Origin of the sequence: Arcobacter venerupis, assembly GCF_013201665.1 — a bacterium.
Taxonomy (GTDB): Bacteria; Campylobacterota; Campylobacteria; order Campylobacterales; family Arcobacteraceae; genus Aliarcobacter; species Aliarcobacter venerupis.
In genome coordinates, this window is record NZ_CP053840.1 from 1,038,089 (window position 1) to 1,153,431 (window position 115,343).

At 27.5% G+C, this 115,343-nt stretch carries 120 protein-coding genes and 1 pseudogene (2 of these 121 running past the window's edge); 87 read left to right on the forward strand and 34 right to left on the reverse strand.

Annotation, left to right across the window (positions count from 1 at the left end):
* Nucleotides 1-248 carry the 5' portion of a class II SORL domain-containing protein gene (locus tag AVENP_RS05135; protein WP_128358953.1) on the reverse strand. 139 nt of this gene lie to the left of the window's left edge, so the window shows 248 of its 387 coding nt (coding positions 1-248); the start codon lies at nt 246-248; its stop codon lies beyond the left edge, outside the window.
* Nucleotides 249-391: 143 nt separating this feature from the next.
* Between AVENP_RS05135 and AVENP_RS05140 the strand changes: the two genes are divergently transcribed.
* The 3 genes from AVENP_RS05140 (at nt 392) to AVENP_RS05150 (ending at nt 2,733) form a co-directional block, all read left to right on the forward strand.
* A complete protein-coding gene (locus AVENP_RS05140) occupies nt 392-1,213 on the forward strand; it encodes a thiamine-phosphate kinase (RefSeq protein WP_128358952.1) in 822 nt (273 codons plus the stop codon).
* 26 nt (nt 1,214-1,239) lie between these two features.
* Nucleotides 1,240-2,304, forward strand: coding sequence for a tRNA pseudouridine(13) synthase TruD (gene truD, locus AVENP_RS05145; RefSeq protein WP_128358951.1), 1,065 nt, complete (start codon nt 1,240-1,242; stop codon nt 2,302-2,304).
* A 75-nt stretch (nt 2,305-2,379) separates the two neighbouring features.
* Nucleotides 2,380-2,733 carry a hypothetical protein gene (locus tag AVENP_RS05150; protein ID WP_128358950.1) on the forward strand — a complete coding sequence of 118 codons (354 nt, stop codon included), beginning with the start codon at nt 2,380-2,382 and terminating at the stop codon, nt 2,731-2,733.
* 29 nt (nt 2,734-2,762) lie between these two features.
* Here AVENP_RS05150 and AVENP_RS05155 read toward each other — a convergent pair whose 3' ends face one another.
* Nucleotides 2,763-4,949 (reverse strand): methyl-accepting chemotaxis protein, encoded by a 2,187-nt coding sequence (locus AVENP_RS05155; RefSeq protein ID WP_128358949.1) that lies wholly within the window; start codon nt 4,947-4,949, stop codon nt 2,763-2,765.
* Between the two features lie 107 nt (nt 4,950-5,056).
* Here AVENP_RS05155 and ruvA point away from each other — a divergent pair, with 107 nt between their 5' ends.
* From ruvA to AVENP_RS05180, 5 genes are read left to right on the forward strand one after another with little or no spacing between them, the layout of a single operon-like run.
* A complete protein-coding gene (gene ruvA / locus AVENP_RS05160; RefSeq protein WP_128358948.1) occupies nt 5,057-5,620 on the forward strand; it encodes a Holliday junction branch migration protein RuvA in 564 nt (187 codons plus the stop codon).
* A 25-nt stretch (nt 5,621-5,645) separates the two neighbouring features.
* Nucleotides 5,646-6,686 (forward strand): D-alanine--D-alanine ligase, encoded by a 1,041-nt coding sequence (locus AVENP_RS05165; RefSeq protein WP_128358947.1) that lies wholly within the window; start codon nt 5,646-5,648, stop codon nt 6,684-6,686.
* Nucleotides 6,687-6,689: 3 nt separating this feature from the next.
* A complete protein-coding gene (locus AVENP_RS05170) occupies nt 6,690-7,409 on the forward strand; it encodes an alpha/beta fold hydrolase (protein WP_128358946.1) in 720 nt (239 codons plus the stop codon).
* Nucleotides 7,396-8,832 (forward strand): Mur ligase family protein, encoded by a 1,437-nt coding sequence (locus AVENP_RS05175; protein ID WP_128358945.1) that lies wholly within the window; start codon nt 7,396-7,398, stop codon nt 8,830-8,832. The genes AVENP_RS05170 and AVENP_RS05175 overlap by 14 nt, the downstream gene beginning before the upstream one ends.
* Nucleotides 8,833-8,846: 14 nt before the next feature.
* Entirely contained in the window at nt 8,847-9,335 is a 489-nt protein-coding gene (locus AVENP_RS05180; RefSeq protein WP_128358944.1) for an HIT family protein, read from the forward strand.
* 40 nt (nt 9,336-9,375) lie between these two features.
* Here the strand turns inward: AVENP_RS05180 and AVENP_RS05185 are convergent, their stop codons facing one another.
* Nucleotides 9,376-9,624, reverse strand: coding sequence for a helix-turn-helix transcriptional regulator (locus AVENP_RS05185; RefSeq protein ID WP_128358943.1), 249 nt, complete (start codon nt 9,622-9,624; stop codon nt 9,376-9,378).
* A 1,628-nt stretch (nt 9,625-11,252) separates the two neighbouring features.
* Between AVENP_RS05185 and AVENP_RS16120 the strand changes: the two are divergent.
* From AVENP_RS16120 to infA, 26 genes and pseudogenes are all read left to right on the forward strand, one after another.
* Nucleotides 11,253-12,584, forward strand: a pseudogene (locus tag AVENP_RS16120) (methyl-accepting chemotaxis protein); the annotation flags it as partial.
* Nucleotides 12,585-13,029: 445 nt separating this feature from the next.
* Complete coding sequence (locus AVENP_RS05195; RefSeq protein WP_228201874.1) at nt 13,030-15,330, forward strand: methyl-accepting chemotaxis protein; 2,301 nt, start codon at nt 13,030-13,032, stop codon at nt 15,328-15,330.
* Nucleotides 15,331-15,575: 245 nt separating this feature from the next.
* Nucleotides 15,576-16,820 carry an NAD(P)/FAD-dependent oxidoreductase gene (locus AVENP_RS05200; protein WP_128358941.1) on the forward strand — a complete coding sequence of 415 codons (1,245 nt, stop codon included), beginning with the start codon at nt 15,576-15,578 and terminating at the stop codon, nt 16,818-16,820.
* Between the two features lie 205 nt (nt 16,821-17,025).
* On the forward strand, nt 17,026-17,340 hold the full coding sequence (gene rpsJ / locus AVENP_RS05205) for a 30S ribosomal protein S10 (RefSeq protein WP_014473685.1): 315 nt from the start codon (nt 17,026-17,028) through the stop codon (nt 17,338-17,340).
* 18 nt (nt 17,341-17,358) lie between these two features.
* Nucleotides 17,359-17,934 (forward strand): 50S ribosomal protein L3, encoded by a 576-nt coding sequence (gene rplC / locus AVENP_RS05210; RefSeq protein WP_128358940.1) that lies wholly within the window; start codon nt 17,359-17,361, stop codon nt 17,932-17,934.
* Nucleotides 17,931-18,542: a 50S ribosomal protein L4 gene (gene rplD / locus AVENP_RS05215; protein WP_128358939.1), complete on the forward strand. Its 612-nt coding sequence runs from the start codon at nt 17,931-17,933 to the stop codon at nt 18,540-18,542. The genes rplC and rplD overlap by 4 nt, the downstream gene beginning before the upstream one ends.
* Before the next feature lies 1 nt (nt 18,543).
* A complete protein-coding gene (locus AVENP_RS05220; protein WP_108557717.1) occupies nt 18,544-18,825 on the forward strand; it encodes a 50S ribosomal protein L23 in 282 nt (93 codons plus the stop codon).
* Between the two features lie 11 nt (nt 18,826-18,836).
* Nucleotides 18,837-19,664, forward strand: coding sequence for a 50S ribosomal protein L2 (rplB, locus tag AVENP_RS05225; protein ID WP_128358938.1), 828 nt, complete (start codon nt 18,837-18,839; stop codon nt 19,662-19,664).
* 9 nt (nt 19,665-19,673) lie between these two features.
* Nucleotides 19,674-19,949 carry a 30S ribosomal protein S19 gene (gene rpsS, locus AVENP_RS05230; protein ID WP_118885947.1) on the forward strand — a complete coding sequence of 92 codons (276 nt, stop codon included), beginning with the start codon at nt 19,674-19,676 and terminating at the stop codon, nt 19,947-19,949.
* A 2-nt stretch (nt 19,950-19,951) separates the two neighbouring features.
* Nucleotides 19,952-20,284 carry a 50S ribosomal protein L22 gene (gene rplV, locus AVENP_RS05235; protein WP_118885948.1) on the forward strand — a complete coding sequence of 111 codons (333 nt, stop codon included), beginning with the start codon at nt 19,952-19,954 and terminating at the stop codon, nt 20,282-20,284.
* Complete coding sequence (gene rpsC / locus AVENP_RS05240) at nt 20,284-20,988, forward strand: 30S ribosomal protein S3 (protein WP_118885949.1); 705 nt, start codon at nt 20,284-20,286, stop codon at nt 20,986-20,988. Before rplV ends, rpsC begins: the two co-directional genes overlap by 1 nt.
* A 2-nt stretch (nt 20,989-20,990) precedes the next feature.
* Entirely contained in the window at nt 20,991-21,416 is a 426-nt protein-coding gene (rplP, locus tag AVENP_RS05245) for a 50S ribosomal protein L16 (protein ID WP_128358937.1), read from the forward strand.
* Nucleotides 21,403-21,594, forward strand: a complete 192-nt coding sequence (gene rpmC, locus AVENP_RS05250) for a 50S ribosomal protein L29 (RefSeq protein WP_128358936.1) — start codon at nt 21,403-21,405, stop codon at nt 21,592-21,594. The genes rplP and rpmC overlap by 14 nt, the downstream gene beginning before the upstream one ends.
* 10 nt (nt 21,595-21,604) lie before the next feature.
* Nucleotides 21,605-21,856: a 30S ribosomal protein S17 gene (rpsQ, locus tag AVENP_RS05255; RefSeq protein WP_128358935.1), complete on the forward strand. Its 252-nt coding sequence runs from the start codon at nt 21,605-21,607 to the stop codon at nt 21,854-21,856.
* Nucleotides 21,856-22,224: a 50S ribosomal protein L14 gene (gene rplN / locus AVENP_RS05260; protein ID WP_004510830.1), complete on the forward strand. Its 369-nt coding sequence runs from the start codon at nt 21,856-21,858 to the stop codon at nt 22,222-22,224. Before rpsQ ends, rplN begins: the two co-directional genes overlap by 1 nt.
* A gap of 1 nt (nt 22,225) precedes the next feature.
* Nucleotides 22,226-22,465: a 50S ribosomal protein L24 gene (gene rplX, locus AVENP_RS05265; RefSeq protein WP_108557709.1), complete on the forward strand. Its 240-nt coding sequence runs from the start codon at nt 22,226-22,228 to the stop codon at nt 22,463-22,465.
* A 1-nt stretch (nt 22,466) separates the two neighbouring features.
* Nucleotides 22,467-23,015 carry a 50S ribosomal protein L5 gene (rplE, locus tag AVENP_RS05270; RefSeq protein ID WP_128358934.1) on the forward strand — a complete coding sequence of 183 codons (549 nt, stop codon included), beginning with the start codon at nt 22,467-22,469 and terminating at the stop codon, nt 23,013-23,015.
* Entirely contained in the window at nt 23,015-23,200 is a 186-nt protein-coding gene (locus AVENP_RS05275; RefSeq protein ID WP_105912160.1) for a type Z 30S ribosomal protein S14, read from the forward strand. Before rplE ends, AVENP_RS05275 begins: the two co-directional genes overlap by 1 nt.
* A gap of 13 nt (nt 23,201-23,213) precedes the next feature.
* A complete protein-coding gene (gene rpsH / locus AVENP_RS05280) occupies nt 23,214-23,612 on the forward strand; it encodes a 30S ribosomal protein S8 (RefSeq protein ID WP_128358933.1) in 399 nt (132 codons plus the stop codon).
* Between the two features lie 9 nt (nt 23,613-23,621).
* On the forward strand, nt 23,622-24,158 hold the full coding sequence (gene rplF, locus AVENP_RS05285; protein ID WP_128358932.1) for a 50S ribosomal protein L6: 537 nt from the start codon (nt 23,622-23,624) through the stop codon (nt 24,156-24,158).
* A gap of 9 nt (nt 24,159-24,167) precedes the next feature.
* A complete protein-coding gene (gene rplR, locus AVENP_RS05290; RefSeq protein WP_118885957.1) occupies nt 24,168-24,527 on the forward strand; it encodes a 50S ribosomal protein L18 in 360 nt (119 codons plus the stop codon).
* Between the two features lie 9 nt (nt 24,528-24,536).
* Entirely contained in the window at nt 24,537-24,977 is a 441-nt protein-coding gene (gene rpsE / locus AVENP_RS05295; RefSeq protein WP_014473702.1) for a 30S ribosomal protein S5, read from the forward strand.
* Between the two features lie 5 nt (nt 24,978-24,982).
* Nucleotides 24,983-25,381 (forward strand): 50S ribosomal protein L15, encoded by a 399-nt coding sequence (gene rplO / locus AVENP_RS05300; protein WP_128358931.1) that lies wholly within the window; start codon nt 24,983-24,985, stop codon nt 25,379-25,381.
* Between the two features lie 2 nt (nt 25,382-25,383).
* Nucleotides 25,384-26,646 (forward strand): preprotein translocase subunit SecY, encoded by a 1,263-nt coding sequence (secY, locus tag AVENP_RS05305; protein WP_128358930.1) that lies wholly within the window; start codon nt 25,384-25,386, stop codon nt 26,644-26,646.
* Nucleotides 26,647-26,648: 2 nt separating this feature from the next.
* Complete coding sequence (gene map / locus AVENP_RS05310; protein ID WP_128358929.1) at nt 26,649-27,413, forward strand: type I methionyl aminopeptidase; 765 nt, start codon at nt 26,649-26,651, stop codon at nt 27,411-27,413.
* A gap of 12 nt (nt 27,414-27,425) precedes the next feature.
* Nucleotides 27,426-27,644, forward strand: a complete 219-nt coding sequence (gene infA, locus AVENP_RS05315; protein ID WP_014473706.1) for a translation initiation factor IF-1 — start codon at nt 27,426-27,428, stop codon at nt 27,642-27,644.
* 170 nt (nt 27,645-27,814) lie between these two features.
* Here the strand turns inward: infA and AVENP_RS05320 are convergent, their stop codons facing one another.
* Nucleotides 27,815-28,027 carry a hypothetical protein gene (locus tag AVENP_RS05320; protein ID WP_128358928.1) on the reverse strand — a complete coding sequence of 71 codons (213 nt, stop codon included), beginning with the start codon at nt 28,025-28,027 and terminating at the stop codon, nt 27,815-27,817.
* Nucleotides 28,028-28,154: 127 nt separating this feature from the next.
* On the opposite strand from AVENP_RS05320, the gene AVENP_RS05325 reads away from it, so the two are divergent.
* The 7 genes from AVENP_RS05325 (at nt 28,155) to AVENP_RS05355 (ending at nt 37,828) form a co-directional block, all read left to right on the forward strand.
* Nucleotides 28,155-28,823, forward strand: coding sequence for a uracil-DNA glycosylase (locus AVENP_RS05325; RefSeq protein ID WP_128358927.1), 669 nt, complete (start codon nt 28,155-28,157; stop codon nt 28,821-28,823).
* The gene (locus tag AVENP_RS05330; protein WP_128358926.1) at nt 28,820-30,037 is read left to right on the forward strand and encodes a hypothetical protein; all 1,218 of its coding nucleotides are present in this window, start codon (nt 28,820-28,822) and stop codon (nt 30,035-30,037) included. Before AVENP_RS05325 ends, AVENP_RS05330 begins: the two co-directional genes overlap by 4 nt.
* A 43-nt stretch (nt 30,038-30,080) precedes the next feature.
* The gene (gene aspS / locus AVENP_RS05335; RefSeq protein ID WP_128359002.1) at nt 30,081-31,838 is read left to right on the forward strand and encodes an aspartate--tRNA ligase; all 1,758 of its coding nucleotides are present in this window, start codon (nt 30,081-30,083) and stop codon (nt 31,836-31,838) included.
* A gap of 32 nt (nt 31,839-31,870) precedes the next feature.
* Nucleotides 31,871-32,650, forward strand: a complete 780-nt coding sequence (locus AVENP_RS05340; protein ID WP_128358925.1) for a metal ABC transporter solute-binding protein, Zn/Mn family — start codon at nt 31,871-31,873, stop codon at nt 32,648-32,650.
* 114 nt (nt 32,651-32,764) lie between these two features.
* Nucleotides 32,765-35,347: a chemotaxis protein CheW gene (locus AVENP_RS05345; RefSeq protein ID WP_228201873.1), complete on the forward strand. Its 2,583-nt coding sequence runs from the start codon at nt 32,765-32,767 to the stop codon at nt 35,345-35,347.
* Nucleotides 35,348-35,420: 73 nt separating this feature from the next.
* Nucleotides 35,421-37,193, forward strand: coding sequence for a YgiQ family radical SAM protein (locus tag AVENP_RS05350; RefSeq protein ID WP_172664221.1), 1,773 nt, complete (start codon nt 35,421-35,423; stop codon nt 37,191-37,193).
* A gap of 2 nt (nt 37,194-37,195) precedes the next feature.
* Nucleotides 37,196-37,828 (forward strand): LysE family translocator, encoded by a 633-nt coding sequence (locus AVENP_RS05355; RefSeq protein ID WP_172664223.1) that lies wholly within the window; start codon nt 37,196-37,198, stop codon nt 37,826-37,828.
* Nucleotides 37,829-37,902: 74 nt separating this feature from the next.
* Here AVENP_RS05355 and AVENP_RS05360 read toward each other — a convergent pair whose 3' ends face one another.
* Nucleotides 37,903-38,544, reverse strand: a complete 642-nt coding sequence (locus AVENP_RS05360; RefSeq protein WP_128358923.1) for an adenylate kinase — start codon at nt 38,542-38,544, stop codon at nt 37,903-37,905.
* Between the two features lie 128 nt (nt 38,545-38,672).
* Between AVENP_RS05360 and AVENP_RS05365 the strand changes: the two genes are divergently transcribed.
* Together AVENP_RS05365 and AVENP_RS05370 are read left to right on the forward strand one after the other, a co-directional pair.
* Nucleotides 38,673-39,242, forward strand: a complete 570-nt coding sequence (locus AVENP_RS05365; RefSeq protein WP_128358922.1) for an adenylate kinase — start codon at nt 38,673-38,675, stop codon at nt 39,240-39,242.
* Nucleotides 39,243-39,245: 3 nt separating this feature from the next.
* Nucleotides 39,246-40,004: a competence/damage-inducible protein A gene (locus AVENP_RS05370; protein WP_128358921.1), complete on the forward strand. Its 759-nt coding sequence runs from the start codon at nt 39,246-39,248 to the stop codon at nt 40,002-40,004.
* Between the two features lie 3 nt (nt 40,005-40,007).
* On the opposite strand, the gene AVENP_RS05375 is transcribed toward AVENP_RS05370, so the two are convergent.
* The 3 genes from AVENP_RS05375 to uvrC are packed head-to-tail and all read right to left on the reverse strand — an operon-like array spanning nt 40,008 to nt 43,548.
* Nucleotides 40,008-40,676: a tetratricopeptide repeat protein gene (locus AVENP_RS05375; RefSeq protein WP_128358920.1), complete on the reverse strand. Its 669-nt coding sequence runs from the start codon at nt 40,674-40,676 to the stop codon at nt 40,008-40,010.
* The gene (locus tag AVENP_RS05380; protein ID WP_128358919.1) at nt 40,673-41,695 is read right to left on the reverse strand and encodes an alanine racemase; all 1,023 of its coding nucleotides are present in this window, start codon (nt 41,693-41,695) and stop codon (nt 40,673-40,675) included. The genes AVENP_RS05375 and AVENP_RS05380 overlap by 4 nt, the downstream gene beginning before the upstream one ends.
* Nucleotides 41,696-41,697: 2 nt before the next feature.
* Nucleotides 41,698-43,548: an excinuclease ABC subunit UvrC gene (gene uvrC, locus AVENP_RS05385; protein WP_128358918.1), complete on the reverse strand. Its 1,851-nt coding sequence runs from the start codon at nt 43,546-43,548 to the stop codon at nt 41,698-41,700.
* A 124-nt stretch (nt 43,549-43,672) separates the two neighbouring features.
* Here uvrC and AVENP_RS05390 point away from each other — a divergent pair, with 124 nt between their 5' ends.
* The gene (locus AVENP_RS05390) at nt 43,673-44,320 is read left to right on the forward strand and encodes a GNAT family N-acetyltransferase (protein WP_128358917.1); all 648 of its coding nucleotides are present in this window, start codon (nt 43,673-43,675) and stop codon (nt 44,318-44,320) included.
* Here AVENP_RS05390 and AVENP_RS05395 read toward each other — a convergent pair.
* Genes AVENP_RS05395 through AVENP_RS05405 form a run of 3 tightly spaced genes read right to left on the reverse strand, consistent with a single transcriptional unit; the run spans nt 44,310 to nt 46,149 of the window.
* Nucleotides 44,310-45,056, reverse strand: coding sequence for a choline/ethanolamine kinase family protein (locus tag AVENP_RS05395; RefSeq protein WP_128358916.1), 747 nt, complete (start codon nt 45,054-45,056; stop codon nt 44,310-44,312). The genes AVENP_RS05390 and AVENP_RS05395 overlap by 11 nt on opposite strands.
* Nucleotides 45,037-45,618, reverse strand: a complete 582-nt coding sequence (pnuC, locus tag AVENP_RS05400) for a nicotinamide riboside transporter PnuC (protein ID WP_128358915.1) — start codon at nt 45,616-45,618, stop codon at nt 45,037-45,039. The genes AVENP_RS05395 and pnuC overlap by 20 nt, the downstream gene beginning before the upstream one ends.
* 51 nt (nt 45,619-45,669) lie before the next feature.
* Nucleotides 45,670-46,149, reverse strand: a complete 480-nt coding sequence (locus AVENP_RS05405) for a glutathione peroxidase (RefSeq protein ID WP_128358999.1) — start codon at nt 46,147-46,149, stop codon at nt 45,670-45,672.
* 280 nt (nt 46,150-46,429) lie between these two features.
* Here AVENP_RS05405 and AVENP_RS05410 point away from each other — a divergent pair, with 280 nt between their 5' ends.
* From AVENP_RS05410 to AVENP_RS05425, 4 genes are all read left to right on the forward strand, one after another.
* Entirely contained in the window at nt 46,430-48,835 is a 2,406-nt protein-coding gene (locus AVENP_RS05410) for a methyl-accepting chemotaxis protein (RefSeq protein WP_128358914.1), read from the forward strand.
* A 263-nt stretch (nt 48,836-49,098) separates the two neighbouring features.
* Nucleotides 49,099-51,111 carry a HAMP domain-containing methyl-accepting chemotaxis protein gene (locus tag AVENP_RS05415; RefSeq protein WP_128358913.1) on the forward strand — a complete coding sequence of 671 codons (2,013 nt, stop codon included), beginning with the start codon at nt 49,099-49,101 and terminating at the stop codon, nt 51,109-51,111.
* Between the two features lie 83 nt (nt 51,112-51,194).
* Nucleotides 51,195-51,890: a SapC family protein gene (locus tag AVENP_RS05420; protein WP_128358912.1), complete on the forward strand. Its 696-nt coding sequence runs from the start codon at nt 51,195-51,197 to the stop codon at nt 51,888-51,890.
* A 47-nt stretch (nt 51,891-51,937) separates the two neighbouring features.
* A complete protein-coding gene (locus AVENP_RS05425; RefSeq protein ID WP_128358911.1) occupies nt 51,938-52,195 on the forward strand; it encodes a hypothetical protein in 258 nt (85 codons plus the stop codon).
* Nucleotides 52,196-52,199: 4 nt separating this feature from the next.
* On the opposite strand, the gene AVENP_RS05430 is transcribed toward AVENP_RS05425, so the two are convergent.
* The 5 genes from AVENP_RS05430 to AVENP_RS05450 all read right to left on the reverse strand — a co-directional run bounded on the left by AVENP_RS05430 (nt 52,200) and on the right by AVENP_RS05450 (nt 55,932).
* A complete protein-coding gene (locus AVENP_RS05430; protein ID WP_128358910.1) occupies nt 52,200-52,601 on the reverse strand; it encodes a hypothetical protein in 402 nt (133 codons plus the stop codon).
* On the reverse strand, nt 52,591-53,337 hold the full coding sequence (gene motB / locus AVENP_RS05435) for a flagellar motor protein MotB (protein ID WP_128358909.1): 747 nt from the start codon (nt 53,335-53,337) through the stop codon (nt 52,591-52,593). The genes AVENP_RS05430 and motB overlap by 11 nt, the downstream gene beginning before the upstream one ends.
* A 3-nt stretch (nt 53,338-53,340) precedes the next feature.
* Nucleotides 53,341-54,099, reverse strand: a complete 759-nt coding sequence (gene motA / locus AVENP_RS05440; RefSeq protein WP_128358908.1) for a flagellar motor stator protein MotA — start codon at nt 54,097-54,099, stop codon at nt 53,341-53,343.
* A gap of 109 nt (nt 54,100-54,208) precedes the next feature.
* Nucleotides 54,209-54,871, reverse strand: coding sequence for a response regulator transcription factor (locus tag AVENP_RS05445; protein ID WP_128358907.1), 663 nt, complete (start codon nt 54,869-54,871; stop codon nt 54,209-54,211).
* On the reverse strand, nt 54,868-55,932 hold the full coding sequence (locus AVENP_RS05450) for a hybrid sensor histidine kinase/response regulator (protein ID WP_128358906.1): 1,065 nt from the start codon (nt 55,930-55,932) through the stop codon (nt 54,868-54,870). The genes AVENP_RS05445 and AVENP_RS05450 overlap by 4 nt, the downstream gene beginning before the upstream one ends.
* Before the next feature lie 75 nt (nt 55,933-56,007).
* Here AVENP_RS05450 and AVENP_RS05455 point away from each other — a divergent pair, with 75 nt between their 5' ends.
* The 9 genes from AVENP_RS05455 (at nt 56,008) to AVENP_RS05495 (ending at nt 64,616) form a co-directional block, all read left to right on the forward strand.
* Nucleotides 56,008-58,308, forward strand: a complete 2,301-nt coding sequence (locus AVENP_RS05455) for a response regulator (RefSeq protein WP_128358905.1) — start codon at nt 56,008-56,010, stop codon at nt 58,306-58,308.
* A 128-nt stretch (nt 58,309-58,436) separates the two neighbouring features.
* Nucleotides 58,437-59,444 (forward strand): phosphate ABC transporter substrate-binding protein PstS, encoded by a 1,008-nt coding sequence (gene pstS, locus AVENP_RS05460; protein WP_128358904.1) that lies wholly within the window; start codon nt 58,437-58,439, stop codon nt 59,442-59,444.
* Nucleotides 59,445-59,562: 118 nt separating this feature from the next.
* Nucleotides 59,563-60,507: a phosphate ABC transporter permease subunit PstC gene (gene pstC, locus AVENP_RS05465; RefSeq protein ID WP_128358903.1), complete on the forward strand. Its 945-nt coding sequence runs from the start codon at nt 59,563-59,565 to the stop codon at nt 60,505-60,507.
* On the forward strand, nt 60,507-61,310 hold the full coding sequence (pstA, locus tag AVENP_RS05470; RefSeq protein WP_128358902.1) for a phosphate ABC transporter permease PstA: 804 nt from the start codon (nt 60,507-60,509) through the stop codon (nt 61,308-61,310). The genes pstC and pstA overlap by 1 nt, the downstream gene beginning before the upstream one ends.
* Nucleotides 61,311-61,315: 5 nt before the next feature.
* Nucleotides 61,316-62,098: a phosphate ABC transporter ATP-binding protein PstB gene (pstB, locus tag AVENP_RS05475; RefSeq protein ID WP_128358901.1), complete on the forward strand. Its 783-nt coding sequence runs from the start codon at nt 61,316-61,318 to the stop codon at nt 62,096-62,098.
* Entirely contained in the window at nt 62,095-62,763 is a 669-nt protein-coding gene (locus AVENP_RS05480; protein ID WP_128358900.1) for a phosphate signaling complex PhoU family protein, read from the forward strand. The genes pstB and AVENP_RS05480 overlap by 4 nt, the downstream gene beginning before the upstream one ends.
* A 111-nt stretch (nt 62,764-62,874) precedes the next feature.
* On the forward strand, nt 62,875-63,273 hold the full coding sequence (locus tag AVENP_RS05485; RefSeq protein WP_128358899.1) for a DUF2721 domain-containing protein: 399 nt from the start codon (nt 62,875-62,877) through the stop codon (nt 63,271-63,273).
* A 21-nt stretch (nt 63,274-63,294) separates the two neighbouring features.
* Complete coding sequence (locus tag AVENP_RS05490; protein WP_128358898.1) at nt 63,295-63,810, forward strand: ClbS/DfsB family four-helix bundle protein; 516 nt, start codon at nt 63,295-63,297, stop codon at nt 63,808-63,810.
* Between the two features lie 80 nt (nt 63,811-63,890).
* Nucleotides 63,891-64,616, forward strand: a complete 726-nt coding sequence (locus tag AVENP_RS05495; RefSeq protein WP_128358897.1) for a tetratricopeptide repeat protein — start codon at nt 63,891-63,893, stop codon at nt 64,614-64,616.
* Nucleotides 64,617-64,640: 24 nt separating this feature from the next.
* Here AVENP_RS05495 and AVENP_RS05500 read toward each other — a convergent pair whose 3' ends face one another.
* From AVENP_RS05500 to AVENP_RS05515, 4 genes are all read right to left on the reverse strand, one after another.
* Nucleotides 64,641-65,066, reverse strand: coding sequence for an NUDIX domain-containing protein (locus AVENP_RS05500; RefSeq protein ID WP_275402694.1), 426 nt, complete (start codon nt 65,064-65,066; stop codon nt 64,641-64,643).
* Between the two features lie 50 nt (nt 65,067-65,116).
* A complete protein-coding gene (locus tag AVENP_RS05505; protein ID WP_128358895.1) occupies nt 65,117-67,210 on the reverse strand; it encodes a TonB-dependent siderophore receptor in 2,094 nt (697 codons plus the stop codon).
* A 116-nt stretch (nt 67,211-67,326) separates the two neighbouring features.
* Nucleotides 67,327-68,196 (reverse strand): RhuM family protein, encoded by an 870-nt coding sequence (locus AVENP_RS05510; protein ID WP_128358894.1) that lies wholly within the window; start codon nt 68,194-68,196, stop codon nt 67,327-67,329.
* Nucleotides 68,197-68,355: 159 nt separating this feature from the next.
* Complete coding sequence (locus tag AVENP_RS05515) at nt 68,356-69,171, reverse strand: AbiH family protein (RefSeq protein WP_128358893.1); 816 nt, start codon at nt 69,169-69,171, stop codon at nt 68,356-68,358.
* Nucleotides 69,172-69,372: 201 nt separating this feature from the next.
* Between AVENP_RS05515 and urtA the strand changes: the two genes are divergently transcribed.
* The 5 genes from urtA (at nt 69,373) to urtE (ending at nt 74,991) form a co-directional block, all read left to right on the forward strand.
* Nucleotides 69,373-70,644, forward strand: a complete 1,272-nt coding sequence (urtA, locus tag AVENP_RS05520) for an urea ABC transporter substrate-binding protein (RefSeq protein ID WP_128358892.1) — start codon at nt 69,373-69,375, stop codon at nt 70,642-70,644.
* Nucleotides 70,645-70,694: 50 nt separating this feature from the next.
* A complete protein-coding gene (gene urtB, locus AVENP_RS05525; RefSeq protein WP_128358891.1) occupies nt 70,695-72,272 on the forward strand; it encodes an urea ABC transporter permease subunit UrtB in 1,578 nt (525 codons plus the stop codon).
* 3 nt (nt 72,273-72,275) lie between these two features.
* Nucleotides 72,276-73,385 (forward strand): urea ABC transporter permease subunit UrtC, encoded by a 1,110-nt coding sequence (urtC, locus tag AVENP_RS05530; RefSeq protein WP_128358890.1) that lies wholly within the window; start codon nt 72,276-72,278, stop codon nt 73,383-73,385.
* Nucleotides 73,385-74,173, forward strand: coding sequence for an urea ABC transporter ATP-binding protein UrtD (urtD, locus tag AVENP_RS05535; protein WP_118885990.1), 789 nt, complete (start codon nt 73,385-73,387; stop codon nt 74,171-74,173). The genes urtC and urtD overlap by 1 nt, the downstream gene beginning before the upstream one ends.
* A 122-nt stretch (nt 74,174-74,295) precedes the next feature.
* Nucleotides 74,296-74,991, forward strand: coding sequence for an urea ABC transporter ATP-binding subunit UrtE (gene urtE, locus AVENP_RS05540; RefSeq protein WP_128358889.1), 696 nt, complete (start codon nt 74,296-74,298; stop codon nt 74,989-74,991).
* A gap of 114 nt (nt 74,992-75,105) precedes the next feature.
* Here the strand turns inward: urtE and AVENP_RS05545 are convergent, their stop codons facing one another.
* Together AVENP_RS05545 and AVENP_RS05550 are read right to left on the reverse strand one after the other, a co-directional pair.
* The gene (locus AVENP_RS05545; protein ID WP_128358888.1) at nt 75,106-75,555 is read right to left on the reverse strand and encodes a DUF2846 domain-containing protein; all 450 of its coding nucleotides are present in this window, start codon (nt 75,553-75,555) and stop codon (nt 75,106-75,108) included.
* The gene (locus AVENP_RS05550) at nt 75,545-76,045 is read right to left on the reverse strand and encodes a hypothetical protein (RefSeq protein ID WP_128358887.1); all 501 of its coding nucleotides are present in this window, start codon (nt 76,043-76,045) and stop codon (nt 75,545-75,547) included. Before AVENP_RS05550 ends, AVENP_RS05545 begins: the two co-directional genes overlap by 11 nt.
* Before the next feature lie 285 nt (nt 76,046-76,330).
* On the opposite strand from AVENP_RS05550, the gene AVENP_RS05555 reads away from it, so the two are divergent.
* The 3 genes from AVENP_RS05555 (at nt 76,331) to AVENP_RS05565 (ending at nt 79,629) form a co-directional block, all read left to right on the forward strand.
* Entirely contained in the window at nt 76,331-77,197 is an 867-nt protein-coding gene (locus AVENP_RS05555; protein ID WP_128358886.1) for an ORF6N domain-containing protein, read from the forward strand.
* Between the two features lie 145 nt (nt 77,198-77,342).
* Nucleotides 77,343-78,095 carry an urease accessory protein UreD gene (locus AVENP_RS05560; RefSeq protein ID WP_128358885.1) on the forward strand — a complete coding sequence of 251 codons (753 nt, stop codon included), beginning with the start codon at nt 77,343-77,345 and terminating at the stop codon, nt 78,093-78,095.
* A gap of 241 nt (nt 78,096-78,336) precedes the next feature.
* Nucleotides 78,337-79,629, forward strand: a complete 1,293-nt coding sequence (locus tag AVENP_RS05565; RefSeq protein WP_128358884.1) for an NCS2 family permease — start codon at nt 78,337-78,339, stop codon at nt 79,627-79,629.
* A gap of 52 nt (nt 79,630-79,681) precedes the next feature.
* Here the strand turns inward: AVENP_RS05565 and AVENP_RS05570 are convergent, their stop codons facing one another.
* The 4 genes from AVENP_RS05570 to AVENP_RS05585 are packed head-to-tail and all read right to left on the reverse strand — an operon-like array spanning nt 79,682 to nt 82,518.
* Nucleotides 79,682-80,410, reverse strand: a complete 729-nt coding sequence (locus AVENP_RS05570; RefSeq protein ID WP_128358883.1) for an amino acid ABC transporter ATP-binding protein — start codon at nt 80,408-80,410, stop codon at nt 79,682-79,684.
* Nucleotides 80,397-81,047, reverse strand: a complete 651-nt coding sequence (locus AVENP_RS05575) for an amino acid ABC transporter permease (RefSeq protein ID WP_128358882.1) — start codon at nt 81,045-81,047, stop codon at nt 80,397-80,399. The genes AVENP_RS05570 and AVENP_RS05575 overlap by 14 nt, the downstream gene beginning before the upstream one ends.
* Before the next feature lie 13 nt (nt 81,048-81,060).
* The gene (locus AVENP_RS05580) at nt 81,061-81,729 is read right to left on the reverse strand and encodes an amino acid ABC transporter permease (protein ID WP_128358881.1); all 669 of its coding nucleotides are present in this window, start codon (nt 81,727-81,729) and stop codon (nt 81,061-81,063) included.
* 12 nt (nt 81,730-81,741) lie between these two features.
* Entirely contained in the window at nt 81,742-82,518 is a 777-nt protein-coding gene (locus tag AVENP_RS05585) for a transporter substrate-binding domain-containing protein (RefSeq protein ID WP_128358880.1), read from the reverse strand.
* 269 nt (nt 82,519-82,787) lie between these two features.
* On the opposite strand from AVENP_RS05585, the gene AVENP_RS05590 reads away from it, so the two are divergent.
* The 9 genes from AVENP_RS05590 to ureG all read left to right on the forward strand — a co-directional run bounded on the left by AVENP_RS05590 (nt 82,788) and on the right by ureG (nt 90,267).
* Nucleotides 82,788-83,477: a GntR family transcriptional regulator gene (locus AVENP_RS05590; protein ID WP_128358879.1), complete on the forward strand. Its 690-nt coding sequence runs from the start codon at nt 82,788-82,790 to the stop codon at nt 83,475-83,477.
* Nucleotides 83,474-84,400: an allantoinase PuuE gene (gene puuE, locus AVENP_RS05595; protein ID WP_128358878.1), complete on the forward strand. Its 927-nt coding sequence runs from the start codon at nt 83,474-83,476 to the stop codon at nt 84,398-84,400. Before AVENP_RS05590 ends, puuE begins: the two co-directional genes overlap by 4 nt.
* Nucleotides 84,400-85,398, forward strand: a complete 999-nt coding sequence (gene alc, locus AVENP_RS05600; RefSeq protein ID WP_128358877.1) for an allantoicase — start codon at nt 84,400-84,402, stop codon at nt 85,396-85,398. Before puuE ends, alc begins: the two co-directional genes overlap by 1 nt.
* 2 nt (nt 85,399-85,400) lie before the next feature.
* The gene (locus AVENP_RS05605; RefSeq protein WP_128358876.1) at nt 85,401-85,913 is read left to right on the forward strand and encodes an ureidoglycolate lyase; all 513 of its coding nucleotides are present in this window, start codon (nt 85,401-85,403) and stop codon (nt 85,911-85,913) included.
* Nucleotides 85,914-86,024: 111 nt separating this feature from the next.
* A complete protein-coding gene (locus AVENP_RS05610) occupies nt 86,025-86,702 on the forward strand; it encodes an urease subunit beta (protein ID WP_128358875.1) in 678 nt (225 codons plus the stop codon).
* A gap of 1 nt (nt 86,703) precedes the next feature.
* Complete coding sequence (gene ureC, locus AVENP_RS05615; RefSeq protein WP_128358874.1) at nt 86,704-88,407, forward strand: urease subunit alpha; 1,704 nt, start codon at nt 86,704-86,706, stop codon at nt 88,405-88,407.
* 9 nt (nt 88,408-88,416) lie between these two features.
* Complete coding sequence (locus AVENP_RS05620; RefSeq protein ID WP_128358873.1) at nt 88,417-88,863, forward strand: urease accessory protein UreE; 447 nt, start codon at nt 88,417-88,419, stop codon at nt 88,861-88,863.
* A gap of 1 nt (nt 88,864) precedes the next feature.
* Nucleotides 88,865-89,554, forward strand: coding sequence for an urease accessory protein UreF (locus AVENP_RS05625; protein ID WP_128358872.1), 690 nt, complete (start codon nt 88,865-88,867; stop codon nt 89,552-89,554).
* Between the two features lie 125 nt (nt 89,555-89,679).
* Entirely contained in the window at nt 89,680-90,267 is a 588-nt protein-coding gene (ureG, locus tag AVENP_RS05630) for an urease accessory protein UreG (RefSeq protein WP_128358871.1), read from the forward strand.
* A 5-nt stretch (nt 90,268-90,272) separates the two neighbouring features.
* On the opposite strand, the gene AVENP_RS05635 is transcribed toward ureG, so the two are convergent.
* The 5 genes from AVENP_RS05635 to AVENP_RS05655 all read right to left on the reverse strand — a co-directional run bounded on the left by AVENP_RS05635 (nt 90,273) and on the right by AVENP_RS05655 (nt 97,062).
* Nucleotides 90,273-91,520, reverse strand: a complete 1,248-nt coding sequence (locus tag AVENP_RS05635) for a response regulator (RefSeq protein WP_128358870.1) — start codon at nt 91,518-91,520, stop codon at nt 90,273-90,275.
* 11 nt (nt 91,521-91,531) lie between these two features.
* Nucleotides 91,532-92,278 carry a hypothetical protein gene (locus AVENP_RS05640; protein ID WP_118885999.1) on the reverse strand — a complete coding sequence of 249 codons (747 nt, stop codon included), beginning with the start codon at nt 92,276-92,278 and terminating at the stop codon, nt 91,532-91,534.
* A gap of 66 nt (nt 92,279-92,344) precedes the next feature.
* Nucleotides 92,345-94,486 carry a hypothetical protein gene (locus AVENP_RS05645; RefSeq protein WP_128358869.1) on the reverse strand — a complete coding sequence of 714 codons (2,142 nt, stop codon included), beginning with the start codon at nt 94,484-94,486 and terminating at the stop codon, nt 92,345-92,347.
* Nucleotides 94,483-95,427, reverse strand: coding sequence for a hypothetical protein (locus AVENP_RS05650; protein WP_128358868.1), 945 nt, complete (start codon nt 95,425-95,427; stop codon nt 94,483-94,485). The genes AVENP_RS05645 and AVENP_RS05650 overlap by 4 nt, the downstream gene beginning before the upstream one ends.
* A gap of 9 nt (nt 95,428-95,436) precedes the next feature.
* Nucleotides 95,437-97,062 carry a UvrD-helicase domain-containing protein gene (locus AVENP_RS05655; RefSeq protein WP_128358867.1) on the reverse strand — a complete coding sequence of 542 codons (1,626 nt, stop codon included), beginning with the start codon at nt 97,060-97,062 and terminating at the stop codon, nt 95,437-95,439.
* Nucleotides 97,063-97,220: 158 nt separating this feature from the next.
* Between AVENP_RS05655 and AVENP_RS05660 the strand changes: the two genes are divergently transcribed.
* From AVENP_RS05660 to AVENP_RS05700, 9 genes are all read left to right on the forward strand, one after another.
* On the forward strand, nt 97,221-99,242 hold the full coding sequence (locus AVENP_RS05660) for a HAMP domain-containing methyl-accepting chemotaxis protein (RefSeq protein WP_128358866.1): 2,022 nt from the start codon (nt 97,221-97,223) through the stop codon (nt 99,240-99,242).
* Between the two features lie 68 nt (nt 99,243-99,310).
* Nucleotides 99,311-99,862: a tetratricopeptide repeat protein gene (locus AVENP_RS05665; RefSeq protein ID WP_128358865.1), complete on the forward strand. Its 552-nt coding sequence runs from the start codon at nt 99,311-99,313 to the stop codon at nt 99,860-99,862.
* Between the two features lie 252 nt (nt 99,863-100,114).
* Entirely contained in the window at nt 100,115-100,726 is a 612-nt protein-coding gene (locus AVENP_RS05670) for a TetR/AcrR family transcriptional regulator (RefSeq protein WP_128358864.1), read from the forward strand.
* Nucleotides 100,726-101,949, forward strand: coding sequence for a TolC family protein (locus tag AVENP_RS05675; protein WP_172664225.1), 1,224 nt, complete (start codon nt 100,726-100,728; stop codon nt 101,947-101,949). Before AVENP_RS05670 ends, AVENP_RS05675 begins: the two co-directional genes overlap by 1 nt.
* Nucleotides 101,946-102,644 carry an efflux RND transporter periplasmic adaptor subunit gene (locus AVENP_RS05680; RefSeq protein WP_128358862.1) on the forward strand — a complete coding sequence of 233 codons (699 nt, stop codon included), beginning with the start codon at nt 101,946-101,948 and terminating at the stop codon, nt 102,642-102,644. The genes AVENP_RS05675 and AVENP_RS05680 overlap by 4 nt, the downstream gene beginning before the upstream one ends.
* Before the next feature lie 3 nt (nt 102,645-102,647).
* Nucleotides 102,648-105,677 carry an efflux RND transporter permease subunit gene (locus tag AVENP_RS05685; protein WP_128358861.1) on the forward strand — a complete coding sequence of 1,010 codons (3,030 nt, stop codon included), beginning with the start codon at nt 102,648-102,650 and terminating at the stop codon, nt 105,675-105,677.
* Nucleotides 105,678-105,733: 56 nt separating this feature from the next.
* The gene (locus AVENP_RS05690; protein WP_128358860.1) at nt 105,734-106,174 is read left to right on the forward strand and encodes a hypothetical protein; all 441 of its coding nucleotides are present in this window, start codon (nt 105,734-105,736) and stop codon (nt 106,172-106,174) included.
* Nucleotides 106,175-106,342: 168 nt separating this feature from the next.
* The gene (locus AVENP_RS05695; RefSeq protein ID WP_128358859.1) at nt 106,343-107,650 is read left to right on the forward strand and encodes a tetratricopeptide repeat protein; all 1,308 of its coding nucleotides are present in this window, start codon (nt 106,343-106,345) and stop codon (nt 107,648-107,650) included.
* Entirely contained in the window at nt 107,647-108,606 is a 960-nt protein-coding gene (locus tag AVENP_RS05700) for an ATP-binding protein (RefSeq protein WP_128358858.1), read from the forward strand. The genes AVENP_RS05695 and AVENP_RS05700 overlap by 4 nt, the downstream gene beginning before the upstream one ends.
* A gap of 1 nt (nt 108,607) precedes the next feature.
* Here the strand turns inward: AVENP_RS05700 and AVENP_RS05705 are convergent, their stop codons facing one another.
* From AVENP_RS05705 to AVENP_RS05715, 3 genes are read right to left on the reverse strand one after another with little or no spacing between them, the layout of a single operon-like run.
* Entirely contained in the window at nt 108,608-109,270 is a 663-nt protein-coding gene (locus tag AVENP_RS05705; RefSeq protein WP_128358998.1) for a response regulator, read from the reverse strand.
* Nucleotides 109,260-110,852, reverse strand: a complete 1,593-nt coding sequence (locus AVENP_RS05710) for a sensor histidine kinase (protein WP_128358857.1) — start codon at nt 110,850-110,852, stop codon at nt 109,260-109,262. The genes AVENP_RS05705 and AVENP_RS05710 overlap by 11 nt, the downstream gene beginning before the upstream one ends.
* Nucleotides 110,842-111,996: an ABC transporter substrate-binding protein gene (locus AVENP_RS05715; protein ID WP_128358856.1), complete on the reverse strand. Its 1,155-nt coding sequence runs from the start codon at nt 111,994-111,996 to the stop codon at nt 110,842-110,844. Before AVENP_RS05715 ends, AVENP_RS05710 begins: the two co-directional genes overlap by 11 nt.
* 141 nt (nt 111,997-112,137) lie before the next feature.
* Here AVENP_RS05715 and AVENP_RS05720 point away from each other — a divergent pair, with 141 nt between their 5' ends.
* The 4 genes from AVENP_RS05720 to AVENP_RS05735 form a co-directional block, all read left to right on the forward strand.
* Nucleotides 112,138-113,814: a 4Fe-4S dicluster domain-containing protein gene (locus AVENP_RS05720; RefSeq protein ID WP_128358855.1), complete on the forward strand. Its 1,677-nt coding sequence runs from the start codon at nt 112,138-112,140 to the stop codon at nt 113,812-113,814.
* Nucleotides 113,807-114,418 carry a TorD/DmsD family molecular chaperone gene (locus AVENP_RS05725; protein WP_128358854.1) on the forward strand — a complete coding sequence of 204 codons (612 nt, stop codon included), beginning with the start codon at nt 113,807-113,809 and terminating at the stop codon, nt 114,416-114,418. Before AVENP_RS05720 ends, AVENP_RS05725 begins: the two co-directional genes overlap by 8 nt.
* Nucleotides 114,419-114,500: 82 nt before the next feature.
* Nucleotides 114,501-114,725: a twin-arginine translocation signal domain-containing protein gene (locus AVENP_RS05730; RefSeq protein ID WP_128358853.1), complete on the forward strand. Its 225-nt coding sequence runs from the start codon at nt 114,501-114,503 to the stop codon at nt 114,723-114,725.
* A gap of 19 nt (nt 114,726-114,744) precedes the next feature.
* Nucleotides 114,745-115,343: the 5' portion of a molybdopterin-dependent oxidoreductase gene (locus AVENP_RS05735; RefSeq protein WP_128358852.1), read on the forward strand. Its footprint extends 2,203 nt past the window's final position; the window shows 599 of its 2,802 coding nt (coding positions 1-599); the start codon lies at nt 114,745-114,747; its stop codon lies off the right edge, out of view.

A 115,343-nucleotide genomic window follows, 5' to 3' on the forward strand; every position in this document is an offset into this window, starting at 1 on the left:
AATGTTCCTGGAACATAAGAAGCTTTTGCTAATTGTGTATCTCCATTAAATAGTGTTACAGACTCAATATAATGATCGAAATCATCTGGATGAGTATATTCGTTACCCATTTTTACAGTTACTTCAAATGGTTCACCTGCTTTTGCAGTTGCAGCACAGTGAATAAATGGACTGTGTCTATCAATTAAATCTTTTTTCGCTTCTCTTTCTACAGTATCAATATCAACATATTTGTTAATTTTTGGCATATTTGTCTCCTAATAAAATTATTTAAGCGAATATTATACACTAATTAGTTTAAAATAAATAGGATATTATTTATCCACTTTGTAAATTATTTAAAAAGTGAAAAAGCCCGTGTATATTTTGCACATCTTTGATATAATTGCGCATGAATAAAGAAGAATATTTTATAAAACAATTTTCAAATAATAAAATTATTGGTGATGATGGTGCTTTTATTGATGGTTTTGTTTACTCAATGGATGCTTTTTTTGAGAATGTGCATTTCAAAAAAGAGTGGATGAGTTTAAAACAAATTGCGTATAAATCAATGATTGTAAATATTTCAGATGCAATTGTAATGAATGCAATTCCTTTATATGCACTTTTAAGCGTTGCAATTCCTAAATCTTATTCAAATGCAGACTTAAAAGAGTTAGCAAAGGGATTTAAAAAAGCTGCGAAAAAATTTGGTATTCAAATTATTGGTGGAGATACAATCTCAAATGAAAAACTTGATATTTCAATAACTATCATTTCAAAAACATCTAATCCAATTTTAAGATCTGGAGTTAAAAAAAATGATTTGCTTTGTTATACGGGGATTTTGGGTTCTTGTAAAAAAGATTTAGAAACTCTTTTTGAAAATAAGCCAATTTCAAAAAAATCAAAATTTATAAAACCAAAGCTAAAACCATATTTCTTTTATGAAATAGCACCTTTTATTACAGCTTCAATGGATATTTCAGATGGATTATTTTTTGAATTAGAAAAATTATCAAAAGCAAGTAAGATAGGTTTTGAATTTTTTAATGAAATTGATGAGAGTATTGGAAGTTCTGGTGAAGAGTATGAAATTCTTTTTTCTTTTGATGAGATAAATTTAGACAAAATAAAAAGAATAGCAAAAAAACATAAAGTAGAATTAAATATATTTGCAAAAGCAATAAAAGGTAAATATAGAACTGCTTGTAAAAATCATCACTTTTAAAATATAAATAAAACAAGGAAAAATAATTGGAACAATTACAAAGATATTTAAATCACTCAAAAATAGATGTGGTTTTTAAGCAAAACAAAGATGATTTCGTGGTTACTGAAATCCCTTTATATGAATTTTCAGGTGAGGGTGAACATCTAGTTTTAAAAATTAGAAAAAAAGATTTAGCAACTTGGGATGCTATTGAGATTTTAGCTAAGTTTCTAAATTGTAGTAGTAGAGAGTTTGGATACGCAGGTTTAAAAGATAAAAATGCAATGACTGTTCAATCTATTTCAGTTCACAGAAAATATGAAGAGGCTTTAAAATCTTTTCAAAATGATAATTTAAAAATTCTTGAAACTACTTATCACAATAACAAAATCAAAGTAGGGCACTTAAAAGGTAATAAATTTTTTATTAGACTAAAAAGAGTTGGTGCTATAGAAAAAAGAAAAATTGAAGAGGCTTTAGGGTCAATTGTAACTAATGGAATTCCTAATTATTTCGGTTTCCAAAGATTTGGAATTGAGGGAGACAATTATAAAAAAGGTAAAGATATTATTGATGGAAAATTAAAAGAGAAAAGAAGAAATTTAAAGCAAATGTATATCAATGCTTATCAAAGTTATCTTTTTAACTCTTGGCTTTCTAAAAGAATAGAAATATCAAAACTTATTGATGCATTTGAACCAAAAGAGATTTATCAAAAATTAAATTTACCACTTGATGTTGTAAAACAGATGAAAAAACAAAAACATCCATTTAAATTAATGACCGGAGATTTACTTTCTCATTATCCATTTGGAAAAATCTTTACTATTGAAAATTTAGAAGAAGAATCGCAAAAATTCAATGAAAGAGATAGAGTTCCAACAGGACTTTTAAGTGGAAATAGAGTTAAAAATTCAGTTGATTTAGCTTATGAAATTGAAAAAGAGTTTGAAGAAAAAACAGGTGAAGATGGAGCAAGAAGATTTGCTTGGATTTTTCCTGAAGATATTTCAAGTAATTATAAAGAAGAGAAAAACTGGATGGAATTACAATTTTATCTACCAAAGGGCTGTTACGCAACAGAAGTAATTGCAGAAATTATCCATTAATTATTAAATAAATATAAAATCAATTAAGTTAAAGTAAGTTACACTAGCTTTAATATTTAAATACAAAGGAACTTTATGTCATATGAAGAGTTAATAGCCCAATTATGTGAAGTTATAAAAGAATCAGAAGTTAATGCGCAATTAATTTACGATAATGCAGAATCTTTAGAACAAGTTATAAATGACTTGGAAATAGCTTCTCATAAAAAAGACAAAATTGTAAATAAAATTTCTGATATTTTTGGTCTATTACAACATCAAGATTTACATAGACAAAAGATTGAAAGAGTTGTGAATTTTGTTTGTGAGAAAAATGACATAGATAAAGCTCAATATAATATCGCACCAAGTGCAAAGAATATTGACTCATCAGATGAAACTCTTTCAGATGATGAATTAGAGGCTCTAATTAAACAAATGCAAGCTTAGAATAAAAGAAGAAACCTTCTTTTATCTCTTTATTTTTTACAAGCTTCTTTTTTAATATTATTTAAATTTCCAAATATTTTTAAAGCATCCATTTCTACTTCTTTTGCATTTTTATTTAAAGTATCATTTGATTCTTTATTTGAGTTATCATCTACTAATTTTTGAAGATTTTTATGGAATTGTTTATCAAAAGTTTCAATATTTTTCATTATTTCCATATCAACTTTTTTACCTGAATTTATATGTAATTCACACCATTGTTTTAAACCATTACTCTCTTCAATTTTAAATTGTTTGTAATCACCTAGTTTTGCATAAACTTTATCTTTTGTATTTAATAATTCAACTTTTAATAAAGCAGTATCATATACTAAATCTACATCACAAACTTTATCTAGTGAATCTTCTAAAAATGAAGCTCTTGCAGCAGCTGTTACTAATGAATTTGACATAGATGCGATATTTGATGCCATAATTGAAATTTCATCAGCTACTTGTGCATTTTTTTGTGTAGCTTGATCCAACATATTTATTGCATCATTAATTTGAACTATTCCTTTTTCTTGCTCTTTCGAAGCAGTTGCAACTTCATTTATAGTTAAAATAGTATTAGAAATATTTTCATTTAATTCTTTATATCCCTCTATCATGTCATCAGAGATATGTTTACCTTCTTTTGCTTTTTTACTAGCTAATTCAACAATTTGTTTAATTTCTTTTGCCGCATCAGCACTTCTATTTGCTAGATTTCTTACTTCTGCTGCAACGACTGCAAATCCTTTTCCAGCTTCACCTGCTGTTGCTGCTTCTACTGCTGCGTTTAAAGAAAGAATATTTGTTTGAAATGCAATTTGATCTATTACTTCAATTGCTACATTGATTGAACTTACTTCTTTATTTATTTCATCCATTGAAGTAGCTGTTTTATTGGCTAAATCTTGTCCATTTTTTGCAGATGTTGTAACATTTTGCGCTAATTGGGTCATTTTAATAGTTGCCTGAGTATTTGCTTGGATTGTAGATGTAATTTCTTCTAATGCAGCTGCAGTTTCTTCAAGTGAAGATGCTTGTTGATTTGAAGATGTAGATAAATTATTTGATGCACTAGAAAGAGTTTGAGTGCTTTCATTTAAAGAATTACCTGTATTCATAACCATTGCTAATATTTCAGATGTATTATTCCCTACAAGTTTAATTCCAGCTGTTAATGAACCTAGATTTCCATAAATTCCTTCATCATCTATTTTAAAATCATATTTTGATTCTGAGTAATATCTTAATGTTTCATTTATTTTATCTAAAGTCTCTTTTGTAGATAAAATCATAGCATTTAATCTATTTTTTAAATCTTCAACATGTGGATTTGATGCTGTTCCATTTACTTTGTAAACAAAAAATCCATTCGCTGTTTTTTCTAAAATATCGCTAGCTTCTTCTATTACTTTTTCATCTTGTTTTAAGCCAGCTCTTACTTTATCCATGTAGGCGTTAAATAAAGTTGCAACTTCTCCAATCTCATCTTTTGATTCAATTGCCAGTGATATGTTTGTATCATTTGAATTTAATAGATTTTCAAACCCATTTTTCAATTTACCAATTGGATTTGTAGCTCTTCTTACAATAAAGAAAATTAGTCCAATAGTTACTAAAGCCAATATTGCAGAAATAATTGAAATTTCTGCAATCAATGCTTTTATTTTTGTATCGGCTTCATCTAATGAAAAAGTTAAATCCATAACACCAATTACATCACCTTCTTGTTGATTTGCATGACACATTAAACATTCTTGAGAAGCAATCATTGGTTTTATCATTCTTAAAAGATGACCATTTTCATCTTTTGTTTGTAAAAGTAAAGATTTTTTTGTCTCAAAGGTTTTTAATACATCTTTATCTGTTGAATACGTTTTATCTGATGGATATAACTCCATTAAAGATTTACCTCTTGCAACAGTTAAGTTTTTTACACCCTTTATTGTTCTAGCATCATCTTCAGCTTTTAATATTTGAACTGGATCACCTGTATTCATAGCATTTCTAAGACTTTGAAACATTGCTGAATTTAACATTTCTAAATTCTCTTTTGTTTTTTCTATGGAATCTTTTGTCACTTTTGAAGTTGTGAAATATACAACAGTAATACTACTTAGTGACATCAAAATAAATAATGCAACTATGATTTTATTACTTATTTTTTTAGTTATTAATTCAAACATGAAACGAGCCTTTTTGTTTAAGTGTATTTATTATATAATGAACTTTATATATTAAATATTAATTAAATATTAAATTAAACATTTTATGTGAGATAAAGAGTAAAATAGTGATAGTCGGACTTATAGGTAAAGTAATAAAAAAAGAACCAACATTATTAAATATAAATGTTAATGGAATAATTTATGAAGTTTTTGTGTCATTAAATTGCAGTTCAAAAATTATTTCAGATGATGTTAAACTAGAAATTACACATATAATTAGAGAAGATTCTCAATCTTTGTATGGTTTTTTAGATGTAAATGAAAAAAAACTTTTTGACACTGTAATTAAGATAAATGGTGTTGGTCCAAAAGTTGCCCTTGCAATTTGTTCAACTTTTACACCAACTTCGTTTGCCCAAATTGTAAGTGAAAATGATGTTACAATGTTAAAAAGAGTTCCTGGCCTTGGACCAAAAGGTGCAAGTAGAATATTAGTTGAACTTTCAGGTTTTATTGTTGATTCCCATGATGGAAGTGATAATAGCGCTCTTTCCTCTGCTTTTGAAGCAGCACTTGCCCTTGAATCATTAGGATTCAAAAAAGATTTAGTTTCTAAAATATTAAAAACTTGTGTGAGTGGAAATACAAGTGATTTAGTAAAAGAAGCACTTAAAAAATTACAAAAATAAAATATATTTATAAAAAAGGAATTTGATGAAAATAGCTATAGTTTTTGGCGGAGTAAGTTTTGAACATGAAATCTCAATAGTAAGTTCAATTGCTATGAAAGATGTGTTAAAAGATGAATTAATTTATCTTTTTTTAGATGCATCAAGAGATTTGTATCTTATTCCAACTAATATTATTAAGTCAAAATTGTTTAGTTCAGGTGAATACAAAAAATTTGATAAAGTTTTTTTCCAAAAAGGTGGCTTTTATAAAAGAGGTGGACTTTTTTCAAAAGAACAAAGTATTGATTATGATGTTGTTTTAAATCTTTCTCATGGTGGAGATGGAGAAGATGGAATAATATCATCTGTTTTAGATTTTTACAATATTCCTTTTTTAGCTCCCCGAACTGAAGCTTGTGTTGTAAGTTCAAATAAATTTTTAACAAAAGGTTATGCTTCAAGTGTTGGAGTTAATACTTTAGATTATAAATATTTCACAAAAGGTGATAAAGTTGTTATTGATAGTTTTCCAGCAATTTTAAAACCAGTTAAACTTGGAAGTTCAATTGGTGTTTCTATTGTTAAAACACAAGAAGAGTTAGACTATGCACTTGATGTGGCTTATGAGTTTGATAATGCTGTAATTATTGAGCCTTTTATAAGTGGAGTAAAAGAGTATAACTTAGCTGGAACAAAAGTAAATGGTGAATTTAGATTCTCAATTATTGAAGAGCCACAAAAAGCTGAATTTTTAGATTTTGATAAAAAATATTTAGATTTTTCAAGAACTTCTAAAGCTTTAGAAGTTGATTTAGGTGAAAAATTAAATGAAGAGATAAAAGAAGCCTTTAGAAGACTTTATAACAATTTATTTGAGGGTTCAATCATTAGATGTGATTTTTTTGTTGTTAATGATACAGTTTATTTAAATGAGATAAATTCAATTCCAGGATCTATGGCAAATTATTTATTTGAAGATTTTGCTTCATTATTTACTGCTGTTGCAACTACACTTCCAACAAAAAAACATATTCCAATAACTTATGATTATGTTAATAAAATACAAGCTACTAAAGGAAAATAAATCTTGGCAACAAAAAATCTGATAGTCGATAATAAAAATTTTGATATTTCTTATGAAATAGTAAATCCAACAGCAAAAAAAGATATAATTTTTTTACATGGTTGGGGTTCAAATAAAGATATTATGAAAAATGTATTTTCTTCTTATTTGAAAGATTTTAGACATATTTATATTGATTTACCAGGATTTGGGAAAAGTTTAAATAAGTATGTTTTAACAACTAAAGATTATGCCAAAATTGTAGATGAGTTATTAAAACTCTTATTATCTTCAAAAGATGTAATTGCTGGTCATTCTTATGGTGGGAAAGTTGCCACATTGTTAAATCCTAAAAATTTAGTTTTATTAAGTAGTGCAGGAATTTTAGAAAAAAAACCATTTGATGTTAAACTTAAAATTTTTTTTGCAAAGATTTTTAACGCTTTAGGATTAAAAGGTTTTACTAAAAAGTTCAGAAGTACTGATGTTAATACAATGAGTGAAAATATGTATTTAACTTTTAAAAATGTTGTAAATGAAGATTTTACAACATTCTTTTCAGATTTTTCAAGTAATGCTTTAGTCTTTTGGGGAGAAAAAGACACAGCAACTTCTTTAGAATCTGGTAAAAAAATGGCATCATTACTAAAAAAATCAACTTTTACATCTTACGATGGTGATCATTTTTTCTTTGTACAAAATGCAAAAAATATAAGTGAGAGAATTGAAAATGGAATACTTTAATATTATTACACATATTATTTTAATAATGAGTTTGGGTTGGTATTTAATTACTAATCTACAATGGTATAACTACAAATTAGAAAGAGTTATCCTAAAACATCATAAATGGCAATGGCATATAACATATTTTTTATCACCTATAGTTCTTTTTTATATAATTCCTGAACCTTATTATGCGGTTTATTTTTATGTGATATATATGACAAGTTTTGTTTTATGGAATAAAAAATTAGATCATTCTTTAGTATTAACGTCAAGAGTAAAAAGATTTTTATCAATATTACTTTTTTTAACATTTGCAATGACAGCACTTTGTTTAGCAAGTCCAGATTGTAAAAATATGTTTATTTTTGCTCCATTAATTTTAGTTTATGCAATTTCAACAATTTTAGAAAAAATATTTTTTATCTCTTTTAAACACAAAGCCAAGCAAAGATATCAAAGTATTGCAGGACTTAGAACCGTTGCGATTACTGCATCTTTTGGGAAAACGTCAATTAAAAACTATTTACATCATGTTTTAAAGAGTAAATATAAAACATATAAAACACCAAGAAGTGTAAATACAATAGCAGGAATTGTACTTGATGTAAATAGAGATATCCCTTTGGATACACAAATTTATATTGCAGAAGCAGGGGCAAGAGTAAAAGGTGATATTGAAGAAATCACAATGTTTTTAGAACCTCAAATTTGTGTTATTGGAAGTGTTGGAGAACAACATATTGAGTATTTTAAAACTCTGTCAAACATAATTCACACAAAAATGGAAATATTAAAATCTCCAAAAATGAAAATGGGATTTGTTCATGAATCTGTTCCTCTTAAGCCCTATGATTTAATTACAAAATTCCCAAATAATTTACATATTGTAAAAAGCAATTTAGATGGAATCTGGTTTGATGTTGAAGTTGCTGGAAAAATTGAACATTTTCAAGCTCCAATTTTGGGAAGCTTTAATGCTGTAAATTTAACAGCTGTTATTTTAGTATCTCACTATTTAGGTATGAGTATAAATGAGATAAAAATGGCATTATGTACACTTCCTCAAGTTGAACATAGACTTCAAAAAATCGAAGCAGGTGGAAAAATCATAATAGATGATTCATTTAACGGAAATCTAACAGGTATGTTAGAAGCTGTAAATATTTGCGCAACACATACAGGAAGAAAAGTAATTATTACTCCTGGTCTTGTAGAATCAACAGATGAAGCAAATATTTTATTAGCAAAAGAGATAAATAAAACTTTTGATTTTGTAATTTTAACAGGAAGTTTAAATACACATCTGTTTAGTGCAAATATAGATAAAGAAAAAGTTTATATCTTAAAAGACAAAGCATTAATGGAAGCAACACTGGCAAAAACTACAAGAGCTGGTGATTTGATTTTATTTGCAAATGATGCACCAAACTTTATATAAAACTAGGAAATAAAATGGAACATTTATATGCACCATGGCGATATGAGTATGTAAGCGAAGAGAAAATAGAAGGTTGTGTTTTCTGTCATATCGCTAAAAATATTGATGATGAAAAAATGCAAGTTTTATTTGCAGATGAGCACTGTTATATTGTAATGAATAAATTTCCTTATAGTCCAGGTCATATGATGGTAATTCCATTTTTTCATACATCAAATATTGAAGATTTACAAGATGAAGTTTGGATGCAAATGAGCATACGAGTGCGACAAGGTGTGAAACTCTTAAAAGAAGTTATGCCATGTGAAGGCGTAAATATTGGCATGAATCTTGGACGTGCAGCAGGTGCAGGAATAGAACAACATGTACACTATCATATGCTTCCACGATGGCTTGGTGACACTAATTTTATAACTTCTATTGGTGGAGCAAGAATCTACCCAGCAACTTTTGAGGAAATTTTTAAAAAACTAAAAGATAATGCTTCAAAATATTTTATTTAAATAGGTTGTTTTTTATTAGTAGAAAAAATTATTAATACATCTATATTAATAATTCATGTGGTTGCAAATTAAAAAGTTTTGCTAACTTATAAATGTGTGCTAAATTAAAATGTTTTTCGTATTTTAAATTTTCACAATTGGAATAAAAAGCAACTGATCCTATTCCAATCTCAAGTGCAACCTCTAATTGGTTTAACCCATTTTCAATTCTTTTTCTTTTTATATTATTAGATATTTTTCTATAAAAAACTTCAATTTCAATTTCAGGGGTACTATCTAACAAATTCATTTTTCCCCTATTTAACCTATTCTTATATTTAGATAGCATAACTATATGAGTATGTAATTTATCTATATTACTTCTAGATGTACAACGATTAATTGTAGTCATAATTCAAGTGATTATAACTTAGCTTTATAAATTAATTTTATAAATTAATGAAATAAAAATATAAGAATTATTTATCCCATAGGATATAGTATAAGATAATTATAATCGTTAAAGTAACTTGTAAAATTAGAAAAATAATTTTTAAAGTAAATATATCATAATTTTTATTATAAATAATGATATATTTTAAAAATTAAATAATATTTTTTATTTCATAATATACCATAAAAACAGCTTATTTTTAATAAATAAAATAAAGTATATGTTAAAAATAACTTTTAAATAGATACAAAATACTTGAAAATAATAATTTTTAAGTACTGCAAGGTATCATCTATGAATAGGAATTTACTAAATTTAGGAAAGTTCATACTAAATAGATTTATATTTATTGAAATTTTATAGAGTAACTTAGATTATTAAGGAGGGAAAATTATCTTAAATACTGAGATAATAATTTAAAAATAAGAAATTAAAGATTACAAAAAAAGATTTTGTTGTGGTGTTTTTCATCATATTAAATACATAAATTATAACTAGGGAACATAATGTTTAAAAATTTAACAATAAAGATGAAACTTATATCATCATTTTTAGTGATGATTGTTTTAATTGCTGGCTTGGCAATTTATAGCATATCATCAATCAGCGAAACAAGTGATGGATTTAATAAATATAAAGAATCAGCAAAAAATACTGATATTGGAAGTAATATTCAAATAAATATGCTTGTAGTTAGAATGTATGCATTAAATTACTTTAAAGATCCAACACAAGAGAACATTGATGGATATCATAAGTTTATTGACATTTCTATGGGTTTTGTAAAAACAGCTTTATCTGAGCTTAAACATTCTACTCAATTGTCAATGGCTAAAGAGATTAATGAAAGTTATGAAATATATAACAAGGGTTTTTTAGAAGTAATTGATATTATGAAAGAAAAAAGTGATATATACGCAAGCAATCTCGCTGTTAATGGGAAAAAAATAAATGATCTTCTTCTTTCTATGTTGGAAAGTGCAAAAAATGATAAAAATATTGATGATACATATTTAATTGCAAAATCAGTTAATTCTTTGTTATTAGCTAGAGTTTATAATATGAAGTATTTTAGTTCAGATTTAAATAGTGATTATGAAAGAGTTTTAAGTGAGTTTACTAATTTGAATAAAGCATTAAATGAGTTAGTTGTAATCATTCAAGATCCAAAAAGAAAAGAGCAGTTGAAAGAGCTTATATCTCTTACTGAAATCTATAAAAATGGTTCGGCTAGAATTAATAAAGTTATCAATGATAGAGATGCAATTATTGTAAATTTATGGATATTAGATCGAAAAATTGGAAAACTATCTGAAGATATAAAATTATCAATTAAAGATGAACAAAATATAATTGACACAAATGTTACTAATCTAAATTCAAATATTAAGTTATTTGTCACAATCATATCTTTAGTGATCTTAGTTTTATCAATCATTCTAGCAATAGTATTGCCAAGAAATATAGCTAATTTATTAAACACATTCCAAACTGGTTTAATGGACTTTTTTAAATACCTAAATCGTGAGAGCAAAGAAGCAAAATTAATAGAGATGAATTCAACAGATGAATTTGGAATAATGGCCAAAGTTGTAAATGATAATATTGAAAAAACTAAAAAAGGTATAGATGAAGATAGAAAACTAATAGATGAGACAGTTTCAGTATTAGGAGAATTTGAACAGGGAGATTTAGTTCAAAGATTAAATATAAATGTTTCAAACCCAGCTTTAATGCAACTAAAAGATGTATTAAATAGAATGGCAGATAATTTAGAGAATAATATTAATAATGTGCTAAATATAGTAGAAGAGTATTCTTCATATAATTATTTAAATAAAATATCAACAAATGGACTAAAAGAGCATCTTTTAAAATTGGCAAGTGGAGTAAATAATTTAGGTGATTCTATAACAGAAATGTTAGTAGAGAATAAATCAAATGGATTAACATTAGATAAAAGTTCAAATACACTTTTAAGTAATGTAGATAAATTAAATCAAAGTTCAAATGAAGCCGCAAGTTCCCTAGAAGAAACAGCAGCAGCCTTAGAAGAAATAACAAGTAACATAAGAAATAATACAGAAAATATAGCAAAAATGTCTAAACTTTCAGATGGTGTAACAACATCAGCAAATGAAGGTGAAAAATTAGCAAATGATACAACAGTGGCAATGGAAGAGATAAATACTCAAGTAACTGCCATAAAAGAAGCAATAACAGTTATAGATCAAATTGCATTCCAAACAAATATTCTGTCTTTAAATGCAGCAGTAGAAGCAGCAACTGCAGGAGAAGCAGGGAAAGGATTTGCCGTAGTAGCAGCAGAAGTAAGAAGTCTTGCTTCTAGAAGTGCAGAAGCAGCAAAAGGAATAAAAGAATTAGTAGAAAATGCAACAAACAAAGCAAATGATGGAAAAAATATTGCAGGTGAGATGATAAAAGGATATAAAGTACTAAATGGGAATATATTAGAAACAACAAACCTAATTTCAGATATATCAAGTGCATCTAAAGAACAATTATTAGGAATAGAACAAATAAATGATGCGGTGAATCAGTTAGATCAACAAACACAACAAAATGCAAAGGTAGCATCTGAAACACAAGATATTGCAATTTTAACAGATCAAATTGCAAAATTAATTGTAAGTGATGCAGATAATAAAGAGTTTAATGGTAAGAATAGTGTAAAAGCAAAAGTGGCTAATACGAAACAAGAAGTAAGTAAAATAGTAAGCAAAATAGCAAAAAAGGAAACAAAAATTGAAATAATAAAAACAAAAAGAGATAATGGAGATTGGGAGAGTTTTTAAGCTCTCTTAACATTATTCTCATCTTCTTTTAAGACATTTAAATCAAATCTTCTTGTAATTTATAAAATCTCCTATTTAATTATTTATCTTTTCTTATTGAATAATAAAGTTTTCTTTTATTATTCAAATAATATCATGCAGTAAATTAAATAATAAGTAAATGACTGCTATTATAGGCATTTTATTTATTAATAATAAAAATATAAATAAATATCAATAAAAAATATAAATATTATTTTTACTAAAAGTTTAAATCAAAATAATTTCAAAATAATATGATTAATAAGTTAAGAATTGCAATTTTATTGAGAATTTGAAATGGAATTAAGCTATTAATTATTTGTATTAAGTGAGTTAAATAAGAAATAAAAATTGTTTCTTTCGAGAGGTTTTGAGGCAAATACTTTTTTGTCACATTAAATGAGTAATTTATAAAGGATAAATTTTGTTTAAAAATATTTCAATAAAAGTAAAATTAATAATAATACCGTTAATAATTTTAATCTCATTAGTTATTTTATATCTCATAATATTTACTGGCATTTCTAAATTAGATGATAAATCTATGAAAGTAACTAAAGCTAATAATATTATTAAAAATATGACAGAAAGTAGAATTGCAGAGAAAAATTACATAATAGAAGAGAATCAAAAATATGCTGATTATCTTAATAAGTTAATTAATGAAAATATTGAAACTGCAAAAGAACTTGAGTCAATTTTTTCCATAGAAAGTCATGAATTAGAAATGAAAAATATTAATGTCTCAATGAAAGATTATCTTAAAAATTTTAATGACTATGTTGAAATGAAAAAGGAATTGGATTTAGCTGAAAAAGAGATGATCAAAATAGCTAAAAAAGTTGAAGATCTTGCCAATAATGAAAAGAATGTACAGAAAAAACAAATGGAAGATTTAATTAATGAAAATGCTCCTTTAGAAAAAATTATCAACAAAATTGATAAATCATCTTTAACAGATGAAATTCTACTAGAATTAAAAGAAATTAGAATATCTGAAAAGAATTATATTAGAAGAGAAGATCAAATACATATTGATGATATTGACAAAAAAATAGCAAATGTAGCTCTTATAACAAACAAATTAAAGCTTGATTTTATAAATCCTAATAATAAAAAAATAGCGGATGATATTGATATTGCATTAAATGAGTATAAAAATTCATTTAATAAGCTTAGTGAATTAAAAGAAAAATCATTTAAACTTTCTAAAAACATGAATCAAGCAGCAGGAACGGCAGTGGATTTAGTTGAGAATATAGGAAATACTCATGAAAAAGATGCAGAAGAAATAAGAAATAATCTTAGAAAAATACTTCTTATGTCTTTTTTATTAGTTGCAGGAATAGTTGGATTTATTTGTGTTCTAATTGCAAAAAATATAGCAAATTTATTAAGTGCATTCCAAACAGGATTAATGGATTTTTTCAAATATATAAATCGTGAGAGCAAAGAAGCAAAATTAATAGAAATGAATTCAACAGATGAATTTGGAGTAATGGCTAAAGTAGTAAATGAAAATATTGAAAAAACAAAAAAGGGTATAGAAGAAGATAGAAGATTAATAAATGAGACAATTTCAGTATTAGGAGAGTTTGAACAAGGAGATTTAGTTCAAAGATTAGATATCAATGTTTCAAATCCAGAATTAATGCAATTAAAAGATGTATTAAATAAAATGGCAGATAACTTAGAAAATAATATAAATCATGTATTAAATATTGTAGAAGAATACACTTCTTATAATTATTTAAATAAAATATCAACAAAAGGTCTTAAAGAACATCTTCTAAAATTGGCTACGGGAGTAAATAATTTAGGTGATTCAATAACAGGAATGCTGATTGAAAATAAATGCAATGGATTAACTATTGATGATAGTTCTGATATGTTATTGATAAATGTAGATAAATTAAATCAAAATTCAAATGAAGCAGCAAGCTCATTAGAAGAAACAGCGGCAGCTCTAGAAGAAATTACAAGTAATATAAGAAGTAATACAGAAAATATAGCAAAAATGTCTCAACTATCTGTTGGCGTAACTAAGTCTGCAAATGATGGTGAATCTCTAGCGAATGATACAACTACTGCAATGGAAGAGATAAATGCTGAAGTTACAGCAATAAAAGAAGCAATAACTATAATTGATCAAATTGCATTTCAAACAAATATTCTTTCTTTAAATGCAGCAGTAGAAGCAGCAACAGCAGGAGAAGCAGGACGTGGATTTGCAGTAGTTGCAGCAGAAGTGCGAAATCTAGCAAATAGAAGTGCTGATGCTGCCCATGAGATAAAATCTTTAGTTGAAAATGCAACAAATAAAGCAAATGATGGAAAAAATATTGCAGGAGAGATGATAAAAGGATATAGACTTCTAAATGAGAATATTTTAGAAACAACAAACCTAATAGCAGATATTGAAAATGCATCTAAAGAGCAATTACTTGGAATAGAACAAATAAACGATGCTGTAAATCAGTTGGATCAGCAAACACAAAAAAATGCAAAAATAGCATCAGAGACACAAGATATATCAATCTTAACAGATCAACTTGCAAAATTAATTGTTAGTGATACAAATAAAAAACAGTTTAAAGGTAAAGATAGTGTTGACGCAAAAGAAATTAATATTGGTGGAGAAATTTATAAACCAAATAGAAATCAGATAAACAAAGAGATAATACAAGATAAAAAAAATAATGAAACAGATTGGGAGAGTTTTTAAAAGAGAGTATTAAAATAAAGAAAAAATGCTAATTCCTTTAGAGTTTGATATATTGTTATTATTTTATTTTTATTTTTAATAATAAAAGTAGAAAAAAGATACAATGAAAATAGCAAAAAGCTTAGAAATAATAGTATAAGTTAAATAGAATCTTATAATAAAAATATTTGTAATAATTGTGAAAATATTCTTAATTCTAAAGTAATTTATTATTGCGATTATATGCAAAGTATAAAGGAAAAGAAATGAAAAGAGATGTGATAATAATAGGTGGTGGAGTTGTAGGACTTATGACAGCTTATTCTTTACAAAAAGCTGGAAGAAGTGTAACAGTTATAGATGAAACAGATATAAGTGATAACACTTCTTTTGGGAATGCTGGTTTACTTTCAGCCTTTGATAAAACTCCATTATCAAATCCAGGTGTAGTTCTTGATACTCTTAAACTAATGATAAAAGGTGAATCACCTGTAAATATTCATCCAAAATTAGATTATAAACTCTTCCGTTGGCTTTTTAAATTTGTTCAAAGTGCAAATGAAGATAGATTAAAAAGAACCTTAGCCTTATTTGAAAAATATGGACAAATAACAATTGATAGATATAAACAGATGCAAATAGAGGATGGTTTGGATTTTGATTTTCACCATGATGGAATGCTTAGTGTTTTCACAGAAGAAAAAAGTTATGAAAAAAAACTTGCAAAATATAATTTTGTTGATAATGATAGATTTGAAATTTTTGATAATTCAAAAATAAAAGAGTATTTACCTTTAGGAAATGAAAAAATAAAAGGTGCAATACTATTTAAAAGAAATGCTCATTTTGATCCAAAAAGAGTAATGCTTGAAATGAAAAACTATTTATCAAAAAATGGTGTTGAATTTATTTTAAATGAAAGAATAAGTAACATCAAATTCAAAGATAAAAAAGTTGCAAGTATTAGTTCTGCTTTAAATACTTATGAGGCAGAAACTTACGTTTTATCTACAGGTTACCAAACTTTATTAGCTGATATTAGAAAAAAAGAACTTATGATGACTCCTGCAAAAGGTTATAGTATAACTTTTACTATGCCAAAAGAGTTAGAACCTAAAACTTCAACACTATTTGCTGATTTATTTATAGTTATGACTCCACGAAGAAATGATGTAAGAATTACTTCAAAACTAGAATTAGGTTCAACAGATCCAAGAGTTATAAAAGAACAAATAGAAAGCATAAAAGAAAATTTCAAAAAATATACAATTCCTTTTGAAATGGAAGATATTGTTGAATGGAGTGGATTTAGACCACTAACGCCAAATGATATGCCCTTAATTGGAAGAGATGAAGAGTACAAGAACTTAATCTACGGAATGGGCTTAGGATGGTTAGGAATGACATTTGCTCCAAGTGTAGGAGAAATCCTAAAAGATTTAATAATAAAAGATTCAGAAAACAAAAATAATGATGATATTTTACTTTTCTCAGGATTTTATCAAGGATAAGAATTATATTCTTATCCTTAATAAGAACTTATTATACTATCTAAACTACTGTAATCATCCTTTTAAAAAGGAAATAAAATTACCAACTTTTCATATGAAGCCCCATAATACTTGACATTTAACCACTATTGAGTTATAATCCGCGTCCACTAAATGTGGTTAGAGTGCATTTATGCGCATCTAACGAGTTCTTTAAAGGAAAAAAATGGAAAAGATTAGATTAAAGCTAAAAGCTTATGATCATAGAGTTTTAGACAGAAGTGTTGCTTCAATTGTTGAAGCCGTTAAAAGAACTGGTGCTGATTTAAGAGGTCCAATCCCTCTTCCTACAAAAATCAGAAGATATACAGTTATTAAAGGTCCTCACGTAAATAAGGATTCTAGAGAGCAATTTGAAATCAGAGTTCATTCAAGAATTATTGATATTATAGCTGCAACTCCAGATACTGTAGATTCGTTAATGAAACTTGACTTAGCTCCTGAAGTTGATGTTGAAGTTAGATCTATGGGTCAAGAATAAGAAGAAAGGGTAATATAGATGGAATTTATAGTTCAAAAAATCGGTATGAGTAGAACAGTTTCTGTTCCAAGTACTCCTGTTACACTTTTAAAAGTTCTTGATACTAAAGTGTGTGAAGTGACTGACGGTGTAGCAATTGTAGCTTATAGCAATGGTAAAAAATTTAACAAAGCTATCGAAGGTATACAAAAAAAATATAACTTATCTAAAGAGTTTAACAGATTTGCAACAATGACTGTAGCAAATGGTGAAGCTGGTGATTTAGATGTTTCTGGATTAGGTGAAGCACAAACGTTAAAAACAACTTTTAAAACAAAAGGTAGAGGGTTTACTGGAGCTGTTAAAAGATGGAATTTTGCGGGTGGTAGAGCATCACACGGTCACAGAATGGGTAGAAGAGTTGGTTCAATCGGTAACTGCGAATGGCCAGGAAGAGTTCAGCCAGGTAAAAAAATGCCAGGGCAATACGGAAATACAAATGTATCTGTGAAAAATGATGTTATTTCATTTGACGCTGAAACTGGAATTTTAGTTCTTAAAGGTTCAGTATCTGGTCCAAACGGAGCATTAGGAAAAGTAAAGGTTGCTAAATGAGCAAAGCAATAGTATTAAATGAAAAATTTGAAAATAGTGGTGAAGTAGTTTTACCAGCTAGTTATGAAGAAATTAACAAACATAATTTATATTTATATGTTAAATCTTACTTAGCGGCATTAAGATCAAATACAGCAAGAGCTAAAACAAGAGCAGAAGTAAGCGGTGGTGGTAAAAAACCTAAAGCTCAAAAAGGTTCTGGTGCAGCTAGATGGGGTTCAAAAAGATCTCCTTTATTCGTTGGTGGGGGTCAAGCATTTGGACCTACTAAAAGAAACTATAACCAAAAAGTTAACAAAAAACAAAAAGCATTAGCATTAAAATATGCTATCAATGCTCAAGCAAATAATAGTACTTTATTTGTTGTTGATTCAATTAAACTTGAGTCAGGAAAAACTAAAGAAGCAGTTGCAGTTTTAAGTAAAATAAACAAAAGAGATACATTAATCGTATGTGATACAATTGATGAGAAAACTTATTTAGCGTTTAGAAACATTAAAAACTGTTATATGGTTGAAAAGCAAGAAGTTAACGCTTATTTAATTGCTGCATACCACTCAGTACTTATTGAAAAATCAGTACTTGATGCATTAACAAAAGAGGCTTAAGATGGCAGATATTACAGATATTAAAGCAATATTATATACAGAAAAAACAATTGAGCTTCAAGAAAATGGTGTAATCGTTGTTCAAACTAGTCCAAGAATGACTAAAAACGGTTTAAAAGAAGTATTTAAAGAATATTTTGGAGTAACTCCTTCAAAAGTAAATTCTTTAAGACAAAATGGTAAAGTAAAAAGATTTAAAGGGAAAATAGGTAAAAGACCTGATTTCAAAAAATTCTATGTAACATTACCAGAGGGCGCAGCAATTGCGAACCTTTCAGCTTAAGGGGATTATAGATGGCAATTAAAAAATTTAGACCAATAACTCCTGCAAGAAGATTTATGTCTGTTATGGATACTTCAGATATTACTTCTAAACCAACTGTAAAATCTTTACTTGTAAGAGTAAAAGCAAACGCTGGTAGAAATAATAACGGTAGAATTACATCTAGACACAAAGAAGCAGGTGCTAAGAAATTATATAGAATTATTGATTTCAAAAGAGATAAATTCGGTGTTGAGGGTACAATTTCAACTGTTGAATACGATCCATATAGAAATTGTAGAATTTGTTTAGTTACTTACCTAGACGGTGATAAAAGATATATCATTCAACCATCTGGATTAAAAGTTGGAGATAAAGTACAAGCTGCTGAATCTGGACTTGATATTTTACCTGGTAATGCAATGAGATTATTAAGTATTCCTGTTGGAACAATGGTACATAATATTGAAATGAAACCAGGTAAAGGTGGACAAATCGCTAGATCTGCTGGTGGATATGCTCAAATTATGGGTAGAGAAGACAAGTATGTAATCATGAGATTACCATCTGGTGAAATGAGAAAAATTCTTGGTGTTTGTATAGCTACAATTGGTGTAGTTGGAAACGAAGATTTCTCAAACATGGTAGTTGGTAAAGCTGGTAGAAGTAGACACCTTGGTATTAGACCTCAAACTAGAGGTTCTGCAATGAACCCTATTGATCACCCACATGGTGGTGGTGAAGGTAAAACTAACTCTGGTAGACATCCTGTTACTCCATGGGGTATGCCAACTAAAGGTTATAAAACTAGAAAGAAAAAAGCTAGTGATAAACTAATCATTTCAAAAAGAAAGAAGTAAGGGTTTAAGATGGCAAGATCGATAAAAAAAGGTCCATTCGTAGACGCACACCTAATGAAGAAAGTTATCAAGGCTAATGAAGCTAATGATAAAAAACCAATTAAAACTTGGTCAAGAAGATCTACTGTATTACCAGATATGATCGGATTAACTTTCAATGTGCACAATGGAAGAAACTTCGTTCCAGTTAACGTTACTGAGAACCATGTTGGATATAAATTAGGTGAATTCGCACCAACTAGAACATTTAAGGGCCATAAAGGTTCTGTTCAAAGAAAGGCATAAGAATGGCTAAAGCAATATTAAAATTTATTAGACTTTCTCCAATTAAAGCTAGATTAATAGCTAGAGAAGTTCAAGGAATGAATGCAGAGTATGCAATCGCATCTTTACAATTTACTCCAAATAAAGCTGCTGGAATTATTTCAAAAGTTATAGCTTCAGCTGTAGCAAATGCAGGTTTAGATCCAGTTGACGCTGTTGTTGTATCTGCAAGGGTTGATAAAGGTCCAGTTCTTAAGAGATTTACTCCAAGAGCAAGAGGTTCTGCTTCTCCAAGACACAAACCAACTGCACATATTATGATTGAAGTAGCTGCTGCAACTAAAGGAGATAAGTAATGGGTCAAAAAGTTAATCCAATAGGTTTAAGATTAGGTATTAATAGAAATTGGGAATCAAGATGGTTTCCTAAATTTGAAACAATGCCAGCAAACGTTGCAGAAGATGACAAAATCAGAAAGTATGTTAAAAAAGAATTATACTATGCTGGAATTGCTCAAACTATCGTAGAAAGAACTGCAAAAAAAGTTAGAGTTACAGTTGTAGCTGCTAGACCTGGTATCATTATTGGTAAAAAAGGTGCAGACGTTGAAAAACTAAAAGATGCACTTTCTAAATTAGTTGGTAAAGAAATCGCTGTAAATATTAAAGAAGAGAGAAAACCTCAAACTTCTGCTCAATTATCTGCTGAAAACGTTGCTCAACAATTAGAAAGAAGAGTTGCATTCAGAAGAGCTATGAAAAGAGTTATGCAAAATGCATTAAAAGGTGGAGCAAAAGGTATTAAAGTATCTGTTTCTGGTAGACTTGGTGGAGCTGAAATGGCAAGAACTGAGTGGTACTTAGAAGGTAGAGTTCCTTTACATACTTTAAGAGCAAGAATTGATTATGGTTTTGCTGAAGCTCATACAACTTATGGTTGTATTGGTATCAAAGTTTGGATTTTCAAAGGTGAAGTATTAGCTAAAGGTATTCCAACTGAAAAAGCTGAAGACACTTCTTCTAAACCTAAAAGAAGACCAACTAAGAAAAGAGGTAAATAATTATGTTAATGCCTAAAAGAACGAAATTTAGAAAAATGATGAAAGGCCGAAATAGAGGTATGGCTCATAGAGGAAACTCTTTAGCATACGGAGATATCGGTATTAAAGCTGTAGAACACGGTAGAATTGATTCAAGACAAATTGAAGCATCAAGAATTGCGATGACTAGAAAAGTTAAGAGACAAGCAAAAGTTTGGATTATGGTATTCCCTGATAAACCACTTACTGCTAAACCATTAGAAACAAGAATGGGTAAAGGTAAAGGTTCTGTTGATAAATGGGTTATGAACATTAAGCCTGGAAGAATTTGTTTTGAAATGGCTGGAGTATCTGATGAATTAGCTAGAGAAGCTTTAACTTTAGCAATGCATAAGCTACCATTTAAAACTAAAATTGTAACAAGAGATAGCGAAAATGAACTATACTGATTTAAAAGACAAAAACTTGAATGAACTTCAAGCATTATTAAAAGAGAAAAAGGTGCTTCTTTTTGAATTAAAAGCTAAGCTAAAAACAATGCAGTTAACAAATACATCTGAATTAAGAGTGGCTAAAAAAGACATTGCTAAAATTCAAACAGCTATGACTGCTGCACAAGCTAACTAAGGATCTAAGTATGACACATAAAAGAGAGATTCAAGGTGTAGTGGTAAAAAACTCTGGAGACAAAACAGCATCTGTATTAGTTACAAGATCAGTTATGCATCCAAAATATCACAAAACTGTAAAAAGATTTAAAAAATATTTAGTACATGACGAAAGAAATGAATTAAATGTTGGAGATAGTGTTATCGCTGTTGAGTGTAGACCATTGTCAAAGACTAAATCTTTTAGATTAAAGACAATTGTAGCTACAGGAGTTAAATAATGATTCAAAGTTTTACAAGATTAAACGTAGCTGACAATACAGGTGCTAAAGAGATTATGTGTATCAAAGTTTTAGGTGGTTCTAAAAGAAGATATGCAACTGTTGGTGATGTTATTGTTGCTTCAGTTAAAAAAGCTCTACCAACTGGTAAGATCAAAAAAGGTCAAGTTGTTAAAGCAGTAGTTGTTAGAACTCATAAAGAAGTTCAAAGAGAAAATGGTTCATTAATTAGATTTGACGACAACGCAGCGGTTATTCTTGATGCAAAAAGAGAACCAGTTGGAACAAGAATCTTTGGACCAGTTGCTAGAGAAGTTAGATATTCAGGTTTCATGAAAATCGTTTCACTTGCACCGGAGGTATTATAATATGGCAATTAAATTAAAAATCAAAAAAGGTGATACTGTAAAAATTATCGCTGGAGATGACAAAGGTAAAACTGGAGAAGTTTTAAGAGTATTACCTTCTAAAAACAAAGTAATCGTAAAAGATTGTAAAGTTGCTAAAAAAACTGTTAAACCTGACCAAGAAAAAAATCCAGATGGTGGATTTATTAACAAAGAAATGCCAATTGACATTTCAAATGTAGCAAAAGTAGAAGGTGAGTAAGATGGCATCAAGATTATTTGAAAAATACAAATCAGAAATCAAACCAGTATTAGAAACTGAGTTTCCAAAAAATAAAACTTTAACTGCAAAGTTAGAAAAAGTTGTTATTTCTGTTGGTGCTGGTGAAGCGATGAAAGATTCTAAATTAATCCAAAATATTGAAGATACAATCTCTTTAATAGCTGGTCAAAGAGCTGTTAAAGTTATTGCTAAAAAATCTGTTGCAGGGTTTAAAGTTAGAGAAGGTATGCCAGTTGGTGTTAAAGTTACTTTAAGAGGTGAGCAAATGTATCATTTCTTAGATAAATTATGTAACGTTGCATTACCAAGAGTAAAAGACTTTAGAGGTCTTAACAAAAATGGTTTTGACGGTAGAGGAAACTTCAACTTTGGTTTAGATGAGCAATTAATGTTCCCAGAAGTTGTATATGATAATATCATTAAAACACATGGTATGAATATTTCAATTACTACTAGTTCAACTAATGATGCTGAATCATTCAGATTATTAGAATTAGTAGGAATTCCATTTACAAAAGGAAGAGCGTAATGGCAAAGAAATCTATGATCGCTAAACAACAAAGAACACCTAAGTTTGCAGTAAGAGCATACACAAGATGTTCTGTTTGTGGAAGACCTCACTCTGTATACAAAGATTTTGGTTTATGTAGAATTTGTTTAAGAAAAATGGCTAACGAAGGTTTATTACCTGGTGTTAGAAAAGCTAGTTGGTAGGAGAATTTAAGCTATGATGAATGATATAATCGCAGATGCTTTAACAAGAATTAGAAATGCTGCAATGAGAAAATTAGAAGTTGCAACATTATTACACTCAAATACTGTAGTAGGTGTTTTAAACGTTTTATTACAAAAAGAGTATATTGCTGGATTCAAAGTTATTGATGGACAAAACAATAAGAAAACAATTCAAGTTGAATTGAAATATGATGATAATGAGAAATCAGTAATCAATGAAATCACAAGAGTTTCTAAACCAGGAAGAAGAGTTTATAAAAACGCTTCTGAAATTAAAAACTTTAAAAATGGGTACGGTACTATTATCGTTTCAACTAACAAAGGTGTAATTGCTAATGATGAAGCATTTGCTGCTAATGTTGGTGGTGAAGTACTTTGTACTGTATGGTAGGAGAGAGTAATGTCTAGAATTGGAAAAAAACCTATCGCAATCCCAGCTGGGATTGAAGTAACAGTAAATGGTTCTATCATTTCTGTTAAAAAAGGGAACAATGTTTCTACTATTGAAACACACGGAAGAGTTGGAATCGAAATAGCAGATGGTCAAGTTGTATTAACTAGAAATGGTGAAACAAAAGAGTCTTCTGCATTTTGGGGAACTTATAGAGCTTTAACTGCTAATGCAATCAATGGTCTTACTGTAGGATTTAGTAAATCTTTAGAGATCAATGGTGTTGGTTACAGAGCTGCTGTAAAAGGTGAAGTTTTAGAACTACAATTAGGTTATTCTCATCCTATTAACTATGAAATCCCTGCTGGATTAGAAGTTACTGTTGAAAAAAACTTAATTCATGTAAAAGGTGCTGACAAACAACAAGTTGGTCAAGCTGCTGCAATTATTAGAGGCTTTAGAAAACCAGAACCGTACAAAGGTAAAGGTGTTAAATATACTGATGAGAAAATCATCAGAAAAGCCGGAAAAACTTCTAAGAAGTAAGGTGTAACTATGAGTAGAATTAAAGATTTAGCAAAAAAAAATGCGTTAAGAATCAAAAGAAAAAAAAGAGTTAGAGGTTCAATTTTTGGTACAGCTGAAAAGCCAAGAGTATCAATTTTCAAATCTAACAAATACGTTAGTGCACAAGCTATTAATGATGTTGAAGGTGTAACTTTAGCAGCAGTTAGCTCAAAAGCTATGGGTTTAAATGTGAATAAAGAAAATGCAGTAAAAGTAGCAGCACAACTTGCTGAGAACTTAAAAGCAGCTGGAATTGAATCAGTTGTTTATGACAGAAATGGTTATCTTTATCATGGTGTTGTAGCAGCATTTGCTGACGCATTAAGAGAAAATGGTATCAAATTATAAGGGTTAATGATGGCAGTAAATAGAGAAGACTTTCAAGAAGCAATCGTTAAAATCGGAAGAGTAACAAAAGTTGTAAAGGGTGGTAGAAGATTCAGATTTACAGCTTTAGTTGTTGTTGGTGATAAAAACGGTACAGTAGGATTTGGAACTGGTAAAGCTAAAGAGGTTCCTGATGCAATTAAAAAAGCATTAGATGACGCATTCAAAAGCTTAGTTACTGTTTCTATTAAAGGAACTACAATCGCACATGATATTGAACATAAATATAATGCAAGTAAAATATTATTAAAACCAGCATCTGAGGGTACTGGACTTATCGCTGGAGGAGCTGCAAGACCTGTTCTTGAGCTTTCTGGAGTTAAAGATATTATTGCAAAATCTTTAGGTTCAAATAATCCAAACAACCTTGTACAAGCTACTGTTGAAGCATTAGCTAAGATTAAAGGATAGAAATTATGGAATTAAATAACTTACAACCAGCAGCTGGTAGTACAAAAAATACTAAAAGAATTGGTAGAGGTCAAGGTAGCGGTACTGGTAAAACAGCTGGAAAAGGTAACAAAGGTCAAAAAGCTAGATCTGGTTATAAAATCAAAAGAGGTTTTGAAGGTGGTCAACAACCACTTTACAAAAGACTTCCTAAAGTTGGATTCTTTTCAAGAACAGTTAAACCATACTCTATCAATGTAGATAAAGTATCTCAAATTGCAACACTTGATGAAATTACACTTGATTCTATTAAATCTGTGTACAAATTATCAAAATCAGTTGAAAAAGTTAAATTAATTGGTTCAACTGCAAAAGATTTAGTAGCTAAGATTAAAGACGAAAACGTTACAACTACTGGAAAATAACCATGAGTAAAGATCTAATAAATAAGATTCTTATTACATTAGGCTTTATTTTTCTTTACAGATTACTGGCATACGTGCCAGTACCTGGAGTTAATATTGACGTAGTTAAAGAATTTTTCGACTCAAATGCTAACAATGCATTAGGTCTTGTAAATATGTTTAGTGGTAATGCAGTTGAAAGACTAAGTATTATTTCACTAGGAATTATGCCTTACATTACTGCTTCAATTATTATGGAGCTTCTAGCAGCAACTTTCCCAGCACTTGGTAAAATGAAAAAAGAAAGAGATGGAATGCAAAAATATATGCAGATCATCAGATATACAACAATTGTTATTACATTAATTCAATCTATTGGTGTTTCAGTTGGTCTTAATTCATTAACAGGGCAGAATGGACAAAGTGCTATTTCAATCGATATGAATACATTTATTGCTGTTTCTGCAATTTCAATGTTAACTGGTACTATGCTTTTAATGTGGATTGGTGAACAAATCACACAAAAAGGTATTGGAAATGGTATTTCATTAATTATTTTTGCTGGTATTGTTTCTGCAATCCCTCATGCAATTGGTGGAACTGTTGAATTAGTTAATAATGGACAAATGAATTTCTTAACAGTAATTGCAATATTAGTTATTATTATGGCAACTGTTGGGGCAATTATTTATGTAGAATTAGGTGAAAGAAGAGTTCCTGTTTCATATTCTAGAAAAGTAATGATGGAAAATCAGAAAAAAAGAGTTATGAACTATATTCCTATTAAAGTGAATTTAAGTGGAGTAATTCCAGCGATTTTTGCTAGTGCTATTTTAATGTTCCCTGCAACTGTATTACATGGAAGTCAAAATAAATATTTAGTTATGATTGCTGATTATTTAAGTCCTACTTCATATACTTTTAACTTATTTATGTTTTTATTTGTAGTTTTCTTTGCATTTTTTTATGCATCAATTACATTTAATGCAAAAGATATTTCAGAAAACTTAAAAAAACAAGGTGGATTTATTCCAGGTGTAAGACCAGGAGCAAGTACAGCTGAATTTTTAAATGAAGTAGCCAGTAGATTAACTTTTTGGGGTGCGATTTACATGGGATTAATTTCAACTTTACCTTGGCTTGTTGTAAAAGCTATGGGTGTACCTTTCTATTTTGGAGGGGTTGCTGTACTAATTGTTGTACAAGTTGCTATTGATACTATGAGAAAAATTGAAGCTCAACAATATATGAATAAATATCAAACACTAAGTGCGGTTGGACTATAAAAATGGCAATCCCATTAAGAAAACCAAACGAAATAGAAAAACTTCGAACTGCAAACATTGCTGTTGCTAAAACATTAAATTATTTAAAAGATTCAGTTAAACCTGGAATGACTTTGAAAGAAGTTAATCTTTTAGGTGAAAAATTTATTGCTAGTTTAGGTGCTAGACCAGCATTTAAAGGTTTATATGGTTTCCCAGCAGGTGTTTGTACTTCATTAAATGAAGTTATTATTCATGGAATTCCTAGTGATGTTGTTTTGAAAGAAGGCGACATCCTTGGTTTAGATATTGGTACAGAGATTGACGGTTGGTATGGTGATTCTGCTATAACAATGCCTATTGGAAAAATTTCAAAAGCTGATGAAGATTTAATTGCTTGTTCAAAAGATGCTTTATACTATGCAATAGATATTATTCAAGAAGGTATGCGATTTAAAGAGTTATCAAAGGCTATCGAAGATTTTATTGTCTCAAGAGGATATCAACCACTTGTAAGATTTTGTGGTCATGGTATTGGAAGAAAGCCTCATGAAGAACCAGAAATTCCTAATTACTTAGAAAATGGAAATGCAAAATCTGGTCCAAAAATAAAAAATGGAATGGTATTTTGTATTGAACCTATGATTTGCTCAAAAGACAGAAATCCTGTTATTTTGGAAAATGGTTGGGACGTTGTGTCAGCTGATGGGCTACGAGGTAGTCATTATGAACACACAGTTGCTGTAATTAATGGAAAAGCAGTTATTTTAAGTAATTCGGAAGATTAAGGGAGATAAAAAGTGGCAAAAGATGATGTAATAGTAATTGATGGAAAAGTAATTGAAGCTTTACCAAATGCTATGTTTAGAGTTGAATTGGATAATGGACATGTAGTTTTATGTCATATCTCTGGAAAAATGAGAATGCACTACATTAAAATTTTACCAAATGATACTGTAAAGGTAGAAATAACACCTTATTCGTTAGATAAAGGTAGAATCACACACAGATATAAATAAGCATATTTATATCAAATTAAATAAGGAATTTTTTCCTTATTTATTCTTCAAACAATCTAGAAACTTTCATTCAAAACTTTTAAATATAAAAAACTATGAAGCCCAAACATATAATATTTCGCACACTTTAAAAAAGTTATACTACACATTTAGCTCCATAACTTTACATACTAATTAATTCTATTTTTTGTTATATCAATCTCTTTTTCAATTAATTCTTTTTGTTCAATCAATAATTCTAAATGTTTTTTTAATATTTCTCTATCTTTATAAGATTCAATTATAAAGTCATAAAGTTTTGGTCTGTTTTTTTTCCAATTATGTAAAGTTGTCTTATTTACATCTAAATCAAATTCTAGTTTTCTTAAACTAGGTGCAGTCATTTTAGTTCCTATTTTAAACTATTCTGCTATTTTATAAAATATTGGAACAAAAGTCAAGTATTATTATTAAATTGTTCTAATTATTGGAACAAATAATTGTTCAAGAAAGATTTATGTACAATTTCACATGACAAAATTAGTAAAAAATCGTGTGTTAAAACATTTAAATTATTTAAAATCATTCGGTTATGAGTATCATGAACATTTAGATTTTTTTTCAACTAACATAAAAAATGTAAAATTACCTAATAATATAAGTGATTTAGGCGTTAGTGTTAATCACTGTTATTTATGTGAACTTTCAAAATGTCGAAAAAATGTCTTATTTGGTTATGGTAATATTAATTCTGATCTTATGTTTATAGGTGATGAGCCAAGTAATAGTGAAGATGAGTTAGGTTTACATTATGTTGGCAAAAGTGGTGAATTACTTATAAAAATGATTGAGAATGTTTTAAATGTAACTAAAGAAGATGTTTATTTCACAACTTTAGTTAAATGTAAAAGCTTAAATGGTTTAAATAATACGATTGTTGATACATGTCATGATTATTTACTAAAACAAATTGAGTTGATAAAACCCAAATTGATTGTTGCGCTTGGAGAAAAAACTTATTCGTACTTATTAAAAAATAGTGATAATTTTTCTCAGATTAGAGGAAAAGAATTAGTTTTTAACACAATACCGTTAATTACTACATATTCACCAACTTTTTTATTAAGGAATCCTTCTTTTAAAAAAGATGCATATTATGATATGCTAAAAATAAAAAATTACATGGAGAGTTTAAATTGAAGCAAATAATTGCCCTAATGGTACTTATATTTCTATTTTTTGGTTGTACCCCAAAACAAACTGTACAATTGAAAATGCCAGGTAACCATAAAATGGTTGCACAACCAGCAAAAAAAGATATTGTTGATGAAGATAAAAAAACAGTTGTTCAAGAACTTGAACCAATGGATATTATTGAATCAAATGGTAAAGATAAACCAGTTCAGTATGAAGTAGCTCCAATTATTGAAGGTGATAAAATCGAGAACCAAAGTACAACTCCTGGTTCTAGCGAAAATCAAATTCAGATTGATCCTACAAAAGTAAAAATGAAAGTTGCATTCATTTACCCATCATCTTTAGTTTCGAAATATGCAAAATCGTCGATAAATACCATTTCAGGGTATTTATCGCATCAAAATGCTGATTATGACCTTGTTGTAATTGACACTGAAAATGAAAATGTGGATAAAATTAATGCTGCTTTTCAAAAAGTAAGAGATGCAAATATAACAAATGTAATTGCACTTTTTACTCCAAGTTCAGTTAATACTTTAAATAATGTTGTTTCAAATGATTTAAAAGTTTATTTACCGTTAATTGAAAAAAATGATATTGCGACAAATAATCAAAGCTTAATTTTTGGTTCTATTTCATATGATGATCAAATTAAGAAATTAATGCAATATTCAAATGAAAACAATGTAATGTTTTATCAAGATACTTATTTAAGTTCTAAATTAAAAAGAACTTATGATGCTTTAGTTTATGATACAAGATTAAAAAGGGAAATAGATAAAAATGAAAAAAACTTTAAAAATATCGTAACTGATTCAAGATTAAGAAATTCAACACTATTTTTAAATACTGACATTGTAAAAACATCATTAATTTTATCTCAATTAAGTTCTTATGATATTTATCCAAAAGTTGTTTTTTCAACACAACTAAATTACGACCCTTTATTAATGACATTAACACAAGATAAAGATAGAGATAGATTAATTGTGGCCAATTCAATTGATGTTGTTGATAAAGAGTTAAGAGATGATATCGCAACTTTAGGTGGAAATATTGTATATGAGTGGGTTGATTATTCAACTCTTGTTGGGATAAATTATTTATATTATGGACAAAACTCAAGTTTAGTTCCTACAAAAATCGAAAATAATCAAGCAATCTATACTCCAAGACTATTTAAAAGTACTGCGTATGGCTTTTTAGAAATTAAGTAAAATTTAGATAAAATCGCGAATATTTATAGAAATGGAGTTAGAATTGAGAACACATTATTGTACAGATGTAACTGAAGCAAAAATTGGTGAAACTGTAACTGTTGCTGGTTGGGTAAACAGTAGACGTGACCACGGTGGAATTATATTTATAGATTTAAGAGATAAAAGTGGATTAGTTCAACTAGTAGCAGATCCAAGTGATAGTAAAGATGCGTTAGCAATTGCAGAAACTGTAAGAGATGAATATGTTTTAATTGCAACTGGACTTGTAAGAGCAAGAGGTGAGGGACTTGAAAATCCAAATCTAAAAACTGGTAAAATCGAAATTGTATTAAAAGATTTAGTAATTGAAAATAGATCAAAACCAATGCCTTTTGATATTAATGATGAAAAAGTTAATGATGAAATTAAATTAAGAAATAGATTTTTAGAATTAAGAAGTAGAAAATCATTTGAAATTTTCCAATTAAGAAGTAAAGCAACTATTCAAGTTCGAAATACTTTAGATGAATTAGGATTTTTAGATGTTGAAACTCCAATCTTAACTAAATCAACTCCAGAAGGTGCAAGAGATTATTTGGTTCCATCAAGAGTTCATCCTGGTGAATTTTATGCATTACCACAATCTCCACAATTATTTAAACAACTTTTAATGGTTGCAGGATTTGATAAATATTTCCAAATTGCAAAATGTTTCAGAGATGAAGATTTAAGAGCTGATAGACAACCTGAATTTACTCAAATAGACGTTGAAATGTCATTTTGTACACAAGAAGATGTTATAAAAGTTGCTGAGAGATTAATTTATGATGTATTTACAAAATGTGGAAAAACAATTCCATCAACATTTAAAAGAATGAAATACTCAGAAGCTATGGAAAAATATGGTTCAGACAAACCTGATTTAAGAATTGATATGCCACTTGTTGATGTTATTGATATTTTCGCAAACTCAACAAACGAAATTTTTGCAGAAATTGCAAAAGACAAAAAAAACAACAGAATCAAAGCTTTAAAATGTAAAAACGGAGATAATATCTTCTCTAAAAGACAAATGAAAGGTTTTGAAGATTATGTTAGAAAATTTGGAGCTAAAGGTTTAGGTTACTTCCAAATGAAAGAAGATGGATTAAAAGGTCCATTAACTAAATTCTTCTCTGAATCTGATTTAGAAGAAATCGTAAAAGTAACTGAACTTGAAGTTGGTGACGTTGTATTCTTTGGAGCGGGAGCTAAAAAAGTAGTTTGGGATTATATGGGAAGATTTAGATTATTCCTAGCTGCTGAAATGGATATTGTTCCAGCTGATGCTTTAGAATTTTTATGGGTTGTTGATTTCCCAATGTTCGAAGTTGAAGATGGAAGAACAAAAGCTTTACACCATCCATTTACAATGCCAAAATCACTTGAAGATACTTCTGATTTAGAAGCTATTGAATCAATTGCTTATGATATTGTTTTAAATGGTACAGAGCTTGGTGGTGGAAGTATTAGAATTCATAAAGAAGAGATTCAATCAAAAGTATTTAAACTTATGGGAATTTCAGACGAAGAAGCAAGAGAGAAATTTGGTTTCTTACTTGATGCACTTCAATATGGAGCACCATCACATGGTGGATTTGCTTTAGGACTTGATAGAATGATAATGTTATTAGCAGGAACTGATTCAATCAGAGATGTAATAGCATTTCCAAAAACTCAAAAAGCTCAATGTTTATTAACTCAAGCTCCATCAAGCGTTGATGAAGAGCAATTAAAAGAGTTAGGTATTAGATTAAGAAAAACTGTTACTGATTTATAATTGTTAAGCAACAAATTAGTGGAAAGAATTAAATGATAAAAATATTTTTCATATTGTTTTTTCCGCTTTTTGTTTTTTCAAAAACTTTCACACTTACTTATTTTCCTTTAGAAACTTATCTTATAAATAAAATAGCAAAAAATGAACTTAAAAATAGAGAAATTTCAAGAAAGTATACAGATACTTTTGTTCAATTACCTAAATCAGAAATTTCAAGATTAGCAAATGCAAAAGTATTTTTTCATTTAGGATTAGATATTGAAAAAGAATATGCAGAAATTTTATTAAAACAAAACCCTAATATAATAGTTGTAGATTTATCATTAAATGTAAAAAAAATAGATAATAATCCATATATTTGGACTGATCCTCTTAATTTACGAATTATTGCAAAAAATATGTATGACACTTTTGTAAAATATGATAAAAGCAAAGAAAACTATTACAAAGTTAATTATCAAAATTTTCTTGATGAAATTGACCAAACATTTTTAAAAATAAAACTAAAATTAGATAAAAGTGAAATAGAGAGTATTTATGTTTTTGATGATTATTGGGAATATTTTGCAAAAAGATTTGTAATAAAAACAATTCATAGAGAAAAGAGATATTTAAATATTTCAGAAATCCCACAATTAATAGAATTCTCAAAAGAAAAGAACATAAATAAATTATTATCTACAAATGAAGAGAATAAAGACTTTATAATTTCATTAACTAATAATTTAAATATAAAAGCAGTTGAAAGCGATATATTTGATGATAAATGGCAAACAAATCTTTTAGAATTAGCTCAAAATATTACAAAATAGAAAACAACAAAAATTATTTTTTACAATAGTATATTTTATATACATCTGTATATAGATTTAAAATTTTTAATAACATATAATAATTCCTAAGATACTAAAAGATTAGGAATAATTATGTCAAATAATATTAACTATAAAGGTATAAATGTAAAAAAAGAGTTGTACCCGATTATCAAATATATTGAAGATGTGGATAAATATAAAGATGAATTAGGTAGATTAAGCTCTTCTTGGGATATGTTAGCACTTTTAGGACAACTAGGTGATATAAATATTGATATTGGGAAAACAAAAGAGAATTTTTTAAATTTAACTTCAACACTTTTAAATCATTTAAGCGAACAACAAATCAAAAAAGTTACTCAAGAAATGAAATTTAAAGCAAGTGTAACTATTGATATTCTAATTAGAAACCTTTTTGAAAGAACAGCTGATATTGGATTTTTAGCTACAGATGATGATATTAGAACTTTTATTCAAACTTATGTTTCAAAATATAATGATGAGAGTTTGATTCTACGACAAAATATGCAAAAGAGATTTAAAGAATATGTATCAAAATATTCTGTTTATTTTGATATTGTTTTACTTGATACTCATGGAAAAGTATTAGTACGATTAAATGATGATATAAAAACTGAAAAAGTTGAGTTATCGTTTGTTCAGAAAATTCTTAATTCAAATGAAGATTTTGTTGAAACATACAAATATCACGATTTTATTCCTCAATATAAAAAATCACTTGTTTATTCATATAAAGTTACAAAAACAAATGATTCAAATTCGGATATTTTAGGAGTTTTATCTCTTTGTTTTAGATTTACAGATGAAATGAATGGAATTTTCAATAATTTGGTTGATGTAAAAAATAAAGAGTGTTTAACTATTTTAGATGAAGATGGTTTTGTAATTGCTTCTAGTGATAAAGATCATATTAGATTAGGGGTAAAATTACCTATCGTTTTAAATGAAAATTATAAAATCGTATCTTTTGCAGGTAGAGATTATTTAGCAAAAACTTGTAAAACCAATGGTTATCAAGGATTTTATGGACTTAAATGGTATGGACATATTATGATTCCTTTAGATTATGTTTTTTTAAGTGATGAATATAATAGTATAGATGTAGATTATCATGTAATAAACTCTATGATGGATAATGAACAACATTTTTCAAAAGAGTTAAAAGAAGTTTTTTATAAAAGTAAAACTATTCAAGATAATTTAGCTCGTGTAATTTGGAATGGAAATATTGCACAAAGCAAATTAAATTCAGTAAATAGGGAATTTTCTAAATCACTTTTAAATGAAATTGGAGTAACTGGAAATAAAGCTAATTCATCTTTAAGTAATCTAAATCAAACAATTATTACTTCAATTTTAAAAGACAGTGAATTTTTATCTTCACTTTCTATTGATATTATGGATAGAAATTTATATGAAAGAGCAAATGATTGTAGATGGTGGGCATTAACTTCATATTTTAAAGAAGCCTTTGATGATTATGCAACTTTAACTGATAAAAAAGATGAAATAAGTAGTATTTTACATTATATAAATGGATTATATACAGTTTATACAAATATTTTAGTTTATGATAAAAATGCAAAGGTAATTGCTGTATCAAATAGAAATTATGAATATTTAATTGGAAAAGTTCTAACACAAGATTGGGTTGAAAAATCTTTAAAATTAAATGATACTTCAAAATATTGTGTTTCAAAATTTGAAAAATCGCCACTTTATGAAAATGAATCAACATATATTTATAGCAGTGCAATAAGATCATTTAAAGATGAAAAAATAATTACTGGTGGAATTGCAGTTGTATTTGATTCAAATCCTCAATTTAATGCAATGCTTGATGAAAGTTTGCCACATGATATAGATGGTAAAAAAATTTCAGGTGTTTTTGCAATTTTTGCAAATAAAGATAAACAAATTATTTCATCGACAAATAGTAGTTTTGTGGTTGATAGTTATTTAAATTTAGATGATAAATTTTTCACTTTAAAAAATGCTCAACAAACAAGTCAAATAATTGAATTAAATAATGATTATTATGCAGTTGGAGTTAAGTGCTCAAATGGTTATCGAGAATACAAAAGTAGGGTCGATGATTATAAAAATGATGTTTTGTGTTTTGTATTTATTTATATTGGTAAAAAAGGGTGTAATGTATTTTTGGATAGCTCAAAATCAAAGTTTTCATCTACTTCAAAATCAAAATATACTTCAACAAGTATAGAATTAGCAACATTCTATTTAGGAAAAAAACTTTTAGCAGTAAATGCAAAAAATGTAATAGAATCAACAGGTATTGAAGAATTAGAAGCATCAATTGATATGGATAAAAAGAATCATTTTAAAGGAATGGTTTTATATAAAGATAAACTTGTTGCTGTTTTAGATATTAGAGATTTTGTAAATGAAGAAATCACAGATGAAAAACTAACAAATATAATTTTAGTTGAATACGATAAAGATAATATTGAACATTGTGTTGGAATTTTAGTCTCTTCTTTAGAAACAGTAAGTATTGTAGAAGAAAAATCAATCCAACATATTCAAAATCATTTCTTAGGAACTGGAACTTTAGTTGAAAGTATTGTTGAAATAAATGACTTAGAAGTTTCAAAAGTTGCAATGGTTTTAGATATCAAAAAAATAGATGAAAATCTAACAAAAAGAATTTAAATTCTCTTATAGTAGGGGTTAAAATATATTTGGGCACAATACGAAAAAACTAATATATTTTAAAGAAGAAAAAATGAGTAATATTAATAAACCAAACAAATTTTTACCTACAACTAAAAAAGAGATGCAAGAGAGGGGATGGGATGAACTAGATGTTATCCTAATTACAGGAGATGCCTATATTGATTCCCCATTTATGGGAATAGCAGTTGTTGGACGAATCCTTGAAGATATAGGTCTTCGTGTGGGAATTATCGGTCAACCAGATGTAAATAGTGATGTTGATGTCAAAAGATTAGGTGAACCAAAACTATTTTGGGGAGTAAGTGGTGGAAGTATTGATTCAATGGTTTCAAACTACACAGCAACTAAAAAGTTCAGAAATAGTGATGATTACACTCCAGGTGGTCAAAATAACAAAAGACCAGACAGAGCTACTTTAGTTTATACAAATCTAATAAGAAGATATTTTAAAAATACAGTTCCTATTGTTCTTGGAGGAATTGAAGCTAGTTTACGAAGACTTACACACTATGATTATTGGACAAATAAATTAAGAAAACCAATATTATTTGATACAAAAGCAGATTATATGGTTTATGGAATGGGTGAACAAGCTATTATTGATTTAGGAAATTACCTAAAAGAAGGGAAAGACCCCCGAACTATTAGAGGACTTTGTTATATTGCAAAAGAAGCTCCAACAGAAGAGTCATTTTTAGAGATTCCATCACACGATGAATGTTTAAAAGATAAAGAGAAATATATAGATTTATTCAAAGCATTTTATGATAATAATGACCCTATTTATTCAAAAGGTTTATATCAAGAAGTTGATGGCAGATTTCTAATTCAAAATCCACCAAGCCGTCATATGGAAGAAGAAGAGATGGATAAAATCGCTTCATATCCATATCAAAGGGATGCCCATCCATATAATGCAAAAGATGGAAAAGTTAAATGTCTTGAAACTATTAAATTTTCTATTATGACACATCATGGATGTTGGGGAGAGTGTAACTTCTGTGCGATTGCAGCCCATCAAGGCAGAACTATAAGAACAAGAAGTGAAAAAAATATTTTAGCTGAAGCAAAACACTTTACAACAATGAAAGATTTTAAAGGAATCATTTCAGATGTTGGTGGACCAACTGCCAATATGTATGGTTATGAGTGCGTTAAAAAGATAAATCTAGGAACCTGTGTAGAAAACAAAAGATGTGTAGATGCCCATAGACTTTGCCGAACTATGAAAGTTGACCACAGCAGAAACATAAAACTTTTAAAAGATATAAGAGCAGTTCCTGGTATTAAAAAAGCCTTTGTTGCTTCTGGTGTACGATATGACTTGATAACAGCTGATAAAAAACATGGATATGAATATCTAAAAGAGATGGTAGACCATCATATTTCTGGTCAAATGAAAGTTGCTCCTGAACATACAAACGATGAAGTTTTACATCATATGGGAAAACCAGGGAAACAAACACTGATTGATTTTAAAGCTATGTATGACAGACTTAATAAAGAGTCAGGGAAACAACAGTTTTTAACATATTATTTGATTGCAGCCCATCCTGGATGCGAAGAAAAGCATATGCATGAGTTAAAACAATTTACAACCCATGAATTAAAAATGAATCCAGAACAAGCTCAAGTTTTCACACCAACTCCTGGAACGTATTCAGCAGTTATGTATTACACAGAACTTGACCCATTTACAAAGAAAAAAATCTTTGTTGAAAAAGATCAAAGAAGAAAAGAGAAACAAAAAGAGATTGTTGTTGCAAAAAATCAATTTGCAGGGAAAAATAAAAAAACTTCAAGTTCTGGAATGCAAGGTTAATTATGGATTTATCAATATATGCAAATGAATTTTTAGTTTTATCAATAGCAATGTTTTTTGCTTTACTTTCACCCGGTCCTGATTTTGCAATGATTGTAAAACAAAGTGTTAGTTATGGACGAAGAGCCTCAATATTCACAAGTATTGGAATTGGTTTGGGGATTTCAGTTCATATTATTTACACACTTTTAGGAATCGGACTTATTATTTCAAAATCTATAATTTTATTTAATATAATTAAGTATCTTGGTGCAGCTTATTTAATCTATATTGGTTATAGAAGTTTAAAATCAAAAGGTATAAATCTTCAAACTAATGAACAAAATAAAATGGAAAAAATTAGTGATTTTAAATCTTTTTATTTAGGTTTTTTATGTAATGCTTTAAATCCAAAGGCAACTTTATTTTTCGTATCAATGTTTACTGTAGTAATAAGTCATGATACTCCATTAAATATTCAAGCTTTTTATGGTTTATTTTGTATTTTAGCTACGATATGTTGGTTTATATTTTTATCTCTAATTTTAAGTCAGGCAAAAATAAAGAATTTTCTTAATTCATTTGGAAAATGGTTTGATAGAACTGTTGGTGTAGTTTTAATTTCATTAGGTATTAAAGTTGCATTAAGTAAATAATCTTTATTTAATTAAGATATAAAAAAAGGGCAACTATTATAATAGTTGCCCTTTTTTATTTTTGTAAAAAAGATTTATGAAAGTGAAGCCATCATATCTGCTGTAACTTCTGAAACATCTTTTGTTCCATCAAGTTCCATAAATACACCCATTTTTGTATAAAAATCAATTAATGGTGCAGTTTGTGTATGGTATGCGTCAAGTCTGCTAATTACAGTTTCAGCATTATCATCTTTTCTGATAATTAATTCACCACCACAGTAGTCACATTCATTTTCTTTTTTAGATGGATTAAATTCAACATGGAAAGATGCTCCACATTTTGAACAAACTCTTCTTCCTGTAATTCTTCCAACGATTAATTCATCTGGAACATTTAAAGAGATTACTTTATCTAAAGAGATTCCCATATTTGACATTAATTCACTTAAAGCCTCTGCTTGTGCTAGGGTTCTTGGAAATCCATCAAGAATGAAACCATCTTTACAGTCAGACTCAGCTAGTCTGTCTTTGATAATACCAATAATAGTTGAATCTGGTACTAATTTTCCATCATCCATGAATTTTTTTGCTTCCATTCCCATGTCTGTTTTATCTGCAATTGCAGCTCTTAAAATATCACCTGTTGAGATTTGAGGAATATTATATTTTTCAATTAGAAATTTTGCTTGAGTTCCTTTACCAGCTCCTGGTGCTCCAAATAGCATTAAATTCATATTTTTCTTCCTTAGTTTTTTCGTATTGTATAGAAAAAGGTTTTAATAGTACATAAGGTTTTAATTCTACATGGAGAATTTAAATGATTTTTGATACAATTACGCCTTGTAAATTCAAAAGGGCATAAATGAAAAAATTATTTTTAATTATTGGAGCACCTGGAAGTGGTAAAACTACAGATGCAGAATTAATTGCAACAAAACATAATAATATCACTCATTATTCAACTGGAGATATGTTTAGAGCTGAAGTTTCAAGCGGATCACAAAGAGGTGAAATAATCAATACTTATATTAGTGCAGGTAACATTGTACCAATTGATATTGCGATAGAAACAATTTTAGGAGCCATTAAAAATGCCTCAACAGATATTGTAATTATTGATGGATATCCAAGAAGTGTTGAGCAAATGGTTGAATTAGATAAATATTTATCAAATGAATCAGAAGTAAAATTAGTTAATTGTATTGAAGTAAAAGTTTGTGAAGAAGTAGCGCGTGATAGAGTTTTAGGACGAGCACGAGGTACAGATGATAGTGTTGAAGTATTCAATAATAGAATGAGAGTTTATACTGAGCCATTGGCGCAAATTCAAGAGTTTTATTCAGCAAAAAAATTATTAAAAAAAATAAATGGTGAAAGAACTATTGAAAAAATTGTAACTGAAATGGATAAATATATCCAATCAAAAATCTAAGTTATGCTTGAAAAAAAAGTTAATTTTTATAGCGTAATAATTGGAACTGAACTTTTAAATGGACGTAGGGCTGATGCCCATTTTACATTTCTAAACCAACAGCTTTTATCACGAGGTTGGGAACATAAAGCCTCTTTTGTAATTGAAGATGATCCAAAACTTATGTTTAATATTTTTAATCTTATAAAAGCTGACCCAGATTCTGTGATGTTTTGTTTTGGTGGGATTGGAGCAACTCCTGATGATTACACAAGACAAACGGCAGCTAGGGCTTTCACAGATTATAAAATGGAATTTCACGAAGAAGCAAAAAATAGAATTATAAATCAATTTGGAGAAGATTCTTATCCTCACAGAATAAATATGGCGTATTTGCCAAAAAATGCAAAACTTCTTACAAATATAGTAAATAATGTAGCAGGATTTTACCTAGAAGATAGATTTTTCTTCACTCCGGGATTTCCATCTATGAGCCAAGCAATGGTTGTTGAAGCTTTAGATACTTTATATCCAAAATCACAAGAGAAATATAGATGTGTAATGACTATTGATTGTAGTGAAAATGATTTAATTGACACTATGAAAAAAATGCCTAAACATTTAGATTTTGCATCTTTGCCTAGATTTATAGGTGAGACTAGAAAAGTAGTAATTAGTCTTGCTGGATATGATAAAGATGAGGTTGATAAATATTTTCAGCTGTTTGTTGATTTTTGTGAAAGTAGTAAAAAAGAGTATATTTTAAAAGATATAAATATTTAGAGCCTATTTAGTAGGCTCATTATAATCCCCAATTTTAAAACCTTCATCTTTTGGATATTTAAATAAATTATAATCATTCCATACTTTTACGCAAAGTTTGTCTTTTCTATTAAAACCATCTTTTGCAAAAGCATGAGCTCTTCCAAAATTTGGGAAAACCCCTGTTCCTGTTGCATACATATATGCAATAAAACAGTTTGCTTCATACTCTTTTTGTTTTGAGGCTAAAACAAAATAGTACATTGCTTTTTCATAATCTTTGGGAACGATTTCACCTAATAAAAAAAATCTTGCTAGCATAAGTTGTGCTTTTGAGTGATTTTTATTTGCTGCATCGACAAAAGTGTTATAAGCTTTTTTTTCATCAAAAAATATTGTTTTTTTAGAAAGATACAATTTCGCTAAAACATAAGTTGATTCTGTATTCCCTAAATCAGAAGCTTTTTCTAATAGTTCTTGAGCTTTATTTATATTTCTAGCTATTCCATCTCCTGATAAATAAATAAGAGCTAATTCATGGATAGCTTTTGGATTATTTTGCTTTGCTAATTCTTTATATCCACTAAGTGCTTTCATTGTTCCTTGAACTTTTTGAATAGTATAAACCTCTTCAAAAGTTAAAGCATTTAAAAAAGTTCCTAAAAAAATAAGAAGAAATAGCAATTTTTTCATATAATCTCTTTTTTTATATTTGGATTTAGAGTTGTTGTGATTTCATAGGTAATTGTATCATGAATCTCAGCCAATGCATGAACATCATCAAAAATACAAACTTCTTCTTCTTGAGTATTTAAAACTAAATTATCCATTGAAACTTTTCCTAAAACATTAAAACCTTTTGGGGTTGTATATTTGTTTTTTTCATTTAGTCTTAAAAAGCCATCACCATAACCAACATCATAAGTTGAAACGCTCATATCTTCACTTGCAGTGTATGTTCCTCCATAACCAACACTTTGTCCTTTTTTTAAAACCCTTGATGCTAATCTTGAAGCCCAAAGTGACATAACTGGTTTTAATTTTGGAAATTTAAAAATTCCAGCATTATCTAAATATCCATAAGTGGCAATTCCAACTCTAGCAAAATCTTCATCGAAATTTGAGGTTCTAAAAAGTGCTGCTGAGTTACAAGAATGAAAGGCTGGAAGAGGCAGTAAAAGTTTTTCACATATTCTTTTCACATCCTCTTTTACCCTAGAAAATACGGCTTTTTGCCAGTAAAAATCAGTAGTTAATTCATCTGCACATTTGTGATGTGTAAAGACTCCAGTCACTTGTATATTTCTTCTATAAAGCCCTAAAAAAGCCTCTTCTATCTCTTTTGGAGATACACCATTTCTATGCATACCCGTATCTACCTTAATATGAACTTTTATATTTTCTGGTAAAGTTTCTATAACATCTAAACTGTTTACAGCTATGTGAAAAGCATGTGAATAAGTGTGAATATCTTTTTGTGCTAGGATTAAAATATCATCAAATAATTTTTCAATAACCAAGGCTTCATCTATAGATTTAACCACTGCTTTTTTAATCCCAAATTCATTTGCAAGTGTTGCAATTTCTAAAAGACCATGTCCGTAAGCGTTATCTTTTAGAACAACAGCGACTTTTTCAACTGAACCTGCTTGTTTTGAAATAACACCAAAATTGTAAAATAGATTTTCTTTATTTAATAAGATTTTTGCCAAAATTAATCCTTTGGGGTAATAAAATAATTTGATATGATAATTGCATCTTTTTCATTTAAAACATTTTTTAATTCTTCAACAGATGCATTTTTGATTTTCTCAAATTCACCAAAATATAAAAGAAGTTTTTTGATTTTTGCTTCTCCTATTCCTTTGATTTGTAATAGTGAAATTTGTTTGTCTTCTGCTCTTTTTTGTTTTTTGTGAAAATTGATTACAAATCTGTGAGCTTCATCTCTTTGTCTTTGTACAAATTGCAGTCTTTTATCACTTGTTGATAATTTCAGATTTTTAAATTCTCCATTTTTATCTTTATAGTGAATAATATCTTTTGCTGCACCTTTTGCTCTGTGAGCCTTTGCATCAACTTTCTCTTTTGCAACCGCAATTATATCAAGATTTACTCCAACAGATGAAACAATATCATAGGCTAATTTTAAAAGAGTTTCTCCACCATCAATAATCCATAAATCGGGTGCTGGATTTTTTTCAAAACTTTCAACTCTTCTTATTAACATCTCTCTCATTTGTGAATATTCATCTTTTGATTCAAGATTATAGTGTCTAAAAGATTTCTTTTCAAAAGAGTTTAACTCTTCACTCCAAACAACCATAGCTCCTACAGTTGCTTGTCCCATCATATGCGAGTTATCATAACTTTCAACTCTAAAAGGAAGTGTTTGAAGTGTGAATAAATCTTTTAACTCTTCATAAATAGTTGTTTGATTTTTACTTGAATCAATTCGTAAAAGCTCTTCACAATTACTAAGGGCAATTTGAACAATATCTTTTTTCTTGTCTTTTTTAGGATTTATAATTTTAATCTTTTTGCCAAATTTGATTTGTAGAAACTCTTCAAGTTCAACCGTATCAGATAACTCAATTCCCACTAAAATCTCTTTTGGTAAAAGAGGAATTTCATTATCATAGTAGTTAATAATTGCTCTTTTATAAGCTTCTTCATAATCAAAATCAAAACTTTCATCAAAACTATCAACTTTTAAAAAGTCATGGCTTGAAGATGCAATTTTTCCATCTCTTATGAACATTCGTACAATTACTGCTTTTTTATTAGAAGCTGTGATTGTGAAAATATCTATATCTTCATTTGTTGTTAAATCAATTCCTGATTTTATTTGAGATTTTTCTATTGTTTTTATTCTATCTCTTATCATCATTGCATCTTCAAATCTAAAATCATTTGAATATTGCAACATTCTTTCATTTAGTTTTGAGATTAATTTTGTTTTGTTGTAGATATATTCTAAGGCATTTTCTACAATTTTTGAATACTCTTCTTTTGAGATTTTATTTTCACATGGGGCAAAACATTTTTTTATTTGATGGAACAAACAAGCGGTTTTACCCTTAACACAAGATTTTTTTTGCACAAGAGGAACTATTTCATAGATGCTATCAAGCATATCTTTTGCACCTGTTGAGTATGGTCCAAAATATTTGATATTTTTGCCTTTATGGATTTTTCTTGTGATTTCAAGTCTTGGAAAATCTTCACCATAATCAATTACAATATAAGGATAGGTTTTATCATCTCTTAGTAAAATATTGTATTTTGGTTTTAATTGTTTGATTAAAGAGTTTTCCAAAATCAAAGCATCATGTTCATTTGGAACAACTATCCATTCGAGGGTTTCAACTTCACTAATCATTTTGTAAATTCGTGGCCCCAACTTATCAGCGGGTAATAGTTTTGGAGTAAATTTAAAATATGATTTAACTCTATTTTTAAGGACTTTTGCTTTTCCTATATAGAGTAAATGACCCTGTTTATCAAAGTATTGATAAACACCAGCATCAGAGGGAAGTTGTTTGAGTTTGTCTTGTAGATTCATGGTGGAATAATACCCGAAACTGTTTAAAATATTTTAAAATTTGCAATGGTTAGAATATAAACAACTAAAACCTCTGATTAGTGATTAATAAGACTAAAATGAATCCCTTGTCCAAGGAATTAAAATGAAAGTGATAGAACTTAATAGAGATGAATATTTAGTCTCAGTGAAAAAAATAGCAGATTTTAAAAGTTTGTCATTTTCTAAAAATGCTCTAGAATGGTGGGATAATTACTACAGTTGGGAAAAATTTCCCCCTTTATGTTTAGTAAACGACAAAGGAAAACATGTTTGTTATTTATTTTACACCATTTCAAAAGATAATGAATATCTAACAATTCACAACCTTTTAACACCAAATACACATAGAAGTTTCGGTTATGCCTATAAACTTTTAAAACATCTTTTTGCCCATTTAGCTGATAATAAAATTAGAAGATTCAAAATGAATTGTGTTAGTTCCTCTTTGGATTTTTATAATAAATTAGGCTTAGAGTATTGGGGAATTAATGATTTATCTCAATATTATTGCGATTTTAAAATGCCTCTTTTAGATATTAGTGAAATTCCCCAAATTGTAAAAGATTCAAGATTAAGTGAAATAAGTGATGAAAGAATTATGCAGATTTATGAAAAACTTAAAAATAATGGCACAGAAGTTGAAGAAAAAATGCTTGATAAATTTGAAGAATTAAAAGAAAAACTAGAAGGAAAATATCATTTTAATCTACTTCAAGAAAGAGTTGATGAGATTGAACCTCCTAAAGATTAGCCTCAAACCAAAGTTTGCAAAAACTATCATAAATGATTTTAAAGTGTTTTAGTTTTATTTTATGATAACTCTTTTTAGTTTGGAAATAATTATTTAAAAGAATTTTTTCTTCATTTTTATTTAGATTAAATTCAACACAAACGCAAGCTAAATCAAAAAATCTGTCATTTGTTCCTGCATATTCCCAATCTATTATTTTAAAGCCTTTTTTATTAAAAATTATATTTTTAGGATTTAAATCATGGTGTGTTAAAACAGGTTCAAATTTATAATTTTTTAGAACTTTTATACTTTTATGACATTTTCTTATTAGTTTTTTACTTTTTTGATTTGAAAGTTTCTTTGAATAGTTTTTTAAGTCAAAAGATAAATCATAGGCTTTTGTTTTTACTTTAAAATTGTGAAACTTTTTTATTTTTGATACTAAGTTTTTTAGTTCATTAGTAGATAATTTAGTTTTATGAATACCTTTTTCATACTCATAAATCATAAAATTTTCATTTAAAAAAATAGGTTTTGAAGCTATATTTTTTTTGTGAGCTTTTTTTTGAATTTCATATTCAAACTCACGGCTTATATTTACGCTCTCATTTGATTTGAAAACTCTAATTACATAGGAATTTGATGATGTTTTTAGAAGATAACTTATATTATTAAAGCCTTGACTTTTTAATAACTCAAGGCTTAATAACTCTTCTTTAAATATATTGTAACTTTTAAGCGATTCTAAGTTCAAGGTTTCCGTACTCTTTTTTCCAGTTATTGTATGCAACAAAAGCTAAAATAGTATATAAAGCAAATAAAATAGCCGTTAAATAAAAACCTTTATTTATATAAATATAAATAGAAACACTATCAATCACAATCCAATAAAGCCAGTTTTCTAAGACTTTTTTTGTAAGTGTATAAGTTGTAAATACTGCAAATACAGTTGTAAATGTATCCAAATAAGCATAATCGGCACTTGTATAATTTGCCATTATATAGCCTAATCCAAAAGATAGAACTATCAGTGCTAAAATAATTTGTATATTTTTAGCCAAACCATAAGTCGATATTTCTAACTCTACATTCTTATTTTTAACATTTCCATATTTCCATGAATACCAACCATAAACAGCCATTACTAAATAAAAAATATTTAATGCACTATCCATTAAAAGTGAAGCATCAAAAAATAAAATACTATAAATTAAAGTACTAATAAATGCAGCAGGCCAACACCAAAGATTTTGTTTTATTGCCAAAACAAGATAAGTAACTGATAAAAATACAGCTAGCATTTCCCAAGAAGTCATATATGATATGGCTTCTTGAATATTATTTGTAAAATTTTCTATTGTAAAACCTTATTTTAAAAGTTTTTTTATGTCAGCTTCTATTGATTCAGGAGTTGTTGTACTTGCATATCTATCTACAATATTTCCCTCTTTATCAACTAAAAACTTAGTAAAATTCCATTTTATATTTTCTGTTCCTAAAATTCCTTTTTGGTTAGCTTTTAAAAATGTATATAAAGGCGATTCATTTTCACCATTTACATCTATTTTTGCGAACATATCAAATTTTACTTCATAAGTTAAACTACAAAATTCTTTGATTTTTTCATTTGATTCTGGTTCTTGATTTGCAAATTGATTAGATGGAAATCCTAAAACCATAAAATTTTCATTTTTGTATTTATCAAAAAGGTTTTCTAATCCTTCATATTGACCAGTAAATCCACATTTACTAGCAACATTTACAATCAAAAGAACTTTTCCTTTGTACTTAGACATTGAAACTTCTTGCCCATCTATTGTTTTTACATTAAAGTCATAGATACTCATTTTATTTTCCTTTGCATTTATAAAACTAAAAATTAGTAAAAGTGAAAGTACTATTTTTTTAATCATATTATTCCTTTATTTGATTTAATTTTAAATAAGATTAATTTTATCTAATTTTATAATTAACTTGTACTTTAAATATGTTAAGTTATCAAAAGAATAATCATTTAGAAATATATACATCTGTTTAAAAATTAGTATATTTGAAAAAAACTTTTTTTAAATAAGATGATACTATTATTAATGTTACAAAAATATCTATGAGATAAAGGGGTAATTAATGAAAAAATTAAATTTTGGAAGTAAATTATTATTGATTTTAGTTTCAATAACTGTAATTTCTTTGAGCTTAATGATATATATCGTTTCATCATATTCTTACACAAATTCAAGAGATGATGCACAAAGTTATATAAATGAACTTACAGAAAAAAATGCTTTAGAAGTTAAAAATACTTTAGATAAAGCAATCGTAATTTCAAACTCTATTGCAAATAGATACACAAGTTCAATTGAACATGATGAAAAACTTTCAGAAGAAGGAACAATAAGATATTTAAAATCTCTTCTTGAAAATAATAAATTTATTTTAGGTGCTTGGTTTACTTTTGAAGAAGGAACTAATTTTTATGAAAAAAATGATGGTTCAGGTAACCCAAATTACTATACAAAAGCGGGAAATTTTCAACCTTATGTAGTGAGAAATAATGATGGAACTTTTACAATTCAACCTGCATCTGCATTTGATTTAGCATCTGAATGGATAAATCTTCCATATAAAAATAAAGGCATTTCAATAACTGAACCATACAATTATGATGTTGATGGAAAAACTATTCTTATGACGACAGTTTCTTCTCCTGTTTATTATAAAGGTAAATTTATTGGAGCTGTTGGAGTTGATTTCTCACTTGATTACTTTAATAAAAAATCTAATGAAATCAAATTATTTAAAACTGGTTATACAACAATTCTTGATTCTTATGGAAAAATAATAAGTCATCCCACAAAAGAAATCTTAGGTAAAAATATAAAAGATATTAGTAGAAGTCCAAATCTTCTAAAATCTTTAGAGTTTAACAAAAAAGGAGAATCTTATTCTTATATCGATAAAAATATAAGAAATGGTGAAAATTCATATTTCTATATTTATCCTTTTGAATTTGGTGAAACAAAAACTTATTGGTCTTTTGTATCAATTGTACCTGAAAATGAATATTTAGAAAAAGCAACATTCATTCGTAATTTTTCTATTGTTTGTGGTTTAATCGTATTAATAATAATCATTCTTGTACTAATTTATAGTATGAAAGTGTTGAATAAAAACTTGACTATTATAAAAGATGGTTTATTGAATTTTTTCTCTTACCTAAATAAAGAGAGTAAAAATGCACAACTCATAAAAATAAATTCTACAGATGAATTTGGTCAAATGGCAGAAATGATAAATGAAAATATTAAAAAAACAGAAAATTTAATTATTCAAGATAATGATCTTATTGAAGATGTAAAAAGTGTTGTTAATGAAGTGAAAAATGGAAGATTTGATAAAAGAATAGAAAGAAATACAGAAAATGCAAATCTTGAAGAGCTTAAAAATACTTTTAATGAAATGTTAGAAACAACAAAAAATAGCGTAGGTTATGACATAAATAAAATTGCACAAGTGTTAAATAATTTTGTAAAACTTGATTTTAGAGGAAGAATTGATGATAAAGGTAATATTGCAGTTGGGATAAATAATTTAGCAAATATTATTACTCAAATGTTAGTAGAAAATAAAACAAATGGTCTAACTTTAGATGAAAGTTCAAATATACTTTTATCAAATGTAGATAAATTAAACCAAAGTTCAAATGAAGCAGCAGCATCTTTAGAAGAAACAGCAGCAGCAATAGAAGAGATAACTTCAAATATTAGAAATAATACAGAGAATATTTCAAAAATGGCAATTCTTTCAAATGAAGTAACAGCTTCTGCTTCTCAAGGTGAAAAATTAGCGAATCAAACAACAGTTTCAATGGATGAAATAAATAATCAAGTAAACCTGATAAATGAAGCAATAACAGTGATTGACCAAATTGCTTTCCAAACAAATATTCTTTCTTTAAATGCAGCCGTAGAAGCAGCAACAGCAGGAGAAGCAGGAAAAGGATTCGCAGTAGTTGCAGCAGAAGTGAGAAACCTAGCTTCAAGGTCAGCAGATGCTGCACGTGAGATAAAAAGTATAGTAGAGACAGCAACAGTAAAAGCAAATGATGGTAAAAAAATAGCTGGAAATATGATAGAGGGATATAAACAATTAAATGGAAATATCACTCATACAATAAATTTAATACAAGATATACAAAATGCATCAAAAGAGCAGTTGTTAGGAATTGAACAGATAAATGATGCAGTAAATCAATTGGACCAACAAACACAACAAAATGCAGCAGTAGCATCACAAACACATGATGTGGCAGTGTTAACAGATGAAATAGCAAAACTAATAGTAAGTGATGCAAATGCAAAAGAGTTTGCAGGAAAAAATGAAGTAAAAGCAAAAGATGTAAAAACAAATAACTATCAAAGAGAGTCAAAACAAGAGATTAAAAGAGAAAAATCTCCAATTTTAAAAACTTCAAGTCATAAAAAAGAGATAAAAACTCAAACTACAAACGATAATGAGTGGGAAAGCTTTTAAGCTCTCCCCTTTTTACATAAAAAAAATAACGCAAAAAATAACGCAAAATAAACTAAAATAATTATCTTTTTTTTCTTTTTAATATCATAACGCATTCAATTATGAAGAAATAAAAATTAATATTATAAATTAGTAATGTTTGTTAAATTTAATAAATAATTATAAAAATAATGGTTAATAAATAATTAATGAAAAGTACATAAAAAGTATACAAAAATAATAAAAATATAGATAAAATACAAAATAAAGGATAAGGAGAACGGATGATAAATAATATGAAAGTGAGTTCTAAACTGGGATTAGGATTTGGATTTTTAGTAGTGTTAGTGATATTTCTTGGAATAGTTTCTGTACAAAAGATGTCGACAGTAAATGAACAATCTACAATTATAACCCAAAATTGGATGCCAAGTATAAAGGTAATTGAAGAGATAAATACAAATACCTCAGATTTTCGTATTGCTCAATATAGTCACATATTAGCACAAACTCCTGAAGGTATGAAAAATGCTGAAAAAGATATGGATGAAGTATTAGCTACGATGAAAGAAAATCGAGAAGTATATGAAAAACTTATATCTACTTCTGAAGAAAAAGCATTATATGAAAATTTTTCAAAAGAGTTTGATATATATATGCAAATACATAAAGAATTACTTTCTATATCAAGGGAAAATAAAACAGAAGAAGCACAAAAAATTATTGATAAAAGTAAAAAAGAATTTGATGAATTTTCTTCTACTTTACTAAAATTGGTAAAAATCAATGTTGATGGTGGAGAAAAATCAAGTAAAGATGGAGATGAAATATATAATAATGCAAAAATATTACTTATTACTATTATAATTATATGTATTATCTTGTCTCTTCTAATAGCTTATTTTATTAGCAATTCAATAGTTAATTCTTTGAAAAACGTACAAGATGGATTAATTAGTTTTTTTGCCTATTTGAATAGAGAATCTACAACAGTTAAGCTAATAAATCTAAATACAAAAGATGAATTTGGAGTTATGGCAAAAATTGTAAACGAAAATATAGAAAAAACTGAAAAAGGTATTGAAGAAGATAGAAAATTAATTGATGAAGCAATCACTGTTTTAGGAGAGTTTGAAAAAGGAGATTTAGGTCAAAGACTAAATATAAATGTTTCGAACCCAGCTTTAATGCAGTTAAAAAATGTATTAAATAAAATGGCTTCAAATTTAGAAATAAATATTGATAATGTTCTTACTATATTAGAACAATATAGTAATTATAAATATCTAAATAAAATTGATAAAAAAGATTTAACAGAACAACTTTTAAAATTAGCAAATGGTGTAAATACTTTAGGTGATTCTATTACTGGAATGCTAATAGAGAATAAAACAAATGGTTTAACATTAGATGAAAGTTCAAATATCTTATTGAAAAATGTGGATAAACTAAATGTTAGTTCAAATGAAGCAGCAGCATCGTTAGAAGAGACAGCAGCGGCAATTGAAGAGATAACATCAAATATTAGAAATAACACACAAAATATAGCAAAAATGGCAACTTTTTCAAATGGAGTAACAGCTTCAGCCTCAGAGGGTGAGAGATTAGCAAATCAAACAACTCAATCTATGGATGAGATAAATACACAAGTTAATCTAATAAATGAATCAATAACAGTAATTGACCAAATTGCTTTTCAAACAAATATTCTTTCATTAAATGCTGCTGTAGAAGCAGCAACAGCAGGAGAAGCTGGAAAAGGCTTTGCCGTAGTTGCAGCAGAAGTGCGAAATCTAGCTTCAAGGTCAGCAGAAGCCGCAAAAGAGATAAAAGCAATAGTAGAAAATGCAACAAAAAAAGCGAATCAAGGGAAAGATATAGCTAATAATATGATAAGTGGATATAAAGAGTTAAATCAAAATATTCAACAAACAATAAACCTAATCCAAGATATTGAGATGTCAAGTAAAGAGCAATTAACAGGAATAGAACAAATAAATGATGCAGTAAATCAGCTAGATCAACAAACACAACAAAATGCAGCAGTTGCATCACAAACACATGATGTAGCAGTGTTAACAGATGAAATAGCAAAACTAATAGTAAGTGATGCAAATTCAAAAGAGTTTGCAGGAAAAAATGAAGTAAAAGCGAAAAATGTAAAAACAAATAACCATCAAAGAGAGATAAAACAAGAGATTAAAAGAGAAAAAACAGTAACAAGTACAAAAACTGCAACAAAAAAACAAGAGATAAAACCTCAAACTTCAAATGACAATGAATGGGAAAGCTTTTAAGCTCTCCCTAAATTTATACAAATACTTTTAATTATTTTTATAATAATTTGATAAAATAAAATCAAAATAAAAAAAGGTAAAATGTGCACAAAAAATTAGAAATATTAAATAAAATTGAACATAAGAATAAAGGAGTAAGTGAAGTTACAGATTTTCTTTATTCAAAAGAACTAATAAATGCACCTCTTGCATTATCAGAGTTTTTTGAAGCTTGCAAAAATTATCCTATATTTTTTGCAAAAGATAAAGATGGTAAATGGTTTTCTTCGGTTCTTTTAGGTTACAAAGAGAATGAAAATCTATTTGTAGATGAAAATGGTGCTTGGAAAGAGTTGCATTATATTCCTGCATTTATTAGAAGTTATCCTTTTATTTTATCAAATAAAGAGTCGACAAAAGAGTTACTTTTAACAGTTGAAAGTTCATTTTTGAATGAAAAAGAGTCTTCAAAAAAATTATTTGATGAAAATGGTAATAATAGTGAATTTTTAAATAATGTTTTAAAGTTTTTAAATCAATATTATGCAGATTCTTTATCTACATCTGAATTTATAAAACAGTTAGATGAATGGGAATTATTAGAAGAAAAAGTTGCAAATGTTGTTAATAGTAAAAATGAGAAATTTAGTTTAAATGGATTTTTTGTTGTAAATGAAGAAAAATTAAAACATTTAAGCAAAAAGAAAAAAGATGATATCTGTGCAAAAAATGCTTACGCTTTAATCACAGCTCATTTAATTTCGCTTTCAAATATTCATAAATTAGGAAGTATTAAATAAAGAATTAAAAAGTATGTTTTTTAATAGTTAATTTCAAGGTAAATTAAATGAATAGTTATTTCAATATTTTGATAAAATTGTTGATATTCCTAATTATTTTAATCTTGATTTTAATGACTTTATTTTTTGCTAATATTATAAATTTTAACTTTGATGATTTTAAAAATGATAATTCTCTTAAGAATTATAAGAAATCATCAGAAGAACTTAGCGATGAAAAAATCAAAAAGATAAATGATTCTTTAGAAAAAAGAGAAGAAAGAATAAAAGCATTAAAAGAAATAGGTAAAAAATTAGGCGGCTAAATTTTTATTTAGTTTTTAATAAAACAAAAATAAAATAAGCACCCAAAAAACTCACAGGTGCAAAAAAATAGTTATGAATTGGCACTTCTGAAATTAAATAAGCAAAGAAATTTAATACAAAAACAAAAATTATAAATTTAAGTATGCTATTCATTTGTTCTTCAAAAATAGTAAGTTTTAATATCTCTACTTTATTAAGAACTACTAATAAAAAAAAGATATTTATAAACATAGAGAAAAAAGACATTCTAATATTATTACTTTCTGAGATATTTAATATCTGAGATAAAAGAATAATTGAAATAGCTATTATAGAACCATATTTTGCAATAATATCTAAATCAATAACTTTTTTAAAACAACAATTTGAGATTGACCATAAAAGTCTTTTTTTCTTATTTTTCATTTTGAAATATTGGTTCATCTTCTACTTCGTCTTGTTGGATGAAATTTTGACTTGTAAATTCAAACTCAACAACACTTTTTTCTGTCATTTGATATGCTTTTGTAGAACCATATCCTGTTGAATAGATTCTTTCTTTTGCTATGTTATATTTAATTAATTCTCTAACAACATTATTTGCTCTTTGTGTTGATAATTCTAAAGCATCTCGATATTTAGTTCCTTTAGTTTCATCTTCATCTGCAAAACCTTTTACATTGATTTGTGTATCTTTTGGCATAGAAGAGATAATTTTTGCTAATCTAGTTAGGAATTCTGGTGCATATTGATTTGTAAGTTCTGCTCTCCCATTTTCAAATACTAATTTAGGAGGAAGTGAAATAGTTGTTCCTGATTGTTTTTCTATTAAAGATCCACTTTGAGCATTTTTATTTTCTAAACTATCTAAAGATGCAAGTAGGTTTGCATCTGAGGCTTTTTTAGATTCTACATCTGCATCAGTTTGTTTATCAGTCATTGATTTTTCAGTTTGTTCTTGCTCTTTCATGGTATCAGAAGCTGGATTAAAACCATAGATTTTCATAAATTCTTCTTTTAGTGCTTTTTGTTTTTCTATATTTACAGAAGCTAAAGCATAAAGTGCAATAAATAAAGCTAATAATAAACTAAGAAAATCTGCATATGGTACTGCCCATTTTTCCCCAGCTGGACATTCACATTTTGAACGTTTTCTTGCCATCTATTAAGCTTTTGTAGGCATTGAAGTTATCATTTTAGTTAATTTTAATTTTAACTCTCCTGGTGCATCACCTCTTGCAATACCTTTTGTAGCAGCTAATATAATTAGTTTTTCTTTTATTAAAATGTGAGCTTTTGCTTTCATTTTATTTCCCCAAGGTCCTAAAAATAAATATGCTCCTGAAATTCCAGTTACTGTTGCTGTAAATGCTCCTGCGATTCCAGCTGCCATTTCAGCTGGATTATCAAGTTTTTGTAAAGCAAGAATTAATCCAAGTACTGCCCCCACTAATCCCATAACAGGACAAGTTTCTCCTGCTAATAACCAATAATGTGAAGCACTGTGATAATAATGTTCTGTCTCTTCAATAATTGCATCTAAAGATTCTTCTATTTGTTCCTCTTTTGAACCATCAACAACCATACTTAATGCTTCTTTTAAAAATTCATCTTCTATTGTTTGAAGATCTTTTTCTAATGCTAAAACACCATGTTTTTTAACTGTAATTGCATAATTAACAAGTTCATCTATTCTATCTTCAAAATTAATAGGAGATTTTTTAAAAACAATTTTTAATTCTTTAAAAGCAGCAGAAAGTGCATGCGAATCCGTAGCAGTTGCAGCTGCAAACATTGCAGTTGGTATAACAATAATTATCGATGTTAAGTGAATAATATGGATAGGGTTTCCACCTTCCATTAAATCACCAATTGAAATTGATGCTATTGCTCCTAGCATACCAATAATTACGGTTAAATCCATTTAAAAGCCTTAGGTGGGAAATTTACAAAATATATGTTTATTTATATATCTTATCTACTAAATAGTTGCTTAAATAATTTTTTTTACTTGGATATACTTTATTATTTTTTTATTTAATCAGTTTATAACCCACTGCTCTTAGGTTTATAATCATTCCATTTTTTAGTTTTTTCTTTAGTTTATGAACTATCGTTCTCATGCTAACTGCTTCCATTTCTTTACTATCCCAAACATATTCGTGAATCATCTCATTTGTAACTGTGTTATTTATATTTTTTACAAGTAGGCTTAAAAGTAGTTTTTCTTTACTTGTTAGTTCTATTTCATTGTTTGATTTATGTAAAGTTTGTTCAAGCAAATTAAATGAAAAGTCATAACCTAAATCTATCAAAAAATCACTATTTTCATCTTTTTGTATATGACTTAAATGGTACTGAATTCTCAAAAATAACTCCTCAAAATCAAAGGGTTTTTTTATGTAATCATTACATCCTAAAGTGTAAGATTTTTTGATATTTTCTATATCAATTTCAGCACTAATCATTATAATAGGAACATTTAAATCATCTTTTCTGATGAACTCTAAAACCTTGTGTCCATCAAATCCTAAGACATTTAAATCCAGAATATACAAGTCATGTTTGCTATTTAATATTCCATCAACAGCTTTATAGCCATCGGTGAAACTATCCACAAAAAAACCTCTATTTTGTAAAGAGATTTTTATGATTTTATTTAAAGCAAAATCATCTTCAAGTAAAAATATTTTCATCTGTTTCCCTTGTAAATTAGATTTTCTGGAAAAATATAGGTAAATGATGTTTGATTGTTTATTGAGCTTACAATGATTTCTATTTCATATTTATCACAAATCTCTTTTACTATATTTAATCCTAATCCAAAACCTACATTTTTATCTTTTTGTTGATAATAGGCATTAAAAATTACTTTTGTATCAGCGATTTGTATTCCTTCATTTTTTATTTCAAGTTTATAAAAATCTTCTTTTTTCTCTAAAATAATATCTATATTTGAGTCTTCAAAGGAATATTTTATTGCATTTGAAAGGGTGTTATCAATAACTCTTTCTAACTCATAAGAATCCATAAAAATATCAAACTCTTCATGAATATCTAAACTCATATCAATATTCTTCACATTTGCCATTTCATCAAAAAAAGCTAATCTTGAAGATAAAAATCTCATCAAATTAATATGTGACATTTGCGAAACTCTTTTCTCTTTTTTACTTAAATAATATAAATCATTGTAAATTGATGATAGAGATTTACTTGAAGCTTTTATAGTTTCAAACTCCTCTTTATATCCCAAATTTGATTCTAAATTATCAATATTTAAACTTATGATACTAAGTGGTGTATTCATTTCATGTATGATTTTTTTTAGAAAAAAGTCTTGTTGTTCCAAAAGATTTGAAATGGTTTTTTTACTCTCAAAGATATTTAATTGAGTTTTGATTCGTGCAAGAACTTCCTCTTTTTCAAAGGGTTTAGTAATATAATCAACTCCTCCTTCTTCAAAGGCTTTTACTTTACTTTGTACATCATCCAAAGCACTAATAAAAATAATAGGAATATCTTTTAAATTCTCTTCTTTTTTTAAAAGTTTGCAAACCTCAAAACCATCAAGATTTGGCATTTTTATATCCAAAAGTATTAAGTTTGGTGGATTTAGCTTTGATGAATTTATTGCAAAATTTGAATCTGTTGTAGCTCTTACTTGATACTCTTCTTTTTCATTTAATAGAGTATTTAAGTAGTGAAGATTCTCACTTTTGTCATCTATTATTAATATTGTATATTTTTTATCCATGTAGTCATTCTTTTGTCTATTGTAGTTTGTTAAGATTATAGGTAAAAACAGATAAAAAGAGATTTAGGATTTTCCTTGAAATTAAAAAGCCTTTTCATGTTATTGTTTATTTTAAATACATTTTCATTTATTAGTGTTGCATTTGTAATAAATAAATATCAAAAAGCAACAATAAAACTTGAAGATGCTTATAAAATGCAGTATAAATCACTAATTCTCGCAGATGAGTTAAGACAAAGTAGTGATGACTTAACAAGAATGGCACGAACTTATGTAATAACTGGTAATCCTATGTTTGAAGAACAGTACAAAACTGTTTTAGGTATAAGAAATGGAGAGTTACCAAGACCTAAAAGATATAATGGGATTTTTTGGGATTTTTATACTTTAAATAATAATAAACCACTACTTGATGGAGAAAAAATACCTCTTCGAGAACTAATGATTCAAGCAAATTTCCCCGAATCAGAGTTAAATCTACTTTTTACTTCTCAAAATGAATCGGATGAATTAACAAATCTTGAACATAAAGCTATAAATGCAATAAAAGGTAAATTTCTAGATAAAGATGGAAACTACACAATTAAAGGCGAACCAGACTTTGTCCTTGCAAGAGAACTTATGCACTCAGATGTTTATCATCTTGCAAAAATAAGAATTATGGAACCCCTTGATAGATTTTATAAAGCTTTTGAAAATAGAACAAAACAAAAAATTATTGAAACAAAACAGAGTCTAAAAGAAGTGGAGTTTTCAGTAAATGTGATAGTTTTAATCTCTATTATTTTATTTTTAATGTCTTTTTTTATTATTCTTTTTAGAATTGTTTATCCAATAGATTTATTAAGAAGAGTGATGTTAAAACTTTCACGAAATGATATGAGTGTTGAAATTGAAAAAAATAAATTTGATGATGAAGTAGGGGACATGATAGGAGCAGTTGAGATTTTTAAAGAAAATACTCAAAAACTCGTAACTGGAGAATATCAATTAAAACAAGCTATGGAAGATGCAAAAAGTGCAAATCAAGCTAAATCTATTTTTTTAGCACGAATGAGCCATGAATTAAGGACTCCACTAAATGCGATTTTAGGTTTTACAAATATCTTAAAAAAATCAATGAATGCCACACCTTTGGAAAAAGACAATTTAAACATCATTAAAAAAAGTGCAGATCATCTTTTAAATATAATAAATGAAATTTTAGAGTTATCAAAAATAGAAGCTGGAAAAATAGAAATTTACCCAAAAAACTTTGATTTCTTTGAATTAATAAAAGAAATAGAAGATATTTTTGCTTTTAGATGTGAAGGGAAAAATTTAAAATTTAATATAAATTTATCAAATGATTTACCAAATTTCATAAAAGCAGATGAGCAAAGGCTGAGACAAATTCTTATTAATCTTTTAGGGAACTCTTTAAAATTCACAAATGAGGGAGAAATCAATTTAAATATTTATACTTTAAATAATATGCTTTTTTTTGAAGTAAAAGACACAGGAATTGGAATTGATATAAAAAATCAAGAGAAAATTTTTAAGCCCTTTGAACAAGTAAAACTGGATAATTACACCCAACAAGGAACAGGTTTGGGTTTAGCAATTACAAAAGAGTTAATTACACTTATGGGTGGAACAATTTATGTAAAAAGTAAACTACAAATTGGAAGTGAATTCTATTTTAGTATAAATTTCAAAAAAGCAAATATTGATGAAATAAATATCAAAACACAAATAAAAGAGATAATAGGAGTGAAAAATCAACAAAATGATAAAACAATTTTAGTTGTTGATGATATTAAAGAGAATAGAGATTTAATAGTGCAAATTTTATCTTCTTATGGATTTAAAACTTTAGAAGCAATAAGTGGAAATGAAGCTTTAGAACTTTTTGATAATCAAAATGAAAAAATAGATTTGATTTTTATGGATATTTTAATGGAAGATTTAGATGGTTTACAAACTATACAAATTATCAGAAAAAAAGAGAAAAATTCAAATATTCCAATCATCGCACTTACAGCAAATGTTTTTGAAGAGGATAAAAAACAAGCTTTAAATGCTGGTGCAAATGATTTTTTACCAAAACCAGTTGAAGAAAAAGATATTTTGATAGTTTTAGAAAAATATTTGCAAATCGAACTTGAATATGAAATAGAACAAGACAAACAGATAAATGATTTTAAAATAGAATTACAAAATCTTCCAAAAGAGTTTTTTGAGAAATTAAATAAACAAGCTTTATTAATGAACAATGAAAAGATAATATTTTTATTAAAAGAATTCAATTTATCAAATGATTTAGAAAACCATATAAAACATCTAATTAAGGAGTTTAAATATCAAGAATTGATAGATTTAAATAAAATTTTTTAAACACTACAGCCTCTTCCTTTAAATAAATATTTTCATTTTTTTATTACTTAAGTATTTAAAATGTAATCAACTTGTAATCAAATAGGTTTAGAATTACACCATACAAATTAAAAAAAAGGTTATAGCAAATGAAAAAATTCGCGTTATTAGCACCATTAGCTGCATTTATGTTAACTACAAGTTCTGTATCTGCTGCAGACTTCAAAGGTAGTGGGGCATCTTTCCCATATAGCGTTTATCAAGGATGGATTGGTGCTTATCATAAAGCAACTGGAATTGAAATTGATTATATTTCAAAAGGAAGTTCTGCTGGTATCAAAGATGCAGTTGCAAGAACTGTTGATTTTGCAGGTTCAGATGAACCTTTAAACCCTACTAAATTAGCTGAAAATAAATTATACCAATTCCCTGGTGTTGTAGGTGCTATTACAATGAGTTATAACATGCCAGATACTCCAAAATTAAATTTAAGTAGAGCTGCAATTGCTGGTATTGCACTTGGTAAAATTGAATATTGGGATAATGATGTTATTGCATCTGCTAATAAAAATGTAAAACTTCCTCATGAAAAAATCACTTTTGTTCACAGAGCTGATGGTTCAGGAACAACTTTTAACTTTACATACTTTTTAAGTAAAATTTCAACTGAGTGGAAAGATACTTTTGGTGTTCAAAAAGATCTTAACTGGCCAGGTGATCATCATATTGGTGGAAAAGGAAATACAGGTGTAGCTACACTTATTAAACAAACTCCTTACTCTATTGGTTATGTAGATTACGCAGATGCTACAAACAATAAACTTCAAATGGCTGTTGTTGAAAATAAAGATGGTTCATTTATTAAACCTGAATTAAAAGCTTTCCAAGCTGCTGCTGCTAATGCTGATCTTGATCCTAAAAAAGATTTCTTTTCTGTAATTTCTGACCCATCAGGTAAAGATGCATATCCAATCGTTGCTGCAACATTTATTTTATTACCAAAAGAAAATGTTGAAATGAACAAAAAAATCACTGCATTTTATGATTGGTCATTTAAAAATGGTCAAGAACTTGCAAGTGAGTTAGGTTTTGTTCCACTTCCTGAAGCATTAACTACTAAAATTAATGGATACTGGACTGCAAACGGTATTAAATAATATCTTTTTGATATGAGAAAACAGCTTGAAATAATTTCAAGCTGTTTTTATTTTAGAAATAAGTTTTTAAAAGTGTATTTTATGCATTTTTTAAAATTTATAAAGAATTGGTATCTTAATGGAAAAAATCTTTAAAAATCTCTCTTTGATTAGTGCAAGTTTTGTTCTAATTGTACTTGTGGCTATATTTATTAGTCTATTTAATTCTGCTAAACCAGCTATTGAAGAGTTTGGTTTAGGATTCATAACTGAATCTGCTTGGGGAAAAGATGTTCCTATTGAGAAGAATCCTTCAGCTACTCCTACTGAAAAAAAAGTAGTAGAAGAAAAACCTGAAGTATATGATGAATTACTTATGGGCTATGATGACACAATCACTAGAACAATATATGGTGGGTTAGTACCAATTGTTGGTACTTTACTTTCAACGCTGATTGCTATGGTTTTTGCTTTACCTATTGCCATGGGAATAGCTGTATTTTTAGCAGAAATCGCTCCTAAAAATATTTCAAATGTAGTTGGAATTGCTATAGAACTTCTAGCTGCAATTCCAAGTATTATTTTTGGTATGTGGGGTTTATTTTATTTTGCTCCTATAGTTCAAGATATAGTTGGTGGTTATCAAGTTTCTTTATTAACTGCTGGACTTGTTCTTGGAGTTATGATTCTTCCATTTATGGCAGCAATTACAAGAGATAGTATGAGAACAACTCCTTATGTATTAAAAGAGTCAGCTTATGCTTTAGGTGCTACAAAATTTGAAGTTATAAAAGATATTATTTTTCCTTATTCAAAAAAAGGAATTATAGGTTCAATTATCCTTGCCCTTGGTCGAGCTTTAGGTGAAACAATGGCAGTTGCTTTTTTAATAGGTTCAATATTTGTTTTACCTCAAAAATTAAATGACCCAACTGTGTCAATTCCAGTTGCTATGGCAAATAACTTTGGTGAAGCCTCAGGTCTTACTTTATCGTCACTGTTTTATTTGGCATTTTTATTATTCATAATTAGCTTTATCGTTATATCTATTGCTAAATTTTATTTTTTAAGAAAGGCTAATTAATGAGATTACTTACAAATAAAATTATATTAATATTATCAACTCTTTCAGCTTTAGTTGGTTTAGCATTTTTAGCTTGGATATTAATAACATTAATGGCAAAAGGACTTTCGTCTTTTCATCTTTCACTGTTTTTTACAGATTTAATTGATGGTGGGCTTAGAAATCTAATTATTGGACAGTTTATAATTGCAGGAATTGCTTCTTGTATTGGTATTCCAATTGGTATGTTAGCTGGAATTTATCTTCAAGAGTATGGAAATGGTAAGTTTGTTAGATTAATAAGAGACTTAAGTGATATTATGATGAGTGCTCCATCAATTGTAATTGGGGCATTCGTTTATGCAGTTGTTGTTGTTCCAACAGGAGGAACAAGTGGCTTTGCAGGAAGTATTGCACTTGCAGTTATGATGATTCCAATTGTAATTAACACAACTGATAATATGTTATCACTGGTTCCACGAGAGTTAAGAGAAGCAGGAATGGCATTGGGTGCAAGTAAGTACCGAGTTATCTTAGATATTATTATCAAAGCTGCAAAAGTTGGGATAATGACAGGTTTACTTCTATCATTTGCAAGAATTATTGGTGAAACTGCACCTTTACTTTTTACAAGTGAAACAAGTAACTTTTTTAGTTTAGATTTAACAGAAGCTTACCCATCTTTAACGGTAAGTATTTATAACCTTGCAAATGACCCTACTGAAGCAAGTAGAGATTTAGCATGGGCAGCATCATTTATACTTACAATTTTGGTTTTATTTATAAACCTAATTGGAAGATACACTACAAGACACAAAGGATAATAATAATGCCAATAATGACTATAGAAGATTTTAGTTTTACTTATGCCTCAGCACAAACTAGATCATTAAATAATATTAACTTAAAAATTAAAAGAAATACTATAACAGCTTTAATCGGACCTAGTGGATGTGGTAAATCAACACTTCTTAGATCTTTAAACAGAATCCATGATTTATACCCTGGTAATAAATACGAGGGAAAAGTTATGCTTCTAAATGAAGAAAAAAATGAGATGGAAAATATTCTTGATATTAAGAAAGAGAATGAGTTTATTCAATTAAGACAAAGAGTTGGTATGATATTTCAAAAACCAACACCATTTCCAATGAGTATATTTGATAATGTTGCTTACGGTTTAAAAATATCTGGAATTAAAAACAAAGGTGAATTAGCTGGTAGAGTTGAGATGGCTTTAAAAGGAAGTGCTTTATTTGGTGAAGTAAAAGACCGTATGAATAAAAGTGCTATGGGTTTAAGTGGAGGGCAACAACAACGTCTATGTATTGCAAGAGCAGTTGCATTAAAACCTGAACTTTTACTTTTTGATGAACCAACATCTGCTCTTGATCCAATTTCAACAGCTGCTATTGAAGAGTTAATTGTAGAGTTAAAAAAAGATGTAAGTATTGCTATTGTTACACACAATATGCAACAAGCAAGTCGTATAAGTAATTATACTGCCTTTATGTATCTTGGGGATTTAATAGAATTTAATGAAACAGATAAAATTTTCATAAACCCTGAGCAAAAGAAAACAGAAGATTATATTACAGGGAGATTTGGGTGATGTTAAAAGATTATAGCGACAAACTAGACGAAATCAATGATAAGATGTTATCAATAACACAAGACATCTTAGACGCAAACAAAATTATACTTACAGGTTTACAAGAGTGTAATAAAGGGTTATTAGATAATGCAAAAAGCAATCTAAAAAATATGAGTACAAGAACTACTGAAATAGATAATTCAATAGTTAAAATATTAGCTCTTTATTCACCAGAAGCAAAAGATTTAAGATTTGCAGTTTCATTTTTTAAAATTTCAAATGAACTTTTAAGAGCATCTTCAAATACAAGAACTTTTATTTCAGGACTTAGCAATTATTGTACGGAATTAGATGAAACAACAGTAAAAGAGTTTGCTGTTCCTATGCAAAAATCAACTATTGATTGTTTAACTGCTGTTGTAAAAATGATAAAAGCAACTTCAAATGAAGAAACACAAGAGTCTTTTAACAATATCATTGTTTCAGAAAACAAAACTGATGAATATTATGAATTATTACAAGATAATATTTATAAAAAAGCTCCAAATATAGAAGATTTTGGTAAATTCACAAAAATCTTAAGAGCTTTAAGAAAAAGTGAAAAAATAGCTGACCGTGCTTTAGATGTTGGAAGTTTACTTCTTTTTGCAAGAATTGGTGGCGAGTTAGGTGCTGCTGAATAGCGTTTTTTTAAAGAGTTAGATTTTATAAATAAAATTTAACTTTTTGCTTTTTTTTCTTCAATTTTATTTCTTTTTCTTTTGTTATAATACAAAAAAATTTAAAGGCTTTTTATGGAAATAGAAATATCAACACCTGCTTTATTATTCCCCGCAATTTCGTTACTTCTTTTGGCATATACAAACCGTTTTTTAACAACGGGACAACTTATTCGCTCAATCAGTCATCAAGCAAGAACACATGGTGGACAAGAACTTGTAGGGCAAATTGATAATTTAAAAAAAAGACTTGAACTTACAAAATGGATGCAATTTTTTGGAGTTGTTTCAATGCTTATGTGTACAGTTTCAATGTTCGCTTTATTTTTAGGTTTTTATATTGTTGGTAAACAAGTATTTGGATTAAGTTTGATTACCATGTGTTTATCATTATGTATCTCATTGTGGGAAGTTTATATCTCTTCAAATGCTTTAAATTTGGAATTAAAAGATTTAGTTGAGAAGTGTAAATAAGTTTTAATAAAAGAGTAAATAATGGCAGTACCAATAAATAAAGAAGAATTACAAGAAGCAATTATAAGTAATTATACTAAATTGAAAAAGGAACTTTTGACTATAGCTTTTGAAAAAACATCTATCAATGAATTAGAGGGGCATTCAAAAGGAACTTTAATGAGTATAAACAATTTAATTTCTTATCTAGTTGGTTGGGGTGAATTAGTAATAAAATGGAATGAAAAAAAAGACAATAATGAAGCGGTTGATTTTCCAGAAACTGGATATAAATGGAATGAATTAGGAAAACTTGCCCAAAAATTTTACGAAGACTTTAAAAATGATGATTTTAATTCTTTGATTATAAAATTAGATAAAACAGTTGAAACTATTTTATTATTGATTGAAAATAAATCTAATAAAGAACTTTATGATGTAACTTGGTATGAAAAATGGACACTTGGAAGAATGATTCAATTTAATACTTCATCTGCTTACTTAAATGGGAAAAATAGAATTCGTAAGTGGAAAAAAGCTCAAAATACTAAATCATAATAAATCATTTTTTTATTTCTGACTTCTAAAGATATTAATATTTATTTTGTATAATAAATAAATTTTAAAAGGAAGATGAAATGAAAAGAATTATATTTTCAATTTTAATATCTATTTTAAGTATAAATTTAAATGCAAGTGATTTTGATTCAGCAATAATATTACAAGAAAAAGGTGAAATAAAAAAAGCAATTAGCTTATTTCAGAAAGCTTGTAAAAGCAGTGATTCAAGGGCTTGTTATAATCTGGCTGTTATGTATTACGATGGAAAAAAAGTAAAACAAGATTACTCAAAAGTGCAAAAATTATATACAAAAGCTTGTGATTCTGGACATGCTTTTAGTTGTTATAATTTAGGGCTTATGTATGATGGTGGAAAAGGAGTAAAAAAAGACTCTTTAAAAGCAAAAGATTTATATACAAAAGCTTGTGATGCTGGCGATTCTTTTGGATGTTACAATGTTGGTTTTGTTTATTATAGTGGAGAAGTTGTAAAAAAAGATTATCTAAAAGCAAAAGAGTATTTTACAAAAGCTTGTGATGCAAATGATGCTTCAGCTTGTCATAATCTAGGAGTTATGTACAGCAAAGCTGAAGGAGTAAAAAGAGATTATGCAAAAGCAAAAGATTTTTATACTAAAGCCTGTGATTTAAAAAGTGACACAGCCTGTAATAATCTTGGACTTATGTATATAAAAGCACAAGGAATTGCACAAAATATTGCTAAAGCAAAAGAGTTATTTAAACAATCTTGTGATGATGGAAATGCAAAAGGATGTAAAAACTATTCTATGATAAATAAATAGAATAGTTTAAAAGTCATAATAGTTTTATAGAGTTTCCAAAAAATCCAAAATGATTTTTTTATGGTCAAAAACCAACTTTTCAAGTGGAATTTCATCTTTTTTATATACATAAACCTCTTTTGCATCATCTTGAGCAAGAGGTTCTCCATAGGCTTTACAAACATAAACAATAGATGCTGTATGAAATCTCTCATCTCTTGCGGGGTCTGAATAAACTCCAAGAAGTTTTTCAATTGTAACATCCAATGAAGTCTCTTCTTTCATCTCTCGTACAACTGCATTTTCAACAGTTTCACCAATATCCACAAATCCTCCAGGAATTGCCATACCAAGAGGTCTGTTTAATCGTTCAATTAAAACAATACCTCTAAAATTTTCTTTTTCATCATATAGTTTTATTATTCCATCAACTGCTAAAAAGGGTGTTTTTATCATTTGTTTTTCTTTCATATTAGTTTCATTATGTTGTTAAGTATATCAAAACTATAAATCAATAATAATTAAAAACTATACTTAACTGAAACATTAAAATTTCTAGGTTCACCATAAACCATCCAATAATTACCTATACCTTCATAATATTTTTTATCCAATAAGTTATTAACATTTAATTGAACAGATGTACTTTTATTTAGTTTGTATTTCATCATAGCATTTGTTAAAAAATAGGCTTTTTGTTCTATATATGAAGTTCCTGTTCCTGTATAATATTTGCTGTAATATTTTAATCCAGCTCCTACATCTAAATCTTTATTTAATTTATAATTTGTAAATAAATTTGCTGTAGCTCTTGATTGTTTAGTATTTACTTTTTCATCCTTTGCATCTTTTGCTTCAAATTTTGCTAATGAAAAAGTTGTATCTAACTTATCTGTTAGTTCTCCAGCTAAAGAGACTTCATAACCTTTGCTTTCAACACCTTTTTTTGCTTCATATGCATTACTTCCATCTGATAGTGTTACTCCATCAATCACTTGAGCAACATTGTCTTGTATTATTTTAAATAATGAAAAAGATGTATTTAATTTACCATCAAAATATTCACCTTTTATACCAGTTTCATAATTTTTACCTACGATTGGGTCTAGATATTTTTCATTTATATCTTTTACTCTTTGTGTTTTAAAAATATCAGTATAACTTACAAATAAAGAGTGATTATCATCTAATTCATAAACTAAACCAGCATAAGGAGTTAACTCATTTTTAAACTCTCTATCTTCTTCACTTATATCATCACTATGATATTTCCAAGTTGATAGCCTTGCTCCTGTGATTAGATTAAGTCTTTGAGTTAAAGAAAATCTACCAACTAAATATATTCCTATTTGTTCTGTTTCTTCTGGGTAACCAGAGGTATAAGCTGTATTTTCAAGAAGTGCTTTCCCATCGTAATCAAAAAGGTTCGATACTGACTCAAAAGCTTGTTTATATTCGTCTGAATCTTTTGATTTATTATATGTACCTCCTGCAATAATCTCTTGAGAAAGATTTAAAATATTAAAAGGAACATCAAAATAAGAATCTAAATTCATCTCATCATATGTAACATGATCTGCATATTGACTTACATTCATTCCACTACCATTAACTTTGTTTAATGAACCTGTAAATCTTAAAGTGTGAGTTCTTTCATAAATTCTTCTAAAAGAGCTTGAAAGATTAAAAGTTATGTCATCATAAATATAGTGTTTTACATTTCCAAAAACTTCTTTTGTTTCCATATCCCAATAAGCCCAATCTTTTGTAAGTGAAGTTGACCTTGGAAAATCTGTTCTTGTTCCATCTGAATAAAAAGCAGGTAATGCCCAAAACCAAGCGCCACCTCTATACATGTTATCATAAAAAGTACCTATAGAAACAGAAGTTTCATCACTTAAATCAGCATCAACAATTCCATAAAAAAGAGTATTGTCTTTATCAAAATTATCATAGAATTTTTTAGAGTTTTCATTTTTTAATACAACCCGACCTCTTACTTTTTTATCTTGGCTTAAAGGAGTTGACATATCAATTGTTTGAGAATATGAATCCCATGAACCAGCATCTAAAGTTAAGCTTCCTTGAAATTCTTTGCTGTTTGCATGTTTTCTTATAAAATTAATACTTAATGAGGGGTCACCTTGTCCTGTCATTAAACCATTTGCGCCTTTTACAACTTCAACTCTATCATATATTGCCATATCAAAATCGTTTTGACTTGTAGTTGAATATGAGGGTGAACCATCAACTTTGTAATAAGTAATGTCAAAACCCCTTGCCGCTGAAACTACATTTGTTCCTCTATTATTTAAAGTAACACCTGCAATATTACTTAATACATCTTTATAACTTGTGATATTTTTGTCTTCTATCTCTTTTGAAGTAATTACAGTAATTGTTTGTGGTGTATCTTTTATAGATAGGTCTAATTTTGTAGAAGTATTCATATAATCAGTAGTATAAGAATCCGTTCCTTGCGTTACATTTGAATTATTTTCTATTACAGAAATAGTATCTAATGAAATAACTTCATCTTGTGCAAATAGTTTTGTGCTTAAAACTAAAATTGTAGCTAGACTTAAATGCCTAATATTAATTCTTTTTCCTATCACTTATTGTCTCCTTGAAATGAAAGAAAAAATAATATAATGACATTGTTAATTAGCTGTTAATTTATCTTCTTATTACAATTATTGAGAATTAAATATCAAGATTAAAGATTAAATTTTTATTCTTTTAATTTTTCTAATAGTTCTGATATTTCCAAATTTATCTTAGAAAAAGCAAACCATTTTTTACCCAAATCCTTCAAACTAGCACCAATATGATAAATTTTTTGATTATCAATAATCAGAAATCTATCGTGAGAATTTTTGAAAGTTTTTAGGGTGATATTATTGTACTGCTTTGAATATTTTTCAAAATCAAGTTTGAGTTGTTTAGAAATAATATTTGTATAGATAGTTACTTTTATATTTGAAATTTTTGAAAACAATGTTAAAACTGTATCATCTATATAGTTATCTATTAAGATGATTTCATCTTTTGCACTTCTTAATAAATCAGAAATAAAACTATAAGCGTCATAAATTTGACCATCATAGAAAATACCTTGAGTTGTTTCTAAAGTATTGTTTTTTATAAGTGATTTGACATCATTCATTTGAGATTTTAAAATATTTACATCATTTTCTAAATTTACAAATCTTTCATTAGTAATTTTATCAGCATTTATTACATAGCCATTTTTAATGTAATTTTTTAAAATAGATGTTGCCCATTGACGGAATTTTGTAGCTGTAATTGAGTTTACTCTATATCCTATTGATATAATCATATCAAGATTATAGTGTTCAATATTTCTTTGAATCTCTCTATTTCCTTCTTTTTGAACTATTCGAAAAATTCGAATAGTTGAATTTTTATTTAGTTCTTTTTGTTTATAAATATTTTTAATATGATAATTAATAGTATGTATTTCAACACTAAAAAGCTCCGACAGTTGTTTTTGTGTAAGCCAAATTGTTTCTTCATTTACAGAAACTTTTAGTTCTAATTCTCCATCATTGTAAAGTACAATATTTGAAATATTATCCATAAAATCACCTTTGAAAAGTTATTTTATAACTTTATCAAAAAAATTAGTTTTGCTTTAAAAATATTGCAAATTGTTATTTTTTCTTGATTTTATTGATTTGTTTAAGGTCACAAATTGTGACCTTAAGTTTTTATATTTATTTTAGGTAGTTCTTTATAATTAGGGGTAGATTGATGAATCAATAAATTTTAAATCATTATAGTGTTTAAAATCTGTTAAGTTATGAATTGTGTATTTATCAAGTATAAACATCATTTCATCATGGGCTTCTTCTCCGAAATAATAAAGTTTCATTTTAGTACTATTAAATTCATGTGTAAGTGCGGAAAAATAACTACTAAAATACGAACTATCTGTTATTCCTAAAGAATGTCCAAAAATAATCAAATGGATTTTTTTATCTCTATTATTGTTAAGAATTTTGATTATATCCGACTCAGCAAAATTAATAGTAGATGATTTTTTCAAAAAAATATGATTATTATTTATTCTAGCATCATCCTCGACACCAAAAATAATATTTTTATTTTCAATTGAGCCATGAACAAAAGAGTGTTTAGATTTTATGTCAGAAATCCCTAAAATTTCAGCAACTTTAAACACAGAATTTGTGTAATTAAAATTATAAATTATATCTGTATCTAAAATTTCATTTTTCATCATTTCAAATGCTTTTGAATTTTGATTAATCTCTTTTTCTTGAGCTTCTTTTAAGTAATCCATCAATGTATTCTTTAGTTCTTTAAAATCATTTTTTACTTTTGATTTGTCATTTTGAATTTTTTTTGAATATTCTGTTAACTCTTTTTCTATATCAACCCAGTTATTTATTTCTTGTTTTATATATAAGTGTAGTGCTAAAGTGTTATTCTCATTTAGTAATGAAGTAAAATAATCACTTTCTATAAAATCTTTATAACTCGTTTTTAAACCTAGACTTAAATCAAATCCATTTCCAATAATTATGATTTTCATACTTTCCCTAATATTTAATTATTTTAAATTATATATTAAAAGTAATAAAATCAATCTATGAGGGGAAATTATAAAAAACTCCCTCTGTCTAAAATCTATACACCAACCTTTCACAACTAACACCAAAAGCAACACTAAAACAACACTTCTTTTTTATACTTCTCTTAGAAGTCAAAAGGACTTAAACTAAAAGGAGATTTTATGAAAAGATTATTTGCAAAAGCAATTGTTACTTCTGCATTACTTGGTGGAATGTTAGTTCACGCTGCTGATACTATCAAAGTTGGGGTTTTACACTCTTTATCTGGAACTATGGCTATTTCTGAGACTACATTAAAAGATACGGTTTTAATGTTAATAGATGAGCAAAATAAAAAAGGTGGAATTTTAGGTAAAAAACTTGAACCAGTAGTTGTTGACCCAGCTTCAAACTGGCCTTTATTTGCTGAAAAAATGAGAGGATTATTAACTCAAGATAAAGTTGATGTTACATTTGGTTGTTGGACATCAGTTTCTAGAAAATCAGTTCTTCCAGTTGTTGAAGAGTTAAATGGTTTATTATTTTACCCTGTTCAATATGAGGGTGAAGAATCAAGTAAAAATGTATTCTATACAGGTGCTGCACCAAACCAACAAGCAATTCCAGCTGTTGATTATCTGATGAAAGAGATGGGTGTAAAAAGATTTGTTTTAGCTGGAACGGACTATGTTTATCCCCGAACTACAAACAAAATCTTAGAGGCTTATTTAATCTCTAAAGGTATTAAAAAAGAAGATATTATGATTAACTATACGCCATTTGGTCACTCTGATTGGCAATCAATCGTATCTGATATTAAGAAATTTGGTTCAACGGGAACAAAAACGGCAGTTGTTTCAACTATCAATGGAGATGCAAATATTCCATTTTATAAAGAGTTAGGAAACCAAGGTGTAAAAGCTGAAGAGATTCCAGTTATGGCATTTTCTGTTGGTGAAGAAGAACTTTCAGGAATTGATACAAAACCTTTAGTTGGGCATTTAGCTGCGTGGAATTATTTCGAAAGTGCTGATACAAAAATCAATAAAGATTTCATTTCAACATGGCACAAATTTATCAAAGATGAAAAAAGAGTTACAAATGACCCAATGGAAGCTACATATATTGGATTTAATCTATGGGTAAAAGCTGTTGAAAAAGCTGGAACTACAGATGTAAACAAAGTTAGTGATGCGATTATTGGTTTAAGTGTTCCAAACTTAACAGGTGGAACTGCAACTATGCTTAAAAATCACCACATTACAAAACCTGTATTAATCGGTGAGATTCAAGAAGATGGACAATTTGAGACTGTTTCTTCAACAAAAGAGATTGAAGGTGATGCTTGGTCTGATTTCTTACCAGGAAGCAAAGATTTAATCGCTGATTGGACAAAACCAGTTAATTGTGGAAGCTACAACACAGTTACTAAAAAATGTGTAGGTACTAAATAACAAATCAAAATATGGAAGAGTTTTCTTCCATGTTTTTCAAGGAAATAAAAATGAATATTTTAAAAATAATACTCCTTAATTTATTGATTTTCTCATTTTCATACTCTTCAACTTTTGAAGAGTTATCTAGCAAATTATCAGACAATAGTTTCAAAGTAAAAGAAGATGTTTTAAATGAGTTAATAATAAATTATAAAGATGAACAAAGATTAGAAGTTTTATTACAAAATATGCTTTTAGGAAATCTCTATTTTCAAAATCAAAGCAACGAAATCCTATTTTTAGAGAAAGATAGTTTTAAATCTCTATTTACAAATAATATTATTTCAAATGCTTCAGCAGATGATTTTTCAAAAGTAAAAATAAATAATAAATTAAGAAGTGTTATAAAAGCTTCATTAGCAAAAATAAATCTTTTTGCAAGTGATGAAAACAAAAGATTAAATGCTGCAAAAAATATCTTGGAAAATCTTGAAGAACAAGATAAAGAGATTATTTTAGAGGCTTTAAAAAGTGAAAAAAAATCTTCAATAAAAGATATTTTACTTGAGAGCCTTGCAAACATAACTGCAAAATTTTCAAGTGGTGATGAACAACTAAAAGCTATAAGTGAACTTGGTGGATTTTTATCTGCAAAATCACTTGAAACTTTAACTGGTTTAAAAGAGTCAAATGATGAAAAAATAAAAGAGGCAGTTAAAAATGCTTTAAATGAAATCGAGTTAAGCAAAACTTTTTATTCATTTATTGAAACTGCATTTTTTGGACTTTCTCAAGGGTCAGTTTTACTTTTAGCTGCTATTGGTTTAGCTATTACTTTTGGAGTTATGAAAGTAATAAATATGGCTCATGGTGAGTTAATAATGATTGGAGCATATACAACTTATACAATCCAACAATTAATGCCAAATTTAATTGAGTATTCTGTAATTATCGCAATTCCATGTGCTTTTATAATAAGTGGATTAGTGGGAATTGCTATTGAAAGATTGGTTATTCGTCATTTATACGGAAGACCACTTGAAACACTACTTGCAACTTTTGGAATAAGTTTGATTTTACAACAAGTGGTGAGAACAATATTTTCTCCTCTAAATCAAGAGGTGAAAACTCCTTCTTGGATGAGTGGAGCTTTGGAAATAAACGGAGCTTTATCTTTGACTTACAATAGATTGTATGTTGTGATTTTTGCTTTTATTGTCTTTTTTGCGATTCTTTATGTGATGAAAAAAACATCATTAGGACTAAAAGTTCGAGCTGTTTCACAAAATAGACCAATAGCAAGAGCTATGGGAATTCAATCAAGTAAAATTGATGCAATCACTTTTGGTATTGGTTCAGGAATAGCAGGAGTTGCTGGAGTTGCTTTATCACAGCTAACAAATGTTGGGCCAAATTTAGGGCAAGCGTACATTGTAGATTCATTTATGGTTGTTGTTTTTGGTGGAGTTGGAAATTTATGGGGAACTTTAATCGCTTCATTTACACTTGGGGAAATAAACAAATTTATCGAACCACTTGCAGGTGCGATTTTGGCAAAAGTTATCATATTGGTATTTATTATTTTATTTATACAAAAAAGACCTAGAGGATTATTCCCTCAAAAAGGTCGAGATGCACAGGATTAAAAGATGGAAAATAAATCAATAATTTTAAGAATCTTAGAAAATGACAAAGGTGGAAAAATAGTTTTATCATCTTTGAGTATTGTAGTGTTTGTGGTTGCTTTTTGTAATTTGTTTATTCCTGAGAGTTCGATTTTTCATATCTCAACTTTTACAGTTACGATTTTGGGAAAATATCTAGCTTTTGCACTTTTAGCTTTGGCTTTAGATTTAGTTTGGGGATATTTAGGGATTTTATCACTTGGACATGGGGCATTTTTTGCCCTTGGTGGATATGCTTTTGCTATGTATTTGATGCGTCAAATTGGTGATAGGGGAGTTTATGGAAATGCCGAACTTCCAGATTTTATGGTATTTATGAACCTAAAAGAACTTCCTTGGTTTTGGTATGGTTTTGATAATCCAGTTTTTGCAATTTTAATGGTGATGATTGTTCCAGCAATTTTGGCTTTTGTATTTGGTTGGTTTGCATTTAGAAGTAGGGTAACAGGAGTTTATCTTTCAATCATAACTCAAGCTTTAACTTATGCTTTGATGTTAGCATTTTTTAGAAATGATATGGGTTTTGGTGGAAACAATGGTTTGACAGATTTTAAAGATATTTTAGGGTTTGATTTATCAGCAGACACTACAAGGGTTGCTTTATTGATAATCACTTTTTTTGCTTTGGTTTTTGGATATTTGATTTGTAGATTTATCATAAATTCAAGACTTGGACGAGTGGTAATCTCTATAAGAGATGCAGAGAGTCGTGTGAGATTTTTGGGTTATAAAGTTGAGCAATATAAACTTTTTATCTTTGTGGTTTCAGCTGTCTTAGCTGGAATTGCAGGGGCTTTATATGTGCCACAAGTTGCAATCATAAACCCAAATGTATTTTCTCCATTATTTTCTATTGAGTTAGTAATTTGGGTTGCTATTGGAGGGAGAGGAACTTTGTATGGAGCGATTATTGGGGCTATTGTTGTGAGTCTTGCAAGTACATATTTTACTTCGGCACTTCCAGAAGTTTGGTTATATGCTTTAGGTGGATTATTTGTAGTAGTTACTTTATATCTTCCAAAGGGAATAGTTGGGTTAATAGCCATGATAAATGAAAAAAGAAAGGCTTCATAATGGTATCTTTAAGAAATAGAAATGAAGATAATATCGGAGATTTAAAAATCGGAAGTAGAATTCTTCTTGTGGATGGGGTAAGTGTTAGTTTCGATGGATTTAAGGCTTTAAATAATCTTAGTTTTTCTATAAATTATGGGGAACTAAGATGTATTATCGGAGCAAATGGAGCTGGAAAATCAACAATGATGGATGTGGTAACAGGTAAAACAAGACCAGATTCTGGAAGTGTTATTTTTGGAGAAGCTGTTGATTTATTGAGTTTAGATGAGCCAACTATTGCACAAATTGGAATTGGAAGAAAGTTTCAAAAACCAACAGTATTTCAAAATCATACAGTTTTTGAAAACTTAGAACTGGCAATGAAAGATGATAAAAGATTCTTCAAAACACTTTTCTCAAAATTGAGTAGCGAGCAAAAAGACAAAATCGAAGAAACCATGAAATTAATAGGTCTAAAAGAGCTTTATAATCTTGAAGCAGGAATTTTATCACACGGTCAAAAACAGTGGCTAGAAATAGGAATGTTAATTATGCAAGAACCAAAATTATTACTTGTAGATGAGCCAGTTGCAGGAATGACACCACAAGAGGTTGAAAAAACAGCAGAGATTTTGACAAGTTTAGCAGTGAATAATGCAGTTGTAGTTGTAGAACATGATATGGAATTTATAAGAAGTATCGCAAAAAAAGTGACAGTTTTACATGAAGGTTCTGTTTTGGCAGAAGGTTCTATGGACTCAATACAGAATAATGAAAAAGTGCGAAAAGTATATCTAGGAGAATAAAAAATCCAAATTATGTCACTATTACGGCGTTAAAACTTTCGATTTACTTGTAGTAAACCTTCAAGTTTTCGCCTTGTACTAGCAACATACTTTGAATTTTTTTGAAAATTGAAGGAAAAAAAATGCTAAAACTAGAAAAAATAAATCAATATTACGGACAAAGCCACACTTTATGGGATTTGGATTTAGAGATAAAAAAAGGAAGATGTACTTGTCTTATGGGAAGAAATGGAGTTGGAAAAACAACTATCAGTAAAGTAATCATGGGATTACTTCCAATCAAAGATGGAAAAATCATCTATGAGGGAAATGATATATCAAAACTTTCAGACTTCCAAAGAGCAGGAATCGCAATAGGTTATGTTCCACAAGGAAGAGAGATTTTTTCACAACTAACAGTAAAAGAAAATCTTGAAATTGGAGTAATGACAAATAGAAATAAAATCAAAAAAATCCCAGATAAAATCTATGACTTATTTCCAGTTCTAAAAGATATGGCAAATAGAAAAGGCGGAGATTTAAGCGGAGGACAACAGCAACAGTTGGCAATTGGAAGAGCATTATGTATTGACCCAAACTTTTTGATTTTAGATGAGCCAAGTGAAGGAATCCAACCAAATATCGTAGCTCAAATCGGAGAAGTAATCGATTATCTTACAAAAGAAGAGCAAATCACAGTATTGTTAGTAGAGCAAAAACTACCCTTTGCCAGACGACACGGAGATGACTTTTATGTAATAGATAGAGGAAGTGTTGTTGCAAATGGCGAAATAGGGCAACTTAGTGATGAGATTATTAGGAAGTATATGTCGGTATAATAATTTTTCTTTATTTATCTAAAAATAAGTTATAAATAAAATATTTTATTATTTTTTTAAAATAGTAGAGAAGTTGTCTAAATTAGATAAATTCTCTTCTTTTAAAAAATAATATTAATCAAAAGATTTTTGTGTATCAACTATTTCTTTTTCACATAAAGTTTTATCAACTATTTCTAAATTTGGTCTACCAACTAAAAATCCTACACCTACTCCACCTTTTACGCAATATGTTTCATTAGGTTTCATATCAATACTTACAGAAGCTTTTGATTCAGTTTTTGCCCAAATCTCAGTATTCTCATTTGGAGTGATTTCCTTTTCTATAAATCCTCCATTTCTTAGTGTTCCGATAATTTCATCTTTATTATTATTTGTATGAATATCATAATAAACTCCTCCACCTATAAAACTTGATGGTCTATAAACATATAACATAGATTTATTTTCTGATGGTAATTTAAAACTTCCAAATTTTTCACCCTTTGCACCACATCCTGTAAACATAAACGTTGCGCTAATAGCTACAATTAATACACCTACATTTTTTTTATTAAATTTCATTTAACTCTCCTTTTTCTATATGATTTATTATTTGTGAATTTAGATTATCTTTTATCTCTTCTAAACATTCATTTCTCATTGATGTAAAATTAGGATTACCAAATAAGTTTCTAGTATATGTATGCAAACATTTTGCATTATAATCTTTTATAACTCTGTTGTTTTTTATAATTTTTAAATTAGCATTAATAAAAAATAAATTATCCCCTAATGGAAAACCAACAAACAACAAAGGATTAAAAAGATTTATAATATCACTATTTTTACCATTGATATTATATGTTTCATTAATACTATAATCAATATTTATTAAAGAATACTCATCTTTAGTAATGATATTAGGTAAAAATGTTTTTTTACCAATAAGATTAGCTTTGATTTGTTTCGTTGTAATTAAGTTTTTTGAAACAGTTGGTTCAATTAACATTTTATTTGAACAAGCAGTAAATAAAAAAATACATAATGTAGCTAAAGTAAAATATTTAATCATACTCTTATCCTATAATAATCTTTTAACATTATATCAATCAAATGACTCTTAAATGACTCTTTTTAAAAGAATTAAGTAATTGTTGCATAAGTGTTGTTTTTCTCTCATAAATTAAAAATTAAAGACTAAATTCTATATATAATTTCCATCGTTCCCAATGTTCCCCTTGGGAATGTATATGACTTCATCTTAAAGATAAAATAAATAAATAACAAATTGTAATATTTTTAATTATTAATCAAAAAAATTTATATAATTCTTCATATAAATTCAAAAGGCTAAAAAATGCAAAATTTGATAATAAATGAAAATAGTATAAAAGATAAAATTCACACAATAAGAAATCTTCAAGTGATGTTAGATAGAGACTTAGCAGAACTTTATGGAGTTGAAACAAAACATATAAATCAAGCAGTTCGTAATAATCAAGATAAATTTATGGATGATTTTTATTTTGAATTGACAAATAATGAATTTGAAAATTTGCGGTCAAAAAATTTGACCGCAAATTTCTCTAAAACTAGAATAAATCCAAAAGTTTTTACAGAACAAGGTATTTATATGTTAGCAACTATTCTAAAAAGTAAAGTTGCTTCTGAAGTTACGGTTTATATTATAAAAACCTTTGCAAATATTAGAAAACTTATTTCTCAGAATATTCCTATGTTTGAACGATTTGAAAGAATAGAACAAAGATTAACTATCCATGATGAAAATTTTGACAAACTTTTTGATGCTTTAGAAGATAAATCTCTTAAACCAAAACAAGGGATATTTTATGATGGAGAAGTTTTTGATGCTTATGTTTTTATAAATGATTTATTAAAACTTGCAACAAATGAAATAATTCTAATTGATAACTACATTGATGAAACAGTATTTACAATATTTTCAAAATACCCAAATATTAAAATCAAGATTTATACAAAAACTATTTCAAAACAACTAAAACTAGATTTCCAAAAATATCAAACTCAGTACCAAAATATAGAACTTTTTGAGTTCAAAAACTCTCACGATAGATTTTTAATCATTGATAAAAAAGAAGTTTATCATTTAGGAGCTAGTATTAAAGATTTGGGTAAAAAGTGGTTCGCTTTTTCTAAGTTTGAAATAGAAAATCTAAAAATATTAGATTATTTAAAAAAATAAAAGTGTTGCCTAAGTGTTGTTCTCCCCAGCAAAATTAAAAATCAAAAACTAAATCCTATATATAATTTATACAGGTGAAAAAAAAGTAATCTATGATTTTTTGGATAAAATATTTATAGATTAAAGCATGATTTTTAGGAGAAAAATGAGTATTAAGTTTAGTTTTAAAGATGAGGTTTTTTCATTAGATAGTTTGAAACTTCCCTCAAGACATTATCATTTTAATGAGCAAGAAAATTACATAAAGTTACTAAATATTGGTGAGGGAATTTTTCCAAAAGATAGACTTAGAACATCTGTAAAACTTGATAATTCAAACTTAATACTCACAACCGAATCAGCCACAAAAATCTATCCATCAAAAAAAGAGTATGGAATAAATAAAATAGATGTGCAACTTTTTAACAACTCAAATTTAGAGTTTATAAATGATGAGTTGATTTTGTATAAAGATTCACGATATATTCAGTTTTTTAATCTAAAAAGCGATGAAAATTCAACTTTTTTTTATACAGATATTTTGAGTCGTGGAAGAAGTTTTGAAAACTTTGATTTCTCAAAAATGAAAATAAAAAATAGATTTTTTGAAAATGAAAAACTAGAATATATAGAAAAATTCGATATTTTAGGTGATGAACTAAAAGATTATATCACTAGAAAAAGCAGTAAGAATTTTATTTTTGCTAAGTTTTATATAAAAACAAAAAATAATGAAGAGTTCCTAAAACAAATACATCAAAATAACTTCGAATCATTTACCTTTAGTCAAAATAAAAAAATAATCATAGGTGTAATAAGCTCAAACAATATGTCAAATCTAAAATCTAAAATTATGAATGTTTGGAAAATATATAGAGAAAATATGAATAAAAAAGAATTTTCTTTGGGGAAACAGTAAAATTCATATAAATTTTAATATTCTTATTTTTTTTTAAATCTTTATAATAAATATAGAATATATTATGCTTACAATGTATATAATATGCTCATAAATAGTACAATAATTATTAATTTTATTAAAAATCCACTTCTCCTTGAAAATTATTTTTAAAATTGAGCAAATAGTATACGATGATATTATTCAAAAACTGTATGCAATTATGTACTATTCCAATATATTTGATTTTAAGGATAAAAGGATGGGTTTTTTTAAACTAAAAGAACACAATACAAAAGTAGGAACTGAGTTTTCAGCTGGATTTACTACTTTTTTAACAATGATGTATATAGTTCCAGTAAATGGATTTGTACTTTCTGATGCTGGACTTCCTATGGATGCTGTTGTTACTGCAACTGCATTAATTACTATTTTAGCAACACTTTTTTCAGGACTTTGGTCTAATACTCCAATTGCAATGAGTGTTGGTATGGGATTAAATGCATACTTTTCTTATGGATTAGTTTTAGGAATGAATATTCCTTGGCAAACAGCTTTAGGTATTGTATTTTTATCAGGGATTTTATTTGTGATTTTATCACTAACTGAGTTTAGAGTTTGGGTTATGACTTCAATTCCTATGAATTTAAGACGAGCAATTAGTGCTGGTATTGGTGCTTTTATTGCATTTATTGGTCTTAAACAAATGGGAATGATTGTGGCAAATAAAGCTACTTTAGTATCTCTTGGTGATTTTTCAAATCCAAATGTTCTTCTTGGTGTTTTAGGACTTATTCTTTGTTTTATCTTTTATGCTTACAAAGTTAAAGCTTCATTTATTTTATCAATAGCAATAACTTCAATTGTAGCTTGGATTTTTGGATTAGGAAGTTTACCTGAATCAGTGTTATCAATGCCTGCATCTATTGCTCCAATTTACCTTAAATTAGATATTTTTAGTGCTATGACTTTATCTTTATTACCTGTAATTATTACTTTTTTAATTACAGATATGTTTGATACTTTAGGAACTTTGACAGGAGTTGGAACAAGAGCAAATCTTTTCCAAGAAAATAATAAAGAAGATAAATCACTACAAAGAACACTTGAAGCTGATGCTCTTGCAACAACTGCTGGAAGTTTATTAGGAGTTTCAACAACAACTTCATTTGTTGAAAGTGCAGCAGGAGTTGAAGCAGGTGGAAGAACTGGATTAACAGCTGTATTTACCGCAATGTTTTTTGTTACAACTTTGTTTATGTTACCACTTTTTAAATCAATTCCCTCAAATGCAATTTATCCTGTTTTAGTTGTTGTTGGAGTTTTAATGTTTACTGAACTTGGGAAAATAGATTTTAAAGAGTCAGATTTAGCTACAAGTGCAGCATCATTTTTAATTGTTATATTAATGCCATTGACATTTTCAATTACAAATGGGATATCAGCAGGATTTTTAGTATATACAATTATTAAACTAGCAAAAAGAGAATTTAAAGATTTAAATATCGGGATTCTTGTTATTACTCTTATTAGTATTTTGGCATTTATTTTATAAGTAAAAATATTAAAAAAGAGTTATTTTTAGGGATTGTTCCCTAAAAATAAAATTATAAAACAGAAGATAAAAAATTTTGAAGTTCTGGTGTTTTAGGATTTGCAAATACTTCGTCACTAGGACCTGTTTCCCAAACTTTACCTTGGTGCATAAATACAACTCTATCCCCAATATCTCTTGCAAAATTCATTTCGTGAGTTACTAAAATAAGTGTCATTCCCTCTTTAGCAAGATTTTCTAATACTTTTAAAACTTCACCAACAAGTTCTGGGTCAAGTGCAGATGTAATCTCATCACACAATAAAATTTTTGGAGACATAGCAAGTGATCTAGCTATTGCAACACGTTGTTTTTGTCCACCTGATAAGCTGTTTGGATATTGGTTAAACATCTGTTCCATTCCTACTTTTTCAAGACATTGCATTGCTAGTTCTTTACACTCTTTATCAGTTTTATTTAAAACCAATTTTGGAGATAACATTACATTTTCACCAGCTGTTTTATGTGGATATAGATTAAAGCCTTGAAAAATCATTCCACATATTTTACTAAGTCTTAATAATTGAACTTCATTTGCTGTAACTTCTAAATTACCAACTAAAACATTTCCCTCTTGGTGTTCTTCAAGACCATTAATACATCTTAAAAGCGTACTTTTTCCTGAACCAGATCTACCAATAATAGAGATTACTTCTCCTGCATTAACTTTTAAATTAATGCCTTTTAAGACATGTTTATCTCCATAATATTTATGAACATTTTCAATACTAACTAGAGGCATTTAATTTCCTTTCTAAATATTTACTATATCTTGTTAGTGGATAGCAAATTAAAAAATATAATAAAGCAACCATTGCGAACACTTTAAATGGTTCAAATGTTGCATTATTTAACATAGTTCCAGCTTTTGTAAGTTCAACAAAACCAATTATTGAAGCTAGAGCTGTTCCTTTTACAACTTGTACTGAAAAGCCAACAGTTGGTGCAGTGGCTACTCTTATTGATTGGGGAATTATTACATGAAATATTGTTTGATAATAGTTCAATCCCATTGTTTTACAAGCTTCCCATTGTCCTTTTGGAACAGAATCTAAACATCCTCTCCAAATTTCGCATAAAAATGCACTTGTAAATAGTGTTAAAGCCAATGAAGCAGCAGCCCAAGCTCCAATATCTAAACCTAATAATGACAAACCAAAAAAAGCTAGGAATAACTGCATTAATAAAGGAATACCTTGAAATATTTCAACATATAAATTTATACAAAATGAGATAATTGGATTATTCATCATTCGTAAAATACTTAATATTCCAGCAACAACTCCACCACCAATAAATGCAATTAAAGATAATAATATTGTCCATCTAGCTGCCAATAAAAGATTTTGAAATATATCCATATTTGTAAATTGTTCCATTATAAAATCCTTTTTACATTAGATGAGATTTAAATATTTTTTTACTTGCAAAGTTCAAAATAAACCGTAATAAAACTGCAAGAATTAAATAAATAAAAGTAACAACAAAATAAGATTCAAAACTCAAAAATGTTCTTGATTGAATAAAGTTAGCAGTAAATGTTAACTCTTCAACAGAAATTTGTGATAAAACAGATGAACCTAACATAACTATAATACATTGACTAATTAAAGCAGGAGATATTTTGTTAAAAGCTTGGGGTAAAACAATATGGAAAAAAATTTGTGACCATTTTAATCCTAATGTTTTTCCAGCTTCCCATTGACCTTTGTCTGTGGCTTCAACTCCTGCTCGTATAATCTCTGTTGAATAAGCACCTAAATTTATAATCATAGCAATCATTCCAGCTTCAAGTGCTGTTAACTTAAAGCCAAGAGTTGGTAAACCAAAAAATATAAAAAATAGTTGAACTATAAAAGGTGTATTTCTAATAACTTCTACAAAACCTCCAACAAGATTTTGTAAAAAAGTATTTTTCCCTACTCTTGAAGCAGCACCTAAAACTCCTAAGAATACACCAAAAATAGTTGTCGCTGCAGTGATTTGAATAGTTAATATTACACCATTTATAAGCTCTTTATAATATGGTGTTAATCCTACAAAATCCAATTGATAATTCATAAAAATCCTTTATTATAAATCTTTTGGTAAATCAGCTTTTAACCATTTTAATGATGTTTTATTAAGTTCCCCATTTTCTTTTAATTCACTAATTAAATCATTAATAAATTGTTTTAATTCTGCTTGATCTTTTTTCATACCAATAAAACAAGGAGAGTTTTTAATTGCAAATTTAGCTTCAGGTGCACTATTTGGATGTTTTGTTGCAATGTCACTTACGATAACATTTCCAGTTGCTATTAATTTAACTTGTCCAGAAATATAAGCAGAAATCGTTGTATTGTTATCTTCAAATCTTTTAACATTTACACTTGAATCAACTAATTTACTTAATTCAATATCTTCAACAGAACCTCTTGTAACACCAATAGTTTTTCCACTTAATTCAGCTGCATTTGAAACACTTACATCTTTACTTCCAAAAACACCTAAGAAAAATGGTGCATAAGTATTTGAGAAATCAATAGCTTTTTCTCTTTCTGGATTTTTTCCTAAACTTGAAATAATCAAATCAACTTTTCCTGTTTGTAAATAAGGAATTCTATTTGCACTTGTAACGGGAACTAATTGAAGTTTTACATCTAATTTTTTAGCAATAAAATTTGCCATATCAATATCATAACCTTGAACACTCATATCTTTACTAACTGAACCAAATGGAGGAAAGTCTTGAGGTACTGCAATTTTTATTGTTTTTGCCTCTTTAATAGAATCTAAATCTCCTGCATATGCAAACTGACTAGCAAGAATTGCACCAACTGTAAACGCTTTAACTAATTTTTTTAACATCTTTTATCCTTTTGAATTATTGTTGACACTTTATGTAGATTATCTACAATAGTAAATAATATGTATCAATCATTTTCACAATTCTAAGATATGATTTGTATTTAGTCAACACAATATCTGTTTATAAAATAAACATTTAACTATTTTAAATTTAAGACAAATATAATTTATAAATATAATCATAAAAATGTATATTTTATGTACAGAAAAACTGAAATATAATTGTAGACAATAATATATAATTGTAGAACATATTTGATGGAGTATTTATGAATAATAGTGAATTAGCAGTTGATGAAGTAATTATAAATTATATATTTGATGAAATATTTGATAAACGATTTCACCCTGGAATGAAATTATCTGAAAGTGTTTTTGCACAAAAATTTGATGTAAGTCGAGATACCGTGAGAAAAGCTTTTAGTCAATTACAAAGTATGGGAATCGTTATATATAAAAAGAATCAAGGTTTTAATCTAAAATGGCTAACAGAAGATGATACAAAAAAAGTATATCAAGCCAGAAATATTATTGAAGCGGGAATTATTACATTAGTGACTCAAAGATATACTTTAGGATTAATTGACTTATCAGTATTAAAAAATGAAGTTGAAACAGAAAAATATTTAAAAACAACATTTAGAAATGGTGAGTATGTTAAAACATCTTGTGATTTTCATCTAAATCTTGCACTTTTAAGTGAGAATGAATTTTTGATAAATGCCTTAACTCCTCTAATTCCTTTAAGTATTTTAGCTGGATTAGTTTATGAAGATTGTAACTCTTGTTTTTGTTCTTATGATGAACATAATGATTTAATAAAAGCAATTAAATCAAATGATGTTGATTATGCAAAAAGTATTATGAATCATCATTTGCACCATTGTGTGGAAGCGTTAAATTTTAATAAAACAATTGTAGATAAAACTCCAACTGCAAATTTTAGAGAAACAATATGAACTTTGAAATAGAAAACTACCCAAGAGATTTAATTGGTTATGCAAATGAACCAATAAATCCAAAATGGCCAAATAATGCTAAAGTAGCTTTACAATTTGTTTTAAATTATGAAGAGGGAGCAGAAAACTGCATACTTCATGGAGATAAATCATCTGAGATTTTTTTATCTGATATGATAAATCCAGAAGCTTTTGTAGGACAAAGACATAAATCAATTGAATCGCTTTATGAGTATGGTTCAAGGGTTGGAGTATGGAGAATTTTAGAGCTTTTTAAAGAGTTTGATATTCCAGTTACTATTTTTGCAGTTGCAATGGCAGTTGCTAGAAATCCAAAACTAGCAGAATATCTTGCAAAACATGATTATGACATCTGTTCTCATGGATATAGATGGATAAATTATCAGAAAATTGAGGAATCAATAGAAAGAGAACATTTATATAAAAGTATAGAAGTTTTAACAAAAATGATAGGTAAAAGACCACTTGGTTGGTACACAGGACGAGATAGTGAAAATACACGAAAATTAGTTGTAGAAGAGGGTGGATTTTTATACGATAGTGATGCTTATAATGATGATTTACCATATTTTGCTCCTGAAATAACTACAAAACAACATCTTGTAATTCCATATACTATGGACAATAACGATATGAGATTTTTACCAAATGGTTTTTCTTATAGTGAGCAATTTTTTAACTATTTAAAAGATAGTTTTGATGTTTTATATGATGAGGGTAAAACAAATCCTAAAATGATGTCAATTGGTATGCATTGCAGAATTTTAGGACATCCTGGAAAAATTATGGCTATGAGAAGATTTTTGGAATATGTAAGAAAATTTGATGATGTTTGGTTTTGTAAAAGAGCTGATATAGCAAATCATTGGATAAAAAATTTTAAAAATAATAAGGAAAAATGATGATAAATGTAGCAAGTATTGAACTTGGAAGTAAAGTAATTTTTACAACTGATGAATTTTTTGCAAGTGCAGATAGAATGCTTCAAGAAAGTGAAGCTGTATTTAAAGAAGAGTTCGATGAAAATGGTCATTGGATGGATGGTTGGGAAACACGAAGACGAAGAAATGGTGGGAATGACTATTGTATTATTAAACTAGGAACCATGTCAAAAATCAACTCTTTTTTAGTTGATACATCTTTTTTTAGGGGAAATTATCCCTTAGCTATTTCTATTAAAGCATATAATGCAAAAGATATGAAAGATGAAGAATTTTTAGAAAAATATGAAAGCTTAGAGAGTTTTGAACTTTTAGCTCAAAGTGATTTACAAGGACATAATAAACACTCTTTTGATTCAAGTTTTACAAGTGAAATTACTCACTTAAAAGTTGATATTTTTCCAGATGGAGGAATTGCAAGATTTAAAGCTTTTGGCGAAATTTGTTTTGATGAAAAGCTTTATGAACAAGAAAATATAAATGTTATTTCTATGAGAAATGGAGCAAGAGATATTTATACAAACAATGAGTTTTATGGTTCATTAAAAAATATTTTAAAAGATGAAGATGCTTTAAATATGGGTGATGGTTGGGAAACAAGAAGAAGAAGAGAACCAGGATTTGACTGGGGAATTATTGAACTTGCAAAACCAGCAATTATTGATAATATTATGATTGACACAAAGTTTTTTAAAGGAAATTTTGCAGATTCTTTTTCTATTTGTGCTGCATATTTAGAAAATACAACAGATAATTCAGTAATTACGCAAAGTATGTTTTGGGAAGAGTTAATCCCAAAACAAAAATTAACAATGAATAATAAACACTATTTTGATGAGACTTTTTTACTTCATAAAAAACCAATTACTCACATAAGAATCAATATTTTTCCAGATGGTGGAATTTCAAGATTAAAACTATTTGGAAAATTTATTAGAGTTGAAGAGCTTGGAAAATAAGTATGAAAAAAGTTTTAAAACCTATTGCTTTAACTTGTGAAAATTTTGAAGCATATGGAAAAGTATTAAGTGTAGAGCAAAGTGAATCAATTGTTATAAATAATGGTTTTGCCAATAAACATTATAATCTATGTAATATGGATTGTAATGATTTTGGAGGAGTTGCTACTTTTCATTTATATGTTGGTAAAAAAAGAGAGTTTCCTCTAAAAATAAATATGATGGAAAAACATCCATATTTCTCACAAACATTTATGCCAAGAAGTACAAAACCATTTTTATTAGTAGTTGCCCTTGGTGATGAAAAACCTGATTTAAATACATTAAAAGTTTTTAAAACAAATGGAAATCAAGGTGTCTTTTACAAAAAAGCAATCTGGCATTTTCCTTTGATTAGTTTAGAAGATAATGAACAATTTATTGTAATAGATAGAAGTGATTTGGGAAAGAGTGAGAATAAAGTTGTTGATTGTATAGAGTTAGAACTAAGTGAAGATATTGAAATTTTGAAGTAGAAATTATATGCTTAATAAATATACAGGTGCAAAAATAATAATCGTTTTAAATTTGATAAACTAATACTGAAATTTTTAATATATATAATAATTTTAAAAGGAGATAATAAGATGTTTCTTACAAATCGTGAACAAGAAAAACTAATGCTTTATACAGCTTCATGTCTAGCACATGAGAGAAAAAATAGAGGTTTAAAACTAAACTTTCCAGAAGCTACAGCAATTTTGAGCTCATATATAATTGAAGGTGCAAGGGATGGAAAAAGTGTTGCCCAACTTATGGTTGATGCTACAAAAGTTCTAAAAGAAGAGCATGTTATGGATGGAGTGGCTTCCATGATGCATATGGTTCAAGTGGAAGCTACTTTTGATGATGGAACAAAACTTGTTACTGTTCATAATCCAATCCCTTATAAAAATAGTTCAGATTTACCAGGTGCTTATTTAATAGACGAGGGTGAAATAGAATTAAATGCAAATAAACAAGTTATTACTATTGAAGTTGAAAACAAAGGTGATAGACCAGTTCAAATAGGTTCACATTATCACTTCTTTGAAGTAAATAGTGCTTTAGATTTTGATAGAAGCCAAGCTTATGGAAAAAGACTTGATGTTGCAGCTGGAACTTCTGTACGGTTTGAGCCGGGTTCTATAAAAAGTATTAACTTAATAGATTTTAGTGGAAGAAGATATGTGAGTGGATTTAATGGTTTGGTTGAGGGCTTTTTAGATGATGAAAATGTAAAAGCCAAAGCAATGCAAAATCTAAATAAGTTTTTAGGAGTATAAGATGAAGATGTCAAAAGAAAAATATGCTTCAATGTATGGACCAACTGTTGGTGATAGATTTAGACTTGCCGATACTTCGTTGATTGCTAAAATAGAAAAAGATTATACAACTTATGGTGAAGAGAGTAAATTTGGTGGTGGAAAAACTATTCGTGATGGAATGGCTCAAAGTCCAACTGCTGTTGAAGTTGCTGACTTGATTATCACAAATGCAATAATCATTGACTATACAGGTATTTACAAAGCTGATATTGGAATCAAAGATGGAATTATTCTTGCCATTGGAAAATCAGGAAATCCAAATCTATGTGATGGAATAACACATGGTTTAGAAATTGGAGCAAATACTGAAATACTTTCTGCTGAGGGGAAAATTATCACAGCTGGTGGAATTGACACACATATTCATTTTATAAGTCCGGGTCAAATAGATGAAGCCTTAGCTAGTGGAGTAACAACCATGATTGGTGGAGGAACAGGACCAAATACTGGAACAAATGCAACAACTTGTACACCTGGGGCTTGGAATATTGCAAAAATGATTCAAAGTGTGGATGATTTACCTTTAAACTTTGGATTTATGGGAAAAGGAAATAGCTCAAGCAAAGAAGCTTTAGAAGTTCAAATAAAAGCAGGAGCTATGGGGCTAAAACTCCATGAGGATTGGGGAAGTACTCCAAATGCCATAGATACTTGTTTAAGTGTAGCAGATAAGTATGATGTACAAGTTGCAATTCATACAGATACACTTAATGAATCAGGATTTGTGGAAACAACTGTTGGAAGTTTTAAAAATAGAACAATTCACACTTTCCATAGTGAAGGTGCTGGTGGTGGACATGCCCCTGATATTATAAAAGTTGCTGGACTTGCAAATGTACTTCCAGCAAGTACGAATCCCACTTTACCATACACAAAAAATACAATAGAAGAACACCTTGATATGCTTATGGTTTGTCACCATTTAAGTCCAAAAATTCCAGAAGATGTAAGTTTTGCCGAATCAAGAATCAGAGGAAAAACAATAGCAGCAGAAGATGTACTTCATGATATGGGTGCAATTTCAATCACAAGTTCAGATTCACAAGCAATGGGAAGAGTTGGAGAAGTTCTAATACGAACTTGGCAAGTGGCAGACTCTATGAAACAACAGCGGGGAATTTTGGAGGGTGATGATGAAAAAAGTGATAACAATAGAATCAAAAGATATATAGCAAAATATACAATAAACCCAGCAATCGCTTCAGGAATTGATGAATATGTTGGAAGTGTAGAAGTTGGAAAAATGGCCGATTTAGTTTTATGGAATAGAGCATTTTTTGGAGTAAAACCTGAAATTATCATCAAAGGTGGATTTATAGCACTTGCTTTAATGGGTGATTCAAACGCTTCAATTCCAACACCAGAACCAAGTATGTATAGAAAAATGTTTGGAAGTTTAGGTAAAGCAAGTGCAAAAACAAGTGTAATATTCACTTCAAAAGTAGCCCTTGAAGATGATTTAGATGTAAAACTTGGAATCAGTAAATCAATGTTAGCCGTTAAAAACACAAGAAATATAGGTAAAAAAGATATGAAGTTAAATGACTTTATAGGAGATATAAAAGTAGATCCAGAAACTTATGATGTAACAGTAAATGGTGAACTAATAGAGTCAAACTATGTATCAGTAGTTCCAATGGCTAAAAAATATTTTATGTTTTAAGGAATCGTTTTGACATTTAGCGTAATAAAAAAAGTAATAGAGATAAAAAAAGACATTGTTGCAAACGATGAGGTTGAACTCTCTTGGTTTGATATGCAAAAACCAAACTTAACAGCTGTTAGTAAAAAAAATATAAATTTAATAGTAAAAGCGAAATTTACTCACCTGCATGAAAATGATGTTTTAGTTTGTGAAGATGGATATGCAATCAAAGTAAAAAGAAGTGAAGATGAAATTTTTACTTTAGAGTTTAGTGATGCTTTGTCATTTGCAAAAACTGCTTATGAGATTGGAAATAGACATCAACCAGTGATGATTGAAGAGTTTAAAATTATTGTTTTAGATGATATTTCACTTGCTGATATTATCAAAGATTGTTATGCAAATACAGCTGTAAAGTGTGAGAAAACAAAAGGCTACTTTAAACCAAATGGTAAAGCGCACCACAGCCACTAAAATGCAAAAAAGAACAAAACTAAAAAGCCTAAGCAGATTTTTACAAATACTTGATGGAACATTTCCCTCAGGTGTTTTTGTGCACTCTTTTGGACTTGAACCACATATTATAAAAGAGAATGTAAAAGATATAGATGGTTTAAAAATTTATCTAAAAAATCTAATCATTGACCAATACTCAAAAATGGAGTTCGTTTATATAAAAAAAGTTTTTGAAGCTTTAGAAAATAACAAACTAAATTTAGTAAAAAAACTTGATAACCAATATGCTTCATATCTTACTTTTGAGTATGCAAAAGCTTCTAAAAATATGGGAGATAACTATTTCGCTCAAATAAAAAATCTGGCTTCAAAAGATATTGTAAAAGAGTATTTTCAAGCCATAGAAGAAAAAAAATCTGAATCAAATGAGATAATAGTTTTAAGTGCTTTGGCTTATGATTTAGATATTTATATGGAAGATTTTATAGTGATGTGGACGAAAAAGAATCTAATAAATATAGCAGCAACAACACTTAAAATATCAAGAATAAAACCCTCACAAATACAACAAATGTTGTTTGAATTTGATGAGATTTTAGAAGATTTAGGATTTGAAAATATAGAGAATAAAATCACAAATTTTAATCCACTATTCGAGGAAATTATTTTTTCTCATAAAAATCTAGAACCAAAGATGTTTACAACATAACTCGATTTTCTTTTTATCCTATTTCAGCGTTAAAAATTAACTCATTTACTAATAGTAAACTTCGTTAATTTTTGCCTTGAATTAGAATAAAAATCTTAATCGAGAATATTAAAAAGGAGTAATAAATGGCACTAAAAATAGGAATAGCAGGACCAGTTGGAAGTGGAAAAACTTCTTTGATTGAAAGCATAACAAATATCCTAAAAGACAAATACTCTTTAGGAATTGTAACAAATGATATTTATACAACAGAAGATGCAAACTATCTAAAACAGCACCTTGATTTGGATGAAAATAGAATCATTGGAGTTGAAACTGGAGGTTGTCCACATACTGCAATCAGAGATGATATTTCTATGAATCAACGAGCTGTAATTGAGCTTGAAGAGAAGTTTAATCCTGATATTGTTTTTGTGGAAAGTGGTGGAGATAATCTTAGTGCTACTTTTTCTTATGAGTTGATTGATTATTATATGTATATAATTGATGTGGCTCAAGGTGCTGATATTCCTCGAAAAAAAGGAGCTGGTTTACTATTTTCAGATTTGCTAGTGGTAAATAAAATAGATTTAGCACCATATGTGGATGTGGATTTAGAACTAATGAGAAGTGATGTATCAAATAATAGAAAAAATAAACCTTCTGTTTTTATCTCAAAAAAAGATAAAGAGAGTTTAAATCAAGTAGTTTCATGGATAGAGGCTTTAATATAAGCCTTTTATTCAGTTAACTCTTTGATTTTTGCTTCAAGTGATTTTATAACATCGGTTAGGTCATAAATCTTTTTAATTTTTTCTTCATTTGTTTTCATTAAAAGAGCCAACTCTTTTTTTGTAGCGATTATTTCGCCATTGGCATCTCTAAATTTTTCTGCAAGTAGATTTTTTTCTTGTTTTATCATTGCAAGTGTTCTTGCATATTCTTCAGCTTCTTTTGCTTTTACAGTCATAGTTCCATAATATTTCTCATCTACATTGTGCATTTGCATTTCATAGTGGTCTAATTGTCTTTGTCTATTTGCTGTTTTTGCTTTTTGTTCTTCTAATTCCTCTTCTAATCTTGGAATATAAGATTCTACTTGTGAGAGTTTATCTGTTAATTCTTGGATATTCTTTTTATAAGTGAACTCTTTTTTATTAAATTCTTGAATAGTTTTTATAACTTTTTTTTGAAATTCTCTTTTTTCATTATTCTCTTTTGTTGTTGAAAATCCAATTGTTATATATTCTATTCTTGAATCAGTTTTTTGTTTGAAAATTGTATTTTTCAGATAAAAAGCTTCATTGTCTTTTCCAAGAAACTTTGTATTTCCTGTCCAAGGTTCATCATTTTTTAAAGTTTTCCATGTCTCTTCTAAATAATCTTTTGGAATATCTGGATGAATTAAACCATAAAATCCTATCTCTTTTATCTCTTCTAGTGTATATTTTGAAGTCTCTAACATACTTTTATTTGCGAATAAAATATTTCCATTTTCATCCATTTTATAAATCACTGCTACACTATCAACTGCATCTAAATATTTTTGAAGTTCTTTTTGTTTATCTTGAAGTTCTGTTTCAAAAAAAGTTTTTTCACAAACTTCAGTTATTTTTTTTATAAGAATTGTTGTATCAATAGGTTTGATAATATAGTTGCTTACATTTAAATCAATAGCTTTTAATATATTTTCTGATTCACTTCTGGCAGTTGTAAAAATTGTAGGAACAAAATAATCTATTTCTCTAATTTTTTCTAACATATCAAGGCCATTCATAATTGGCATATTAATATCAGAGATGATTAAATCAATTTTTTCATCTGTAAGTTTAGATTTTTCAAATTTGTTTAAACCTTCAAGGCCATTTGAAGCTAATACAACTTCTTTAAATAGTTTACTTAAGAGTTTAGCTAGTTTTTCTCTAGCTAACTCTTCATCTTCTACAAACAGTACTCTTTGGTTTTTTAAAAAATCTGGTGTGAACATTATTCTACCTTTTATTCGTAAGGAGTAACCGATGGAGGAAACTCTTCAAAAGCCTTTTTAATTGAATTTATTATTGAATTTTTATATTTATAATTTTGCATTGGATTTGAAAATTGTAGATAATCAACAGCTCCTTGTTGAGTTTTCTCTTTCTTATAAACAAAAACAACTTTTTTACCAAGTTTTACGCTGTTTTCATAAAGAAGTCTTGCATAATCATTTATATAAGGAAACTCTTTTTCTTTGATTTTATCTCCCCAACAAAAAAACACAAATTTACCACTAGGTATTAAATTTGCTGCGTCTAAATACATAATATCTCTGTCAAATTGAGTTGTTTGAAAAGAGTTATAACTCTCTAAATCACTATTAAATTTTTCTAAAAGCACAGGAATATCAATACTTCTTTCTATTAGATTAAATAGATTTCTAATCTCTACAATTTTACCAGCACAATGTTCTCTCATAGCTTGTTTAAAAACTGTAATATATCCTTCACCTTTTAATTCAATCATTTTTCCAAAGTCTTCAAAGTCTTGTTCTAGTAAATATTTATTTGAATCAAATCCAACTGGAGTTACCATTGGACTGTATAAAAATACAGTTCCAATTATATTTTTCTTTTTATCTTTTGCTGTTTTTATTTTTTCTTTTAACTCTTTAACTGTTATCTCTTCATCTTCTGCATTAAAATACATATAACTTTGCGTTAAAAAAATCTCTTCATATTTAGTTTCAATTGTTCCAAAATACTGCATTAAATTCCCTTGTTTATTATTAAATATATATTATCAAATATTCCTAAATACCTTGCTTATAATTATTTATTTTGATTTTTGATAAATTCTAAGATTTGCACACTCTTTTATAATCTCATTGTAATATTTAGTGTTACTATAATCTTTTTTTAACATATCAAAATATTTTCCATAATTATTTTGGATATAAGAGTTATAAACTTTTTCATTGTTATAAAACCAATATCTCTCAAGTTCAAATCTGCTTAAATCTTTGTTGTAATAATCCTGAGTTTTTGTTGAATAATTTATATCATATAAAGCTAATTCAGCTTTTGCTAACATATAAGTTATTTTGGCTTTAAACTCTTTTTCTTTTGCTTCTTCTTGGGCTTTTGTATAATATTTTATTGCTAAATCAATTTTCTCTTTTTGTAAATCTTTATCATTAAAAGAGTAAACACTTCTATAAACTGTTGTTAAAATATTTGAGTTTCCAAAATAACTAAGATTATATAAAGCATTAGCAAAAAGATAGTTATCCATTACGCTATTTGGATTTTTTTCAAGCTCTTTTTTTATTAGAATAGTTTTTTCTAAAAACTCTTTTACACTCATAACATCTTGTTTTCCACTTCTGTTATTTCCTCTAATTAAGCCATTAAAAGGATTAAACTGAACAAGAGTGCTTAAATAATTAGAGTTTAACTCTAAAGCTTCTTCAAATTTTAGATTATTTATTAGAAGTTTTGTTTTTGCTTCTTGTAGATTATCATTTAAAACAAATTGATTGTTTTGTTTTTTTAATAAATTTTGTTCTAAATATTTTTTTGCAAAATGTTCTTGAATTTTTGATTGTTTTGGCTCTTGCATAAAAATTCTGAATTTTTCTAATAATGCTAAATCAAAAGAAGCTTCATCTAAATAGTTAATATTAGAAGCTAAAAAAGCATAAAATTTGTCATTTTGTTTTAGATATAGTTTTTTTAATACAACAAAAGTATAATCATGAATAGCACTTGAAGTTGTTTCCTCTTTGATTAGTTTTTCCATTTTGTCATAAATTATATTTTCAGTTTCTCTGTCAATTTTTTCTAATTTTTGAAGATATAAAATATAAGAAAAAGTTTGAACTTCATGTGAATTTGGGTATTTATTTAATAAGTCTTTTTCAATAGTTGAAGCTTCAGCAAAATTATTTTCATATAAATTAAAATATCCTAAAGATAAATTAACTAAATACATATCATCTTTATTTATAGTTTTTAAATAATCTACATATTTTTTAAATGGAAAATTTCTTTCAATTTCATTATTTTGATCAAAAAAATGTTGAGTATTTAAAAGCTCTCTATAAAGTGTAAAATCAAACCATTTTGAATTTTTATCAATAGTATAAATATTTTGTAACTCTTCCATTACATTACTATTTTCATTTAAAGCTCTAAGGGCATAAAATTTTGTTTTTTCTTCATTATTTTGTGCTAATTTTAGTAATTCATTCCATTGTTCATTTGTTTTTATATGATGAAAATTGTAGTAACTTAAATGCCAATTTATTCTGTTTTCATCAAATAATTTAGTAAATTCATAAACTCCTTTTACAGTTTGTGCATTTTTAACCAATGCACCAGCGTATAAACCTTGAATCCAATCTTTTACAATAGTATTATTTTTTGAATCTAATAGATATTTATATTTTTCATATAAAGCCAAAGGTTCTTGATTTTTAAAGTGGGCAAGTCTTAGAGCTAAATAAAAGTATCTTAGTTTTAAATATGGTGAATTTACTGTATCTATTTTTGCAACAGCTTCTTTTATTAAAAGATTAAAATCTTTTAAATTTTTTAGTTCATCATTTGAATAATATCCATCACTTACATGTTTTTCTTGTTCACTAACAAAAATCAAATAATCTTTAATCTCTTTGTCTTTTATCAAGTTTAAGTCTTTTCTTTTGTAAACAAAATCTTCAATCTGTTTTGCAGAAAAACTATCATTTAGTTGTTTCATCCACTCTTGAATATTTTTTTCTTTATTGTTTTTTTCATAACTCCAATAAATTGTATTATAAACATTTGCAGATTTTATCTCTTCTGCAATATTTGAAAAGGGTTGATTTCTATGTTCTAAAAATACAAACTCTTTTTCGTTATAATCCCAACCATCAGCGCAGGCAAGTAGGGAAATGTTTAAAATCAGGCTTAAAATAAATGCTTTTAAAATCATTGTTTTCCTTTTATTAGTTTTTCTAAATCATATTTATTTTCATATTTTAAAGTGTAAAAAATCACTTCATTAAATCTATTTTTTGATATTTTAAAAAAATCATCAAAAGCTATTTTTATATCTTCTTTTTCTGAGTCTTCAAATCTAAAAATATCACCTTTATAAACATATCTACCTTTAAAATAAGTACTATTTATAACTTCATATTTATTGTTATCTAAAGCTTTAAAATTTTCATCAAAATCTTTTTTTTCTGCTCCTTCAAAAATATCTAAAGCTTTGTTTTCTCTAAATTGGATAGCTTGAGAATAAAGTGGAAGTGCAAGTTTTAATTTTAATTTATAACTATCAAAATTATAGTGATATTTTTTTGCAATGTCATTATCTAATATAGAATTTTTTGTGTTTATATCTGATATATCAGACATATTGTAATACATCAAAACTCCATAATCAACAGGAGGAATTCCTGTTTTTACATAATACTTTATTTGATGAAGTCGAATAGTTGCACTTAAAGTTTTGTTTAGTTTTATTTTTAAATCTTCAAGAAGTTTAAAATAATTTGACTGAGTACTACTTGACCAATCACAATCTATTTGTAACTCTTCAAAACTTAAATTAGTGGATTTTAGGTTTCTGATAATTTGATTACTAATAATCGAATAATCTACATTTTTCATAGTATCGTTTGTGATATAAACAACAGGAACAAAAATATCATTTGCTTTTGTTTGAAAAATCGTGTTTATAACTTCAATTTTTGAAGAGTAAGAAATATCTAAAACTTTTACATAAACTTTTTGTTTTATCTCTTTTTGATTATAACTATTTTCCCAATGATAAAAAGATATGTTTATTGGTTCTTCTTTTTTATTTTGAATAAAAATAAAACTAACAATCAAAAATACAGCACTTAATAATAGTAAAACTATTCTCATGAAAATCCTTTAAAATGCGTTTATTTTATTCGCTCTATTATTTTTCAACCACTCTTCTTGCAGTTCTTTACTTTTTTTATTATCTGCTCGTTTGCTTATAAATCTAGATTTTACATGGGTTGTTGTTTCATCATTTTCATTGTAAGTATATGTTAGATTTAAATCAGCTAGTTGTACGGCATCTTTGGCTCTTGTTGCTGCTACATAATAGATATTTAACTCTTCATTTACTCTTAGATATGAGAGTTTATTTTTTGTATTTACTATCTCTTTTTTTGAGATAAAATCATCAGCCATTATTACTTGTTCATATTCCAAGCCCTTTGATTTATGGGTAGTTGTAAAAATAATATCAGCTTGATTTTTATCAGTTACTAAAAATTCTTTTATTTTTTTGTTTATCTCAAAAATATTATCTCCGTAAGTATTGATAAACTTGATAATATTTAGATAATCTTGATTTTTTGTATCTTTTGCAAACTGTTCAAGCTCACTTATTGTTTCAAAATCTTTTATTTCATCTATTGTGATTTTGTCATTTTTTTTCTGTTTTAGATAAAAAATAGAATAAACAGTTTGGTTCATAAATGAATAAGAGTTATATCCACCCTCAAAATAAACCTTTTTTTTATCGTGGATAAAATAGACTAATTGTTGGATTAATCCAAAAGTACTTCGAGCTATCACACAAAACTGTTTAGAAAAATCAATATGATTTTTTCCCATCAAAGTGGTTTTCTCTATTCCTGAAATTTTTAGAGGTTTTGAGGAATTTATCTCATATAAACTATTTAGATTATTTTGTAAAACCTTGGCAAAGTTATCTCCAAATCTAAAACTTTGTGTTAAATCATAAGAAGGTAAATCTATTTTATTTAAGGCATTTGTGGCAAATCTAAAGGTATAAATTTGTTGAAATGAATCTCCAACATAAATTCGTCTACAACTTTGATTTTCAACAATTCCAATCATTACATCACTAATATCCTGAGCTTCATCAACTAAAATCAAATCATAAGGCAGATTTGTTGATACTTTTTTATTTAGATAAAACATCTTTAGATAAAAATCGTGAGTTGCATCTATGATTTTGTTTTTCATGGCACTTAAAATTGTTTTTAGATGCTCAATTACTCTTGTTTCATTTTTATTTATTAGTTCAAGTATTTTTGCACCTAGTTCAGATTGTTTTTTGTAAGACTCAATTAGTTTTGAGTCAAGTGCGATTAAAGAAGAGTTACAATAAAAATTTACTAAATCTTTTATCAAAGCTACATATTCAGGAATAGGATAATAGGCTTTTTGATTTATTGTAAGTTCATGTTTAATTAGCAAATTTTCTATAATTTGATTTTTTAAATCATGGGCAAGAGTGTAGTTATAAGCTTCAATTTTATTATATGCTAATGAGTGAATAGTACTTATATGCATAAAAGGCAAATTGTAATCTTTGAGTTTATCTTGTAGTGAAGTTTGCAAAGATTTGTTATATGCTAAATATAAAATCTTTAAATGTGAATTTTTTTTCGCATACTCAAGTAGTGTTGTTGTTTTCCCACTTCCAGCAACGGCATTGATTTTAAATGAGAGTTTATCGCTATTGATTATCTCTTCTTGTTCTTTGGTTAATATCATCTTGGAATTGTAGCAATACAGACTAAATTGCCGATAAAAAAGTCGATTGAGAGAAAAAGATTTTAAATTTATTTTTACTCAGATTGCTCAGATTATATAAGTAAATTACTCAGATTGTTATGTTAGAATAGTAATAATAAATATACAGGGGAAATCAAATGAGTATAAGAAATAAAATTGTTATGGCATTTTTGGTATTGTTGATGTTATCAATATCATCAAGTGTTTATGTTTCGTATAATATATCAAGTATGAAATCAAATGTTAATGAGCTTGCAGATGTGAATTTCTCTGGAATTACATTTTTACTCGAAGCTGATAGGGATTCATATCAGTCAAATGTGGCATTAATTCAGATTATGAATTTAGATGATAACGAAAAAATAAATAAGTTAATTACTAAAGGTGTAAATGATAATGTATTACAAGTTTTTCAAAGATATGAGAAATTTAAAGCAAGATTAGCTGATAAATTATCTGCTAATAAAGATAAATTTGATGAATTTGAAAAATACTATGCATTAACAAAAGCTAACACAGAAAAGATTGTGAGTTTCGTAAATAGTAAAAATATTACTGAAGCAAAAAGTTTTTATTTTACTACTTATCTTAAAGATTATGAATCTATGAGAGATTTAATTGATTTCTTTACAGAAGAAACTTATAAAATTATTGATTCAAATAAAAAAGATACAAGTGATTTAATTGAAGTTTCTTTAACTGTATTTTTAGTAATTGCATTATTAACAATTTTTATAACGATTTTATTTTCATATTTATTAGGTAAAAATATTAATAGTTCTATTAAAAAATTACAAGATGGACTTTTAGGATTTTTTGCTTTCTTAAATAAAGAAACAAAAGATGTAGCAATGCTTGATACAAGTTCAAATGATGAAATTAGTAAAATTTCAGAAGTTGTAAACTTTAATATTGATAAAACAAAAAAATCTATAAGTGAAGATGAACATTTAATTGCAGATGTTAAAAAAGTAGTTGAAGTTGTTAAAACTGGTAATTTAAGTACTAAAGTAAATGCAAATACACAAAATGAATCTCTTGAAGAGTTAAAAGTAATTTTTAATGAAATGTTAAAAGTTATAGCCCAAAAAGTTTCAACTGATATAAACAAAATTGAAGGTGCTTTAACTCACTTCCAAAATATGAATTTTGCTTATAGAATTCCTGATGCAACAGGTCAAACAGCTATTGGATTAAACTCTTTAGCAAAAGTTATAAGTGATATGTTGGTTTTAAATAAAACAAATGGATTATCACTACAAGATAGTGCAGATTATCTTTTAACAAATGTTGATAAATTAAGTAGAGCATCAACACAAGCAGCAGCTAGTATTGAAGAAACAGCGGCAGCTTTAGAAGAAATAACAAGTAACATGTCAAGCAATACGCAAAATGTAATGCAAATGGTTACTTATGCAAATGAACTTACTAATTCTGCAAATGAAGGACAAAAACTTGCAAGTGAAACAACAGTTTCAATGGATGAGATAAATACACAAGTTAATGCAATAAATGAAGCAATAACAGTAATTGACCAAATTGCATTCCAAACAAATATTCTCTCATTAAATGCAGCCGTAGAAGCAGCAACAGCAGGAGAAGCTGGAAAAGGATTTGCGGTAGTTGCAGCAGAAGTAAGAAATCTTGCAAGTAGAAGTGCAGAAGCAGCAAAAGAGATAAAAACATTAGTAGAAAATGCAACAGGAAAAGCAAATAATGGTAAAAAAATTGCTGATAAAATGATTCTAGGATATGGTGGATTAACTGAAAATATTTCTAAAACAATGCAATTAATTAAAAGTGTAGAGGTTGTTATTAAAGAACAACAACAAGGAATTGCCCAAATTAATAATGCGATTAATTCATTAGACCAACAAACACAAGCAAATGCAATAGTTGCTAGTCAAACAAAAGATATAGCAAATGAAACACAAAGTATTGCTTCAATTATTGTTGCTGATGCAAATGAAAAAGAGTTTGAAGGTAAACATGAGGTTAAAGCAAAAAAATCTAATAATACAAAAGCAGTTGAAATAAAACAAACTACAACTCCAAAAGTTCAAGCTAAGAAAGTTGAATCACATAGCACTCCAAAAGTTGAAGTTAAAAAAACAGTAACTTCAAATGTAAAAGATAATGACGAGTGGGAGAGTTTTTAAAACTCTCCTTTTAAAGTAATTTTGTTATAATTAGAACTATTTAATACCATTGAATATTAGGAAAAGAAATGAAAAAAATAGTTTTAAGTTTATTAGTTTTAGTCGCTTTAGTAGGTACAATATTTTTTGTTAACAAACCTGCAACTTCAAATGATTTAACTCAAAATAATTCAGAACAAAACAATTCACAGCAAAGTGCTACAGATTCAAATAATTCTGAACAAACACCTCCAATTACTTCTGAACAAAATAGCTCAGAACAAACAGCTCCTGTTCAAAATATTGAAACAAATAAGGGGAAACCTAAGTTAATGGGTTTAAAAGAAAAAGCCCTAAAAGGTGATCCAAAAGCTCAAAATGACTTAGGTAATATGTACGCAAATGGTTCTGCGATAGGTCAATCTGATAAAGAAGCATTAAAATGGTTTGAACAATCAGCAAATCAAGGATATGCAGAAGCTCAATACAATCTTGGAACTATGTATCAAAATGCAATAGGCGTAGATCAAGATTTAAAAAAAGCTGCTATGTATTATCGATTAGCTGCTAATCAAGGACATAAAGAAGCTAAAGTTAATCTTGAAGTATTATGCCAACAAGACTCTACTTTATGTAACTAATTTTAGGAAAAAGTTATATCTTTTTCCTACTGCACTCTAAATTATCACCTTTATTTATTAAATCAAACAAAAAAAATATAAGAGTTATTTATTCTAATAAAATAATCACAAAGTAAATTTTAAAAGCCATTAAAACTACTTTTACTACAAAAAATCTATAGCAAAAATATCTAAATAAGTCTTGACAATTTAAAAAAAAAATAATACTATTTCATAAATGACTGACGGTCATTCATTTATGAAAGGCGTTTTATGGCAAGAATTATAGATAAAGATGAAAAAAGATGTGATATAGCACTATCATCAATAAAACTTTTTTGTGATAAGGGAATACAACAAACAAGTATTGATGAAATAGCTAAAAGTGCAGGAGTCGCAAAAGGAACAATATATCTCTATTTTAAAAATAAAGAAGAAATTATATTTACTATTTGGGATTTAATCGTACAACAACACGATATATTATTTAATCAAAGAATCAATCCAAACATGAGTGCAAAAGAGAAAATCCTAGAATATTATGATTTTACACAATGTTTAGGGGATTATGATCAAGAGCAAATACTTATTCTTTTCCAGCAATTTATTAGTTCATTACTTATTGATAAAACTAATATTTATTCAGAATATTTCGACAATTTTTTTAAATTAGATTATGATTTTATTTCTACGTGTTTACAAGAAGGTGTTGATAAAGGCGAATTTTTTATTGATGATATTGATACCTTATCACACACAATTATAATGCTTTTAAAAGGTTCAATTGTTAAATCAAAAGCTTCTAATATGAGTTTTAATGATTCCCAACTAATGCTAACTAAATATATAAGTTATTTACTAGAACATTGTACAAAGGAAAAATGATGAAAAAATCAATAATTTTATACTTTTTGCCACTATTTTGTTTTGCAGGGAATTTAACAGAACTTTTAAATCTAGCAGAACAAAATAAACAAGTAGAATCTTCTCGTTATAGTTTAGAATCAACAAAAGAAAAAGAGTACGCAACAAAAAGTGGATATATGCCAAATCTAACTTTAGGCGCAAATCAAACTTTTAATAAAGATAGTAATGCCTCAACACCAGATAAAAGTACTACAGGATCAGCGACACTTTCATTTACTATTTATGATGGAGGAAAAAGAGAAGCATCTTTTGAACAACAACAAGCACTTATTAAATCTGCAACTTTTACTTTAGCTTCTGTGCAAAATAATATTTCATTAGATGTTATTTATAACTATTATAACTATTTAAGTACACTTGCTAGTAAAGAATCAACATTGAAAAAAATGGAACAACTTGAATCTGAACGTTATCGTTTAGAAAAATATTTATCAGTTGGCACAATTACTGTTGATGAATTACAAAAGATTGTTTCATCTCTTGAGCAAACAAAAGTTGATTTATTAACATTAGATAACTCATTAAACAACATTTCTAATACTTTGGAGTATTTAACAGGAGCAGAAGTTTCTGTCGAAAAAGGTTCTTCAATTGTTTATAATGATTCAAATATAGAAGAAGGAAAACGTCTTGATATATTAGCTCTTGAAGAGAGTGTACAAAGTAATAAAGCAGAAATAAAAATTGCAAAAGCACCTAATAAGCCAACAATTACACTTCAAGATACATATTCTAAATATGATTTTGATTATCCACTTGCAACAGAAAGTTTGGATCAACAAAATAGTGTTCAATTATCAATGGAATGGAAAATTTTTGATTTTGGTTCTACAAATGCTAATGCCCAAGCTGCATATTTAAACTATTTATCTAAAAATAGTGACTTAGCTTATGAAAAACAAAAAGCAAAAGCTAGTTTAAAAAGTGCACAAAATAGTTATAAAACTTCTTTGGCAAAAATTGAAGCAGCAAGAGCACAACTTCAAGCTTCAGAAATGACTTATGAATTAATTAAAAAGAAATTCCAACAAGGTATTGTGGATAATGTTAGTTATCTTGACGCACTTAGTGATAAATTTAATTCAAATTCTCAACTTCAAACAGCCCTAAATGAAGTTGAATATCAAAAAGCAGTATTGCTTTATGAAATGGGCGAAAATATTAAAGGAGCTATTCAATGAAAAAGATTTTTATACTTATATTATTTATGTTTCAAGCCTTATTTGCAGAAGAAATTTATGCAACATTTGATGTTGTTAGTGAAAAAGAATCACAACTTGGACTATCTACATCTGGAATTGTAGCAACATTAAATGTAAATGTTGGAGATAAGATTACAAAAGGAGCTTTACTTCTTTCTTTAAATAATTCACAAGAAAGAAATGAATACGAAACTGCAAAAAAACAAGCAGAACACTCTTATAAAACTTATGCAAGATATGCAAAAATATCTGATGTTATAGATAAAGAAACGATGGATAATTACATTTATGATAAAGACATTACTCAATTAAATGCACAAAATAAAGAGATAATTCTGAGAAAAACTGAATTAAGAGCGCCATATGATTTAGTTGTTACTAAAAAAAATATAGATTTAGGTGCTATTGTATTAGCTTCTCAAACAAATCTTTTAGATGTTATATCTTTAGATGATGTAAAACTTGTATTGAAATTTGATGAGAAATATTGGCAAAAAGTTAAAATTGGACAAAAATTTGTATATAAAGTTGATGGAAGTGAAAAAACATATGAAGGAAAAATCACAAAAATTTATCCAAAAATTTTAAATGAAACAAGACAAATGGAAGCTGAAGTAAAAGCTACAAATCTTATGCCAGGCCTTTTTGGTAATGGCTCAATTAAAGCAGAATAAATCATGTATAAATTAGCTATAAATCGCCCAATTACAACATTAATGGGCGTTTTGACATTTATTGTTTTTGGATTAATGTCATATAACACAATGCCAATTAATCTTTTCCCAAATGTAGATTTCCCAGTTGTTACAATAGAAACAACTTACAAAGGTGCAGATCCCTCAACTGTTGAAACAAAAGTAACAGATAAAATAGAAGAAGCAGTTTCTGGTGTTGATGGAATTGATAAACTTATGTCAACAAGTTATGATGGTTTTAGTTCGGTAACGGTTCAATTTAAACTAACAAAAGATTTAGATGAAGCGACAAATGATGTACGTGATAAAATTGGTGCATTAGATTTACCCTCAGAAGTTGATAAACCTATTGTTAAAAAACTAGGTGGTGGAGGAGCTGTTATAAGCCTTTTTATTGCTTCAAGTGGAACTGACACAATATCTTTAATGAGACTTGCTGATGAAAAAATCAAACCTCAATTACAACGGATTAAAGGAGTTGGTGAAGTTAATATTTTGGGTTATCAAGATAGAGAAATTCGTATTTTTATAGACCCTTTTTTACTTAATAAATATAATCTAAGCTCAGCTGATGTTAGTAGTATTATTAAAAAACAAAATATAAAAGAAGGGGTTGGAAAACTTGTTAATCAAAATCAAGAAATTATTCTTAAAGCCCAAGGAGATGCTCAAAGTATCGAAGATGTAGGTAATTTATTAGTAAAATCTGGTGTTAAATTAAAAGATATTGCAACAATTAAAGATGGATTAAGTGATGCAAAAAGTTTTTCCTCTTTTAATGGACAACAAGGTGTTACTTTAGAAGTAAAAAAAATAGCTGGTGAAAATGTATTAAATATTATTACAGAAGTGAAAAAAATACTTCCTAAACTTCAAACATTATCAGGTGAAAAAAGCCAAATAAAAATATTAGAAGATCAATCTGAAAAAATCATGGTTAATATTGATAATGTACAATTTGACCTTATTTTTGGTGCATTTCTTGCTATTGTTATTGTTTTTCTTTTTTTACGAAATGTTACAGCTACAATTGTTTCAGCATTAGCAATTCCAACATCAGTTATTGGTACTTTTGCTATCATTGACGCCTTAGGTTATGATTTAAATCGTTTAACTCTAATTGGGCTTACCCTTGCAATTGGAATATTTATTGATGATGCAATTGTTGTTATTGAAAATATTATGAAAAAAATGGAAGCTGGCATATCTCCATTTCAAGCCTCTTTTGAAGGTGCAAAAGAAGTTGCATTTTCTGTTTTAGCAATTTCATCAGTTTTATTGGCTGTTTTTATACCTGTTGCTTTTATGGATGGAATAGTTGGAATGTTTTTTAACTCTTTTGCAATGACCGTAGCTTCTGGTATTGTAATTTCATACCTTGTTGCAATTATGTTTATACCAAGTATTGCAGCACGAGTTTTAAGTTCAAAAGAAAGCAGTTTTTATCATAAAACAGAACCTATTTTAAAAGCTATTGACAAAGGATATGTTTGGTTACTTAAGCCTTTGATTCGATATAAAACATTGACAATTATTGTTACTATTTCTCTTCTTATTGCATCAACAACTTTAAAAGTTGGTATGTCATTTTTGCCAATGGAAGATAATGCAGAATTTCAAGTATTGATTAAAGCACCTGTTGGAGTTAATTTAGAATCAATGAAAGATAAAATAACTCCTTTAGATGATATATTGAAAGAAGATAAAGATATTTTATATTCAATTTCATCAATTGGTTATAACTCTGCAAAAGAATTACATAAAGCTAGAATCTATGTAAAACTAAAAAAACTTGGTGAACGAAAAAAAACACAAGAAGCAATTATTCAATATTATAGAGATAAATTTTCTTCAATAAAGGGCTTAATAATATCTGTTGATAAGATTGATGACTTTAATACAGGAGATTCAACATCACCAATTCAAGTAGTTATTACAGGTGATAATTTAGCTGAACTAGATGCCACATCTTTAAAACTAATGACAATATTAAAAGATACATCTGGTATTGTTGATGTTGATAGAGATTTTGAAAATGGAAAACCTGAAATCAAAATTGGTATTTTAAGAGAAAATGCTCAAAGAGTAGGAGTTAGTGTTGAAGATATAGCTTCAATTTTAAGCTCAGCTTATTCAAGTGAAAGTGCAGTTTCTTATTATGAAGATAATGGAAGACAGTTTGATATAACAGTAAGATTAAAAGACGATTATAGAAGTTCATTAGATGATTTGAAAAAATTACAAGTTCGTAATTCAAGTGGACAATTTGTTGCCCTTGAGGGATTAATAGAAATTAAAGAAAGTTTAGGAAATGCTTCAATTAATAGATTTGATAGGGAGAGAAAAGTACTTGTAACTGCGAATATTTTTAATACTTCCCTTGATAAAATTGTTGCAGTAATTAACTCTAAAATGCCTGAAATTCTTCCAAAGGGTTATAATTATCGGTTCACAGGTGACGTTGAAAATATGGAAGATACAAGTAAAGCTTTTGCAGGAGCAGTTCTTTTAGCTGTAATTTTAATTTATCTTATATTAGCTGCATTATATGAATCTATAATACAGCCATTTATTATTATGATTTCTATGCCACTTTCTTTTACAGGAATAATGGTTGCCCTTTATGCAACAGGTAATTCATTTAGTTTGTTTGTTATGATAGGTATTATTTTACTTTTAGGAATGGTTGGTAAAAATGCAATTTTAGTTGTTGACTTTGCAAATCGTGCTATTAAAGATGGAAAAAGTATTGATGATGCACTTTTAGAAGCTGGAGAAAAAAGGTTAAGACCAATTCTAATGACAACATTTGCCATGATAGGAGCAATGATTCCCCTTGCATTTGGAAGTGGAGCAGGGCATGAAAGTAACGCTCCAATGGCTTTAGCAATTATTGGAGGACTTGTTAGTTCAACTATTTTAACGCTTCTTGTTGTACCTGCTATTTATAAATTTATTTATCCATTTGATGTATGGTTACGAAAATGGTATGAAAAAGGCTTAGTTAAATAATTTGATTTAAAGGGAGTTTTACTCCCTTTATCCTTACAAAAAAAAGGTAAAAGAGAGTGAATTTAGAAGAGATACAAAAAAAATTAATAAATGATTTTGATTTTGATAAAGTTTTGGAGATACTTACAAAATTAGGAGAAAATTATTCTAAAAATGATTTGATAGAGAATGCAAAAGGTCTAATTAAAATGACATATACATCAAGAGAAATGGATGATGTATTCTTTAATGCAGCTTATCTTATGGCTTCAAGATCTTATATTGACCAAAGAGAAGTTCACTATAGTTTAAATTTTTTAATAGATATTCAATCAACTGTAAATTTTGATTTGAAAGAGACTTTCAAACATAGAATTGTAAGTGAAAAAGAGTTTATTCTAAGAGAGGAACTACGAAATTTACTGGAGTTAAATAAAACTAAATATGAAGAAAATAAAGATGAATTTTCAGAAGCTAATATCTTTAAAATAGAAGAGATTTTACAGATATTGGATTAATTTTTTATTTCCCTATATCTTCAATTATTTTTGTCAAAATATTTTCAAATTATCATCATAATCAAAATAAATACCTAATTTAGAGCTTATATAAATAATAATATAATTGTAATATTTTAAAAGATATAATCGCAAAATATTATAAAAAACTTAAAGTCTTGAGTAACAATGATTGAAGAAGAAGCATTTATAGAAAAAATACACTATTTGTACGACCTAAAAAGATATAAACAGGTTATAGAGTTATGTATGAAATATCTTTATACAGAAAATGAATATATTGAGTATTTGTATAGCAAAATTATTGAATCTAATTTAGAATTAAAACTATTGGATAAAGCAGAAAAATTTGTAAATGAAGCACTTGAAAAATTCCCCAATAACAGTTATTATCATGCATTATTAACGAGAGTTTATTTGGAAAGAATGAATTATACAAAAGCATTAAAAGAGGTTAATATTGCTCTTAGTTTATATCCTAATGATGCTTATTTATTTTATTTAAAAGCAGTGGTATTTAATGATAGATATGATTTTATAGATGCAGAGAGAATGATTATGAAGGCATTGGAACAAGATAGTAGTAATATCAGTTATATGTCTTTATATGCAAGAGTGCTATATAATTTAGGTAATAAAAAATACAAAGAAATCTTAGATAATATCCTTTCTATTGATCCTAATAATAGTGATGCCATTTACTTTATGAGTACAATAGATAATAAATCGTTAAAAAAACAAAAAAAAGGTTTTCTAAAAGCTCTTAAACTAAACCCTTTCAGTGAAACTTATCAATCAGCTCTTAAAACAAATAAAAGAGATTTAATTTTATTTTTTCTTTCAATTTTTGCAATAGTAGTTGAGATTTTTTTGACATTTCAAGTAAGTGTACCAAATGTAGTGAAAAATACATTAATTATTTTTATCATTATATCTATAATTCATTTGTCATATTATTCTTTAGAAGCATATTTGTTAACAGCTTTTGCAATATTTCCATTTTTCATAGATGAAAAAAAAGATATTAGTCTGATAATCATATCTATTTTTATAAGCCTATTTTTTGCTTATTTTTTAAGGAATATTGCAACTTTTTTTAAATCAATAATTATATCGCTTGTTGAAGCAATGCAAGAAACAAAAAGTACAATAAAATATTTAACCATCAAAGATTTACCTGAATTATTAAAAGTAAATATTTTAGAAATTATTTTATTGATTCTTTCTGTAGTGGCTTTTTTGAATGAATTAGCAATTTCTATTTCAATGATTTTTATTATTCCTTTTTTTGTATTAATTATGAAAAAACAATTTAGCTTTTCTTTTTTGCTTAAAGCATTTGTATTATTATATTTATTGAAAATTATATCCGTGTTAATACTTCCTGCAATAAATATTTATCCATCATTCTCACCTTGGATTTTAGCTTTATTTATGGGAATTATATATACGCAAACTGTTAGGAGAATCATATGAGTGAAATATTATCTAATAAAGAAGAGACATTAGAAGATAATTTGAAAGAAACTTTTTTATTTGAAAAAGATTTAAATATAACATTTGATGAGGTGGCAGGGCTTGATACTTTAAAGAAAAAAGCAAATATGAAAATTATTATGCCATTTCAAAAACCAGAACTTTTTAAAAAATATAATAAAAAAATTGGTGGTGGCATTTTAATGTATGGCCCTCCTGGATGTGGTAAAACTCATTTTGCAAAAGCCATTGCTGGTGAATGTAAAGCTTCCTTTTTCCATGTAGGCATAGACCAGATACTTGATAAGTGGCTAGGGAATAGTGAAAAAAATATTGCTGGATTATTTAAAGAAGCTAGAGCACATAAACCTGCGATTATTTTTATTGATGAAATTGATGCACTTGGAAGAAAAAGAGAGTTATTAAAACACTCTAGTAGTTCAAGTGTAATTAATACATTTTTATCACAATTAGATGGTTTTGATTCAGATAATGAGGGCATTTTAATAATTGGAGCAACAAATGCTCCTTGGGATGTAGATAGTGCTTTTAAACGTACAGGACGATTTGATACTTTATTTTTTGTTCCTCCTCCTGATGATAATGCAAGAGAATCAATGTTCAAACTTTTATTAAAAGATATTCCAATATATAAAATAGACTATAAAAAATTAGCAAGTGAAACGAATTTCTATTCTGGTGCAGATATAAAAGGAATTGTAGATTCAGCTATTGAAATAGCTTTAGATGAGATTCTTGAAACAGGAAATGAACGTGATATTGTTACTGAGGATATTTTAGCTAGCATTGCCACAAATAAACCTACTGTAACTGAATGGTTTGATTTAGTTAATAATGTATTAGAATATGCAAATGAATCAGGAGAATATAATGATGTAGCTGAATATCTTGCTTTTAATAAACCTAAAAAAAAGAAAATTATGGGGTTTTTATAAATTATAAATTCTCCAAAGCACTTTCATTAAATCTATAAGTTTTATGTTGTACTTTTGTAAGGATATTTTTTTCTGCTAAATCTTTGAAAAGTTTTATAAGAGTTGGTTTAGAAATTGAAAAGTTATCCATTATATCTGTATACGAAGCTGTGAAAAGGTTTTCATTGTCTAGATTATTTATAATATGTTTTACTATTTCAACTTGTTTCCCATCTGATATTGCTGAAATTGTTTTAATTACATTATTGTTTTTTTGAATCTCTTTTTTTTGAATAATGGGAAGTAAAATAGTATGTAAACTATTAAGTAGCTCTTTGATATTTATAGGTTTTATTATGTAGTTTTCTACTTTTAATTTTATTGCATCAAGTAAATATTGAGTATCTGTATGTGCAGTTGTTAAAATTATTGGAGTATTTATATTTTTATTTTTAATATGTTTTAAAAAATCAATTCCATTTTCATTTTTTAATAAAATATCACAAATAATTACATCTACTTTTTTATGCAATAAAATATCTAAAGCTTCAGTTGAAGTTTTAACAGCATAGGTATTATTTACAAAATCTTCTAAAATATCTCTCGTGTGTTTTAATAAGTCTTCATCATCTTCAAGATATAAAACATTAAAATTGTGTAATATATTTAAATCATTATTTGTCATTTGTATTTTCGCTACTTTCATCTTGTATTGGTATTTTTATTGTAAATAGGGTGCAATTAAATGCTTTTTTGTTTTTCATTTTATGAGATATATTTCTGCAAAAGATTACCCCATTCATATGTTTTTCAATTATCTGTTTTGACATATAAAGTCCAATACCAGTACCGGCACTTTTATATTTTGTGGTGTAATATGGCTCGAAAATTTTTGGCAAAATATCTTCAGGGATTCCTCCACCATTATCAAGCATATTTACAACAAGATGATTTTTATATTTATGTACAATTATTTTGATAATTCTATCATTTTTGTCAACATTAGAACATAAAGCATCTTTTGAATTTGAAATTATATTTAAAAATACATGAGATAATTCATTGTAATAACTATTTATTTCCATATCTTTTCTAATTTTCACTTTTACTTCAATACTTTCTTGAAGTAGCAAATATTTTGATAATTCAATAGAGTGTTCAATACAATTTTTTATACTAAATTTACTTTTTATTTTATTTGGTGAAAAGAAATTTTTAAAATCTTCTAGGGTATTTGACATGTTATTTGCCAAAAGTAGGGCATCATTTACTTTTTCATCTACAAAAGTAGGAGTTAATTTTCCTAATGACATTTTTGTTTGAAAACTTTGAATTATCATAGTAATTGAACCTAATGGTTGTCTCCATTGATGGGCAATATTATTAAGCATTTCTCCAAGACTTGCAAACCTTGCTTGTTGAAACATGATAATGTCTTTTTTTCTATTTTGTACAACTTCTTTTGAAATTTTTATCTCAAGATAATTGTTTATCTCTTGAAGTTCTTTTGTTTTTTCATTTACTTTTTGTTCTAAAGAGTTATGCAATTTTTTAAAATTATTAATTATAAATAAAGACAAAATTACAGAAAAGAAAAATACTATAAAAATAAAAATTATAGAAAAAATAAAAATAATATTAAAAATCTTATCGGTGTTTCTTTTTTCATTTATGGCAAGGGATAAATCATAATTAATCAAACTTGTAAGATAGATAGAAATTGCATTTATTTCAAGATTCATATTTGCAAAATACTCATCAGAGTTTAATATCTTAATTAAATCAATTTCATCTTTAATTAACTCTCGTTTTTTATTTATATTTTCCATTATAGATTGTTTTAAAGCTTTGTTTTCGTAATAATTTTCTTCATTTATAATAAATTTTTTTATGAATATTGTTAAAAATTCTTTGTTTCTTAGTTTAATTTGTTCTTTGTATAAAGACCAATTTCTATCTATTATTTCTTGAGCTAATTTCAGAATTTCTATGCTTTGTTGATATGTGATTTGTTTTCTTTCAAAATCAAATAACGTATCTTGAATATTTACTTTGTAAGAGTCTTTTATATGTTCAAGTTGCATTAAACTTTTTGTTCTTTTTTCAAATAAAATATCGAAATCATGTTTCATTGTAAAAATAGATATTTGAGACAAAATAATAATACAAATCATTCCACCAGCAATGATAAAAACTAAAAATGATGTTTTATATTTAAAATCTAAACTATCAAAATATGAGATTAAAAAATTAAATTTATTTTTCATTTTTTAGCTCTATAAATTTATCATTTTTATATTCGAAAAGATAAGTTTTATTTAAAAGTTGTGAATTTTTATATTCCAATGAAATACCTTTTAATAAATCATTTGGAGTAGTTTTTAACATATAAAGTAGTTTTTCTCTAGTTATATCTCCTGTAATTCTTGAAATTGCGTTCACTAAAATCTTTGAAGATAAAAAAGCTTCAAGGGATAAAAAGCCAAAAGGCTCATTAGGATAATATTTTTGCATGATTTGTTGATACTCTTTTACAGCTTCAATATTTGTGTTTTCATAACTTGGAACTACTTGTGAAAAAATTATATTTTCACTATCTGTACCCAAATTTTTCAATTCTTTTACCATAGAATTACTATCTCCAAAAGAGATATTACAAAATATTACATCTTTTAGATTTTCATGCTCTCTTGCTTTTTTTATAAATAAAGAGTTTGTCTTATATGCTCCAATTATAAAAATTACTTCTGGAATAACATCTTTCATTTCATTAAAAGCATGATTTATTGATAAAGTATTTCTTTTATATGAACCCTCAGCAATAAGTCCTAAATCTCTTTTTTTTAATGAATTAACTAAAGAGATATAACCTTCTTCTCCATAATCATCATTTTGATAAAACACAGCAATTTTATTTAATTTCTTTTTGTTGCTCAAATAATTTATTAAAGTTTCTATTTCTTGATCATAAGAGCTTCTAAAATTTATAAAGTTTTGATTTTTATTATCTCTTAAAAAAGAAGCTCCTGTAAATGCAGAAAAAAATGGAATATCTTCATCATATAAAATAGGTAAAATTCTTTTTACTGTAGGAGTTCCAACAAAACCAAAAAGGGCAAAAACTTTATCCTTGAAAATTAATTTTTTAGTATTTTCAAATGTTAGTTCAGGTTCATATTTATCATCATAAACTAAAAACTCAATTTTTTTGTTTTTTATCAAATTATTTTCATTTGCATAAGTAAAATAAGCATTAACTCCACTTGATACAGACTCTCCCCAAGATTTAATAATTCCACTATTTGGAAGAGATGACCCAATAATTAAAGTTTTTTCTTTGAAAACTTCATTTTTTAAACAGATATAAAAAATAATAAATATAGATATAAAAAGTAATAATTTTTTTGACATTTGAAAGTGTACTAAAATATAGCCAAAAAAGATTTGAATCATAATTCAAAAATGGTAAATAATAATTTATTATTTAAGCCACATTTTATTTTTATACATATAGAATTAGGTAAAATATTTTTTACCTAAAAGGGATAAAATTTGCAAGAATTTATTTATTATAATGCTTCAGGGCTTGATTTTCCCATTAGTGAGCAGATATTTGTAACAACAAATATTGAAGATACTAAAAATAAAAATTTCCTCATATCTAATACATCTGAAATAAGTAGTGAAATAAGTGCACAAGAAATTGATTTTTATATAAAAAATTCACAAGATAACTTATCAAATAAAATCAAAAATGTTTTAAAGCTCTATGAAATAGCTGCAAGTAAATATGATTTTGCTTTAGATATTCCTTATTCTGCTGAAATCTCAAATGAAGTTTTGATAATTGTAAATTCACAAGATGAATATGATAATTTTTTATCAAATATTGAAGCAAAAGATTTTGAACTTTTCTCAATAAGTGCAGATATTTTAAAATCTATCTCTGGAAATATTGGAAATTTACAAGTTATTGTTGATGATGAAGGTGAAGAAATTACTTTAAATGTTTCTCAAATTGTTTGGTTTGATGCTAAACAAATGCAAAAAGAAAGAATAGGTATTTTTAACTCAAATTTATCAAATATTCAAGATGTGATTAAATCATTAAAACAAAATATTAACTCATACTCTTATAAAAAATTTACAACATATGACCCAACAATTTGTCAATATAATGAAAGACGAGTTGAAATTTGTAGTAAATGTGAAGATGTTTGCCCAACCGTTGCAATTACAAAAAATGATAAAACTAAAACTTTAACATTCTCTCAAATTGATTGTTTTGGCTGTGGTGGTTGCATTTCTGTTTGTCCAAGTGGTTCTCTTGATTATGCACCTACAAATAGAGACTCTTTATTTGAAATGAGTAAATTTTATAAAGATACTCATCCTTTAATTCTTCCTTTAAAAATGAATATTCAAAACTTAGAGCTTGAATTAAAAGATAATGTTTTACCTTTTGCAATTGAGGGTGAGAAATTTTTAGATGAATCATCACTTTTAACTTTGCTTCAACTTAGTGGTTCTCAAGTTATCTTTTATTGTGATTTCCTTTCAAAAGGTACAGCTGATTCAATTAGAATTTTAAATGATATTTATCAAAAAAGATTTGCTTTAGATGCTGTTTTAGTAGCTAGTAATGAAGAAGAATTAGCCTTAGCTTTAGAAAAAGTATCTTTTGTTGAAGACTCTTATTTTAATTTCAATCAAAGTGGTCTTAAAAAAAGAGAAGTTTTTTCTCAAAGATTACAAAAAATTGTAGGAAATGAAGATTTAGGAATAGTAACAACTGGTGAGCATATACATTATGGAACTGTAAAAGTAAATCAAGATAACTGTACTTTATGTTTATCTTGTGTGGGGGCATGTAATGTGGATGCCTTGTTTGCAAATGAGAGTGACTTTACTTTAAGAGTAAATCCATCACTTTGTACTTCATGTGGTTATTGTGAAATTTCATGTCCAGAAATTGATTGTTTAACAATCCAAAGAGATGAAATTCAACTACAACCTATGTGGTTTAAAGAAAATATATTAGCAAAAGATAAACTTTTTGCCTGTGTTGAGTGTGGAAAAGAGTTTGCAACAACTAAAGCTATTGAAAAAATAGCTTCTATTATGGCTCCAATTTTTGCAAAATCAAGTGAAACTAAAAAAAGAACTTTGTATTGCTGTGAAGATTGTAAAGCCAAATTGATGATAAAACAAGGATTATTAGATGCATAAATTAGAAATTGATAAAGCAAGACTGTTTTTATACAATATTTTATCTTTATTGTTTGTAGAAGAGTATGTAAAAAACAATGAAAAACAAATTATTAATGATTTAGAAATTCTATCTAATAACTCTTTTGATGAAGATGTATCAGTTGCTGCAAAAAATATTTTAAATTATTTAGAAGATAAAGGTTTTGATAAATTATATATTGATTATCAAGAACTTTTTATTGTTCCTTTTGGAACTTTTGTTTCTTTGAGTGCTTCTTGGTATCACGAACAACGAGAAGGTGGGTTTATGCAGTTAAAAGTAAAAGATGTTTTAGCAAAAACAAAAATCAGAAAAGATGAAAAAACTTTTACTGCACCAGAAGACCATTATGGATTTATTTTTACTTTAAGTGCATATTTAATTGAGCAACAAATCAAAAATGAGATTAAAGAAGATTTACAAAAAGAGTTATTTCAAATTGTAATTAATCCTTATTGTGAAGAGTTATTTTACAAATTAATAGCCTCTCCCAGTGCAATTTATTCACAAGTTGGAGTTATTTTAGCAAATATTTGTAATTTTGAAAGAGCATATTTAGATATTCAAAAATTAAAAAAATAAGAATTTTGTAAGAAAGCTGCTCTAAAAATTTAAAGGAATTTTTAAAGGGGCTTTTTACCCAAATTTAAAAGTGGAGTTAATTATGGCTAATGAGTTAAACGAAAGACGTAACTTTATTAAAAGAGCCGGAATAGCAGCTTCTGTATTGGCAGGCTCTGTTGTTGCAACTGCTGCAACAAGTGAGAGTAAAGATAGAGGAGCTGGAAGTATAATCGGTAATGGTGTTGTAGTAGGCACATCAGTTAAAAAAGAAATTTTATATAAAAAAACAGCAGCTTGGGAAGAGTTTTATAGCGCTGCTAAATAAAAAATAATAGGAGGATTTAATGGAAGTATTAAAAAGCTTTGGAAGAAGAAGTTTTCTTAAAATGGCTTCACTTGCAACTGCTGTAACAGCAACTTCTGCCTTTGCAAACACTGATAAAGTATTAAGAGATGCAACTGAAGAAGAGGTAAAAAACCCATATCCAGGTTCAAAATTGATTAAAACTATTTGTATGCATTGTTCAGTTGGTTGTGGAGTAGTTGCAGAAGTTCATAATGGTGTATGGGTAAGACAAGAAGTAGCTCAAGATCACCCAATTAGTAGAGGTGGACACTGTTGTAAAGGTGCAGATATGATCGATAAGGTTAGATCTACAAACAGATTGCAATATCCAATAGAAAAAGTAGCTGGAAAATGGAATAGAGTATCATGGGATGATGCTATGACAAAGATTTCTAATAAACTATTAGAGTTAAGAGAAAAATTTGGTCCAGATTCAGTTATGTTTTTAGGTTCAGCAAAAGTAAGTAATGAACAAGCATTTTATATTAGAAAATTTGTTTCAATGTTTGGAACAAATAATATAGATCACGTTGCTAGAATTTGTCATAGTCCAACAGTTGCCGGAGCTGCAAATACCTTTGGATATGGTGGAATGAC

Coding starts and splice junctions, on each gene's coding strand:
- AVENP_RS05655 (WP_128358867.1), bottom strand. CDS start 97,062: ATGATATTAACCAAAGAACAAGAAGAGATAATCAATAGCGATAAACTC.
- rplB (WP_128358938.1), top strand. CDS start 18,837: ATGGCAATTAAAAAATTTAGACCAATAACTCCTGCAAGAAGATTTATG.
- AVENP_RS05570 (WP_128358883.1), bottom strand. CDS start 80,410: ATGCCTCTAGTTAGTATTGAAAATGTTCATAAATATTATGGAGATAAA.
- AVENP_RS05500 (WP_275402694.1), bottom strand. CDS start 65,066: ATGAAAGAAAAACAAATGATAAAAACACCCTTTTTAGCAGTTGATGGA.
- AVENP_RS05405 (WP_128358999.1), bottom strand. CDS start 46,149: ATGAGTATCTATGACTTTAATGTAAAAACAATAGATGGGCAAGAAGTT.
- urtC (WP_128358890.1), top strand. CDS start 72,276: ATGGAAAATAAATCAATAATTTTAAGAATCTTAGAAAATGACAAAGGT.
- motA (WP_128358908.1), bottom strand. CDS start 54,099: ATGGATTTAACCGTAATTATTGGTATGCTAGGAGCAATAGCATCAATT.
- AVENP_RS05340 (WP_128358925.1), top strand. CDS start 31,871: ATGATAAAAATATTTTTCATATTGTTTTTTCCGCTTTTTGTTTTTTCA.
- pnuC (WP_128358915.1), bottom strand. CDS start 45,618: ATGACTTCTTGGGAAATGCTAGCTGTATTTTTATCAGTTACTTATCTT.
- AVENP_RS05430 (WP_128358910.1), bottom strand. CDS start 52,601: ATGAAAAATAAGAAAAAAAGACTTTTATGGTCAATCTCAAATTGTTGT.
- uvrC (WP_128358918.1), bottom strand. CDS start 43,548: ATGAATCTACAAGACAAACTCAAACAACTTCCCTCTGATGCTGGTGTT.
- AVENP_RS05560 (WP_128358885.1), top strand. CDS start 77,343: ATGAGTATTAAGTTTAGTTTTAAAGATGAGGTTTTTTCATTAGATAGT.
- AVENP_RS05375 (WP_128358920.1), bottom strand. CDS start 40,676: ATGAAAAAATTGCTATTTCTTCTTATTTTTTTAGGAACTTTTTTAAAT.
- AVENP_RS05490 (WP_128358898.1), top strand. CDS start 63,295: ATGGCAGTACCAATAAATAAAGAAGAATTACAAGAAGCAATTATAAGT.
- AVENP_RS05180 (WP_128358944.1), top strand. CDS start 8,847: ATGGAACATTTATATGCACCATGGCGATATGAGTATGTAAGCGAAGAG.
- AVENP_RS05365 (WP_128358922.1), top strand. CDS start 38,673: ATGAAAAAATTATTTTTAATTATTGGAGCACCTGGAAGTGGTAAAACT.
- puuE (WP_128358878.1), top strand. CDS start 83,474: ATGAACTTTGAAATAGAAAACTACCCAAGAGATTTAATTGGTTATGCA.
- AVENP_RS05575 (WP_128358882.1), bottom strand. CDS start 81,047: ATGGAACAATTTACAAATATGGATATATTTCAAAATCTTTTATTGGCA.
- rplX (WP_108557709.1), top strand. CDS start 22,226: ATGGCAATTAAATTAAAAATCAAAAAAGGTGATACTGTAAAAATTATC.
- AVENP_RS05350 (WP_172664221.1), top strand. CDS start 35,421: ATGAGTAATATTAATAAACCAAACAAATTTTTACCTACAACTAAAAAA.
- AVENP_RS05355 (WP_172664223.1), top strand. CDS start 37,196: ATGGATTTATCAATATATGCAAATGAATTTTTAGTTTTATCAATAGCA.
- ureG (WP_128358871.1), top strand. CDS start 89,680: ATGGCACTAAAAATAGGAATAGCAGGACCAGTTGGAAGTGGAAAAACT.
- AVENP_RS05550 (WP_128358887.1), bottom strand. CDS start 76,045: ATGATTAAATATTTTACTTTAGCTACATTATGTATTTTTTTATTTACT.
- ureC (WP_128358874.1), top strand. CDS start 86,704: ATGAAGATGTCAAAAGAAAAATATGCTTCAATGTATGGACCAACTGTT.
- AVENP_RS05485 (WP_128358899.1), top strand. CDS start 62,875: ATGGAAATAGAAATATCAACACCTGCTTTATTATTCCCCGCAATTTCG.
- AVENP_RS05585 (WP_128358880.1), bottom strand. CDS start 82,518: ATGTTAAAAAAATTAGTTAAAGCGTTTACAGTTGGTGCAATTCTTGCT.
- pstB (WP_128358901.1), top strand. CDS start 61,316: ATGCCAATAATGACTATAGAAGATTTTAGTTTTACTTATGCCTCAGCA.
- rplC (WP_128358940.1), top strand. CDS start 17,359: ATGGAATTTATAGTTCAAAAAATCGGTATGAGTAGAACAGTTTCTGTT.
- AVENP_RS05360 (WP_128358923.1), bottom strand. CDS start 38,544: ATGAATTTAATGCTATTTGGAGCACCAGGAGCTGGTAAAGGAACTCAA.
- AVENP_RS05450 (WP_128358906.1), bottom strand. CDS start 55,932: ATGGATAAAAAATATACAATATTAATAATAGATGACAAAAGTGAGAAT.
- AVENP_RS05665 (WP_128358865.1), top strand. CDS start 99,311: ATGAAAAAAATAGTTTTAAGTTTATTAGTTTTAGTCGCTTTAGTAGGT.
- AVENP_RS05510 (WP_128358894.1), bottom strand. CDS start 68,196: ATGGATAATATTTCAAATATTGTACTTTACAATGATGGAGAATTAGAA.
- AVENP_RS05545 (WP_128358888.1), bottom strand. CDS start 75,555: ATGAAATTTAATAAAAAAAATGTAGGTGTATTAATTGTAGCTATTAGC.
- AVENP_RS05700 (WP_128358858.1), top strand. CDS start 107,647: ATGAGTGAAATATTATCTAATAAAGAAGAGACATTAGAAGATAATTTG.
- AVENP_RS05155 (WP_128358949.1), bottom strand. CDS start 4,949: ATGTTTGAATTAATAACTAAAAAAATAAGTAATAAAATCATAGTTGCA.
- rplE (WP_128358934.1), top strand. CDS start 22,467: ATGGCATCAAGATTATTTGAAAAATACAAATCAGAAATCAAACCAGTA.
- rplP (WP_128358937.1), top strand. CDS start 20,991: ATGTTAATGCCTAAAAGAACGAAATTTAGAAAAATGATGAAAGGCCGA.
- urtE (WP_128358889.1), top strand. CDS start 74,296: ATGCTAAAACTAGAAAAAATAAATCAATATTACGGACAAAGCCACACT.
- AVENP_RS05185 (WP_128358943.1), bottom strand. CDS start 9,624: ATGAATTTGTTAGATAGTACCCCTGAAATTGAAATTGAAGTTTTTTAT.
- map (WP_128358929.1), top strand. CDS start 26,649: ATGGCAATCCCATTAAGAAAACCAAACGAAATAGAAAAACTTCGAACT.
- rpsQ (WP_128358935.1), top strand. CDS start 21,605: ATGACACATAAAAGAGAGATTCAAGGTGTAGTGGTAAAAAACTCTGGA.
- AVENP_RS05325 (WP_128358927.1), top strand. CDS start 28,155: ATGACAAAATTAGTAAAAAATCGTGTGTTAAAACATTTAAATTATTTA.
- AVENP_RS05660 (WP_128358866.1), top strand. CDS start 97,221: ATGAGTATAAGAAATAAAATTGTTATGGCATTTTTGGTATTGTTGATG.
- rpsC (WP_118885949.1), top strand. CDS start 20,284: ATGGGTCAAAAAGTTAATCCAATAGGTTTAAGATTAGGTATTAATAGA.
- AVENP_RS05710 (WP_128358857.1), bottom strand. CDS start 110,852: ATGAAAAATAAATTTAATTTTTTAATCTCATATTTTGATAGTTTAGAT.
- AVENP_RS05625 (WP_128358872.1), top strand. CDS start 88,865: ATGCAAAAAAGAACAAAACTAAAAAGCCTAAGCAGATTTTTACAAATA.
- AVENP_RS05695 (WP_128358859.1), top strand. CDS start 106,343: ATGATTGAAGAAGAAGCATTTATAGAAAAAATACACTATTTGTACGAC.
- AVENP_RS05555 (WP_128358886.1), top strand. CDS start 76,331: ATGCAAAATTTGATAATAAATGAAAATAGTATAAAAGATAAAATTCAC.
- AVENP_RS05725 (WP_128358854.1), top strand. CDS start 113,807: ATGCATAAATTAGAAATTGATAAAGCAAGACTGTTTTTATACAATATT.
- rpsS (WP_118885947.1), top strand. CDS start 19,674: ATGGCAAGATCGATAAAAAAAGGTCCATTCGTAGACGCACACCTAATG.
- urtD (WP_118885990.1), top strand. CDS start 73,385: ATGGTATCTTTAAGAAATAGAAATGAAGATAATATCGGAGATTTAAAA.
- AVENP_RS05730 (WP_128358853.1), top strand. CDS start 114,501: ATGGCTAATGAGTTAAACGAAAGACGTAACTTTATTAAAAGAGCCGGA.
- AVENP_RS05370 (WP_128358921.1), top strand. CDS start 39,246: ATGCTTGAAAAAAAAGTTAATTTTTATAGCGTAATAATTGGAACTGAA.
- AVENP_RS05275 (WP_105912160.1), top strand. CDS start 23,015: ATGGCAAAGAAATCTATGATCGCTAAACAACAAAGAACACCTAAGTTT.
- AVENP_RS05645 (WP_128358869.1), bottom strand. CDS start 94,486: ATGATTTTAAAAGCATTTATTTTAAGCCTGATTTTAAACATTTCCCTA.
- AVENP_RS05670 (WP_128358864.1), top strand. CDS start 100,115: ATGGCAAGAATTATAGATAAAGATGAAAAAAGATGTGATATAGCACTA.
- rplF (WP_128358932.1), top strand. CDS start 23,622: ATGTCTAGAATTGGAAAAAAACCTATCGCAATCCCAGCTGGGATTGAA.
- urtA (WP_128358892.1), top strand. CDS start 69,373: ATGAAAAGATTATTTGCAAAAGCAATTGTTACTTCTGCATTACTTGGT.
- AVENP_RS05410 (WP_128358914.1), top strand. CDS start 46,430: ATGAAAAAATTAAATTTTGGAAGTAAATTATTATTGATTTTAGTTTCA.
- pstA (WP_128358902.1), top strand. CDS start 60,507: ATGAGATTACTTACAAATAAAATTATATTAATATTATCAACTCTTTCA.
- pstC (WP_128358903.1), top strand. CDS start 59,563: ATGGAAAAAATCTTTAAAAATCTCTCTTTGATTAGTGCAAGTTTTGTT.
- AVENP_RS05685 (WP_128358861.1), top strand. CDS start 102,648: ATGTATAAATTAGCTATAAATCGCCCAATTACAACATTAATGGGCGTT.
- AVENP_RS05140 (WP_128358952.1), top strand. CDS start 392: ATGAATAAAGAAGAATATTTTATAAAACAATTTTCAAATAATAAAATT.
- AVENP_RS05715 (WP_128358856.1), bottom strand. CDS start 111,996: ATGTCAAAAAAATTATTACTTTTTATATCTATATTTATTATTTTTTAT.
- secY (WP_128358930.1), top strand. CDS start 25,384: ATGAGTAAAGATCTAATAAATAAGATTCTTATTACATTAGGCTTTATT.
- AVENP_RS05390 (WP_128358917.1), top strand. CDS start 43,673: ATGAAAGTGATAGAACTTAATAGAGATGAATATTTAGTCTCAGTGAAA.
- rplO (WP_128358931.1), top strand. CDS start 24,983: ATGGAATTAAATAACTTACAACCAGCAGCTGGTAGTACAAAAAATACT.
- AVENP_RS05415 (WP_128358913.1), top strand. CDS start 49,099: ATGATAAATAATATGAAAGTGAGTTCTAAACTGGGATTAGGATTTGGA.
- rpsJ (WP_014473685.1), top strand. CDS start 17,026: ATGGAAAAGATTAGATTAAAGCTAAAAGCTTATGATCATAGAGTTTTA.
- AVENP_RS05175 (WP_128358945.1), top strand. CDS start 7,396: ATGGAATACTTTAATATTATTACACATATTATTTTAATAATGAGTTTG.
- AVENP_RS05165 (WP_128358947.1), top strand. CDS start 5,646: ATGAAAATAGCTATAGTTTTTGGCGGAGTAAGTTTTGAACATGAAATC.
- rplN (WP_004510830.1), top strand. CDS start 21,856: ATGATTCAAAGTTTTACAAGATTAAACGTAGCTGACAATACAGGTGCT.
- pstS (WP_128358904.1), top strand. CDS start 58,437: ATGAAAAAATTCGCGTTATTAGCACCATTAGCTGCATTTATGTTAACT.
- AVENP_RS05650 (WP_128358868.1), bottom strand. CDS start 95,427: ATGAGAATAGTTTTACTATTATTAAGTGCTGTATTTTTGATTGTTAGT.
- rpsE (WP_014473702.1), top strand. CDS start 24,537: ATGGCAGTAAATAGAGAAGACTTTCAAGAAGCAATCGTTAAAATCGGA.
- AVENP_RS05425 (WP_128358911.1), top strand. CDS start 51,938: ATGAATAGTTATTTCAATATTTTGATAAAATTGTTGATATTCCTAATT.
- AVENP_RS05635 (WP_128358870.1), bottom strand. CDS start 91,520: ATGTTCACACCAGATTTTTTAAAAAACCAAAGAGTACTGTTTGTAGAA.
- urtB (WP_128358891.1), top strand. CDS start 70,695: ATGAATATTTTAAAAATAATACTCCTTAATTTATTGATTTTCTCATTT.
- AVENP_RS05345 (WP_228201873.1), top strand. CDS start 32,765: ATGTCAAATAATATTAACTATAAAGGTATAAATGTAAAAAAAGAGTTG.
- rplD (WP_128358939.1), top strand. CDS start 17,931: ATGAGCAAAGCAATAGTATTAAATGAAAAATTTGAAAATAGTGGTGAA.
- AVENP_RS05680 (WP_128358862.1), top strand. CDS start 101,946: ATGAAAAAGATTTTTATACTTATATTATTTATGTTTCAAGCCTTATTT.
- AVENP_RS05320 (WP_128358928.1), bottom strand. CDS start 28,027: ATGACTGCACCTAGTTTAAGAAAACTAGAATTTGATTTAGATGTAAAT.
- rpmC (WP_128358936.1), top strand. CDS start 21,403: ATGAACTATACTGATTTAAAAGACAAAAACTTGAATGAACTTCAAGCA.
- motB (WP_128358909.1), bottom strand. CDS start 53,337: ATGGCAAGAAAACGTTCAAAATGTGAATGTCCAGCTGGGGAAAAATGG.
- AVENP_RS05220 (WP_108557717.1), top strand. CDS start 18,544: ATGGCAGATATTACAGATATTAAAGCAATATTATATACAGAAAAAACA.
- AVENP_RS05590 (WP_128358879.1), top strand. CDS start 82,788: ATGAATAATAGTGAATTAGCAGTTGATGAAGTAATTATAAATTATATA.
- AVENP_RS05495 (WP_128358897.1), top strand. CDS start 63,891: ATGAAAAGAATTATATTTTCAATTTTAATATCTATTTTAAGTATAAAT.
- rplV (WP_118885948.1), top strand. CDS start 19,952: ATGGCTAAAGCAATATTAAAATTTATTAGACTTTCTCCAATTAAAGCT.
- AVENP_RS05605 (WP_128358876.1), top strand. CDS start 85,401: ATGAAAAAAGTTTTAAAACCTATTGCTTTAACTTGTGAAAATTTTGAA.
- AVENP_RS05580 (WP_128358881.1), bottom strand. CDS start 81,729: ATGAATTATCAATTGGATTTTGTAGGATTAACACCATATTATAAAGAG.
- AVENP_RS05640 (WP_118885999.1), bottom strand. CDS start 92,278: ATGCAGTATTTTGGAACAATTGAAACTAAATATGAAGAGATTTTTTTA.
- AVENP_RS05675 (WP_172664225.1), top strand. CDS start 100,726: ATGAAAAAATCAATAATTTTATACTTTTTGCCACTATTTTGTTTTGCA.
- AVENP_RS05610 (WP_128358875.1), top strand. CDS start 86,025: ATGTTTCTTACAAATCGTGAACAAGAAAAACTAATGCTTTATACAGCT.
- AVENP_RS05565 (WP_128358884.1), top strand. CDS start 78,337: ATGGGTTTTTTTAAACTAAAAGAACACAATACAAAAGTAGGAACTGAG.
- AVENP_RS05515 (WP_128358893.1), bottom strand. CDS start 69,171: ATGAAAATCATAATTATTGGAAATGGATTTGATTTAAGTCTAGGTTTA.
- AVENP_RS05445 (WP_128358907.1), bottom strand. CDS start 54,871: ATGAAAATATTTTTACTTGAAGATGATTTTGCTTTAAATAAAATCATA.
- alc (WP_128358877.1), top strand. CDS start 84,400: ATGATAAATGTAGCAAGTATTGAACTTGGAAGTAAAGTAATTTTTACA.
- rplR (WP_118885957.1), top strand. CDS start 24,168: ATGAGTAGAATTAAAGATTTAGCAAAAAAAAATGCGTTAAGAATCAAA.
- AVENP_RS05705 (WP_128358998.1), bottom strand. CDS start 109,270: ATGACAAATAATGATTTAAATATATTACACAATTTTAATGTTTTATAT.
- rpsH (WP_128358933.1), top strand. CDS start 23,214: ATGATGAATGATATAATCGCAGATGCTTTAACAAGAATTAGAAATGCT.
- AVENP_RS05150 (WP_128358950.1), top strand. CDS start 2,380: ATGTCATATGAAGAGTTAATAGCCCAATTATGTGAAGTTATAAAAGAA.
- AVENP_RS05200 (WP_128358941.1), top strand. CDS start 15,576: ATGAAAAGAGATGTGATAATAATAGGTGGTGGAGTTGTAGGACTTATG.